The sequence below is a fragment of the Cryptosporangium aurantiacum genome, from assembly GCF_900143005.1.
In the GTDB taxonomy this organism is placed as follows: Bacteria; Actinomycetota; Actinomycetes; order Mycobacteriales; family Cryptosporangiaceae; genus Cryptosporangium; species Cryptosporangium aurantiacum.
Genome location: NZ_FRCS01000005.1, coordinates 392352 through 507694, shown reverse-complemented (window position 1 = coordinate 507694; position 115343 = coordinate 392352). Strand labels below are relative to the sequence as shown.

Annotated in this window: 99 protein-coding genes and 2 pseudogenes (2 of these 101 cut by a window edge); 63 read left to right on the top strand and 38 right to left on the bottom strand. The window is 71.7% G+C overall.

Going from position 1 to position 115343, the window contains the following annotated elements; genetic code table 11:
• From BUB75_RS19975 to truA, 3 genes are all read left to right on the top strand, one after another.
• On the top strand, positions 1 to 26 hold the end of the coding sequence (locus BUB75_RS19975) for a DNA-directed RNA polymerase subunit alpha (protein WP_073259039.1). 997 nt of this gene lie to the left of the window's left edge; 26 of the gene's 1023 nt are visible here — the last part of the coding sequence; its start codon lies off the left edge, out of view; it ends in the stop codon at positions 24 to 26.
• A 66-nt stretch (positions 27 to 92) separates the two neighbouring features.
• Positions 93 to 728 (top strand): 50S ribosomal protein L17, encoded by a 636-nt coding sequence (gene rplQ, locus BUB75_RS48535; RefSeq protein ID WP_073259038.1) that lies wholly within the window; start codon positions 93 to 95, stop codon positions 726 to 728.
• 2 nt (positions 729 to 730) lie between these two features.
• Complete coding sequence (truA, locus tag BUB75_RS19965; RefSeq protein ID WP_425430894.1) at positions 731 to 1600, top strand: tRNA pseudouridine(38-40) synthase TruA; 870 nt, start codon at positions 731 to 733, stop codon at positions 1598 to 1600.
• Positions 1601 to 1712: 112 nt separating this feature from the next.
• On the opposite strand, the gene pgm is transcribed toward truA, so the two are convergent.
• A complete protein-coding gene (pgm, locus tag BUB75_RS19960) occupies positions 1713 to 3356 on the bottom strand; it encodes a phosphoglucomutase (alpha-D-glucose-1,6-bisphosphate-dependent) (protein WP_073259036.1) in 1644 nt (547 codons plus the stop codon).
• Positions 3357 to 3488: 132 nt separating this feature from the next.
• Between pgm and BUB75_RS48530 the strand changes: the two genes are divergently transcribed.
• Positions 3489 to 5111, top strand: coding sequence for an ABC-F family ATP-binding cassette domain-containing protein (locus BUB75_RS48530; protein ID WP_073259214.1), 1623 nt, complete (start codon positions 3489 to 3491; stop codon positions 5109 to 5111).
• A 197-nt stretch (positions 5112 to 5308) separates the two neighbouring features.
• Here the strand turns inward: BUB75_RS48530 and BUB75_RS19950 are convergent, their stop codons facing one another.
• Together BUB75_RS19950 and BUB75_RS19945 are read right to left on the bottom strand one after the other, a co-directional pair.
• Complete coding sequence (locus BUB75_RS19950) at positions 5309 to 6064, bottom strand: ABC transporter permease (RefSeq protein WP_073259035.1); 756 nt, start codon at positions 6062 to 6064, stop codon at positions 5309 to 5311.
• Positions 6065 to 6135: 71 nt separating this feature from the next.
• Positions 6136 to 6783: pseudogene (locus tag BUB75_RS19945) on the bottom strand (ABC transporter ATP-binding protein); the annotation flags it as partial.
• Between the two features lie 102 nt (positions 6784 to 6885).
• Between BUB75_RS19945 and BUB75_RS46355 the strand changes: the two are divergent.
• Together BUB75_RS46355 and BUB75_RS19935 are read left to right on the top strand one after the other, a co-directional pair.
• Positions 6886 to 8559, top strand: a complete 1674-nt coding sequence (locus BUB75_RS46355) for a sensor histidine kinase (RefSeq protein WP_073259033.1) — start codon at positions 6886 to 6888, stop codon at positions 8557 to 8559.
• Between the two features lies 1 nt (position 8560).
• The gene (locus BUB75_RS19935) at positions 8561 to 9202 is read left to right on the top strand and encodes a response regulator transcription factor (RefSeq protein ID WP_073259032.1); all 642 of its coding nucleotides are present in this window, start codon (positions 8561 to 8563) and stop codon (positions 9200 to 9202) included.
• 68 nt (positions 9203 to 9270) lie between these two features.
• Here BUB75_RS19935 and BUB75_RS19930 read toward each other — a convergent pair whose 3' ends face one another.
• Positions 9271 to 11643, bottom strand: a complete 2373-nt coding sequence (locus BUB75_RS19930) for a hypothetical protein (protein ID WP_143175310.1) — start codon at positions 11641 to 11643, stop codon at positions 9271 to 9273.
• 308 nt (positions 11644 to 11951) lie between these two features.
• Here BUB75_RS19930 and rplM point away from each other — a divergent pair, with 308 nt between their 5' ends.
• The 5 genes from rplM to glmS all read left to right on the top strand — a co-directional run bounded on the left by rplM (position 11952) and on the right by glmS (position 17950).
• Complete coding sequence (rplM, locus tag BUB75_RS19925; RefSeq protein WP_073259030.1) at positions 11952 to 12395, top strand: 50S ribosomal protein L13; 444 nt, start codon at positions 11952 to 11954, stop codon at positions 12393 to 12395.
• Positions 12396 to 12430: 35 nt separating this feature from the next.
• Positions 12431 to 12847 (top strand): 30S ribosomal protein S9, encoded by a 417-nt coding sequence (gene rpsI, locus BUB75_RS19920; RefSeq protein WP_073259029.1) that lies wholly within the window; start codon positions 12431 to 12433, stop codon positions 12845 to 12847.
• A 232-nt stretch (positions 12848 to 13079) separates the two neighbouring features.
• Positions 13080 to 14423, top strand: a complete 1344-nt coding sequence (glmM, locus tag BUB75_RS19915) for a phosphoglucosamine mutase (RefSeq protein WP_073259028.1) — start codon at positions 13080 to 13082, stop codon at positions 14421 to 14423.
• A 67-nt stretch (positions 14424 to 14490) separates the two neighbouring features.
• Positions 14491 to 15966, top strand: coding sequence for a phosphatase PAP2 family protein (locus BUB75_RS19910; RefSeq protein ID WP_073259027.1), 1476 nt, complete (start codon positions 14491 to 14493; stop codon positions 15964 to 15966).
• 67 nt (positions 15967 to 16033) lie between these two features.
• Positions 16034 to 17950 (top strand): glutamine--fructose-6-phosphate transaminase (isomerizing), encoded by a 1917-nt coding sequence (gene glmS / locus BUB75_RS19905; RefSeq protein ID WP_073259026.1) that lies wholly within the window; start codon positions 16034 to 16036, stop codon positions 17948 to 17950.
• 125 nt (positions 17951 to 18075) lie between these two features.
• Here the strand turns inward: glmS and BUB75_RS19900 are convergent, their stop codons facing one another.
• Positions 18076 to 18909 (bottom strand): SDR family oxidoreductase, encoded by an 834-nt coding sequence (locus tag BUB75_RS19900; RefSeq protein WP_073259025.1) that lies wholly within the window; start codon positions 18907 to 18909, stop codon positions 18076 to 18078.
• Positions 18910 to 18923: 14 nt separating this feature from the next.
• On the opposite strand from BUB75_RS19900, the gene BUB75_RS19895 reads away from it, so the two are divergent.
• The 6 genes from BUB75_RS19895 to tsaE all read left to right on the top strand — a co-directional run bounded on the left by BUB75_RS19895 (position 18924) and on the right by tsaE (position 24401).
• Positions 18924 to 19295: a holo-ACP synthase gene (locus tag BUB75_RS19895; protein ID WP_073259024.1), complete on the top strand. Its 372-nt coding sequence runs from the start codon at positions 18924 to 18926 to the stop codon at positions 19293 to 19295.
• 11 nt (positions 19296 to 19306) lie between these two features.
• Positions 19307 to 20752 (top strand): NAD(P)H-hydrate dehydratase, encoded by a 1446-nt coding sequence (locus tag BUB75_RS19890; RefSeq protein WP_425430893.1) that lies wholly within the window; start codon positions 19307 to 19309, stop codon positions 20750 to 20752.
• A 73-nt stretch (positions 20753 to 20825) separates the two neighbouring features.
• A complete protein-coding gene (locus tag BUB75_RS46350; RefSeq protein WP_073259023.1) occupies positions 20826 to 21437 on the top strand; it encodes a hypothetical protein in 612 nt (203 codons plus the stop codon).
• A gap of 92 nt (positions 21438 to 21529) precedes the next feature.
• Positions 21530 to 22660, top strand: a complete 1131-nt coding sequence (gene alr / locus BUB75_RS19880) for an alanine racemase (protein WP_073259022.1) — start codon at positions 21530 to 21532, stop codon at positions 22658 to 22660.
• Positions 22661 to 22662: 2 nt separating this feature from the next.
• On the top strand, positions 22663 to 23925 hold the full coding sequence (locus BUB75_RS19875; RefSeq protein ID WP_073259021.1) for an alpha/beta fold hydrolase: 1263 nt from the start codon (positions 22663 to 22665) through the stop codon (positions 23923 to 23925).
• Positions 23925 to 24401 (top strand): tRNA (adenosine(37)-N6)-threonylcarbamoyltransferase complex ATPase subunit type 1 TsaE, encoded by a 477-nt coding sequence (gene tsaE / locus BUB75_RS19870; protein ID WP_073259020.1) that lies wholly within the window; start codon positions 23925 to 23927, stop codon positions 24399 to 24401. The genes BUB75_RS19875 and tsaE overlap by 1 nt, the downstream gene beginning before the upstream one ends.
• Here tsaE and BUB75_RS19865 read toward each other — a convergent pair.
• Positions 24378 to 25565 carry an MFS transporter gene (locus BUB75_RS19865; RefSeq protein ID WP_073259019.1) on the bottom strand — a complete coding sequence of 396 codons (1188 nt, stop codon included), beginning with the start codon at positions 25563 to 25565 and terminating at the stop codon, positions 24378 to 24380. The genes tsaE and BUB75_RS19865 overlap by 24 nt on opposite strands.
• 190 nt (positions 25566 to 25755) lie before the next feature.
• On the opposite strand from BUB75_RS19865, the gene BUB75_RS19860 reads away from it, so the two are divergent.
• Together BUB75_RS19860 and BUB75_RS19855 are read left to right on the top strand one after the other, a co-directional pair.
• A complete protein-coding gene (locus tag BUB75_RS19860) occupies positions 25756 to 26250 on the top strand; it encodes a beta-class carbonic anhydrase (protein WP_073259018.1) in 495 nt (164 codons plus the stop codon).
• A 107-nt stretch (positions 26251 to 26357) separates the two neighbouring features.
• Positions 26358 to 27893, top strand: a complete 1536-nt coding sequence (locus BUB75_RS19855) for a long-chain-fatty-acid--CoA ligase (protein WP_073259017.1) — start codon at positions 26358 to 26360, stop codon at positions 27891 to 27893.
• Between the two features lie 200 nt (positions 27894 to 28093).
• On the opposite strand, the gene BUB75_RS45325 is transcribed toward BUB75_RS19855, so the two are convergent.
• Positions 28094 to 29125 (bottom strand): hypothetical protein, encoded by a 1032-nt coding sequence (locus BUB75_RS45325; protein ID WP_073259016.1) that lies wholly within the window; start codon positions 29123 to 29125, stop codon positions 28094 to 28096.
• A 324-nt stretch (positions 29126 to 29449) separates the two neighbouring features.
• Positions 29450 to 30181, bottom strand: a complete 732-nt coding sequence (locus BUB75_RS19845) for a hypothetical protein (protein ID WP_073259015.1) — start codon at positions 30179 to 30181, stop codon at positions 29450 to 29452.
• A gap of 212 nt (positions 30182 to 30393) precedes the next feature.
• Here BUB75_RS19845 and tsaB point away from each other — a divergent pair, with 212 nt between their 5' ends.
• The 6 genes and pseudogenes from tsaB to BUB75_RS46345 all read left to right on the top strand — a co-directional run bounded on the left by tsaB (position 30394) and on the right by BUB75_RS46345 (position 33216).
• Entirely contained in the window at positions 30394 to 31071 is a 678-nt protein-coding gene (gene tsaB, locus BUB75_RS19840; RefSeq protein WP_073259014.1) for a tRNA (adenosine(37)-N6)-threonylcarbamoyltransferase complex dimerization subunit type 1 TsaB, read from the top strand.
• A 41-nt stretch (positions 31072 to 31112) separates the two neighbouring features.
• Positions 31113 to 31553 carry a ribosomal protein S18-alanine N-acetyltransferase gene (gene rimI, locus BUB75_RS19835; protein ID WP_073259212.1) on the top strand — a complete coding sequence of 147 codons (441 nt, stop codon included), beginning with the start codon at positions 31113 to 31115 and terminating at the stop codon, positions 31551 to 31553.
• Positions 31553 to 32617: a tRNA (adenosine(37)-N6)-threonylcarbamoyltransferase complex transferase subunit TsaD gene (gene tsaD, locus BUB75_RS19830; protein ID WP_073259013.1), complete on the top strand. Its 1065-nt coding sequence runs from the start codon at positions 31553 to 31555 to the stop codon at positions 32615 to 32617. The genes rimI and tsaD overlap by 1 nt, the downstream gene beginning before the upstream one ends.
• A 4-nt stretch (positions 32618 to 32621) precedes the next feature.
• Positions 32622 to 32876, top strand: a complete 255-nt coding sequence (locus tag BUB75_RS19825; RefSeq protein WP_073259012.1) for an antibiotic biosynthesis monooxygenase family protein — start codon at positions 32622 to 32624, stop codon at positions 32874 to 32876.
• Positions 32849 to 33055: pseudogene (locus tag BUB75_RS19820) on the top strand (nucleoside hydrolase); the annotation flags it as partial. The gene BUB75_RS19825 and the pseudogene BUB75_RS19820, both read left to right, overlap by 28 nt.
• 20 nt (positions 33056 to 33075) lie before the next feature.
• Complete coding sequence (locus BUB75_RS46345) at positions 33076 to 33216, top strand: hypothetical protein (protein WP_178379923.1); 141 nt, start codon at positions 33076 to 33078, stop codon at positions 33214 to 33216.
• Between the two features lie 13 nt (positions 33217 to 33229).
• Here the strand turns inward: BUB75_RS46345 and BUB75_RS19815 are convergent, their stop codons facing one another.
• Both BUB75_RS19815 and BUB75_RS19810 read right to left on the bottom strand, forming a co-directional pair.
• Complete coding sequence (locus BUB75_RS19815) at positions 33230 to 34429, bottom strand: class I SAM-dependent methyltransferase (protein WP_073259011.1); 1200 nt, start codon at positions 34427 to 34429, stop codon at positions 33230 to 33232.
• A gap of 12 nt (positions 34430 to 34441) precedes the next feature.
• Positions 34442 to 35191 carry a DUF72 domain-containing protein gene (locus BUB75_RS19810; RefSeq protein WP_073259010.1) on the bottom strand — a complete coding sequence of 250 codons (750 nt, stop codon included), beginning with the start codon at positions 35189 to 35191 and terminating at the stop codon, positions 34442 to 34444.
• Positions 35192 to 35389: 198 nt separating this feature from the next.
• Between BUB75_RS19810 and BUB75_RS19805 the strand changes: the two genes are divergently transcribed.
• Positions 35390 to 38626: a tetratricopeptide repeat protein gene (locus BUB75_RS19805; protein WP_073259009.1), complete on the top strand. Its 3237-nt coding sequence runs from the start codon at positions 35390 to 35392 to the stop codon at positions 38624 to 38626.
• A 4-nt stretch (positions 38627 to 38630) separates the two neighbouring features.
• Here the strand turns inward: BUB75_RS19805 and BUB75_RS19800 are convergent, their stop codons facing one another.
• The 4 genes from BUB75_RS19800 to BUB75_RS19785 form a co-directional block, all read right to left on the bottom strand.
• Positions 38631 to 39539 carry a hypothetical protein gene (locus BUB75_RS19800; RefSeq protein WP_143175309.1) on the bottom strand — a complete coding sequence of 303 codons (909 nt, stop codon included), beginning with the start codon at positions 39537 to 39539 and terminating at the stop codon, positions 38631 to 38633.
• A gap of 87 nt (positions 39540 to 39626) precedes the next feature.
• Entirely contained in the window at positions 39627 to 41978 is a 2352-nt protein-coding gene (locus tag BUB75_RS19795) for an ATP-binding cassette domain-containing protein (protein WP_073259007.1), read from the bottom strand.
• Complete coding sequence (locus BUB75_RS19790; protein ID WP_073259006.1) at positions 41979 to 42386, bottom strand: VOC family protein; 408 nt, start codon at positions 42384 to 42386, stop codon at positions 41979 to 41981.
• Between the two features lie 5 nt (positions 42387 to 42391).
• Positions 42392 to 42835: a helix-turn-helix domain-containing protein gene (locus BUB75_RS19785; RefSeq protein WP_073259211.1), complete on the bottom strand. Its 444-nt coding sequence runs from the start codon at positions 42833 to 42835 to the stop codon at positions 42392 to 42394.
• A gap of 118 nt (positions 42836 to 42953) precedes the next feature.
• Here BUB75_RS19785 and BUB75_RS46340 point away from each other — a divergent pair, with 118 nt between their 5' ends.
• Both BUB75_RS46340 and BUB75_RS19775 read left to right on the top strand, forming a co-directional pair.
• Complete coding sequence (locus BUB75_RS46340; RefSeq protein WP_178379897.1) at positions 42954 to 43364, top strand: DUF6978 family protein; 411 nt, start codon at positions 42954 to 42956, stop codon at positions 43362 to 43364.
• On the top strand, positions 43361 to 44131 hold the full coding sequence (locus tag BUB75_RS19775; protein WP_073259005.1) for a DUF1828 domain-containing protein: 771 nt from the start codon (positions 43361 to 43363) through the stop codon (positions 44129 to 44131). The genes BUB75_RS46340 and BUB75_RS19775 overlap by 4 nt, the downstream gene beginning before the upstream one ends.
• 10 nt (positions 44132 to 44141) lie before the next feature.
• On the opposite strand, the gene BUB75_RS19770 is transcribed toward BUB75_RS19775, so the two are convergent.
• On the bottom strand, positions 44142 to 45029 hold the full coding sequence (locus BUB75_RS19770) for a DUF72 domain-containing protein (protein ID WP_073259004.1): 888 nt from the start codon (positions 45027 to 45029) through the stop codon (positions 44142 to 44144).
• A gap of 39 nt (positions 45030 to 45068) precedes the next feature.
• Positions 45069 to 45272: a DUF1918 domain-containing protein gene (locus tag BUB75_RS19765; protein WP_073259003.1), complete on the bottom strand. Its 204-nt coding sequence runs from the start codon at positions 45270 to 45272 to the stop codon at positions 45069 to 45071.
• 468 nt (positions 45273 to 45740) lie between these two features.
• On the opposite strand from BUB75_RS19765, the gene groES reads away from it, so the two are divergent.
• A complete protein-coding gene (groES, locus tag BUB75_RS19760) occupies positions 45741 to 46049 on the top strand; it encodes a co-chaperone GroES (RefSeq protein WP_073259209.1) in 309 nt (102 codons plus the stop codon).
• A gap of 102 nt (positions 46050 to 46151) precedes the next feature.
• Entirely contained in the window at positions 46152 to 47798 is a 1647-nt protein-coding gene (groL, locus tag BUB75_RS19755; RefSeq protein ID WP_073259002.1) for a chaperonin GroEL, read from the top strand.
• Between the two features lie 230 nt (positions 47799 to 48028).
• Here groL and BUB75_RS19750 read toward each other — a convergent pair whose 3' ends face one another.
• Positions 48029 to 48364: a WhiB family transcriptional regulator gene (locus BUB75_RS19750; protein ID WP_073259001.1), complete on the bottom strand. Its 336-nt coding sequence runs from the start codon at positions 48362 to 48364 to the stop codon at positions 48029 to 48031.
• Between the two features lie 154 nt (positions 48365 to 48518).
• Here BUB75_RS19750 and BUB75_RS46335 point away from each other — a divergent pair, with 154 nt between their 5' ends.
• The 3 genes from BUB75_RS46335 (at position 48519) to BUB75_RS19735 (ending at position 52013) form a co-directional block, all read left to right on the top strand.
• Positions 48519 to 49673: a hypothetical protein gene (locus BUB75_RS46335; RefSeq protein ID WP_178379922.1), complete on the top strand. Its 1155-nt coding sequence runs from the start codon at positions 48519 to 48521 to the stop codon at positions 49671 to 49673.
• 574 nt (positions 49674 to 50247) lie between these two features.
• On the top strand, positions 50248 to 50832 hold the full coding sequence (gene shbA, locus BUB75_RS19740) for an RNA polymerase sigma factor ShbA (RefSeq protein ID WP_073259208.1): 585 nt from the start codon (positions 50248 to 50250) through the stop codon (positions 50830 to 50832).
• Complete coding sequence (locus BUB75_RS19735) at positions 50829 to 52013, top strand: hypothetical protein (RefSeq protein ID WP_143175308.1); 1185 nt, start codon at positions 50829 to 50831, stop codon at positions 52011 to 52013. The genes shbA and BUB75_RS19735 overlap by 4 nt, the downstream gene beginning before the upstream one ends.
• A 36-nt stretch (positions 52014 to 52049) precedes the next feature.
• On the opposite strand, the gene BUB75_RS19730 is transcribed toward BUB75_RS19735, so the two are convergent.
• Both BUB75_RS19730 and BUB75_RS19725 read right to left on the bottom strand, forming a co-directional pair.
• A complete protein-coding gene (locus tag BUB75_RS19730) occupies positions 52050 to 52448 on the bottom strand; it encodes a DUF5319 family protein (RefSeq protein WP_073258998.1) in 399 nt (132 codons plus the stop codon).
• 69 nt (positions 52449 to 52517) lie between these two features.
• Entirely contained in the window at positions 52518 to 54005 is a 1488-nt protein-coding gene (locus BUB75_RS19725) for an alpha/beta fold hydrolase (protein ID WP_178379921.1), read from the bottom strand.
• Between the two features lie 164 nt (positions 54006 to 54169).
• Here BUB75_RS19725 and guaB point away from each other — a divergent pair, with 164 nt between their 5' ends.
• The 6 genes from guaB (at position 54170) to BUB75_RS19695 (ending at position 62401) form a co-directional block, all read left to right on the top strand.
• On the top strand, positions 54170 to 55720 hold the full coding sequence (gene guaB, locus BUB75_RS19720) for an IMP dehydrogenase (protein WP_084741499.1): 1551 nt from the start codon (positions 54170 to 54172) through the stop codon (positions 55718 to 55720).
• 51 nt (positions 55721 to 55771) lie between these two features.
• Positions 55772 to 56896, top strand: a complete 1125-nt coding sequence (locus tag BUB75_RS19715) for a GuaB3 family IMP dehydrogenase-related protein (RefSeq protein ID WP_143175307.1) — start codon at positions 55772 to 55774, stop codon at positions 56894 to 56896.
• Positions 56883 to 57497, top strand: coding sequence for a GNAT family N-acetyltransferase (locus tag BUB75_RS19710; RefSeq protein ID WP_073258995.1), 615 nt, complete (start codon positions 56883 to 56885; stop codon positions 57495 to 57497). The genes BUB75_RS19715 and BUB75_RS19710 overlap by 14 nt, the downstream gene beginning before the upstream one ends.
• A gap of 94 nt (positions 57498 to 57591) precedes the next feature.
• The gene (locus tag BUB75_RS19705) at positions 57592 to 59412 is read left to right on the top strand and encodes a GMC family oxidoreductase N-terminal domain-containing protein (RefSeq protein ID WP_073258994.1); all 1821 of its coding nucleotides are present in this window, start codon (positions 57592 to 57594) and stop codon (positions 59410 to 59412) included.
• A 39-nt stretch (positions 59413 to 59451) separates the two neighbouring features.
• Complete coding sequence (guaA, locus tag BUB75_RS19700; protein WP_073258993.1) at positions 59452 to 61017, top strand: glutamine-hydrolyzing GMP synthase; 1566 nt, start codon at positions 59452 to 59454, stop codon at positions 61015 to 61017.
• A gap of 472 nt (positions 61018 to 61489) precedes the next feature.
• Positions 61490 to 62401 (top strand): CDP-alcohol phosphatidyltransferase family protein, encoded by a 912-nt coding sequence (locus tag BUB75_RS19695; RefSeq protein ID WP_073258992.1) that lies wholly within the window; start codon positions 61490 to 61492, stop codon positions 62399 to 62401.
• Positions 62402 to 62481: 80 nt separating this feature from the next.
• Here BUB75_RS19695 and BUB75_RS19690 read toward each other — a convergent pair whose 3' ends face one another.
• The 3 genes from BUB75_RS19690 to BUB75_RS19680 form a co-directional block, all read right to left on the bottom strand.
• The gene (locus tag BUB75_RS19690) at positions 62482 to 63717 is read right to left on the bottom strand and encodes a phosphatidylserine decarboxylase (protein WP_073258991.1); all 1236 of its coding nucleotides are present in this window, start codon (positions 63715 to 63717) and stop codon (positions 62482 to 62484) included.
• A gap of 205 nt (positions 63718 to 63922) precedes the next feature.
• Entirely contained in the window at positions 63923 to 64567 is a 645-nt protein-coding gene (locus BUB75_RS19685) for a hypothetical protein (protein ID WP_073258990.1), read from the bottom strand.
• On the bottom strand, positions 64564 to 66615 hold the full coding sequence (locus tag BUB75_RS19680; protein WP_084741497.1) for a PspC domain-containing protein: 2052 nt from the start codon (positions 66613 to 66615) through the stop codon (positions 64564 to 64566). Before BUB75_RS19680 ends, BUB75_RS19685 begins: the two co-directional genes overlap by 4 nt.
• Positions 66616 to 66728: 113 nt before the next feature.
• Between BUB75_RS19680 and BUB75_RS19670 the strand changes: the two genes are divergently transcribed.
• Together BUB75_RS19670 and BUB75_RS19665 are read left to right on the top strand one after the other, a co-directional pair.
• A complete protein-coding gene (locus BUB75_RS19670) occupies positions 66729 to 68423 on the top strand; it encodes an ATP-binding protein (RefSeq protein WP_218617642.1) in 1695 nt (564 codons plus the stop codon).
• Positions 68423 to 69079 (top strand): response regulator, encoded by a 657-nt coding sequence (locus BUB75_RS19665; protein ID WP_073258987.1) that lies wholly within the window; start codon positions 68423 to 68425, stop codon positions 69077 to 69079. The genes BUB75_RS19670 and BUB75_RS19665 overlap by 1 nt, the downstream gene beginning before the upstream one ends.
• 97 nt (positions 69080 to 69176) lie before the next feature.
• On the opposite strand, the gene BUB75_RS19660 is transcribed toward BUB75_RS19665, so the two are convergent.
• Positions 69177 to 69758, bottom strand: a complete 582-nt coding sequence (locus BUB75_RS19660) for a PadR family transcriptional regulator (RefSeq protein ID WP_073258986.1) — start codon at positions 69756 to 69758, stop codon at positions 69177 to 69179.
• 458 nt (positions 69759 to 70216) lie between these two features.
• On the opposite strand from BUB75_RS19660, the gene BUB75_RS19655 reads away from it, so the two are divergent.
• Positions 70217 to 71932 (top strand): RelA/SpoT family protein, encoded by a 1716-nt coding sequence (locus BUB75_RS19655; protein WP_178379920.1) that lies wholly within the window; start codon positions 70217 to 70219, stop codon positions 71930 to 71932.
• Between the two features lie 3 nt (positions 71933 to 71935).
• Here the strand turns inward: BUB75_RS19655 and BUB75_RS19650 are convergent, their stop codons facing one another.
• Positions 71936 to 72436, bottom strand: coding sequence for a Gmad2 immunoglobulin-like domain-containing protein (locus tag BUB75_RS19650; RefSeq protein ID WP_084741496.1), 501 nt, complete (start codon positions 72434 to 72436; stop codon positions 71936 to 71938).
• A gap of 71 nt (positions 72437 to 72507) precedes the next feature.
• Between BUB75_RS19650 and BUB75_RS19645 the strand changes: the two genes are divergently transcribed.
• Positions 72508 to 73029, top strand: coding sequence for a PH domain-containing protein (locus BUB75_RS19645; protein WP_073258983.1), 522 nt, complete (start codon positions 72508 to 72510; stop codon positions 73027 to 73029).
• Here the strand turns inward: BUB75_RS19645 and BUB75_RS19640 are convergent.
• Together BUB75_RS19640 and BUB75_RS19635 are read right to left on the bottom strand one after the other, a co-directional pair.
• Complete coding sequence (locus BUB75_RS19640; RefSeq protein ID WP_073259205.1) at positions 73023 to 73517, bottom strand: GtrA family protein; 495 nt, start codon at positions 73515 to 73517, stop codon at positions 73023 to 73025. The two genes, BUB75_RS19645 and BUB75_RS19640, sit on opposite strands and share 7 nt — an antisense overlap.
• 74 nt (positions 73518 to 73591) lie before the next feature.
• Positions 73592 to 74059, bottom strand: coding sequence for a GtrA family protein (locus BUB75_RS19635; protein ID WP_178379919.1), 468 nt, complete (start codon positions 74057 to 74059; stop codon positions 73592 to 73594).
• Between the two features lie 162 nt (positions 74060 to 74221).
• On the opposite strand from BUB75_RS19635, the gene BUB75_RS19630 reads away from it, so the two are divergent.
• Both BUB75_RS19630 and purE read left to right on the top strand, forming a co-directional pair.
• Entirely contained in the window at positions 74222 to 75472 is a 1251-nt protein-coding gene (locus BUB75_RS19630) for a 5-(carboxyamino)imidazole ribonucleotide synthase (protein ID WP_073258982.1), read from the top strand.
• Positions 75469 to 75960, top strand: coding sequence for a 5-(carboxyamino)imidazole ribonucleotide mutase (gene purE / locus BUB75_RS19625; RefSeq protein ID WP_073258981.1), 492 nt, complete (start codon positions 75469 to 75471; stop codon positions 75958 to 75960). The genes BUB75_RS19630 and purE overlap by 4 nt, the downstream gene beginning before the upstream one ends.
• Positions 75961 to 76001: 41 nt before the next feature.
• On the opposite strand, the gene BUB75_RS19620 is transcribed toward purE, so the two are convergent.
• Both BUB75_RS19620 and BUB75_RS19615 read right to left on the bottom strand, forming a co-directional pair.
• Positions 76002 to 76412 (bottom strand): CoA-binding protein, encoded by a 411-nt coding sequence (locus tag BUB75_RS19620; protein ID WP_073258980.1) that lies wholly within the window; start codon positions 76410 to 76412, stop codon positions 76002 to 76004.
• A gap of 199 nt (positions 76413 to 76611) precedes the next feature.
• A complete protein-coding gene (locus tag BUB75_RS19615) occupies positions 76612 to 77967 on the bottom strand; it encodes a UDP-glucose dehydrogenase family protein (RefSeq protein WP_218617641.1) in 1356 nt (451 codons plus the stop codon).
• Between the two features lie 199 nt (positions 77968 to 78166).
• On the opposite strand from BUB75_RS19615, the gene BUB75_RS19610 reads away from it, so the two are divergent.
• From BUB75_RS19610 to BUB75_RS19600, 3 genes are read left to right on the top strand one after another with little or no spacing between them, the layout of a single operon-like run.
• Positions 78167 to 79321, top strand: a complete 1155-nt coding sequence (locus BUB75_RS19610; RefSeq protein ID WP_073259203.1) for an acyl-CoA dehydrogenase family protein — start codon at positions 78167 to 78169, stop codon at positions 79319 to 79321.
• A gap of 55 nt (positions 79322 to 79376) precedes the next feature.
• Positions 79377 to 82268, top strand: coding sequence for a CHAT domain-containing protein (locus BUB75_RS19605; RefSeq protein ID WP_073258978.1), 2892 nt, complete (start codon positions 79377 to 79379; stop codon positions 82266 to 82268).
• Positions 82261 to 83844 (top strand): DUF7379 domain-containing protein, encoded by a 1584-nt coding sequence (locus BUB75_RS19600; RefSeq protein WP_073258977.1) that lies wholly within the window; start codon positions 82261 to 82263, stop codon positions 83842 to 83844. The genes BUB75_RS19605 and BUB75_RS19600 overlap by 8 nt, the downstream gene beginning before the upstream one ends.
• Positions 83845 to 83889: 45 nt before the next feature.
• Here BUB75_RS19600 and BUB75_RS46330 read toward each other — a convergent pair whose 3' ends face one another.
• From BUB75_RS46330 to BUB75_RS19580, 4 genes are all read right to left on the bottom strand, one after another.
• Positions 83890 to 84981, bottom strand: coding sequence for a hypothetical protein (locus BUB75_RS46330; protein ID WP_073258976.1), 1092 nt, complete (start codon positions 84979 to 84981; stop codon positions 83890 to 83892).
• Positions 84982 to 85090: 109 nt separating this feature from the next.
• Positions 85091 to 85915, bottom strand: coding sequence for a DUF1028 domain-containing protein (locus tag BUB75_RS19590; protein ID WP_073259202.1), 825 nt, complete (start codon positions 85913 to 85915; stop codon positions 85091 to 85093).
• 88 nt (positions 85916 to 86003) lie between these two features.
• Positions 86004 to 86690, bottom strand: coding sequence for a glycosyltransferase family 2 protein (locus BUB75_RS19585; protein ID WP_073258975.1), 687 nt, complete (start codon positions 86688 to 86690; stop codon positions 86004 to 86006).
• A gap of 574 nt (positions 86691 to 87264) precedes the next feature.
• On the bottom strand, positions 87265 to 88032 hold the full coding sequence (locus tag BUB75_RS19580; protein WP_073258974.1) for a TIGR03089 family protein: 768 nt from the start codon (positions 88030 to 88032) through the stop codon (positions 87265 to 87267).
• 172 nt (positions 88033 to 88204) lie between these two features.
• Here BUB75_RS19580 and BUB75_RS19575 point away from each other — a divergent pair, with 172 nt between their 5' ends.
• From BUB75_RS19575 to BUB75_RS19560, 4 genes are all read left to right on the top strand, one after another.
• The gene (locus tag BUB75_RS19575; protein WP_073258973.1) at positions 88205 to 90946 is read left to right on the top strand and encodes a SpoIID/LytB domain-containing protein; all 2742 of its coding nucleotides are present in this window, start codon (positions 88205 to 88207) and stop codon (positions 90944 to 90946) included.
• Between the two features lie 213 nt (positions 90947 to 91159).
• On the top strand, positions 91160 to 92305 hold the full coding sequence (locus tag BUB75_RS19570; RefSeq protein WP_073258972.1) for a glycosyltransferase family 4 protein: 1146 nt from the start codon (positions 91160 to 91162) through the stop codon (positions 92303 to 92305).
• A gap of 67 nt (positions 92306 to 92372) precedes the next feature.
• Entirely contained in the window at positions 92373 to 93464 is a 1092-nt protein-coding gene (locus tag BUB75_RS19565; RefSeq protein ID WP_073258971.1) for a mannose-1-phosphate guanylyltransferase, read from the top strand.
• Between the two features lie 265 nt (positions 93465 to 93729).
• Positions 93730 to 94398 carry a DNA-3-methyladenine glycosylase family protein gene (locus BUB75_RS19560; RefSeq protein ID WP_218617640.1) on the top strand — a complete coding sequence of 223 codons (669 nt, stop codon included), beginning with the start codon at positions 93730 to 93732 and terminating at the stop codon, positions 94396 to 94398.
• Positions 94399 to 94452: 54 nt separating this feature from the next.
• Here BUB75_RS19560 and BUB75_RS19555 read toward each other — a convergent pair whose 3' ends face one another.
• Positions 94453 to 95814, bottom strand: coding sequence for a coenzyme F420-0:L-glutamate ligase (locus BUB75_RS19555; RefSeq protein WP_073258970.1), 1362 nt, complete (start codon positions 95812 to 95814; stop codon positions 94453 to 94455).
• Positions 95815 to 95881: 67 nt separating this feature from the next.
• Positions 95882 to 96877, bottom strand: a complete 996-nt coding sequence (gene cofD / locus BUB75_RS19550; protein WP_073258969.1) for a 2-phospho-L-lactate transferase — start codon at positions 96875 to 96877, stop codon at positions 95882 to 95884.
• Between the two features lie 130 nt (positions 96878 to 97007).
• Between cofD and BUB75_RS19545 the strand changes: the two genes are divergently transcribed.
• The gene (locus tag BUB75_RS19545) at positions 97008 to 98087 is read left to right on the top strand and encodes a hypothetical protein (RefSeq protein WP_143175306.1); all 1080 of its coding nucleotides are present in this window, start codon (positions 97008 to 97010) and stop codon (positions 98085 to 98087) included.
• Positions 98088 to 98144: 57 nt separating this feature from the next.
• Positions 98145 to 100742: a bifunctional FO biosynthesis protein CofGH gene (locus tag BUB75_RS19540; RefSeq protein ID WP_073259200.1), complete on the top strand. Its 2598-nt coding sequence runs from the start codon at positions 98145 to 98147 to the stop codon at positions 100740 to 100742.
• Here BUB75_RS19540 and BUB75_RS19535 read toward each other — a convergent pair.
• On the bottom strand, positions 100729 to 102918 hold the full coding sequence (locus BUB75_RS19535; protein ID WP_073258967.1) for an ATP-binding protein: 2190 nt from the start codon (positions 102916 to 102918) through the stop codon (positions 100729 to 100731). The two genes, BUB75_RS19540 and BUB75_RS19535, sit on opposite strands and share 14 nt — an antisense overlap.
• 105 nt (positions 102919 to 103023) lie before the next feature.
• On the opposite strand from BUB75_RS19535, the gene BUB75_RS19530 reads away from it, so the two are divergent.
• On the top strand, positions 103024 to 104319 hold the full coding sequence (locus BUB75_RS19530) for an adenosylmethionine--8-amino-7-oxononanoate transaminase (RefSeq protein WP_073258966.1): 1296 nt from the start codon (positions 103024 to 103026) through the stop codon (positions 104317 to 104319).
• Between the two features lie 279 nt (positions 104320 to 104598).
• Positions 104599 to 104856: a WhiB family transcriptional regulator gene (locus BUB75_RS19525; RefSeq protein WP_073258965.1), complete on the top strand. Its 258-nt coding sequence runs from the start codon at positions 104599 to 104601 to the stop codon at positions 104854 to 104856.
• Between the two features lie 15 nt (positions 104857 to 104871).
• Here the strand turns inward: BUB75_RS19525 and BUB75_RS19520 are convergent, their stop codons facing one another.
• The gene (locus BUB75_RS19520) at positions 104872 to 106527 is read right to left on the bottom strand and encodes a hypothetical protein (protein WP_143175305.1); all 1656 of its coding nucleotides are present in this window, start codon (positions 106525 to 106527) and stop codon (positions 104872 to 104874) included.
• A 160-nt stretch (positions 106528 to 106687) separates the two neighbouring features.
• Positions 106688 to 107152 (bottom strand): metallopeptidase family protein, encoded by a 465-nt coding sequence (locus BUB75_RS19515; protein ID WP_073258963.1) that lies wholly within the window; start codon positions 107150 to 107152, stop codon positions 106688 to 106690.
• A 124-nt stretch (positions 107153 to 107276) separates the two neighbouring features.
• On the opposite strand from BUB75_RS19515, the gene BUB75_RS19510 reads away from it, so the two are divergent.
• The 6 genes from BUB75_RS19510 to manA all read left to right on the top strand — a co-directional run bounded on the left by BUB75_RS19510 (position 107277) and on the right by manA (position 112647).
• Positions 107277 to 107633: a DUF3499 domain-containing protein gene (locus BUB75_RS19510; protein WP_073258962.1), complete on the top strand. Its 357-nt coding sequence runs from the start codon at positions 107277 to 107279 to the stop codon at positions 107631 to 107633.
• A 61-nt stretch (positions 107634 to 107694) separates the two neighbouring features.
• Entirely contained in the window at positions 107695 to 109083 is a 1389-nt protein-coding gene (locus tag BUB75_RS19505) for a phosphomannomutase/phosphoglucomutase (RefSeq protein ID WP_073258961.1), read from the top strand.
• Positions 109080 to 109265 (top strand): Trm112 family protein, encoded by a 186-nt coding sequence (locus BUB75_RS19500; protein WP_073258960.1) that lies wholly within the window; start codon positions 109080 to 109082, stop codon positions 109263 to 109265. The genes BUB75_RS19505 and BUB75_RS19500 overlap by 4 nt, the downstream gene beginning before the upstream one ends.
• A 100-nt stretch (positions 109266 to 109365) precedes the next feature.
• Positions 109366 to 110505, top strand: coding sequence for an SIS domain-containing protein (locus tag BUB75_RS19495; RefSeq protein ID WP_073258959.1), 1140 nt, complete (start codon positions 109366 to 109368; stop codon positions 110503 to 110505).
• Positions 110502 to 111476: a cation diffusion facilitator family transporter gene (locus BUB75_RS19490; protein ID WP_073258958.1), complete on the top strand. Its 975-nt coding sequence runs from the start codon at positions 110502 to 110504 to the stop codon at positions 111474 to 111476. The genes BUB75_RS19495 and BUB75_RS19490 overlap by 4 nt, the downstream gene beginning before the upstream one ends.
• Positions 111460 to 112647 (top strand): mannose-6-phosphate isomerase, class I, encoded by a 1188-nt coding sequence (gene manA, locus BUB75_RS19485; RefSeq protein ID WP_073259199.1) that lies wholly within the window; start codon positions 111460 to 111462, stop codon positions 112645 to 112647. The genes BUB75_RS19490 and manA overlap by 17 nt, the downstream gene beginning before the upstream one ends.
• 118 nt (positions 112648 to 112765) lie before the next feature.
• Here manA and BUB75_RS19480 read toward each other — a convergent pair whose 3' ends face one another.
• On the bottom strand, positions 112766 to 115105 hold the full coding sequence (locus BUB75_RS19480; RefSeq protein WP_073258957.1) for a hypothetical protein: 2340 nt from the start codon (positions 115103 to 115105) through the stop codon (positions 112766 to 112768).
• A gap of 184 nt (positions 115106 to 115289) precedes the next feature.
• On the opposite strand from BUB75_RS19480, the gene BUB75_RS19475 reads away from it, so the two are divergent.
• A protein-coding gene (locus BUB75_RS19475) for a MerR family transcriptional regulator (protein ID WP_084741492.1) crosses the window boundary here: on the top strand, positions 115290 to 115343 show its start. It continues 471 nt past the right edge of the window; 54 of the gene's 525 nt are visible here — the first part of the coding sequence; the start codon lies at positions 115290 to 115292; its stop codon lies off the right edge, out of view.

Genomic DNA, 115343 nt, shown 5'->3' with positions numbered 1-115343 from the left:
ACTACGCCGAGACCGAGCAGCTGTAACCCGCTGTCCGTGGCCGGGCCCCCTGCGGGCTCGGCCACGGAGCGGCCAACCGAGGAGCAAGGAAGATGCCCACGCCCACCAAGGGTCCCCGCCTCGGCGGTAGCCCGGCGCACGAGAAGCACCTGCTGTCGAACCTGGCACGGGCGCTGTTCGAGCACGGCCGGATCACCACCACCGAAGCCAAGGCGAAGCGGCTCCGCCCGTACGCCGAGCGGCTGATCACCTTCGCCAAGCGCGGAGACCTGCACGCCCGTCGCCAGGTGCTCAGCCTGGTCCGGGACAAGGACGTGGTCGGTCACCTGTTCGCCGAGATCGGTCCGCGGTACGTCAACCGCCCCGGCGGTTACACCCGGATCGTCAAGGTCGGTCCCCGCAAGGGCGACAACGCTCCGATGGCCGTCATCGAGCTGGTCGAGGCGCTGACCGTGGCGCAGCAGGCGGTCGGCGAGGCCGAGCGTGCTCGCGGCACCAAGTTCGCGAAGGACGACAAGGCCGCTGCGCTGTCCGGTGACACGGACACCGACACCGCCGACACCGACGTTGCCGAGGCTCGCGCCGAGGCCGCCGAGGCGAAGGCGGAGGCCGCTGAGGCCAAGGCCGACGCTGCGGAGGCGAAGGCGGACGCTGCCGAGGCCAAGGCCGACGTCGCGGAGGCCAAGGCCGACGACGCCGAGGCCAAGGCCGAGGACGACAAGGCCTGACACTGATCGCAAACGAGCCCGCCGCTCCCGGCATCGCCGGGGCCGGCGGGCTCGTTCGTGTCCGGCTGGACGTCAGCTACGACGGCACCGACTTCGCCGGGTGGGCGATCCAGCGCGGTCAGCGCACGGTGCAGGGGGTTCTGACCGAGGCGCTGGCCCGGGTCACCAGGGTGGACGTCGCGCTCACGGTGGCCGGGCGAACCGACGCCGGCGTGCACGCCTTCGGGCAGGTGGCACACCTCGACCTTCCGGTCGAGGTGTGGGACACCCTCGGGGCTTCTCTGGTCCGCCGGCTTTCCGGTCTACTTCCTGGGGACGTCCGGCTGAGGGCGATTTCCCGCGCACATCCGTCCTTCGACGCCCGGTTCGGCGCGCTGCGTCGGCGGTACGTGTACCGGGTGACCGACGCGCCGTGGGGCGCCGAACCGCTGCGTCGGCGGGACACGCTCGCGTGGCCGCGCGTCCTCGACCTCGACGCGATGCGATCGGCGGGTGAGCAGCTGCTCGGCGAGCACGACTTCGCAGCGTTCTGCCGCCGCCGCGAGGGTGCGACGACGATCCGGGCGCTGGAGGAGTTCCGCTGGGAGGTGGCTCCGGAAGGCCCGGGACGGGTGCTGGAGGCGCACCTGGCCGCGGACGCGTTCTGCCACTCGATGGTGCGCAGCCTGATCGGGGCGCTGCTCGCCGTCGGGGAGGGGCGGCACCCGGCGTCCTGGCCGGCGTCGCTGCTGCGCCGCGCGGACCGGGCTGGGAACATCACGGTGGCGCCGCCCCACGGGTTGACGCTGGTCTCGGTCGAGTACCCGCCCGACGACGAGCTGGCCGCTCGTACCGAGCTGACCCGCCGCGTCCGAATCGCGCCCGGACCCTGACGAGCGCCGGGCCGCGGTACTGCGCGCGGCCGGGCGCCAGGCGCGCAGGCCCGGCGGCCGACGCGGGCCGGGCGCGGCCCGGCGGGGATGCGCGCCGGGCCGCGGTGTGGGCTCAGCCCTTGAGGGCGGCTCCGACTACCTCGCGGGCCTCGTCCTGGATGCGGGCGAGGTCCTCCGCACCCTTGAACGACTCCGCGTAGATCTTGTAGACGTCCTCGGTGCCCGACGGCCGGGCCGCGAACCAGCCCGACTCGGTGACGACCTTCAGTCCACCGATCGCCGCGCCGTTGCCGGGCGCCTCGGTCAGCTTCGCCACGATAGGCTCCCCGGCCAGCTCGGTGGCGGTCACCTCGCTCGGTGAGAGCTTGCCCAGGCGCGCCTTCTGCTCGCGCGTGGCGGGCGCGTCGACCCGGGCGTAGGCCGGTGCACCGAACCGCTCCACCAGGCCCGCGTAGTGGACGCTGGGCGTCTTGCCGGTCACCGCGGTGATCTCGGCGGCGAGCAGGTCGAGGATGAGCCCGTCCTTGTCCGTGGTCCAGACCCGGCCGTCCCGGCGCAGGAACGACGCTCCGGCGCTCTCCTCGCCGCCGAACGCGACCGAGCCGTCGAGCAGCCCCGGCACGAACCACTTGAAGCCGACCGGCACCTCGACCAGCCGCCGACCCAGCGATTCGGCGACCCGGTCGATCATCGAGGACGACACCAGCGTCTTCCCGATCGCCGCGTCCGCCGGCCAGCCGTCCCGATGCGCGTACAGGTATTCGATCGCGACCGCCAGGTAGTGGTTCGGGTTCATCAGCCCGGCGTCCGGCGTCACGATGCCGTGCCGGTCGGCGTCCGCATCGTTGCCTGTGGCCAGGTCGAAGTCGTGCCTGCGGGTGATCAACGACGCCATCGCCGAAGGCGATGAGCAGTCCATCCGGATCTTGCCGTCCCAGTCCAGCGTCATGAACCGGAAGTCGCCCTCGACCAGCGGGTTCACGACGGTCATCGCGAGCTTGTAGCGCTCGGCGATCTCTGCCCAGTACGCGACGCTGGCCCCGCCGAGCGGGTCGGCGCCGATGCGCAGCCCGGAGGCCGCGATCGCGTCCAGATCGACGACGTTCGGCAGGTCGCTCACGTACTTGTCGAGGTAGTCGTACTTCGCCGTGGTGTCGGCGCGGCGGGCGCGCTCCAGCGGGATCCGGTGGATACCGCGCAAGCCGTCGGCGATCAGATCGTTCGCGCGGTCCTGAATCCACTTGGTGGCGTCGGTGTCAGCCGGACCGCCGTGGGTCGGGTTGTACTTGAAACCGCCCTCGTCCGGCGGGTTGTGCGACGGTGTCACGACGACGCCGTCCGCGAGGTGCTGCGTGCGCCCGCGGTTCCAGGCCAGGATCGCGTGGGAGAGCGCGGGCGTCGGCGTGTAGCCGTTGCGGGAGTCGATGAGCACCGTGACGCCGTTGGCCGCGAACACCTCCAGCGCGGTCGTCCAGGCGGGCTCGCTCAGCGCGTGGGTGTCCCGCCCGAGGTAGAGGGGGCCGTCGGTGCCCTGCGCGGCGCGGTACTCGACGATCGCCTGGCTGGTCGCCGCGATGTGGTCGTCGTTGAACGCCCGCTTGAGGCTCGAACCGCGGTGCCCGGAGGTGCCGAAAGCCACCCGCTGCTCGATCGCGGCCGGGTCGGGGTGCTCGGCGTAGTAAGCGGTGATGAGGTGGGCGACGTCGACGAGGTCGGATGGTTCGGCCGGTTGTCCGGCGCGGGGGTTGGTCGACATCAGCGCGCTCCCTGCTCGGTTGCTTCGGGCCTTTCGGGAGGAGTATGGCCGCTGTCAGCACCGGTGAACCCGCCGGGTGCGCGCGGAAACTGGGGTGCCGCGGTCGTCGAAATCCAGGAGGATCGTCTCCTCGTGGGGTATGTCGAGGTATCAGGGGTCGGTCAGACGCTGCCGGACGGGCGGGAGCTCTTCCGGGACGTGTCGTTCCGCGTCGGTGAGGGCGCGATCGTCGCGCTGGTCGGCGCGAACGGCGCCGGGAAGACCACGCTGCTGCGCATGATCGCGGGTGACGCGACGCCGCAGACCGGCTCGATCACCCGGGTGGGCGGTCTCGGCGTGATGCGCCAGTTCATCGGCTCGGTCCGAGACCAGACGACGGTGCGCGAACTGCTCGTCGGGCTGGCGCCGGCCCGGCTGCGGGTGGCCGGCGAGGCGTTGGAGGCCGCCGAGCTCGCGATGATGGAGCGCGAGGACGAACCGACCCAGCTGCGGTACGCCGAGGCGCTCGCCGGGTGGGGTGACGCCGGTGGTTACGACGCCGAGGTGCTGTGGGACACGGTGACCGTCGCGGCGCTCGGCGTCCCGTTCGACCGGGCTCAGCACCGGATGGTGCGGACGCTCTCCGGCGGCGAGCAGAAGCGGCTCGCGCTGGAGGCGCTGCTCCGCGGGCACGAGGAAGTGCTGCTGCTCGACGAGCCGGACAACTACCTCGACGTCCCCGGTAAGCGCTGGCTGGAACAGCGGCTGGTCGAGACGCCGAAGACCGTGCTGTTCGTCAGCCACGACCGGGAGCTGCTGGCTCGCACCGCGACGCACGTCGTCACGCTGGAGGCGCACTCGGCCTGGGTGCACGGCGGTGGCTTCGAGAGTTACCACGAGGCGCGCACCGCGCGGCTGGACCGCCTGGACGAGCTGCACCGCCGCTGGAACGAGGAGCACCAGCGGCTCAAGGACCTGGTGCGGACGCTGCAGCAGCAGGCGAAGAACAGCGAGGCGATGGCGGCGAAGTACCACGCCATGCAGACCCGCCTGCGCAAGTTCGAGGAGGCCGGTCCGCCGCCGGAGCGTCCGACCGAGGAGACGGTTCGCATGCGTTTGGGCGGCGGGCGCACCGGCGTCCGTGCGGTGATCTGTTCCGGCCTGGAGCTCACCGGCCTGATGAAGCCGTTCGACCTGGAGGTCTACTACGGCGAGCGGGTCGCGGTGCTGGGAGCGAACGGCAGCGGCAAGAGCCACTTCCTCCGGCTGCTCGGTGGCGACGAGTCGGTGGCGTCGGCCGGTTCGTGGCGGCTCGGAGCCCGGGTGGTGCCGGGGTTGTTCGCGCAGACACACGAGCATCCGGAGTGGGTCGGCAAGCCGCTGGTGGAGATCCTGTGGGGCGGGTCGGGAACCCGGCGCGGACTCGATCGGGGCCGTGCGATCTCCGCGCTGCGGCGGTACGGGCTGCAGGCGCAGGCCGACCAGGACTTCGCGACGCTGTCCGGTGGCCAGCAGGCTCGGTTCCAGGTGCTGCTGCTGGAGCTGTCAGGCTGCACGCTGCTGCTGCTCGACGAGCCCACCGACAACCTCGACGTGCAGTCGGCGGAGGCGCTGGAGGAGGGACTCGCGGCGTTCGACGGCACGGTTCTGGCAGTGACGCACGATCGGTGGTTCGCTCGCAGCTTCGACCGGTTCCTCTCGTTCGCCGCGGACGGCGAGGTCCGCGAGACCGACGGCCCGGTCTGGGACGCCGGCCGCGTCGACCGCCCGCGCTGACGTCGCCCGCGCTGACGTCGCTCGCGCTGACGTCGCTCGCGCTGACGTCCGCCGGGTGCTGGCGCCGCCCGGGTCGGCGTGGCTGGCGCGGGGTGTGCATGGGGCTGGCGCGGGGTGTGCATGGGGCTGGCGCGGGGTGTGCATGGGGCTGGCGCGGGGTGTGCATGGGGCTGGCGCGGGTTGGCGTCGTGTGACTGTCAAGGGGTCTGGCCGAGGTCGCGGCGGCGCAGGCGGGCGTAGCCGACGAGGAGGGCCGCTGCCGTCCACACGGCGAGCAGGGCGAGCCCGGTCCACGGGCCGTAGTCCCGTGCCCAGCGCGGGTCGTCCTGCGGCCCGGCCAGGTGCATGACCACCCACCCCAGCTGGTCGGGGAGGAACTGCGTGACGACGCGGACCCCCGGCAGGTTGCCCAGCCCCTGCGAGCCGAGCAGCAGCAACGGCAGCAGGATCCCGAGCGTGATCGTCGAGCTACGCAGGGCCGTCGCGACGCCGAGCGCGAACAACCCGATCAGGACGAGGTATAGCCAGGCGCCGATGGCTGCGGGCACCGCTTCGCCGACGTCGGCTCGGCGCTGCCCCAACGCGACCTGCGCGGTGAGGAGCGCGGCCCCCACCGTGACCAGCGCGCTCACACCGAGGTGCCCCAGCACCGCGACGATCTTCGCAGCGAAGAACGTCCCGCGACGCGGCACCGCGGCCAGAGCGGCGCGGATCGTGCCCGACCGATACTCCGACCCGATCGCCAGCACGGCGAACACCACCAGCGCGATCTGCGCGACGGTGAGCCCGTAGAACGCGGCGAACAACGCGTCGAACTGGTCGTCGTCTGCGCTGCGCAGAGAGCTGCTGACCAGCAGGCTCAGCGCGGCGCCCACCGCCAGCGCTGCCGCCAGCGTGACTGCTGTCGACCGCAGCGTCCACAGTTTGGTCAGTTCGGCCCGGACGAGGTTCATCGGTCACCACCCGCAGAGGCTCGGCCGGTGAGGTCGAGGAACGCATCCTCCAGCGACCCCGCCGGGTGCGCCGCGACGAAGTCGGCGAGCGTGCTGTCGGCCAGCAGGCGACCCCGGCTCACCACCAGCAGGTGATCGGCGGTGAGCGCCATCTCGCTCATCAGATGGCTGGAGACCAGCACCGTGCGACCCTCCGCGGCGAAGCCCTTCAGCAGCGTGCGTAACCACCGGATCCCCTCCGGGTCCAGCCCGTTCGTGGGCTCGTCGAAGAGCAGCACGGGCGGGTCGCCGAGAAGCGCCGCAGCGATGCCCAGCCGCTGTGTCATGCCGAGCGAGAACTCGCGGACCCGGCGTCCGGCAACGCCGTCGAGGCCCACCTGGCCCAGGACGTCATCGACGCGGCGGGCCGGGATGCGGTTGGTCTGTGCGAGCCACCGCAGGTGGTGACGCGCGCTCCGCCCCGGGTGGGCCGTGGAGCCCTCCAGCAGAGCGCCGATTCGCCGCAGCGGGTACTCCAGCTCGCGGTACCGCACGCCGTCGATCAGCACACGCCCGCCGGACGGCCGGTCGAGGCCGAGGATCATCCGCATCGTCGTCGACTTGCCGGCTCCGTTGGGACCGAGGAAGCCGGTGACGCGCCCCGGCCGCACGGTGAACGTGAGGTCGTCGACGGCCAGCATGGGTCCGTAGCGTTTGGAGAGGTTCTGCACTTCGAGCACGGGTTGGACGCTAGGCGGCAAGCTGTCCACAAGTCAGCTCGCGAAAGTTGGCGCCTGTGCGAACCAAAGTTGACGGTGCCGCGGGGACGTAGCCTGCTGGCCATGGGCACTCGAAGGCGTGTCGGTGGCGTCATCCTGCTCGTCGTGCTGGTGACGGCGGGGGAGCTGGTGACGGTCGCGGCGGCGCATCCGGCGCCGATCGTCCTGGCGGGGTATGCGGTGGCCGTCGGCGCCGTGGTGCTGGCCTCGCTGCGGTGGCCTGCCGCCGCGTTCTTCGCCGCGCTGGTGCTCGCTGCGGTGGGCGGCTTCGGGTACGTCCTGCTGCTGTGGGTCGCGTTCCGGGCCGGTCGGGCGTCGTCGTCGGTGGTCGTGGCCGGAGCGGCGATCGGCGCGCTCGGAGTTCCGATCGCTGCGGCGGTCGCCGATCCGGCGGCCTGGTCGCAGTACGCCGCCGCGTACCTGGTCTTCGTCGCGTTGCCGCTGGCCGCGGGCCGCTACTTGCATCAGCACGCCCGGCTGGTGGACGCGCTGACCGACCGCAACCAGGAGTTGCGGCGCGCGCGTGACCTGGCGGCGGAACGGGAGCGGTTGCGCGAACGGCTGCGGATCGCCAGGGAGATGCACGACGCGCTCGGCCACCGCCTCGGGTTGGTGTCGATCCAGGCCGCGGCGCTGGAAGTCGACGAGTTGCCGCCGCGGCAGCGGGAGGCGATCGGCAGGCTTGCCGGCTCCGCGCGCGAGGCGGTCGACGGTCTGCACGAGGTCGTCGGCGCGCTGCGGCACGGCGACGAGATCGACGCGCCGGGGCTGGACGGCCTCGACGCCCTGGTCGACGGGTACGTGCGCGCCGGTGTGCCGGTCACGGTCGAACGCCGCGGCGAACCGGGCCTGCTGACCGACGAGGCCGACCGCGCCGTGTACCGGGCGGTCGAGGAGGGCCTCACGAACGCGACGAAGCACGCGCCGACGTGCGCGGTGACCGTGTCGCTGGGCTGGGAGGACGACGCGTTGCTGCTCACGGTCGTCAACCCGATCCGCCCAACGCCCGCCCCGTCCCCGGCTCGGCCCGCTGCGGGCGGGCCGGGCTTGGGTCCGGGCCAGGTGGGTGCGGCGGATGTGGGTGGGGCGGGCCTGGGCCGGGTGGGCTCGGCTGACGCGGGCTGGGCGGATGCGGGCGCGGCCGACATGGGTCGGGTGGGGGTGCGCTCGGCCCAGGCGGGCGAGGTGGGCCTGGGCCTGGGCCGGGTGGGCTCGGCTGACGCGGGCTGGGCGGATGCGGGCGCGGCTGCCATGGGTCGGAGGGGTGCGTGCCCGGGCTGGGCGGGCCTGAGGCCGGGGCACGCGGACATGGCTGACGCGGGTCTGGTGGGGACGCGCTCGGCCCAGGCGGGCGGGGCGGGCTTGGGCCCGGGCTACGAAGGCTTGGCCGGCGTGGGTCGGGTGGAGGCTGGCTCGGCCGATGCAGGGCGGGCGGCGGGTTTGGCTGACGCGGGTCGGGCGGGGGTGGGCTCGGTGGGCGTTGGGGGCGCGGTGGCGGTTGCTCGGGGCGGGCATGGGCTCGTCGGGGTGCGGGAACGGATCGAATCCGTGGGTGGATATGCCACGCTGCGCCGCGACCGTGGCGAGGCCCGGCTCACCGTGCTCGTCCCGACGCTGGTCCGGGAGCCTGAGCCGGTCGCAGGCGTCGGGCGGGGGCGGTCGACCGCGGTCGGGGTGGCGACCGCCGTGCTGCTGTTCGGCGCGTTGCCCGCCGCGATGCTGGTGGGAGCCGGCTGACGTGATCCGGGTGCTGATCGCGGACGACGAGCCGCTGATCCGGGCGGGGATCGTCGCGGTACTGGAGTCCGATCCCGGGATCAGCGTGGTGGCCCAGGTGGAGGACGGGCGGGCAGCGGTCGAGCGGGCGTCACGCCCGGACGTCGACGTGGTGCTCGTCGACATCCGGATGCCGGTGCTCGACGGGCTGGGCGTGGTCGAGGAACTCCATCGCCGCAGGCCCGAGCTGCCGGTCGTCGTCCTGACCTCGTTCGGAGCTGAGCCGAACGTCCTACGCGCGGTAGAGCACCGGGCAGCCGGGTTCCTGCTCAAGAATTGCACCCCGGCGGAGCTGATCGGCGCCGTGTCGGCGGCGCACGCGGGCGAGGCGTACCTCTCGCCGGCCGCCGCCCGGATCGTGCTGGGCCTGGTGGCGCCCGACGACATCGGCCGCAGGCAGGACGCGATCCGGCGGCTCGCCGCACTGACCGGCCGCGAACGTGAGGTCGCCGGCCTTGTTGCCGAGGGCCTGTCGAACGCGGAGATCGCCCGTCGGTCGCGCACCAGCGAGACGACCGTGAAGACCTACGTCAGCCGGGTGCTGACCAAGCTGGGCTGCGAGAACCGCGTGCAGGTCGCCCTGCTCGTCAGAGACGCCGGCTAGAGCACGCGCGCCCGAGCGGATTGCATTTGGAAGACGTATAGCCCTTCCAAATGCAATCCGCTCGGGCGTCAGCGGCGTTTGTCCAGGGCGTCGATCACGTAGTAGAGGAAGTCCTGCGAGCACGTGTCGATGACCGGGTCCTTCTCCGCCTTCTTGCCCGACGTGTAGGCGCCGCTGGAGAACACCAGCCAGTGCCCGTACGCCTTGCGGTAGAACCACCAGTCCTTCTTGCCAGACTGGCCCTCCGCCGCGACGTTGTGGCGGCGCGGGACGAAGCTGCCCGCGGTGCTGCCCTTGATCGCGGTCTCGGCCTGAGCGGCGGTGGCGGCGTCCGGGAAGTTGAGCGCGCCGAACGTCACCGCGCAGCTGGTGGTGGTGTTCACCGCAGTGACACTCGTCACCTCGGAGCACTTCAGCTTCTTGACCAGCGCCACGGCACCGCCGTCGACGGCCTTGCCGCAGTCGGCGCCCTTGTCCTGACCGGTGCGGGTGTAGCTGCCGCTGGTCGAGAGTGTGTACTTCGGCAGGCTGATCGCGGTCAGCTCGAGTGGCGTCGGGTCGGTGGCGCGGGACGCGAGCTTGTCGGTGGTGCCGGTCGCCGACGGCGACGGGTTACCGCTCTCGCTCGGCGTCGCGGCTCCGGTCGTCGCGGACGGCTTCGGCGCTGCGGCCTTGTCGGTCGAGCTGTCGTCGTCGCCCCCGAACAGCACGAACGCGCCGACGCCTAGCGCGAGCACCACGACGACGACGCCGGCGATGATCCCGATGAGCTTGCCGCGCCCGCCGTTCTCCGCGGGCGGGGTGTCGTCGAGCCGCCGCCGGGTCGGGGTCAGCGACGTCGTGCGGTCGCCGCCCGCGCGGGCCGGTAAACCGCCACCGTGCGAGTACGCGGCGCCGTACGGGTCGCCGCTCGGTCCTTCCAGCGGTGGGTAGGCCGTCGGGCCGCCGCTGGAGGGGGCTCCTCCGGCAGGCGGTCCGCTCGCCGGCGCACCACCGCTCCACGGCGCGCCGCTCGACGGCGTTCCCGGGCCGTATCGAGGGTCGGTCTGCTGGGCGCCACCGTATTGGGGGTCGCCGTACGAGGCGCTGCCGTACTGGCCGTAGGGATCGCCGGTCTGGCGCGGGTCGGCCTGCTGCGGATCCTGGTACTGCGGCTCGGCGTACTGCGGCGCGTACTGCCCGCCCCCGTACTGGCCGGCGTCGTACCCCGCGTCGTACTGGCCGCCGCCGCCGTACTGGCTGCCCGCATGCCCCCCGCCGGGCTGCCCCCCGCCGGGCTGCCCCCCGCCGGGCTGCCCGCCTCCAGGCTGCCCGCCGGGCTGCCCGCCCCCGTGCTGCCCGCCCCCGTGCTGCCCGTCTCCGTACTGGCCCCCCGCCGGCTGGCTGTCCCCGTGCTGCCCGTCTCCGTACGGCCCAGCCCCGTACGGCCCAGCCCCGTATTGCCCAGCCCCGTACTGCCCACCGCCGGGCTGGCTGCCGGCGAACTGACCCTGTTGCCCGCCGTCGTACTGCCCAGCCCCGTACTGCCCACCGCCCGGCTGGCTGTCCCCGTACTGGTTAGTCCCGTACTGCCCGCCGCCGGCCTGCCCACCCTCGTACTGCCCACGCTGCCCACCGTCGTACGGCCCGCCGCTCTCCGGCTGCCGCTGGTACCCCGACGGACCCTCCTGATACCCCGACGGACCCTCCTGGTACCCCGACGGACGCTCCTGGTACCCGGACGGGGCAGTGTGCTGCCCGGACGGTGACTCCTGGTAGCCGTAGCCGGGCGTCTGCGCCTGGTACCCCTGGTACGGGTAGTCCGCGCCCGCCGGCGGCTGGTTGTTCTGCGGAGGCGGCGCACCCTGCGGGGCGCCTTGCGGTGCACCCTGCGGCGCATCCTGCGGCGCCGAGGGCTCGAACCAGCTACGCCCGGCCTGGTCGTCGGCGGGCGGCGCCGGCGGATACCCGGCCTGGTGCCCCTGCACGCCCTGGTACGCCTCCTGCTGCCCCGGATACCCCTGCTGAGCCCCGTAGCCCTGCTGCGCCTCGTACCCCTGCTGAGCCTCGTACCCCTGCCGACCTTGGTACCCCTGGTAACCCTGCTGCTCGGAGTACCCCGGGTAGCCCTGCTGCTGATCCGGATACCCCTGGTACCCGGGCTGCTGCCCGGCTCCCTGCCCGTACCCCTGCTCCGGAGATCCCTGCGCCGGATACCCCTGCTCTGGGTACCCCTGCTCTGGGTACCCCTGCTCGGGGTACTGGGGCCCGCCGTACTGCCCCTCCGGCGTATAACTCTGCGCGTACCGCGGGTCGTACTGACCCTGCGGCGGGTACGACTGATCACCTGCCGGCGGGTGGGGCGCGGACTGCGCGGGACCGGCAGGGTCGGAGTCGTCGGCACCGGGCCGACCGTGGGGTGGGCTGTCCCAACCCGGTTGGCCAGGAGGCGGCGTGGTCATGGGCCGAGCCTAGCTAGCCTGCGCTGCAACCGTGAGTTGCATCGGGCCCCCATCAGCCACCTCTTAACCGAAGAGCTACCACGTGGCCGCAGCGATCCGGCAGACTGGTTGGAACCGGACGCGTAGCACGCGGCACACGCTGTTTTTGACCATGCCCGAATCTGCCGGGTATTCTTGGTTGCTGTTGCGCGCTCCATCCTTTCGCGGGGTTAGTCATCCCCGCGTTTGTATGAACTCAAGCGTGGCGCGCTCCAACCGCCGGTGAGCGGCCAGCGGATCCGAGAGTACTGACGAGACAAGGTAGACCCGTGCGTACGTTTAGCCCGAAGGCCGGAGACGTCCAGCGTCAGTGGCACGTCATCGACGCGAGCGACGTCGTCCTCGGACGGCTCGCGAGCCACGTAGCCCAGCTGCTGCGAGGCAAGCACAAGCCGATCTTCGCGCCCCACGTCGACACCGGTGACTTCGTCATCGTCGTCAACGCGTCCAAGGTCGCACTGACCGGTAACAAGCGCGAGACCAAGGTCGCCTACCGGCACTCCGGGTACCCGGGCGGCCTCAAGCGCGTCGGTTACAACGAGCTGCTCGAGACGCGGCCCGAGCGAGCCATCGAGCTCGCCGTCCGCGGCATGCTCCCGAAGAACAAGCTCGGTCGCCAGCTGCTGAGCAAGCTCAAGGTCTACGCAGGCCCCGAGCACCCGCACAGCGCCCAGAAGCCGACGCCGTTCGAGATCAGCCAGGTCGCGCAGTAAGCGCGCCGGACGCCCGCAGCACTCAGCAGTAGGAGATTCTTAGCGTGACCATCCCTGTCGTCGCGGAGAAGCCGATCCAGACGGTCGGCCGCCGCAAGGAGGCCATCGTCCGGGTTCGGATCATTCCGGGCACCGGCCAGTTCAAGCTCAACGGCCGCACCCTCGAGGAGTACTTCCCGAACAAGGTGCACCAGCAGCTCATCCGTGAGCCGTTCGTGACCCTCGAGAAGACGGAGCAGTTCGACGTCGTCGCGAGCCTGCGTGGCGGCGGCATCACCGGCCAGGCCGGTGCGCTGCGGCTGGCCATCGCCCGTGCGCTGATCACCATCGAGCCGGACGACCGTCCGGCTCTGAAGAAGGCCGGCTTCCTCACCCGTGACCCCCGGGTCAAGGAGCGGAAGAAGTACGGCCTCAAGAAGGCCCGCAAGGCGCCCCAGTACAGCAAGCGCTGACACAGGGCACATTTCGGCTCGACCCGGCCGGTGGCGGTCTCGCCACCGGCCGGTGTGTTCCACACGGGGGGCGGCCTGGTTTTGGTGCGCCGCAGCGTCGCGTGCCCGACTCCGGATGCGTTGCCTTACCCGCTACCGTCACCCCCGTGAAAGCGCCGGTACGGCGCACAACGCCAGTTCACCTGTACCGCTCGGGACGAGCGGTCGTGACCTCCGCGGAGTGGCGGGACTGATGGGTCGTCTGTTCGGTACCGACGGAGTACGAGGCCTCGCCAACGGCGACCTCACGCCGGAACTCTCGATGGCGGTGGCCGTCGCTGCGGCACACGTGCTGGCCGGGGTTGAGGGGCCACGCCCCAGAGCCGTCGTGGGTCGTGACCCGCGCGCTAGCGGTGAGATGCTGGAAGCGGCGGTGTGCGCCGGCCTCGCCAGCGCGGGCGCCGACGTGACCAGGGTCGGGGTGCTCCCGACCCCCGCGGTCGCCCACCTCACCGCCGAGCTCGGCGCGGACCTCGGCGTCATGCTCTCGGCGAGCCACAACCCGATGCCCGACAACGGCATCAAGCTGTTCGCCCGCGGTGGCCACAAGCTCCCCGACGAGATCGAGGACGCGATCGAGGAGGCCATCCGGCACAACGCGGCCCGGGAGTGGACGCGGCCGGCCGGCGCCGGCGTGGGCCGCATCGGTGACCTCACCGACGGCGGCGAGCGCTACATCGAGCACCTGCTGACCACGCTTCCGCACCGGCTCGAGGGCGTCACGGTCGTCGTCGACTGCGCGAACGGGGCGGCGTCCGCCGTCGCTCCGGAGCTGTACCGCCGGGCAGGCGCCACGGTCATCCCGATCGCGGCGGACCCGGACGGTCTCAACATCAACGAGGGTGTCGGCTCGACCCACCTGGACGTGGTGCGGGCCGCCGTGCTCGAGCACAAGGCCGACATCGGCATCGCCCACGACGGTGACGCCGACCGCTGCCTCGCGGTCGACGCCGACGGCAACACGGTCGACGGTGACCAGATCATGGCGATCCTCGCGCTGGCGATGAAGGACGCCGGGACGCTCATCGACGACACGCTCGTCGTCACCGTGATGAGCAACCTGGGCCTGACGCTGGCCATGAAGGAAGCCGGGATCGCACTGGTCACCACCGGTGTCGGTGACCGGTACGTGCTGGAGGCGCTGCGCGCCCGGAACCTCGCACTCGGCGGCGAGCAGAGCGGCCACGTCGTGATGCCCGCGCACGCGACGACCGGCGACGGCCTGCTGACCGCCCTCCACCTGATGGCGCGGATGGCGTCCAGCGGAGCGTCGATCGCGGAGCTGGCCGGCGCCGTCACCCGGCTGCCGCAGGTGCTGGTCAACGTCCGGGTGATCGACAAGGCCGCGGTCGCGAACGCCGAGTCGGTCGCCGCGGCGGTGGCCGAGGCCGAGCGGGAGCTGGGCGAGACCGGCCGGGTGCTGCTGCGCCCCTCCGGCACCGAGCGGCTGATCCGCGTCATGGTGGAGGCTGCCAGCCAGGAGGACGCCGAGGCCGTCGCCCACCGCATCGCCAAGGTCGTCGCCGACGTGAGCTGATCCGCCCTTCACAAAGGGGAGGTCGGCGTCCGGATAAAAGTGGCGCCCGGCGGTAAACATGACCCGTATGGGTCAGTCGGAACAACAGGTCATCGAGCGCAGCACGACGGGGCAGCCGTCGGCGGACCGCAGGCTGCTGACGCGCCTCCTGCTCGCGCTGGTCGCCGCGTGCGCGGCCGCGGTGCCGGTGGCGCTGCTCGCGATCGTGGTCAAGAACGTCGACTGGCCGGTCGCGCGGCTCGACCTGTCGATCGCCCGCGGCCTGAACGAGTACGCCGCGGACAACCCGTGGTTCGTCGACGTCCTGGACTGGATCTCCACGGTCGGGCACCCGGCCTCGTTCCGGATCGGCGCCACCGTGGCCGCGCTCTGGCTGCTCGCGGTGGATCGGCCCCGGCTCGCGCTCTGGACGTTGGTGACGACGTGGGGTGGCGCGCTGCTCGGCGTCCTGCTCAAGCTCTTGGTCGCGCGGGCGCGGCCGGTCCTGCCGGAGGCAGTCGCACACGCGGACGGCTACTCGTTCCCCTCCGGGCACGCGCTCGGCGCGTTCGTCGGCTGTGCGGTTCTACTGCTGTTGTGGCTGGACGCGGAGCGGCCCGAGCGGAAGGCGATCCCGTGGGTGGTGGCCTGCCTGGGCACGGTGGCGGTCTGCTTCTCCCGCCTGGGCCTGGGCGTGCACTACTTCAGCGACGTCGTGGGCGGCTGCGTCGTCGGCCTCGGTTGGGTGGCCGCGACGACGATCGTGTTCCAGGTGTGGCGCCGGGAGTCCGGCCTGCCCGCGGCGGACGTGGTGAACACCGGCATCGAGCCCGAACGCGCGGAGAAGGACGTCGACAACCGGCCGCTGCCGCGCTGGCGGGCGGCGCCGGCGGAGATCGCGAGGGCCCTGCCTCGCCTGGTGCCGTTCTGGATCGGCCTGGTCGTGGTCACTGCGGGTGTCGGGTGGCTGGTGACGAAGGTCTTCGGTGAGTCCGTGCTGGGCGACGTCGATCGCGAACTCCCGGTCTGGTTCTCCGACCACCGCACGACGACGCTGGACGATCTGACCGCTTTCGGGACGCTGCTCGGCGAGACCACGACGATCACGATCGTCACCGCGGTCGCGTTCTTCTTCGCCCGGCTGCTCTACCGGCGCTGGCTGGAGCCGGTTGTCATCCTGCTCGCGGTGGTCGGCGAAGTGTGGGGTTTCGTGCTGGTGGCCTGGTTGGTCGACCGGTCGCGCCCGCCGGTGCCGCAGCTCGACATCGCGCCTCCGACCAGCAGTTATCCGTCCGGGCACACCGCGGCGACCGTCGCCTGTTACGGCGTGCTGGCGGTGCTCGCCGCGCGCCGGACCCGGGTTCCGCGGCCCTGGCTGTTCGCCGGCGTCGCGCTCGCGGCCGTCGTCATCGGGGTCTGCCGGATCTACCGCGGCATGCACCATCCGACGGACGTCGTGGCCGGAGCGGCGTACGGCGCGGTGTGGCTGACGATCGTCGTGGTGGTCCTGTTGCGGAAATCACCTCAGCCCGAGGGGTTTACTGTCCGAAAGGTCAGCACTTAGCGCCGAACGTAGCTCTCTGTCATGCCGACGTCAGTACTGCAGTAGTCACTTGGGTAACCTCGGCCCTATGTGTGGAATCGTTGGCTACACGGGCCCGCGTCGTGCGGTGGACATCGTGGTGGAAGGCCTCCGTCGGTTGGAATATCGGGGGTACGACTCCGCCGGTGTCGCGGTGGTCGACTCCGCAGCCGGAGGCGGGGGCCGGATCGGCCTGGAGAAGAAGGCCGGCAAGCTGGCCAACCTGACGGCGGCGTTGGCAGAGCCCGACAGCCCGGTGGGGCCGAGTGACGCGGGCACCGCGATCGGTCACACCCGGTGGGCCACCCACGGTGGGCCGACCGACCGGAACGCGCACCCGCACCTGTCGGCCGACGGCAGCATCGCCGTGATCCACAACGGGATCATCGAGAACTTCGCCGCGCTCCGTACCGAGCTCGAGGACCGGGGCGTCGAGTTCCGCTCCGACACCGACACCGAGGTCGCCGCGCACCTGGTGGCCGAGGCGTACTGGTCGCTGGACGGGCAGAACCTCGGCCACACCAGCACCGACGACACCCCGGGCCGGCTGGCCGAGGCGATGCGCATCGTCTGCCGCCGTCTGGAGGGCGCGTTCACGCTGCTCGTCGTCCACCGGGACGTGCAGGGCGTCGTCGTCGGCGCGCGCCGCAACTCGCCGATGGTCGCCGGCCGTGGCCAGGGCGAGAACTTCCTCGCCTCCGACGTGTCCGCGTTCATCGAGTACACCCGCGAGGCCGTCGAGCTCGGCCAGGACCAGGTCGTCGAGGTCACCGCGGACGGGATCGTCGTCACCGACTTCGCCGGTGGCGCCGCCGAGGTGCGCGACTACCACGTCGACTGGGACGTCTCGGCCGCCGAGAAGGGCGGCTACGACTACTTCATGCTCAAGGAGATCGCCGAGCAGCCCCAGGCGATCGCCGACACGCTGCGCGGACGCCTGACCGAGCACGGCGAGATCTCGCTGGACGAGGTCCGCCTCTCCGACCAGGACCTCCGCGACATCGACAAGATCTTCGTCATCGGCTGCGGCACGAGCTACAACGCCGGGCTGGTCGGCAAGTACGCGATCGAGCACTGGACCCGGATCCCGGTCGAGGTCGAGCTCGCCAGCGAGTTCCGCTACCGCGACCCGGTGCTCGACCGCTCGACGCTGGTCATCGCGATCAGCCAGTCCGGCGAGACGATGGACACGATCATGGCGCTGCGCCACGCCAAGGAGCAGAAGGCGCGCGTCCTGGCGGTCTGCAACACGAACGGCTCGACGATCCCGCGTGAGTCCGACGGTGTGCTCTACACGCACGCCGGGCCGGAGATCGCGGTCGCCTCGACGAAGGCGTTCGTGACCCAGATCATCGCGGTCTACCTGGTGGGCCTGCACCTCGCGCAGATCCGTGGCATCAAGTACTCCGACGAGGTCGCGGCGATCGTCGACCAGCTCAAGGCGACGCCGGACGCGGTCGCCGAGGTGCTCACCACGATGGAGCCGGTGCGGAAGCTGGCCCGGGACCTGTCCGGGTCGCAGCAGGTGCTGTTCCTCGGACGGCACGTCGGGTTCCCGGTGGCGCTGGAGGGTGCGCTCAAGCTCAAGGAGCTCGCGTACATGCACGCCGAGGGCTTCGCGGCGGGCGAGCTGAAGCACGGTCCGATCTCGCTGATCGACGACGGGGTACCGGTGGTCATCACGGTGCCGTCGCCGCGCGGCCGGAGCCTGCTGCACGACAAGATCGTGTCGAACATCCAGGAAGTGCGGGCCCGGGGCGCGCGGACGATCGTGATCGCCGAAGAGGGCGACCACGCGGTCGAGCCGTACGCCGACCACATCATCCGGGTGCCGCGGACGACGACGCTGCTGGCGCCGCTGACGACGGTGGTGCCGCTGCAGGTGCTGGCGTGCGAGATCGCCGCTGCCCGCGGCAACGACGTCGACCAGCCGCGCAACCTGGCGAAGTCGGTCACGGTCGAGTAGTCGGCGCGCGCTTCGACACCAAACCGGCTTTTACGGGCCCGTAAAAGCCGGTTTGATGTCGGTCGAGGGCGGCGCGCCCTACGGCGCGATCGCGCCGCCCCGCGGCGCGCCCGGCCCGCGGCGCGTCAGCGCCTTAGGGACCAGCCGCCGTCGGAGCTGATCACCTGGCCGGTGACCCAGCCGCCCTCGGGCCCCGCGAGCCACGCGATCAGGTTCGCGGCGTCCTCGGGGCGTCCCCAGCGCCCGAACGGCAGTTTCACGTCGTCCAGCACCGCGTCGGACGCCCACCCGGTGTCGGTCGGGCCGGGGTTGACGCAGTTCACGGTGCTGTGCGGGGCGAGTGCGGCGGCGAGGCTCGGCGTCATGCCGGCGAGCGCCGCCTTGCTCGCCGCGTACGGGATCTCGGCGGGCATCGGCCCGTGCACCTGCCCCGACGTGAGCAGCACGACCCGTCCGGTGGTGTCCGCACCCGGGGTGGCCAGTTCCGCAGCCGCTGCGCGAACCGCGGCGAACTCCTTCACGAGCAGCAGCGTGGAGCGCGTGTTGACCGCGTACGACAGGTCGATCTCGGACGCGGTCAGCTCGGACAGCGGCGCCCACGGCACCGACCGCGCGTGGTTGGCGACCACGATGTCCAGGCCGCCGAACTCGTCCAGCGCCGAGCTGACGAGCGCGCGCGGCGCCGCCGGGTCCACCAGATCGGCCACCGCGACGGCGACGCGGGCGCCGTCCGAGGCCAGCGAGGACGCCAGCGAACGCAGCCCGTCGGCGTCCGCACCCCAGGGCTGCTCCGCGTCGTGCGGCTCCCACCCGTGCAGCAGGACCGCGGCCCCGTCAGCCACCAACCGGCGGGCGATCGCGGCGCCGATGCCGACTCGGCGGCTGGCGCCGGTGACCAGGGCTACGCGTCCAGAGAGAGGTGCCACGCCAGCCACCGTGCCACCAACCGCGGCCGACATGCCAGGGTGTAGGCGTGATTGTCAGCGTCGGCATCGATGTGGTGCTCGTCGAGCGGTTCGCCACGGCCGTGGCGCGCACGCCGCTCCTCCTCGATCGCCTGTTCACGGCCGGGGAACGGCTGAGTCGGTCGGGCCATCCGCGGTCGCCGGAGTCGCTCGCGGCGCGGTTCGCCGCCAAGGAGGCCGTCGCGAAGGCGCTCGGCGCGCCGCGCGGCCTGGCGTGGCACGACTGCGAGATCGTCCCGGACGCCGACGGCCGCCCGTGGCTGACCGTGACCGGTACGGTCGCCGAGGTGGCCGCGCGGATGAAGATCACCCGCTGGCATCTGTCCCTTTCGCACGATGGCGGCATCGCGTCGGCGATGGTCGTCGCGGAGGCAGCGTGAGCGAGAACGTGCTGACCGGCGCCTGGCCGGTGAAGGCGATCCGGGCCGCCGAGCGCGAAGCGATGGCGCACCTCCCGTCCGGCGGGCTGATGCGCCGCGCCGCCGCCGGGCTGGCGCGGCGCTGCGCGGCTCTGCTGGCCGACGCGGGCGGCGTCTACGGAGCGCGGGTCGTCCTACTGGTCGGCGGTGGTGACAACGGCGGTGACGCGCTGTACGCGGGGGCCGCGCTCGCCCGCCGGGGTGCGGTGGTGCGTGCGGTCGCTGGTGTGCAGGACGAGCGGGTGCACCGGGCCGGGCTCGCCGCACTCCGCGCCGCCGGTGGCAGGCTGGTCGAGCTCACCGATCTCCGCGACCGGCCGCCGGTCCTTGTCGTCGACGGGCTGCTCGGCATCGGTGGCCACGGGGGACTGCGCCCGGACGCGGCCCGGCTCGCGTCCGCCGCCGACGAGTGGCGCGCGAACGGGGCGGTGCTGGTCGCGGTCGACCTGCCCAGCGGCGTCGACGCCGATACCGGTGAGGTCGCGGGCGCGGCGATTACCGCCGACGTCACGGTCGCGTTCGGCAGCCTGAAGACCGGGCTGCTGGCCGGTGACGGCGCGGTGCGGGCCGGTCTGGTCGAGGTCGTCGACATCGGCCTGAGCTTTCCGGAACCGCCCGCGGCCCGGCTGGTCACCGCCGAGGCGGTCAGCGACTGGTGGCCGCGCCCCGGCCCGAACGACGACAAGTACACCCGCGGCGTCGTCGGCATCGCGGCCGGGTCCGAGCAGTACCCGGGAGCGGCGATCCTGAGCACCGGTGGCGCGCTGTCCGGCCCGGCCGGATACGTCCGGTACGCCGGTGCGGCCCGCGATGCGGTCCGCACGGCGCACCCCGAGGTCGTCTCGGCGCGGTCGGTGGCCGAGGCCGGTCGGGCGCAGGCCTGGGTGGTGGGCTCGGGCCTCGGTACTGACGACGACGCGGCGGACGCCGTCCGCTGGGTGCTTTCCACGGACCTACCGGTGCTGCTGGACGCCGACGGGCTGACGATCGTCTCCCGTGATCTGCACCTGCTGCGCGACCGTAGGGCGCCGACCGTCCTCACGCCGCACGACCGGGAGTTCGCGCGGCTCGCCGGCGACGTCGGCCCGGACCGCATCGACGCCGCCCGCCGCGCCGCGCGGGACCTCGGCGCCACCGTCCTGCTCAAGGGCTACCGCACGGTGATCGCCGGCCCGGACGACGGTCCGGCGTACGTCGTGGCGGCCGGCGTCCCGGAACTCGCCACCGCAGGCACCGGCGACGTCCTCTCCGGAGTGATCGGTTCGCTGCTGGCCGGTGGGCTCGCCCCTGCCGAGGCGGCAGCGGCCGGCGCGTTCGTCCACGGCATCGCCGGGCGCCTCGCGAGCGAAGCCGGCCCGGTCGTCGCGTCCCGGGTACTCGGGCGGCTCCCGGAAGCGGTTGGACGCGTCGTGTCATAACGGACGGACAGCCGTGGGGTAACGATCGCGGATCTCCCCATCGACCGGTGGTGTTGATACCTACCCTCGGTGTATGCGGCGTTCCTACTTCGCGGGCCTGGCGACGGGCCTCGCCGCCGTGCTCGTGGTGGTGCTCGTCGTCCTGTTCTTCCAATGGCTGGGGGCGGAGAAGCCGCTCGCCCTCCCCGGCGGTGACTCGTCACCCCGCGAGGACACCGGCGGCCACGCGCGTTCCTTCCCGCCGAACCTGCCACCGGCACCCGCCCCGGTCGTGCCGCCCTCCCCGATCAAGGAGGGTTGCACCTGGGTGATCCCGCACGTCGAGCAGGCCATCGCGCTGCTCGACACGCTGCCGACGATCAACCCCGACATGCCGGCCTGGAAGCAGGTCCACGCCGACCTTCAACTCGACGCACAGCGGGCTCCCCTGGCGATGCGGCCGCACATCCGCATCGTCGACCGGGCCGTCGCACAGGCGCTGTACTGGTTCGCCACCAGCGACCCACACCCGTTCATCCAGATCGCGGAGGCTCGCGCCGCCGCCGACGAGTTGCGCCGGATGTGTGACCAGCCGCCGCTGCCCCCGGCGCCGAGGACGCCGGAAGCGCCGTCCCCCAGCCCCACACCCACGCCCACACCCACGCCGAGCCCGACGCCGACGATCCCGCCCGACGTCCGCGTCTAGCCCGCCCCACGGCGCGCGGAGCAGCCCTTGCGGCCAACCCGCGGCCGTGGGCTGCCCCGCGACCGCTGCGAGCGCCTGGGAGACTGGGTTCCATGGTGCAAGCGGAAGCGGTGATCGACCTCGATGCGATCCGCGCGAACACCGCCTACCTGGCGGAGCGCGCGGCAACCCGGTCGGCGGCGACGATGGCCGTGGTCAAAGCAGACGGTTACGGCCACGGCGCGGTGCCGTCGGCCCGCGCGGCGCTCGCCGGCGGTGCGACCTGGCTCGGCGTGTCCACGGTCGGTGAGGCGCTCGAGCTCCGGGCCGCAGGCATCGACTCTCCGCTGCTCAGCTGGCTCAACGCGCCGGGCACCGACTTCACCGCCGCGGTGGTGAGCGACGTGGATCTGGGCGTGCCGAGCATCCCGCTGCTGGACGACGTCGTCGCCTCCGCGAAGCGAGCCGACCGGACGGCCCGGGTGCACCTGAAGGTCGACACCGGACTCGGGCGCTCCGGGGCGACCCCGGCCGACTGGCCGGATCTGCTCACCGCGGCGGCGAAGGCGACGGCGGAGGGCACGGTCGAGGTGGTCGGTGTCTGGAGCCACTTCGCCTGCGCCGACGAGCCGGGCCACCCGTCGATCGCCGCACAGATCGGTGTGTTCCATGAGGCGCTGGAGGTCGCTGACCGGCACGGCGTCCACCCGCAGCTGCGGCACATGGCGAACTCGGCGGGCACGCTGACGCTGCCGGAGGCCTACTTCGACCTCGTGCGGCCCGGGGTGTCGATCTACGGGCTCTCGCCGAACCCGGGCCACGTGCCGGCCGAGGCGCTCCGGCCCGCGATGACGCTGCGCGGCCGGGTGCTGATCGCCAAGCGGGTACCGGCCGGACATGGCGTCTCGTACGGGCACACGTACCACACGAGCGCGCCGACCACGCTCGCCGTGGTCCCGCTCGGCTACGGCGACGGCGTCCCACGGCACGCGAGCAGCGTCGGCCCGCTGCTGCTCGGCGGGGTTCGCCGCCGTATCGCTGGCCGGGTCTGCATGGACCAGTTCGTCGTGGACGTCGGCGACGACCCGGTGTCCGACGGCGACGAAGCCGTCCTGTTCGGTCCCGGCGACCGGGGCGAACCCACCGCCGACGACTGGGCGGAAGCGGTCGGCACGATCAACTACGAGATCGTCACCCGAATCGGTGCGCGGGTGCCCCGCACATACGTCGGGGCAGGAGCGTAAGCGTGGCGAAGAGTGACCCGAAGGCCGCGCAGGCGGCCGCCAAGGTGGCGACCGAGAGCCTGGCCAAGGGCGGGATGACGGCCGCGTTCGGCCTGGCCGGTGCGCTGGTCGGGGCGCTGGCCGCCGGTGCCGCTGCCGGCGTCGCCGCGGAGCGGTTCGCGGTACGCCGACGCCGCAGGGCTGGCGATCCGTACGCCGACGAGCCGTTCGGCGCGCTGCCGTACGACAGCGCGCAGGTCGTCACCGCCGACGGCGTCGACCTCTACGTCGAGATCGTCGAGGCCGACGGCGAGCCGGATCTGACCGTGATCTTCGTGCACGGCTTCGCGCTGGACATGGGGACCTGGCACTTCCAGCGGCGGGTGTTCACCGGTCACGAGGACCCGCGGCTGCGGATGGTCTTCTACGACCAGCCGGGCCACGGCCACTCGGGGCCACGCCCGGACGGTGACTACACGATCGACCAGCTCGCCGACTCGCTGGCCGAGGTGATCGCCAAGGTCGCGCCGGACGGGCCGCTGGTGCTGGCCGGCCACTCGATGGGCGGCATGACGCTGATGGCGCTCGCCGAACGCCATTCCGAGCTGGTGCTCGACCGGGTGGTCGGGGTCGCGCTGATCTCCACGTCGGCCGGTCACCTCGACGACGTCGCGCTCGGGTTCCCGCCGATCGTCGCGTGGCTGCGCGGTGCGCTCACCCCGACGCTGGCCAAGGTGCTGCGCTGGCAGCCGACGATGGCCGAGCGCGGACGCCGGTCCGGCAGCGACCTGGCCTACCTGCTCACCGAGCGCTACGGGTTCGGCACCTCGAACCCCAGCCCGGCGCTGGTCGAGTACGTCGAGCGGATGAACGACGGCACAAAGGTCGAGGTCATCGCCGGGTACCTGGCCACGCTGTCGCAGCACGACCGGTACGCGGCGCTGGAGGCGTTCGCGGACCTGGAAACGCTCGTCGTCTGTGGGGACCGCGATCAGCTCACCCCGGTCGAGCACACCCGCGAGATCGCGAACCTGCTGCCGAAGGCGGCGCTGCTGGAGATCCCGGACGGCGGCCACTGCACGCTGATGGAGCACGCCGACGCCACTAACGACGCGCTCGCCCAGCTGTTCCAGCGCGCCGCGGCGGTGGCGGCCGGGCGGCGTCCCACGACGGCGCCCGAGCGAACCGAGGTCTCGGCCGCGAAGCAGCGCCGTGGGTGGGCGCGTCGGGCCGGGAAGCAGCAGCGGCGTGCGCTGGATCGGATCCTCCGCCGGAAGGGTGCCTGATGGAACTCACGACGCCCGACGACACCCGGGCGCTGGGCCGTACGCTGGCGCCGCTGCTCCGCGCCGGTGACCTGATCGTGCTGGTCGGCCCGCTGGGGGCCGGGAAGACCCAGCTCGCGCAGGGGATCGGTGCCGGGCTCGGCGTCCGCGGTGCGATCACCAGCCCGACGTTCGTCATCTCCCGAGTGCACCCCCCCGACCCGACCCGCGGCGGTCGGCTTCCCCTTGTCCACGTGGACGCCTACCGCCTCGGCGGTGTCGCGGAGGTCGACGACCTCGATCTGGACGCCGACGTGGACTCCGCGGTCACGGTGGTGGAGTGGGGCGCCGGGCTCGTCGAGCAGCTGACCGACGGTTACCTGGAGATCCGCCTCGACCGGGACGACGAGACCGAGGTCCGCACCGCCACGTTGGTGCCGCACGGCGGTGACTGGGCCTCGCGGCTGACCGAGCTAGGCGCTCTCTCGGGGAAGTAGCCGGATCATCGGCACCGCGCCGAGCAGCGAGGCGGCCGAGGCCACCGCGAACACCGCGGCGACCGACACGGCAGCGATCAGCGCACCGGCGATCGCGGCCCCGATCGAGCTGCCGACCAGGAACGCGGTGATCAGCCAGGCGAACGCCTCGGTCACCGTGCCGGTCGGCGCGAGGCGGTCGATCACCAGGAACACCAGCGTGATGATCAGCGGCAGGAACAACCCGCTGACGACGCTCAGCACGAGCGCGAGCGGGAACACGCCGGACGTCGTCGGGACAAAGGCGAGCGGCAGGTAGCCGACGCCGAGCCCGCAGAGCAGCCAGGGCAACACCCGGCCCGGCGACACCCGCTCGGACCGGCCGGAGAACCAGACGCCGCCGATCAGCGCACCGCTGGCGTTCGCCGCGACCAGCCAGGTGGCCCAGCCCCGGTCCCCGGATGCTTCGCCGAACGCGGCCGCCGCGACCGGGAACGTCCCGACGGTCAGGCCGACCAGCAGCATGCCGAGGTAGACGCGGCGCAACCGGGGCGGACGCAGTGCTCCGGCCCAGTGCCGCTCCTCGACCTCCTCCGGACGCCAGCCCCGTGACTGCGGAGCAGCCGCGAACCAGAGCGTGCCGACCAGCCCGATCGCCGCGGCCGCGTACAGGCCGCCTGCCGAGCCGAAGCTCCCGGCGACGAGCACCAGCAGCGGGCCGGTGACGAACACCAGCTCCTGCGAGGCGGCGTCCAGCGCGTAGACCCGGGGAACATCCGGCGCGGGCAGCACGGTCGGCCAGATCGCCCGGAGCCCGGGTTCCACCGGCGGTGTGGCGACGCCCGCGACCACGGCGACCACGATGCCGCCGACCGTGCCGACGAACGGCAACAGCGCGAGGGCGACCGAACACGCGACCCCCGCGCCGACGATCACCCGGGTCTGGCCGGTGCGGTCCATCCAGCGGGCGAGGACCGGCCCGCCGATCGCCGAGCCCGCGGTGTACGCGGCGGCGAGCAGGCCCGCGACCCCGTAGCCGGCCGATTCGCCGCGGCTGAAGAGGACGAGCGCGACCGGCACCATGCCGGTCGGTAGGCGTCCGAGCAGGCTGGACGCGAGCAGGCGCGCCACGACGGGCCGGCGGAGCAGCGCGAACGGGGACGTGGGGACAGCAGTCTGCGACATCGGGCTTCCCGGGGAGACGAAGGGGCAGGGGTCTACAGACCCGCTGCTCCTGGGAAGTCGCCGCGCTCGCGGTCGTCGCCGTAGAGCGGCAACTGGACCTCGAGCGAACGCATGCCGCGAGTATGCCGTATCGGCGGAGGGCTGCCACTCATTAGAGTTTCCCTATCTGTTCAGTAGGGAGGATCTGACGATGAGCGTGACCGACGATCTGCTGGCCAACGCCGAGCGTTACGCCGCGAACTTCGACAAAGGTGACCTGCCGCTGCCGCCCGCCCTGGGCGTCGCGGTGCTCGCGTGCATGGACGCCAGACTCAACCCGTACGGCGTGCTGGGGCTGAAGGAGGGCGACGCGCACGTCATCCGGAACGCGGGTGGCGTCGTGACCGCCGACGAACTGCGCAGCCTGGCGATCAGCCAGCGGCTGCTCGGAACCACCGAGATCATCCTGATCCACCACACCGACTGCGGCATGCTGACGTTCACCGACGACGAGTTCAAGGCGTCGATCCAGGCCGACACGGGGCTCAAGCCCGCGTGGGCCGCGGAGGCGTTCAGCAACCTCGAGGACGACGTCCGGCAGTCGATCGCCCGGATCAAGGCCGACCCGTTCATCCCCCGTAAGGAGTCCGTCCGCGGCTTCGTCTACGACGTGGCCACCGGCAAGCTCGCGGAGGTGCCCGCCTAGCTGGGCAAACTCCTGCGCCGGGCGCGGCGCGATGGCACCATGCTGTCAATGACTGATGACACGGTCATTGATTCCTCGCCGTCGCCGCCGCCGTCCGGAGGTCCCCCTTGCCGCTCACCGTCGCCTCGATCCTCGCCGAGACCGCCGCTCGGCGTCCGACCCACCCCGCGCTGGTCCTCGGCGATCTGCGGCTGCCCTACGCCGCCGTCTGGGACCAGGCCAAGCGGTACGCAGCGGTCTTCCGCGCCCAGGGCATCGGCCCTGGTGACCGCGTCTCGATCCTGATCCCGAACACGCCGCACTTCGTCTTCGCGTACTACGGCGCGGCGGCGCTCGGTGCCGTCGTCGTCCCGGTGCACGCGCTGCTGCGGGCCGAGGAGATCGAGTACGTCCTGCGTGACTCCGGATCCAAGCTGTTCGTCTGCGCGGGCCCGCTGCTCGGTGAGGGCGCCAAGGGTGCGGAACTCGCCGAGGTCCCGCTGCTCACCGTTTTGGGAGACATGGGCCCGCAGACCGACGCTCCGCGTCTCGACGAGCTCGCCCAGCAGACCGAACCGGTCCGCACGTACGAGCAGGCCGAGCCGGACGACGTCGCGGTGATCCTCTACACGTCGGGCACCACCGGCAAGCCCAAGGGCGCGATGCTGACCCACCTCAACATCGTGATGAACGTGGACTCGAGCGTGATCTCCTCGTTCGACACCAGCCCGGACGACGTCGTGCTCGGCTGTCTCCCGCTGTTCCACTCGTTCGGCCAGACCGTCTCGATGAACGTGACGTTCCGCGCGGGAGGGACGCTGGTGCTCATGCCGCGCTTCGACGGCCCGGGTGCGCTGGCGCTCATGCTCAAGGAGAAAGTCACGAACTTCATCGCGGTCCCGACCATGTACATGGGGCTGCTGGACGCGATGAAGCAGTCCGAGAGCGACGAGAAGCCCCCGCTGCGCCTGGCGATCTCGGGCGGCGCGTCGCTGCCGCTGACCGTGCTGGAGGAGTTCGAGCAGGTCTTCGGCATCCCGGTCTACGAGGGTTACGGGCTGACCGAGACGTCGCCGGTCGCGACGTTCAACCAGAAGGGCTGGCCGACGAAGCCGGGCACGGTCGGACGGCCGATCTGGGGTGTGGACGCCGAGATCGCGCGGCCCGAGATCGAGGAGCGGATCGAGCTGCTGCCCACCGGCGAACTGGGCGAGATCGTGATCCGCGGCCACAACATCATGAAGGGCTACCTCAACCGTCCGGAGGCCACCGCCGAGGCGATCGTCGACGGCTGGTTCCGCACCGGTGACCTGGGCACCAAGGACGGGGACGGCTACATCACGATCGTCGACCGCAAGAAGGACATGGTGCTGCGCGGCGGGTTCAACGTCTACCCGCGCGAGGTCGAGGAAGTCCTCATGCGCCACCCCGACGTCGCGCAGGTCGCGGTCATCGCGGTTCCGCACCCGACGCACGGCGAGGAGGTCTGCGCGGTGATTGTCCCGACGGCCGGTTCGACGCCGGACGCCGAGCAGATCATCGGGTGGGCGAAGACGCACCTGGCCGGCCACAAGTACCCGCGGATCGTCGAGTTCGTGGACGCGTTCCCGCTCGGGCCCAGCGGCAAGGTCCTGAAGCGCGAGCTGAAGACCCAATTCGGCTGATAAACACCGCGAACGCCGCCGACCAGGGGTTTAGTCGGCGGCGTTCGGTGTGGGTCGATGGTGCAGGTGGAGGCGCCTGATCCGGACGATGGTTGCCGATCCGTAATCGAAGAGTGATGCGGCCCCGGCTGAGCGTCTGACAAAACAGTGGAGCTTCGTACCGGAGTGACCGGTACGAAGCTCCACTGGTTACGTGAGGCCTAGGCCTCGATCTGCAGGTTGTTCAGGACGTACTCGCAGCCGGTCTTGATCTGCGACTCCTGGTCCGCCCACTGGCAGCGAACCTGGATCTCCTTGGTGCCGTTGAACATGAAGTAGCTGTAGGCCTTCGCGGTACCGAAGTCGAACTGGTAGAAGTACCCCTTGTACCCGTTGTAGGTCACGTTCTGCCGGGTAGAGGGGTCCTGCCCGATTCGCCGGACCAGGCCGTCGAACTCGGTCTCCAGCTGCGAGTCGCTGACCGTGCTGGTGTCCGCCGGGAGCGTGTACGAGTCGAGGATCAAGAAGTCGTTCTCCTCGGTCGCGGTCGTCGCCATCGCCGCCGTGTACTCGCTGCTCGCCCCGGTCGACTCCGAGCTCGGAGCGGTGACCTCCTGGAAGCCCGCGGGCAGCCGGGTGGTGAACGGCGCGCCGGCCGGGGCGACCTCGGGACGGCTGGTGTCGATCGACGGGCCCGCGCTCGGGGCCGCCGAGGTGGGGCCACTCGACGGCAGGCCGGAGATCGGCGCGCTCGGCGTCGGGTCCGCGGTGTCGTCGGTGTCGGTCTTCGAGATCAGCCAGGTACTGACGCTGCAGACCGCGATGATGATGACGACCACCGCGACGATGCCGCCGACGATGATGCCGGTCTTGCTCTTCTTCGGCGGGGCCGGCGGCGGGAAGCCGCCGGGGGCGCCGTAGGCAGCAGCGGGGTTCGCGTACGGGTCCGCCGGAGGGGCGTACGGGTCCGCGCCGTACGCACCGGCGCTGGGGTTGCCGTAGGCGCCTGCGCTCGGGTTGGCGTACGGGTCACCCGGGGGTAACTGGGAGGTGGGGTTCGCCGGCGGCTGCTCGTACGGCACTCCAGAGGTGGGCTGGCCGTACGGGCCACCGGAGCCCGGCTGGTTGTACGGAGAGCCGGACTGGGGCTGGTTGTACGGGGTGCCGGACGACGGCGTGCCGTACGGGTTGCCGGGCTGTCCGTACGGGTCGGACGGCTGCTGCCCATAGGGCTGGTTCGGGTCGTAGCTCATGCGACGACCTCGCTCACGCTGTTGTCGACGCCCCGGGTCATCCGACCCGGTTCGAGCCAGCCGATCATCATCCCTACCTCGTTCCGTTCTCTCCGGTTGATTTGTCCAGCGCGCTCATGGGGGGCGCTGGGTGGAAACCGAGAGGCCACTCGTACTTTGGGCTCACCAGCCCCGATTCCCACCAAGAATGCTGTGTCGGCGACTTTTCCGGTGTGCCGATGCCGACGCAAACAGTGTCGCGTACCGGACACAGTTGTCGCACAGTCGGTCAAGCACCAGGGGCTGTCCCGACCTTCAATCGAGACCGATCGTCGGTGGTGCGTGTCAGCCGATCGTGAGCGTTGCGAGCAAGTCGTCGCATCCACGAATGATCTCCACCTTGTGGTCGGCCCATCGGCAGAGTACTTGCACTGCGTCGGTGCCCTTGAAGACGAAGTAGCTGTAGGCCTGCGCCGTGGCGAAGTTGAAGTCGTACCGCAACGCCGAGTAGCCGTTGACCGTGACCTCGGTCCGGGTTTTCGCGTCGTGGCCCAGCGTGGTGACGACCTTGTCGAACTCGTCGCGGAGCGTCTCCGCGCTCAGCGTTCCGGTGTCGACGGCCAGCGGCACGCCGTTGGTGACCAGGATGTTCGTCGTGTCGGCGGTGTTCAGGCCCGCGGCGGCCGTGTGCGGCTCGGAGTTGCGGAGGTCGCTCGGCGCGGCCACCTGTACGTAGCCGGTCGGTACCTGCCAGTCGTACCGGGCTCCGGCGGGACGGACCGTCGGGCGGTAGGGGGTCGCGGACGGCGTCGGGCTGCTCGACGGGGTGGCCGACGTGGACGGAGTCGCGGAACGGCTCTGCTCGCCGATCGCGACCAGGACGCCTCCGAATCCGCACGCGGCGACGAGCGCGATCGGTACCAGGACCGCGGCCACGATCCCCACGACGACCCACGCTCTGTTGCTCCGGCGTGGAGGTGGTGGTGGCGGCGGGATCGGCGGTTCCACCAGCGGATACGCCGGCGGGGCGTACTGCTGTGGCTGCTCGGGGTACGGATCGTAGAGCTCGTAACTCACGTCGGCCTGCCCGTCTGGCGTCGGTCCCCGCCGACCGGCCGGTGCCCGTCCGTCGGGTGGACCGCGCGGTGGACGGTCCACCCGACAGCGTGATCAGCACGCTGCATACTCACCGTGTCGGCGCCGACGCTGCACGTGTCCGCTTGCGAACGCGCGGGTCACCGGGCGCCCGGCGAACGCGGGATCCGTCGGGCACGGCCTAGGCTTGGCGGGTGCTGGCTCTGCTTGTTGATACCGCCACCGCGGCCGTGACCGTCGGTGTGGCCGAGATCATCACTCCGTCCGACGTCACGGTCCGCGCCCGCCACGTCGTGGTCGACGCCCGGCGGCACGGCGAAGCGCTGGCGCCGGGGATCACCGCGGCGCTGGCCGACGCGGGCGTCACCGCCGGTCAGCTGAGCGCGATCGTCGCCGGGGTCGGTCCCGGACCGTTCACCGGCCTGCGGGTCGGCCTGGTCACCGCCTCCGCGATGTCCGACGCCCTCGGGATCCCGGCGTACCCGGTGTGCTCGCTGGACGGCCTGGTGACGCCTGGCCGGCCGACGCTGGTGGCCACCGACGCGCGGCGTCGCGAGGTGTACTGGGCCACGTACGACGCCACCGGTGCTCGCGTCCACGGGCCTGACGTCGCCAAACCCGCGGACCTCCGGGTCCGGCTGGACACCGGGGAGTTGGGTGAGGGCCTGCTCGCGGTGGGGAACGGCGCCGCGCTCTACGCTGACCAGCTCGGGCTCCCGGTGGGCGAGCCGCTCTACCCGGACGTGGCCGTGCTGGCCCGGATCACCGCCGCCCGGATCCTCTCCGGGGCACCCGCCGAGCCGCTCACCCCGCTGTACCTGCGCCGGCCCGACGCCGTCGAGCCCGGTGCGGCCAAGTCGGTGCTGCGGTGATCCGACAGGCGGCTCCGCCCGGGCAGATCGTGCTGGCGCCGATGCGGTGGTGGCACATCGAAGCGGCCGGTCCGATCGAACGCGACCTGTTCGGCGACGAAGAGTGGTCGCCGGGCATGTTCTGGTCCGAGCTCGCGCAGGTCGCGACCCGCTGGTACCGGGTGGCGCTCGACGGAGAAGAACTCGTGGGTTACGCCGGGCTCTGCGTCTACGGCCCGGAGGAGGCCTGGGTGCAGAACATCGCGGTACGCCGCGACCGCCAGGGCCACGGCCTCGGACGGCGGCTGCTGGACGAGCTGCTCGACGAGGCGGTCCGGCGCGGCGCACAGCAGGTGCTGCTGGAAGTGCGGGCCGACAACGGCCCCGCCCAGCGGCTGTACGCTCGCCGCGGGTTCGAGGCGATCGGCCTTCGCCGCGGCTACTACCAGCCCAGCGGCGCCGACGCGGTCGTGATGCGCTGGGACGCGATGGGGGCGGGATGATGGCGGACGAACCGCTGGTGTTGGGGATCGAGACGTCCTGCGACGAGACCGGGGTCGGCATCGTCCGCGGGTACACGCTGCTGGCCGACGCGGTCGCGTCCAGCGTCGACCAGCACGCCCGGTTCGGTGGCGTGGTGCCGGAGGTGGCGAGCCGCGCCCACCTGGAGGCGATGGTGCCGACCGTGCACCGGGCGCTGGACGACGCGGGCGTCACGCTCTCCGACGTGGACGCGATCGCGGTGACCGCCGGGCCGGGCCTGGCCGGTGCGCTGCTGGTCGGCGTCGCTGCGGCCAAGGCGTACTCGCTGGCACTCGGCAAACCGCTGTACGGCGTCAACCACCTGGCCGCCCACGTCGCGGTCGACACGCTGGAGCACGGTCCGCTGCCCGAGCCGGCGATCGCGATGCTGGTCTCCGGTGGACACTCGTCGCTGCTGCTGGTCGACGACCTCACCGGCGACGTCGAGTCGCTCGGCGCGACGATCGACGACGCGGCGGGCGAAGCGTTCGACAAGGTCGCGAGGGTGCTCGGGCTGCCGTTCCCGGGTGGGCCGCCGATCGACAAGGCGGCTCGCGAGGGCGACCCGGCCGCTATCGGCTTCCCGCGTGGGCTGACCGGGCCGCGTGACCTCGCCGAGCACCGGTTCGACTTCTCGTTCTCGGGCCTGAAGACCGCGGTGGCGCGCTGGGTGGAGACCCGGCAGCGGTCCGGCGAGCCGGTACCGGTGGCCGACGTGGCGGCGTCGTTCCAGGAGGCGGTGGCCGACGTGCTGACCGCGAAAGCGATCGACGCCTGCCGGAAACACGGCGTGGAGACGTTGCTGATCGGCGGCGGGGTCGCGGCGAACTCCCGCCTGCGGGCGCTGGCCGCCGACCGCTGCGAGAAGGCCGGGATCCAGTTGCGGGTGCCGAGGCCGAAGCTCTGCACGGACAACGGCGCGATGGTGGCGGCGCTCGGTTCCCGGCTGGTCGCGGCCGGAATCGCGCCCTCACCCCTGGACCTGCCCGCCGACTCGTCCCTCCCGGTGACCGAGGTCGTCATGGCGGGGCGGGTGGGGGTGTAGGGACGTGATCGTGCGGATGGTGGAGATGGCGGCGCATCCCGAGGCGCACCAGGACCTCGTCGACTGGGCCTGCGCGGTCGCCGTGCCCGAGCTCGAGCGTCAACTCGGCCACGTCAGCTCCGAGGTCTTCACGTCGGCCGACAACCGGCTGGTCGTGATCTCCCGCTGGCGCTCGGAGCCGGTGGCGCTCGCGGACCCGCCGAAGCACTGGCTCCGACGAGAGGCTCACTCATGGGACTTCAGCCCGGTAGACCGGTAATCCTCGACGTCGACACCGGCGTCGATGACGCGCTCGCGTTGCTGCTCGCGGTGCGGTCACCGGCGCTGGACGTGCGCGGGGCGACCTGCGTCGCCGGGAATACCGGGCTGGAGCCGGTCGTCCAGAACACCCTGCGCGTCCTCGACGTCGCCGGGGCGCCGCACGACCTGCCGGTGGCGGCGCGGTGGACGGCGGCAACGTGACCGCGGCCGCCGAGTTCAACGCGGCGGGCGACCGGGACTGGGATCCGCACCGTCACCATCCGGCGGCGGTGGTGGATGTCGCGCTCGGCGTGGACGCGAAGCGGTACGCGGCGCTCTTCGGGGACACGGTCAGCTGACCCTGGGCGGTGGTCAGTCTGCGGACGGCTCGCAGAGGAGGGCCAGGGGCTTTCCGGCGACGCGGGTCAGGATCAGCGTGGCGGCGTTCGGGCCGGACAGCTTCAGCTGCGGGCGGAGCTGCTCCGGTGTCACGGCGGTGCCGCGCTTCTTGATCTCCAGGCGGCCGACGCCGCGCCGGGCCAGCTCGGCGCGGAGCCGCTTGACGCCGAACGGCAGCACGGTGTCGATCCGGTAGGCGCGGGCGAATGGCGTGACCCGCAGCTCGTCGGTCGTCAGGTAGGCGATCGCCGGATCGAGCAGCCGGCCGCCGAGCTGGTCGGCCAACTCGGCGACGAGATGGGCGCGCACGACGGCGCCGTCCGGGTCGTAGAGGTAGGCGCCGATCGCCCCGACGGGTGCTTCGCGGTCGCCGGTGCCGGTGAGCTCGGCCCCCCGTGCGGTGGTCAGGTCGCGGGCGGTGGCGCCCGGCAGCAGCGTCGCCCGGCGCGGTACGTCGGCGAGCGGACCGAACCAGAGCGCGGCCTCCACGACCTCGCCGCGTTCGGACACCCACTGCGCCTCGGTGCCCGCCGGGATCCGGTCGTGGTCGATCCCCGGCGCGATCTTGACCACGGTCCGGGGGATCCGCTCGGCGAGCGCCAGGACGAACGACCACGGCGGCGAGTACGCGTCCGGATCGAACACCCGGCGCCCACCGGACCGGCGCGCCGGATCGCAGAACGCGGCGTCGTACCCGTTCAGGTCGATCTCGGTCGCGTCGGCGCAGATCACCCGCGCGTGGTCGGTGAGCCCGAGCGCCTCGACGTTCGCGGCCGCCACCGCGGCGGTCACCGGGTCCCGCTCGACGCCGGTCACGTCCAGACCGGCCCGAGCCATCGCGAGCAGGTCGGACCCGGCCCCGCAGCCCAGGTCGATCACGCGTGTCGCGCCGCTCGCGGCAAGATGGCTCGCTCGACGGGTGGCCACCGTGTTGCGGGTGGCTTGCTCGACGGCGTCGATAGTGAACAACATGGCGGAAGCGTCGGAGCCGAGCTTGATCGCGGCGGAGCGGCGTAGCCGCTGTTGGGTGAGCGCGAGCGAGACCAGGTGCGGGTCGTGGCCGGCAGCGCGTAGTCGAGTGGCCAACGCGAGCGGGTCACCCTCGGCGGACGCGGCCGACAGCGCGGCCTCACCGGCCGCGGACCGCAGCGCCTCGATGTCCGATACCTCCACGGGAGGACATCCTCACACGCCGACCACCGGAGTTCCGCGACGGGCGAGCGCGCGGGCGATCGCTTCGGCGTCGACGATCGCCGCGCCGCCGGGGTCGTTGTTGAGGTAGACGTAGACGTCCTCGCGGGCGGTGTACGTGTGGGTGAGGCGGTCCGCCCAGGTCTGCAGTGCTTGCCGCCCGTACCGGGGACGCGGGTTGGCGCGGCCCTCGTGCAGCCGCAGATAACCCCAATCGGTCGTGCGCCACCGTGGCGTGACCGGGCGGCCGAGCCGGTCGGCCCAGCACAGCGCCGCTCCGTGTTTCTCCAGCACCTCCCTGACCTCGGTGCTCCACCAGGACTCGTGCCTGGGCTCGACCGCGACCCGGGTGGACGGCGGAAACGCGGCCAGGCAGGCGTCGAGAACGGACGCGTCGGCGCGCAACGTCGGTGGCAGTTGCAGCAGCACGGGCCCGAGCCGGTCACCCAGCGCGGCGGCGCGGTCCATCAACCGCGCCACCGGTTCCTCCGGCTCGGCGAGACGCTTGACGTGAGTGAGGTACCGGCTGGCCTTCACCGTGACGACAAAACCGTCCGGGGTTCGGGCGCGCCAATCCGCGAACGTGGACTTTTCCGGCAGGCGATAGAACGCGTTGTTCACTTCGACGGTGGGGAACCGCGTCGCGTAGTACTCCAGCCAGGACCGCTGCGGCACATCGGTCGGGTAGAACCGCTCGCGCCAGTCGCGGTACTGCCATCCGGAGGTTCCCACCCACGCCGGCATGCCGTCTCCTCCTCGAGTCGAGCGCCCGCCTGCGGTTTTCCCATCCAGAGCGAATTGACCCACGAGACGGGTGGTGAACGCGTTGAACCGAGCGGCGCTCACCCCCGTGATCGCTACGAGTGGGTGGCGAGCGACGGAGCTCACGACGCTGCTGTAGCCGGGGAGCCGAAGGAGCCGCACGAGCCATGGGAACCTGCGGTGGCTGATCGTCGGCGGGCGTCGGGCGGCTGGGTCGAGTTCGAGGTCCGGTCCGAAGGCGTCGACAAGCCCGGACACGAGTACGGGGGGCTGCTGGGGTACGGCGCTCCGGAGGACTACGGGTTCGGCGACGACCGAGGCGGGCGTTCGGACTACCTGGAGGCCGCCTACGGCGCACCACCGGGGCACGGGCCGGGCTCGCCCGCGTACGACCCGTTCGAGGCCGGCCTCGGGTCGGTGTCCGCGTACGACCCCAACACGACGTACGACTACGGCGGATCGGGCTACGGCGGGCTGCTGGCGATCGAGAGCGGACCGAGCCGGGACCCCGAGCCGGAGCCCGATTACCTCCCGGTCCCGGTGCACCACGACACCGACCTGCGTGACCGCGTCCGGACACCGTCCCCGGTACCCGAGACGCTCGGCGAGGTCCGGGCGCTGCTGTTCGACGAGGTGAGCGTCGTCCCGGTCGGGCTGGCGTCGGAGTGGCTGCGGCCGGAGGCGAACATCGTCCCGACCCAGCCCCGGCCGGAGGTGGACGAACTCGTCGCCTGGGCCGTTCAGGCCGACCGCGGCCCGTTGCTGCGGCTGCTGTGCGGCGCGGGTGGTCAGGGCAAGACGCACGCCGCGCGGCAGATCTGCGCGACGCTGGAGGCGCGGGGCTGGGTGGCGGGCTTCCTCCCGCTGCCGCCGGTGACCTGGCGCACGACGACCCCGGCCGACCTGGCGATGACCGGGCCGGACCAGCCGTACTGGGAGCAGCAGCTGCGGCGCGCCCCGGAGGTGATCGCAGGCATCCGGGCCGTCGCCGAGTTGGAGATCCCGACGCTGCTGGTCGTCGACCAGGCGGAGGCGGTCGGGCCGCTGGTCGGCGAGTTGCTCGCGACGATCGACGAGTACGGCGCCGCGCCGTGGATCCGCGTGCTGCTGCTCGCACGGTCGCCTGACGGGTGGTTCACCGACCTCTCCGACGCGCATCGGCTGCGCTCCTGGGTCTCGCCGACGCCGGTCTGGCTACCGCCGCTGCCGCAGCAACTCGGTCCGGAGCAGTCGGCGGCCGTCTGGCGAGCCGCCGTCGCCGCGTTCGCGAACCGGGCGGTGGCTGATGGCGTGCTCCCGTCTGCCGACCTCGCCCGGCTGACGTCACCGGCACCTGCCGGTCTCTGGGGGACGACGCTCGACTTCTACGCCGACGCCGCGCTACGGGTTCTGGACGCCACCGCGCCGTCACTCCGTCGGCACACGCGGCGGGACGGGGGCGGACCCGACCCGGTGGGCGGTGTGCTCGCCTACGAACGCCGCCAGGTCTCCGCGGTGCTCGCCGCCGCCGGCTGCGCGATCGAGGACGGTCAGCGCGACTGGGCGATGGCCGTCGTCAGCCTGCTGCCCGCGGCCAGCCCGGACGCGGCGGTCCGGGCGCTGCGGACCGTGCCAGCCCCCTGGCAGGTGCCCCCGGACCGGCGGGCCGAGGTCGCGATCGCGCTGGCCCGCCTGTACCGGGGCAACGCCGAGCAGGGCTGGTCACCGCCGCGGCCGGCGCGGCTCGCCGACGCGCACCTGCTCGACCTGGCGGGGAGCCTGTCCGACCCGGAGTGGTCGGCGGTGATGTCGAGCATCTGCGGGGACGCCGACCCGCTCGCGGCGCTGCACGCGGCCACCACGCTGATCCGCTGCCTGTCCGCTCCGACCCCGTCGCGGCGGCAGGAGCGCGCCAAGAACCGGATCAACGTCTCGCTGCCGTGGTTGCTGCGGACCGCGCCGGACCGGTACGCGGTGCCGCTGACGCTGCTGGCCCCGGTGCGCTACACGAAGGCGATCAGCGACCTGCTGGCCGCGGGTGAGCTTCCGCTGGAGACCGTGCGCCAGCTGGATTCGCTGGTGCTGTCGGTCGGCTTCACGCCGAGCCGGGCGTCGATCGCGGCAGCGGTCTCCGAGCGGTTGGTGGCGGCCGCGCGTCCGGGCACCGACCCGCAGCCCGACGTGTTGAGCGAGTACGCCCGGTGCCTCAACAACCTGGGGATCCGGCTCTCCGCGCTCGGCCGGGCCGAGGACGCGCTCGCCCCGGCCGAGGACGCCGCCGCGGTGCAGCGTCGGCTGGCGGTCAAGGACCCCACCACGTACCTGCCCGACCTGGCGATGTCGCTGGACCTGCTCAGCGCCGGGCTGGCGGAGGCCGGTCGTCCGGAGGAGGCCCTGCCACCGGCGGAGGAGGCGGCCGTGGCGTACCGCCGCCTCGCGGCCCAGGACTCGGTCGCCTACCTGCCCGAGCTGGCCGGGGCGTTGAACACGCTCGGGATCCGGCTCACCGAGACCGGTCGCCGGGAAGCAGCCTTGGAGCCGGTGGAGGAGGCGGTGGCGGTCTGCCGTCGGCTGGCGGTGATCGACCGGGCCACCTACCAGCCCGAGCTGGCGTTCTCGCTGACCAACCTCAGCATCAGCCTGGCGGACCTGGAACGGTGGGAGGAGTCGATCGAACCGGCCGAGGAGGCGGTTGTCGTCTACCGGCGGCTGGTGGCCGCCGACTCGGTGGCGCACCTGCCCGCGCTGGCGCTCGCGTTGAACAACCTCGGTAACCGGCTGGCCGAGGCCGGGCGGCGGGACGAGGCGCTGCAGCCCGCGGAGGAGGCGGTGGCTGTCTACCGCAGGCTCGTCGCGTCGAACTCGGCCGCCTACCTGCCGAACCTCGCGGCGTCGCTGAACAACCTCGGCATCCGGCTGGCCGAGGCCGGCCGGATGCAGGAGGCGCTGGCGCCGGTCGAGGAGGCGGTCGAGGTGTATCGGCGACTGGTCGACGCCGAGGGCGCGGCCTACGGTCCGGAGCTGGCACTCTCCCTGCACAACCTGGGCAACCGGCTGGTGCGGCTGGGGCGGCCGCTGGAGGCGCTGTCGCCGGTCGCCGAGGCCGTCGACCTCCGGCGGGAACTCGCCGAGACCGACCCGGACGCGCACCTCGCGGATCTGGCGCGCTCGCTGGCTGCGGCGAGCACGACGTTCGGCGCCCTGGGCCGGATGGAGGACGCCGCCTCGGCCGCCGAGCAGGCCGTCGGGGTGCTGGAGTCGGCGCCTCGCGCCGTGGAGAACACGCTGGTGATGGCCGTGGTGAAGATTCGGGACGGTGCGGTGGCGCGGCTGGAGTCGGACGAGCGTAACTCGCGGGCGCTGACCCAGACCACCGGCACCGTCCGGGCCCTCGGCTGGGGCTCCGGCCAACAGGTCCCACCCCGCCGCCGCCGTTAGCGCGCTACTGGTAGCTGACGTACTCCGGGGGGTGGGAGAACGCCAGTACCTCGGACGGGCCGTACGGCTCGACGTCCTCGTCGTAGAAGAGCTTGTAGCCGAGGTGGAACTGCTCGGGACGCCGCACCGCGGCGTACGTCGCGTCCTTCGCCTTACGGGTACCGAAACCGTCGACGTGCTGCACCATCGCCAGCCCTCGCCGGGGGAGGATCCGCTCGACGTCGGGCAGCATGCGCAGCCGGAACTGGTGCAGCAGGAACAGCTTCTCCGGCAGCTGCTTCTCCCGGACGATGTCCGCCACGTACGCCGAGGCCTCGTTGACCTCGGCAGCCGACACCTGCCCGACGACCTTGCCCGGCACCTCGTCGTAGGCCACCCGCCACTCCGGGTCGAGCGCGATGCCGACGTTCGGGTGCTCCAGCGCCCACCGGTAGGGCCGGATCGCGTCCGGGAAGCTCAGCCTGCCCGGCTGGATATCGAGGATGACCAGCGCTTTTGCCCGCTCGGCCGCCTCGATGTACTGCCGGATCACCGCGGGCTTGATGCTGTGGCTATAGATGCCCCGCGGTCCGGGCTTCCGGTCGGCGATGCGGACGATCAGCTCGAACGCGATCTGTACCGGGCGCTCCGGGGTGGCGAACGGCGCGGCGGCGGCACGGAGGCGGGGGACGATCGCGTCCGGTGGCTCCTCGCCGAGTACGCCCAGCGTGCCGCCGCCGATGCTGCCGTAGTACGCGACGACGCGGTAACGAGGAAAGATCGTCCGGCCGCCGAGCGGGAGTTCGGGCCGGGGTTTCGGCACGGGTTCCTGCGAGGCGGGAGCGGCGGCCTGCGGTGTGGAGCTCGCACCGGTGCCGTCGTTCTCCGCCGCGTGGCTGCAGCCGGACGGGGTGAGCGTCAGAACGAGGGCCATGACGAGGACCCTGATCCTCCGGTTCATGCGTTCACCTAACCCGACGCAACGGTCGTTTGCGGGTATTACCCAGCCGGGCTCGCTCGGTCAGCCGACGTAGTCCGCGAGGTGCTGGCCGGTGAGCGTCGACCGGTCGGCGACCAGATCGGCGGGCGTGCCCTCGAACACGATCCGGCCACCGTCGTGACCGGCGCCGGGGCCGAGGTCGATGATCCAGTCCGCGTGCGCCATGACCGCCTGGTGGTGCTCGATCACGATGACCGACTTACCGGAATCGACGAGCCGGTCGAGCAGCGCGAGCAACTGCTCGACGTCGGCGAGGTGCAGACCGGTGGTCGGCTCGTCGAGGACGAGGATGCCGCCCTTGTCGGCCATGTGGGTGGCCAGCTTCAGTCGCTGCCGTTCGCCGCCGGACAGCGTGGTGAGCGGCTGGCCGAGGCTGAGGTAACCGAGGCCGACGTCGGCGAGCCGGCTGAGGATCGCGTGCGCGGCCGGGATCCGGGCCTCACCGTCGCCGAAGAACTCCACCGCCTCGGCCACCGGCATCGCGAGCACCTCGCTGATGTCGCGGCCCCCGAGGTGATAGGTCAGGACGTCGGCCTGGAAGCGCTTGCCCTCGCACTCGTCGCAGACCGTCTCGACGCCCGCCATGATTCCCAGGTCGGTGTAGATGACGCCGGCGCCGTTGCAGACCGGGCAGGCGCCCTCGGAGTTGGCGCTGAACAGCGCCGGCTTCACCCCGTTGGCCTTCGCGAACGCCTTGCGGATCGGCTCGAGCAGCCCGGTGTACGTCGCCGGGTTACTCCGGCGCGAGCCGCGGATCGGCGCCTGGTCGACCGACACGACGCCCTCCCGCCGGGACACCGAGCCGTGGATCAGCGAGCTCTTGCCGGAGCCCGCGACACCGGTGACGACCACCAGCACGCCGAGCGGCACGTCGACGTCGACGTCCTGCAGGTTGTGGGTATCGGCGCCGCGGATCTCCAGCGCGCCGGACTGCGTGCGAACCTCCGACTTCAGCTTCGCCCGGTCGTCGAAATGGCGGCCGGTCAGCGTGTCGCTGGCCCGCAACCCCTCGACCGTGCCTTCGAAGCAGACCGTGCCACCCGCCGTACCCGCGCCAGGCCCCAGGTCGACGACGTGGTCGGCGATCTCGATCGCCTCCGGCTTGTGCTCGACGACCAGCACGGTGTTGCCCTTGTCGCGCAGCTGGCGCAGCAGGTCGTTCATCCGCTGGATGTCGTGCGGGTGCAGCCCGACGGTCGGCTCGTCGAAGACGTACGTGACGTCGGTGAGCGAGGAACCGAGGTGACGGATCATCTTGACGCGCTGCGACTCACCACCGGACAGCGTGCCCGCCGGGCGGTCGAGCGAGAGGTAACCGAGGCCGATCTCCACGAACGAGTCGAGCGTGTGGCTGAGCGCGCCGAGCAGCGGCGCCACCGACGGCTCGTCGAGTCCGCGAACCCAGTCGGCCAGGTCGTTGATCTGCATCGCGCAGGCGTCGGCGATGTTGACGCCGTGGATCTTCGACGACCGCGCCAACTCGGTCAGCCGCGTACCACCGCACTCCGGACAGACCGCGAACGTCACCGCCCGCTCCACGAACGCGCGGATGTGCGGCTGCATCGCGTCGACGTCCTTGGACAGGAACGACTTCTGGATCGTCGGGATCAACCCGGAGTACGTCAGGTTGATGCCGTCGACCTTGATCTTGGTCGGCTCCTTGTGGAGCAGGTCGTTCAGCTCCCGCTTGGTGTACTTCTTGATCGGCTTGTCCGGGTCGAAGTAGCCGCAGCCGCGGAAGATCCGGCCGTACCAGCCCTCCATGCTGTAGCCGGGGATCGTCAGCGCGCCCTCGTTCAGCGACTTGCTGTCGTCGTAGAGCGCGGTCAGGTCGATGTCCGACACCGAGCCCCGGCCCTCGCAGCGCAGGCACATCCCGCCGGTGATGTTGAAGGAGCGTCGCTCCTTCACCGTGCGCCCAGCCTTCTCGACGCTGACCGCGCCGGCTCCGCTGATCGACGCGACGTTGAACGAGTAGGCCTTCGGCGAGCCGATGTGTGGTTGCCCGAGCCGGCTGAACAGGATGCGCAGCATCGCGTTGGCGTCGGTCGCGGTGCCGACCGTGGAGCGCGGGTCGGACCCCATCCGCTGCTGGTCGACGATGATCGCGGTGGTCAGCCCGTCGAGGACGTCGACCTCGGGGCGAGCCAGCGTGGGCATGAACCCCTGCACGAACGCGCTGTACGTCTCGTTGATCATCCGCTGGGACTCCGCAGCGATCGTGTCGAACACCAGCGAGCTCTTACCCGAGCCGGAGACCCCGGTGAAAACCGTCAGGCGGCGCTTCGGGATCTCGATGCTGACGTCCTTGAGGTTGTTCACGCGTGCGCCCTGGACCCGGATCAGGTCGTGCCTGTCGGCAGCGTGCGTCATTCACAGCTCCTGGATGCGGATGAGATTGCCTGCGGGGTCGCGCACCGCGCAATCGCGGACGCCGTACGGTTGGTCGGTCGGCTCCTGCACGATTTCGGCGTCGCCGGCCTCGAGCCGCGCGAACATGTCGTCGAGGTCGCTGGTGGCCAGCACGATGCCGGCGAAGGTGCCCTTGGCCATCATCTCGGCGATCATGCGGCGTTCGTCCTCGGTGATGCCGGGGTCGCCCGCCGGTGGCTGCAGGACGATCGACGTGCCGGGCTGCCCGGCGGGGCCGACCGTGATCCAGCGCATCCCCTCGTAGCCGACGTCGTTGCGGACTTCGAAGCCGAGGAGGTCACGGTAGAAGGCCAGGATGGCGTCCGGATCGTCGTGCGGGAGAAAGCTCGCGTGAATGGTGACGTCCATGGGCGTCACGCTAGGTGCGGCTCGGGCGCCGACGCTTCTCGATTCCTGATCGGTCTGGTCACCTGCTTCTCGACGCAAGCCGGGATCCCCGCCGTCTTTCCGATCGCCTCACGTCGGTAGACGCTGGGCGGCACGCCGACCAGTTCGGTGAAGCGAGTACTGAACGTGCCCAGCGACGAGCAGCCGACCGCGAAGCAAACGTCGGTGACGCTGAGGTCGCCGCGGCGCAGCAGGGCCATGGCCCGCTCGATGCGGCGTGTCATGAGATAACCGTACGGCGACTCGCCGAACGCCCGCTTGAACTCGCGGCTCAGATGCCCCGCCGACATGTGCGCACCCCTGGCCAGCGCTTCGACGTCCAGCGGCTGCGCGTACTCCCGGTCGATCCGGTCGCGGACCCTGCGCAGGCGGACCAGGTCGCGGAGGTGCTGTGTGGTCACCTCCGGAATCGTGCCATGCCAAGGGTGCGCCGTCAGGGTTTGTTCGCCAGGGGAGAGCCGGTGGATAGCGCGAGCGCGTTGCCAGCAGCCGCTAGGGTCGACGCCGTCGGCGACGTCGGGAGGACGGTTGCTCGAGCAATGGCAGGCGCGCGATCTTCTGCGGATGCCCAAAATCTACAGCCGTGACGCCCTCGTAGATCTCAGCGCCGGGGTGGATGATGACCTTGCCATCGAGAGCGAGGACGGGGCTGAGTTCTTCTTGTTGGACGTCTGGCGATCGCGACGGAGCTCCCGCAAAGCGCGGTTCCAGCTCCGCTACCGCCGTGGCATCGTCCTTGCTCGCCTCTGCACGTCGATTCCGCACACCAATCCCGACGGCGAGCATATCGGTGCGCCACACCTGCACTTGTTTCGAGAGGGATACGAAGCCAAGTGGGCGGAAGGGCTAGCTCCATTCCCCACCCATCGGGCGGCCCTCGAAGATTTCTGTAAGCGAATAAACTTGCCGACGCCGGACATCCAGGGAGGGGTTGTATGAACGCCGATGCAACTCTTCTGGTTAATTCTTACCTCTCCTGGATTCAACGCACGGTGACGGCAGAGGCCTTGAATTCGACAACGGCGGAGTTGACGACGCCGTTCCTGGATCGCCACAACGATCATCTTCAGATCTACTCCGAGAAGCTGACCAGCGACCTCTACCTACTCACGGACGACGGCTACATACTCGCTGAGCTGAAGTCATCCGGTGTGGAGAGCCGAGGTCGGCGTCGGGAGGAGCTCTTCGCGAGGTTGCTCGCTGGGCACGGGGTCCGCTTGGTCGGCGATGAACTGCAGGTCGAAGCTTCGGCCCACGAATTGGGCCAGAAGGCGCACAGTCTCCTGCAGGCAATGCTGGGCCTGGACGACATGTTCGTCTTGGCGCAGCCGCGGTCCGAGCCGGTCTTCACGGACACGGTGGCGAAGTTCCTCGATGCCCACGATATCCGGTATACCGCGCAGGTTAAGTTCTCCGGTCGCAGTGGGCTGGATCATCTGGTCGACTTCGTCATTCCCAAATCTCGATCGGCGCCCGAGCGCGTATTGCAAGTGGTCAATCATCCACGTCGGGACAGGGTAGAGAATCTCATTTTTTTGGCGACTGACACGCGGGCTGCCCGGGGTATGGCGATCAACTATCATGTCTTGCTGAATGATGCGCGCCAGGAGATATCCCCGGATATGATCAGCGCATTCCATGCCTACGACGTGAGCGCCGAGCCGTGGTCGCGCCGCGAGGAGATCGCTGAAGCGCTGGCGGCGTGACTGAGCGCCGTCAGGGTTTGTTCGCCAGGTCCAACAGGTCCACGAGCTGCTGCGCGTTCGTCTGCGCGTAGTCCGAGTAGCAGTTGTTCATCAGGACGTGGGTCTCCTTGGCGGGCAGCTCCCGAATCTTCGGTGCCCACTCCGCCATCTCCTCCGGCGAGTAGAGGTACCCGAACTTCTCGTGGATGTCCTTGCTCGTCCACTTGTCGCTGTGCCCGTGGAACCGCACGACCGCCAGGTCGCTGGTCGCCGTCACGATCGGAGGCACCGAGCTCGCATGCCCCTGCGGCATGTCGACCACCACGTACGGCACCTGGTAGTCGGTGAGGAACGACAGCGTCGATTCCTGGTTCTCCTCGGACAGCCAGGTCTTGTTCCGGAACTCGACGCAGATCCGGTCCTGCCCGCAGCGCTCCTTGACCTGGAGGATGTACTCCCGGTTGCGCCGCCCGATCGGGAACCACTGCGGGAACTGGAACAGCAGCGCCCCGAGCTTGCCCGCCGCGCGCAACGGCTCCAGCGCGGACAGGAACCGCTCCCAGACCTCGTCCACCACTGCGGCGTCCAGGTCGTGGAGGTAGACGTTTTTCTTCTCGCCGGCCTCACCGAGCTTGTCGCGCAGGTCCTTGTAGAGCGAACCGGGGCGGGTGGGGTGCTGGGTCAGCAGCGCGAACGCCTTGATGTTGAACGTGAAGTCGTCCGGTGTGCGCTCAGCCCAGAGCGCCGCGGTGTTCTCCGCGGGCGGCGAGTAGTAGGTCGAGTCGACCTCGACGATGTCGAACCGCCCGGCGTAGTACGCGAGGCGCTCCTGAGCGGATTCCACGCCGTCGGGATACCAACCGGACGCGATGAGCGTGCGATCCGTCCACGAAGCCGTTCCGACCCGGATGCGTCCCATGTCGGCCCGATGCCCGGTGAGCGGGGGCGGGAAACCGGCTCAGCGGCGAGCGAACTCCCGGCCGGTGTGTTCGATCACGGCGTCCGGGCCGGGAAAGATCAGGCCCTGGTGACCGTCGTTGAAGGCGACGAGGTAGGGCGGCTGGCCTTCCGACCCGCGCACCTCCAGGACCTCGCCCCAGAGGTCCGGCACCCCGACCGTGTGGCCGTGGACGTGGACCCGGTCACCGATGGCAGCCTGCATCGTTTCGCACCTCCGCTGGGGCCCTTGCCGGACGCTCGGCCACGTCCCACTCTTCTCCTGCGCCCCGCAGTGGGGAAGAGTAGCGATGTCAACTGTTCGTGAACTCTTGAGGTCCGCGTCACAGAGCGATCTGTTAATAGTTGCACTCAAAGTAATCACCCGATCGCTCCGGGCAACTATACGCTCCTCAGCGAGGCTGTCTACGAGAAAGATCGCGAAAGACGTGAGTGACCTCCCTACTCATGCCGCGCTCACGAGCAGCTGAAACCATCGGTGTAGGAGCAGCCCGATGGGGCTGGCACTCGGCTTGACGGAGTGCCAACAACTGCTAGGGTTCGCTTTAGCACTCGACCATCGAGTGTGCCAATTCGTGCACGAGGGCGTCTTGTTCCCCGCGACGGCGAGCCGCTCCGTGAAGCACCGGTGGATTGCAACGGTTTGCACCCCACGAAGGGGGAGGACAACGACGTGACGACCGCTACCAAGGTCACCATCAAGCCGCTCGAGGACCGCATCCTGGTCCAGGCGAACGAGGCCGAGACGACGACTGCTTCCGGCATCGTCATCCCGGACACCGCCAAGGAGAAGCCCCAGGAGGGCACCGTCCTCGCGGTCGGCCCCGGCCGGGTGGACGACAAGGGCACTCGGGTGCCGGTCGACGTGAAGGTCGGCGACACCGTCATCTACTCGAAGTACGGCGGCACCGAGGTCAAGTACGCCGGCGAGGAGTACCTGCTGCTCTCGGCCCGCGACGTTCTCGCCGTCGTCGAGAAGTAAGCCTTGTCTTGATGCGTACGCCCCGGTGGCGGCGGCCGAGCTCTCGGCCGCACGCCACCGGGGCGTACGTGTCTCTACCACTTAGATAGGGAATGCGCTCAGATGGCGAAGATTCTTAGCTTTTCCGATGACGCCCGGAAGGGCCTCGAGCGCGGTGTCGACGCGCTCGCTGACGTCGTCAAGATCACGCTCGGCCCCAAGGGCCGCAACGTGGTCCTCGACAAGAAGTTCGGCAGCCCGACGATCACGAACGACGGCGTCACGATCGCCCGTGAGGTCGAGCTGACCGACCCGTACGAGAACCTTGGCGCCCAGCTCGCCAAGGAGGTCGCCACCAAGACGAACGACGTCGCTGGTGACGGCACCACCACCGCGACCGTGCTGGCGCAGGCGCTGGTCCGCGAGGGCCTGCGCAACGTCGCTGCCGGCGCGAACCCGATCGCGGTCCGCCGGGGCATCCAGGCCGCGGTCGAGGCCGTCGACAAGGCGCTGCTGGAGAAGGCCATCCCGGTCGAGTCCAAGCAGTCGATCGCGCACGTCGCGACGATCTCGGCCCAGGACGCCACGATCGGCAACCTGATCGCCGAGGCGATGGACGTCGTGGGCACCGACGGCGTCATCACCGTCGAGGAGTCCTCGGCGATGGAGACCGAGCTCGAGGTCACCGAGGGTCTGCAGCTCGACAAGGGCTACATCTCGCCGTACTTCGCGACCGACGCCGAGAGCCTCGAGGCGGTTCTCGAGGATGCCCGCATCCTCGTCACCACCGAGAAGATCTCGTCGATCGCCGACCTGCTCCCGCTGCTGGAGAAGGTCGTCGAGTCGAAGAAGCCGCTGCTGATCATCGCCGAGGACGTCGACGGCGAGGCGCTGTCGACCCTGGTCGTCAACTCGATCCGTAAGACCTTCACGGTCGTCGCGGTCAAGGCGCCCGGCTTCGGCGACCGCCGCAAGGCCATGCTCGGCGACATCGCGACGCTCACCGGCGCGCAGGTCATCGCCCCCGAGGTCGGCCTCAAGCTCGACCAGGTCGGCCTGGACTCGCTGGGCACCGCCCGTCGGATCACGGTCACCAAGGACACCACCACGATCGTCGACGGTGGCGGCTCCGCGGAGGACCTGGCCGGTCGCATCGCCCAGATCAAGAACGAGATCGAGGCCAGCGACTCCGACTGGGACCGCGAGAAGCTCCAGGAGCGCCTCGCGAAGCTCTCCGGCGGCATCAGCGTGATCCGCGTGGGCGCGGCCACCGAGGTCGAGCTCAAGGAGAAGAAGCACCGCATCGAGGACGCCATCTCGGCGACCAAGGCGGCCGTGGAAGAGGGCATCGTCGCCGGTGGCGGCACCGCTCTCGTGCACGCCGCGCCGTCGCTCGACGGTGACCTCGGCCTCACCGGTGACGAGGCGACCGGCGTCAAGATCGTCCGGGCGTCGCTCTCCTACCCGCTGCGCAACATCGCCGAGAACGCCGGCCTTGAGGGCGGCGTCGTGGTCTCGAAGGTCGCCGAGCTGCCCGTCGGCTCCGGCCTCAACGCGGCCACCGGCGAGTACGGCGACCTGGTCGCCCAGGGCGTCGTCGACCCGGTGAAGGTGACGCGCAACGCGCTCGCCAACGCCGCGTCGATCGCGGGTCTGCTGCTCACGACCGAGAGCCTGGTCGTCGAGAAGCCGGCCGAGGAGGAGGGCGCGGGTCACTCGCACAGCCACGGTGGCCACGGCCACTCGCACAGCCACGGCCCGGGCTTCTGATCCGTCGTCGTACGTCTAAAGGCCGGTGGGGCTTCTGCCCTACCGGCCTTTGTCTACGCCGCTCGGCGAACCACCGCAGGCGAGGGGTTTATGCCGGGTTACCGCGCCGGCCGCCCGCCGAGTGCCCACGCCTGGGGTGCCCGTGCCTGGTGCTCCGAGGAACCTGGCCACATTTCGACGTATCACCGGCGCGGGACCGGTCGCTGAGTGGCCAATAATCTGCTCGGCGCTCAGACGGCGCGCGCCATCTCCGGGGTGGCGTCCTCCAGCGGCGGCTGCAGGGCGTCGCCGCGTCCGGTGCCGAGCAGTTGCGTGCGCTCCGCCTCGCTCAGCCCGCCCCAGACCCCGTACGGTTCCCGCACCGCCAGCGCGTGCTCCCGGCACGGCTCGACCACCGGGCAAGACGCGCAGATCGCCTTCGCCGCCGACTCCCGCCGCGCCCGCGACGGACCGCGCTCGTTGTCGGGGTGGAAGAAGAGCGCGCTGTCCAGCCCGCGGCACGAGCCCTCGAGCTGCCAGTCCCACAGTTCGGTGGTGGGTCCGGGTAGGCGACGGACGTCAGCCATGGGGTCCTCCAGATGCAAGTGCGCTGGTCGACGAGTCGGGGGCCGCGAACCGCTCCGCCGGGAACGCGGGACGATTCAGCTAATGCCCCTGGTGAGCGGCGGGAAACGCTCCAGGCTCATCTTTTGCATCGATCCTGCGTCGAAAGGACCGTCCGTGGCACGGGGCTGCGTCGATTTGGGTTTGTGCGGCGAGGCCGCGCGGGTGTTCTTCCACGAGTCACCCGCGGCGGCGCTGGCGATGTTGCCCCGGCAGAGCACGGAGCCCGGGACGGCCTGGATGCTCGGCGCCGTGCTCGGGGCGCAGGGCCGGTACGCGCTCGCGGCGGCGGCACTGCGTCCGCTGGCCGAGTCCGGGTCGGCAGCGGTTGCCAATCGCACCACGCCCCCGGGGGAAGATGGCCTCGCCTACGCGTCCCTGGCCTGGTCGACGCTCGCCAGCCACCAGCGCCAACTGGGCCGCCACACCGAGGCCCTCCACTGCGACCACCAGGCCGCAGCCCTCCTGCCCGCCCTCAGAACCCCGGCCGCCGCCACGGCCCCGGCCACCGCCACGGCCCCGGCTGCCCCCACGACCCCGGCTGTCCCCACGGCCCCGGCCGCCGCCACGGCCCCGGCCGCTACGGCGGAGGGGGCGGCGTTCGACGCGCGGTTTGACGCAGAGCTGGGGCTGGCCGCTGACGCCGTCGGCCTGGGCCGGGCCGACCAGGCCGCCGAGCGACTCGCCGGCGTCGACGCGCTGCTGGCCTCCCACCCGGCGCAGGTGGGCTGGCGCCACCGAGTGCGGCGCGGGTGGGTGCGTACCGAGATCGCGCTGCTGACGGGCGATGCCGCTGCCGCGGTGGTCATCGCCGAAGAGTCGCTGGCCGAAGCGATCGCCGCGAACGCGCCCCGCCACGTCGCGAAGTGCACGCTCTTCCTCGGCGCGTCCCAGTACGTCCGCGACCGAGCCACCCCACCCCGCGGTGCCCCCGAGCGCGGTGCCCCCGAGCGCGGTGCCCCCGAGCGCGGTGCCCCCGACGGCGTTGCTTCCGAGCGCGCCTCCGCTCGCGGCGCCTCGGACGGCGGCGGGCCTGCCGGGGTGACGTTGGCGCTGGCGGCGGCGCGTGCGTCCGCGGTCGGTGCACTGCCGCTGCTCTGGGTGGCGGAGTCGCTGCGCGCCGAAGTCGCCGACGGCATCGGCGACAGGGCCGCCGCGGCCGAGCACCGTGCCGCGGCGGCGGCGGCCGTTCGAGCGGTCGGCGACGGCTTGAGCCCCGACGAGCGCGAAGCCTGGCTCGCCCGTCCGGACTTCGCCGCTCTCCTCCGATGATCCCGACGCGGCGAGCGTCGGAAGCGGATCGGTCCAGCTCTGGCAGGACTGATCCGCGTTTCATCCCGGGGCCGGACCGATCCCACGCCACCTGAGGGGGTTTTTGCGGTCCTCATGCGCCTGCGGCCAGCGATAACCCCACAGATCGCGGGCTGCAACCCTGCGATCCTCGGCCGGATGGCGGATTGGCGCCTTCGGCAATTTTGGGTGAAATACCGAGCAGGGTGATTTCCGGACTGTCCGAAGTGTCAAGTCGAGATTACTCAGTGTGTCTGCCCAACCCGCAGTCACGCTCCGCGATCCCGTGGTGAGTGGAGTGTCCCCATCCTTACGGAGTAGTTGAGAATTTGAGCTGTCCCCCTCTGACCTGCGGATTGACGACCCAATCCGGGCCAGCCGACCTCGTCCGTCCGGGGGATGGGTTTCGGCCGTGCGGACAGGTGCCGCCCGCGGGTACGACTGGCAGGCTACGGTCAGGAACCGTGGCCAGGCTCAGACGTCAGCCTTGCGCGTGGACGATCAGCGGGTGTGAGCGCGGCAGCGGATGCGGGTGCAGTCCTCCGACAGGGCGGCGATGACCGGGGAGCGGGTCGAGCGCGAATTGGACGTGCTGGCGTCCCGGGCGGCACAGTCCGACGCGGAGGCCACCGCCGAGCTGCTCCGGCAAGTGCAGCCGATGGTGGTGCGCTACTGCCGGGCGCGTCTGGGCCGAGCGGGCGGCGGTACCTATACGACGGCGGACGACGTAGCGCAGGAGGTGTGTCTCGCGGTGTTGCACGCACTGCCTCGCTATCGCGACCAGGGACGCCCTTTCACGGCGTTCCTGTTCCGCATCGCGGCGAACAAGGTCACCGACGCGCACCGGGTCGCCGCCCGGGAGCTCGGCGTTCCAGTGCAGACAATCCCCGAGACCCCCGCGCCCGGCGGCGGCCCGGAAGGGCATGCGATCGACGCCGACGCGTCGCGCCGCATGCGTGACCTGCTCGACACGCTGCCGGCCGCGCATCGGGACGTGCTGCTGCTCCGCATCGCGGTGGGGCTGAGCGCGGAGGAGACCGGCCGGGCACTCGGGATGAGCGCCGGATCCGTGCGGGTGACCCAGCACCGTGCGCTCAACCGCCTGCGCCGCACCCTCGACCCGGTCCGGGAGACGGCGTGAGCGAATCCCGCGGGCCATCGACGCACGACGTACCCGACCACGAGGGGTTTGCCGACCCCGAATCCGAGGCCGGTGTGGACGCAATCCTGCACGACGACGCCCTTCTCGACGCCCTCGGCCGCGGTGAGCTGCCTGCCAGCTACCGGGACGACGTGGCGGCGCGGCTGCTCACCGGGTGGCGCGAGGACCTGGACGACGGCTTGTTGTCGCCGGCGCCGATGCTGCTGGCCACGGTTGACACCGAGTCGACGCCGCAGGACGACACCGAGGTGCTCTCGCTCTTCCGGGACGACACGACGCCGCTCCCGGTCTTCACCGACCCCGACCGGATCGACGAGTCCGTGCGCTCGGCGTTCGTCGCAGCCGGGTACGCGCGTCCGGCCGGGGAGTACCCGACCGAGCCGACCCCGCAGCTCCCCCCGTCGTTCGACGAGGCGCCGCCGCCGTCCGAGCCGGCCGATCGGCGGTCCCGCCGCCGAAGGCTCGACCGGGTCGTCGTGGCGGTGGCCGCGACCGCCGCCATCGTGGCGGCCGGTTCCGCGGGCAGCGTGGCTGCGGCCGCGACCGCGCACCCCGGTGACCGGCTCTGGCCGATCAGCCGGGTGATCTACGCGGAGCGTGCTCGTTCGATCGTGGCCAGCGAAGAGGGGCACGCCTCGCTGGAGAAAGCGCGTGAAGCGATTCGGCGCGGCGACCCCGTCGCTGCCCGTCGCTACCTCGAAGAGGCTCAGGAGAAGCTCGACACGCAGGTCCGCGAGGGTTCGGACGAGGCCGACGAGCTGGCGCAGGAACTGCAGATCACCGCCACGCTGCCGGAGTTCCGGTCGCCGTACGGCGATCCGCGCCGGGCCGGCGCCGACCCGTCGACGAGTGGTGGGGCCACTACCGGGCCGTCCCCGCGTTCCCGCTGGGAGCGCAACGGCGATCCGCGGCGCGGCCCCGGCTCGACGTCGACCACCCCGTCGCCAGGGTCCACCCCGTCGACGGCGCCGCGGCCGACCGATCCTGCCCCGACGACCGAGGCGCCGACGCAAGGTCCGACCGAGCCCGGGCCCACGCCGTCCGAGCCCGGCAACACGCCGGACCCGCAGCCGACCGAGACGATCTCGAACGGCGGATCGTCCGACGGGCAGTCCGGCGATCAGGTCACCGGCGCCGACGCCGGATCGACCGCGGAGTAGGCGTTAACCCGCGGCGTTCACGGCCGCGCGGGAAAGTCAGGCGCCCGGCTCGTCCGCGTCCTCGACGGCGTCCTGCATGCCGTCGGCGTACCCGCGGGCGTACTCCCAGGTGACGTACTCACTGGGGTCGGGGTCGAAGGCCGGCTCGTGCACGCGGGTGCGGCCGGCGACGAGCAGGTGGCGCAGGTTGGCCCGGAGCAGGTCCCAGGCGAAGTAGTGCGGGACCCGGCAGTCCTCGCAGTCGACGACCAGCCCGCGGATGTCACGCGCGGTCAGCAGCGCCTCGTAGACGTCCAGGTCGGCCAGGTCGTCGAGGACGTCCTGTCGTTCCTCCGCGGTGAGCGGCTGCACACCGCGGCCCGGCCCGTCGTCTTCGAGAGCTGACGTCGGGTCGGTCGGGTCACCCGCGAACGGGTCTAGCGGTTCGTCCTGCACGCTCCCACCGTAGCCCGACGTGCTTCGCTGCGCCTTCCCCCTTGACACGACGCTGGGAGGGGTTTCGAATCAGCTGCCGCTGAAACTAACAGCGTGTGCTGGCGCCGTTACCGGGTACCGTACCGTGGCGCGAATCGTCACCGAGCCGGTGGCCCGCTGCGGGTAGTACAGCCGGGACGCCCCGGTGATCTGGAGTTCGAGCGTTCCGCTGCTCCAGGCCACCGCACCGAGCGGCACCGACACCGTGTGCTGCTTGCCGTCCAGCACCACCGGCACCGCGGTCGCGAAGTTCCCGGCGACGACGTTACGGCTGACGTCGACGACCTGGGCGAAGAGCGACGTCCGGGGTGCGTCGCCGGTGCCGCGGTAGGTGAGCGTCAACGTCGGCGCACCCACCACCTGGCGACCCGGTGCCTTCGGGCCGGCGATCCGCACCGCGTTGGTGGCCGGCTGGGCGGCGATGTCGGTGCCCGAGGTGTCGGCCGGGCTGAACGCGAGCGTCCCGGAGCCGGTCGTGCTCGTCCGGCGGGTACCGGCGAGCGGATAGGCGCGCGCACCCCGCCAGACCCCGGCGTCGTCCACGTACTCGAAGCCCGGGCCGGTGCTGACCGAGCGGGACCGCTTCAGCCAGCGGTCGAACCAGGCCACGGTCAGCGCGTCCACGTGGCCGCCCTGACCGGGAGGCGTGTTGCAGACGCCGTGCCCGCCGCAGAACCAGACCATCTTCACCGGCGTCCCGCGCTTCCGCAGGGCCTGGTAGTTCGCGATGCCCTCGCTGAGCGGGAACAGCGTGTCGACCGTGCCCTGGAGGATCATCGTCGGCACCCGGACCTGGCTGATCAGCCGTCCCGCCGGTCCGTGGTCGCGCCACCAGGCTTCCAGGGCGGCGTCCGGAAGCCCTCCGGTCGCGGCCAGGCCGCACGTCGTCTGCACCTGCTCGACCACCCGGTTGGTGCCCGCGGAACCGAACCGGCAGAGCAGGTTGCCCCAGCCGGTCTTCGGCGTCCGGTTCGGGTAGAGGCTGTTGACCAGCGAGTTCCAGGCGATCTCCGGGACGATCGCGTCCACGCGGCGATCGAGCGCCGCGGTGACGAACTGGATGCCGCCGCCGTAGCTACCGCCCGCCATGCCGACCCGGGGGTCGCCGCGGCGGTCCAGCTGCGCCTCGGGCTGCCCGGCGAGCCAGGACAGCAGCCGCTGCATGTCCCGTCCCTCGTAGCGATACAGGTCCACCGACGCGGCGCCGCCAGAGCGTCCGAAGCCGCGTGGATCCCAGGTCACGACGTTGTAGCCGTGCTGCCGTAACCCGGCCACCGCCGGAGCGTCCGGATTGCTCTCGCCGGGCTGACCCCAGCCCGGGCCCACCAGGACCGTCGGGGCCTTCTTCCCGGCCGTCAGGCCGGCGGCGGGGAAGAAGTGGGTGACGATCGGCGTGCCGTCGAACGACGTGACCTGCACCGTGCGCACGGCCGGAGCGGGAGCGGCCACCGCGGTGCCTGCGGAGCCGAGGGCCAGCACGAGGGTGAGGAAAGCGACGATCAACCGTTGAGGGGTCACGGGGGTGAGATCTACCACTCACCGAGCGCTGTGTACTGGCGAGTAGGAGATCGCATCCACCGCACCGATTCAGCTCGTCTCGGGAGTTTTCGCAGGTCCCAGCAGTCACACCGGGCGACGGACGGCGCGACCCGGCTCACGCGTCGTGACGGCTACGATGAGGCATGCTGCCTGAGGTCACCTCGCTGAACCCGATCCCGGAAACGTTTGCCGCTCCCGACTCGCTGGCGGAGTTGTTCGCCCCGACCGCGCTCACGTTCGACGATGTGCTGTTGCTACCGGGCGAGTCGGACATGATGCCCAGCGAGGTCGACACCAGCACCAGGCTCACCCGTGAGATCAGCGTGCGGATCCCGCTGCTCTCCAGCGCGATGGACACGGTCACCGAGGCGCGGATGGCGATCGCGATGGCACGCCAGGGCGGCGTCGGCGTTCTGCACCGCAACGTCTCGATCGACGACCAGACGCAGCAGGTCGACATGGTCAAGCGGTCCGAGTCCGGCATGGTCTCCAACCCGATGACCTGCTCCCCGGACGACACGCTGGCCGACGTCGACCGGGCCTGCGGCCGGTACCGCATCTCCGGTCTGCCGGTCGTCGACGCGGACGGTGTGCTGGTCGGCATCGTCACCAACCGTGACATGCGGTTCGAGACCGACCCGGCGCGGCGCGTCCGCGAGGTGATGACGCCGATGCCGCTGATCACCGCCCCGGTCGGAGTCGACCCGGATGAGGCGCTGCGGCTGCTGCGCGCCAACAAGGTGGAGAAGCTGCCGCTGGTCGACCTCGAGAACCGGCTCTGCGGCCTGATCACCCACAAGGACTTCGTCAAGAAGGACCAGTACCCGCTGTCCACCAAGGACGCGGACGGCCGGCTGGTGGTGGCCGCGGCGGTCGGCGTCGGGGAGGACGCCTACAAGCGCGCCCGTTCGCTGGTCGACGCCGGCTGCGACATCATCGTCGTCGACACCGCACACGGGCACAACCGAGCGGTCGGCGACATGATCCGCCGGGTCAAGGCGGACACGGCGGCCCAGGTCATCGGCGGCAACGTGGCGACCAAGGACGGCGCGCAGGCGCTGATCGACGCCGGTGCCGACGCGATCAAGGTCGGCGTGGGCCCGGGCTCGATCTGTACGACTCGGGTCGTGGCCGGTGTCGGTGTCCCGCAGGTCACCGCGATCTTCGAGGCGGCTCGTGCCGCCAGGGCCGCGGGCGTGCCGGTGATCGGCGACGGCGGCCTGCAGTACTCCGGCGACATCGCCAAGGCGCTGGTGGCCGGCGCCGACACGGTGATGCTCGGCTCGCTGCTGGCCGGCGTCGAGGAGAGCCCCGGCGAGCTGCAGTTCATCAACGGCAAGCAGTTCAAGACCTATCGCGGGATGGGCTCGCTCGGCGCGATGCAGAGCCGCGGCAGGCAGCAGCAGTCGTACTCCAAGGACCGGTACTTCCAGGACGACGTCGTCTCCGACGACAAGCTCGTTCCGGAAGGCATCGAGGGCCAGGTGCCCTACCGCGGGCCGCTCTCCGCGGTCGCCCACCAGCTGGTCGGCGGGCTGCGTCAGTCGATGTTCTACGTGGGTGCGCGGACGGTCGCCGACCTGCAGCAGCGTGGCCGGTTCGTCCGGATCACCGCGGCTGGGCTGAAGGAGAGCCACCCGCACGACATCCAGATGACGGTGGAGGCCCCGAACTACGCCTCCCGAAAGAGCTAAATAAGCTTGGAGCTTTGACGGCGCGGCACCGACTAGTTAAGGGGCCTGGAATTGAACATGTCGGTGGAGATCGGGATGGGCAAGAGCGCCCGCCGCGCCTACCACTTGGACGAGGTCGCGATCGTGCCCTCGCGGCGCACCCGTGACGTCAACGACACGTCCCTGGCCTGGCAGATCGACGCGTTCCGCTTCGATCTGCCGCTGGTGGCCACGCCGTCGGACGCGACGATGAGCCCGCAGACCGCGATCGAGGTCGGTCGGCTCGGCGGCCTCGGCATCCTGAACGCCGAGGGCCTCTGGACGCGGTACGACGACCCGACGAAGTTGCTCGAGGAGCTGGCCTCGCTCTCCGACGACTCGCGCCGCACCCGTCGGCTGCAGGAGGCGTACGCCGAGCCGATCAAGCCCGAGCTGATCAGCGACCGGATCCGGATCATGCGCGAGGGTGGCGTCACCACCGCGGTCCGCATCTCGCCCCAGCACACGCTGGAGCTGGCGCTGGAGGCCATCGCGGCAGGCGTCGACCTGCTGGTGATCCAGGGCGCGGTGGTCTCCGCCGAGCACGTGACGACGTCCGGCCCGACGCTGAACCTCAAGCAGTTCATCGCCGACCTCGACGTTCCGGTGATCGTCGGTGGCTGCGCGAACTACCAGACCGCGCTGCACCTGATGCGCACCGGCGCGGCCGGCGTCATCGTGGGTACCGGCGCCGACAAGTGGGCCACCGAGGACGAGGTGCTCGGCATCCGGGTCCCGATGGCGACCGCGATCTCCGATGCCGCCGCGGCCCGCCGCGACTACCTCGACGAGACCGGTGGCCGCTACGTGCACGTCATCGCCGACGGTGAGCTGCAGACGTCCGGCGACATCGCCCGCGCGATCGCCTGCGGCGCCGACGCGGTGATGCTGGGTCAGCCGCTCTCGGTGGCCGCCGAGGCGCCCGCCGGTGGTGCCTGGTGGCACCCGATGGCGTCGCACCCGAAGCTGCCGCGCGGCAGCTACGTCCCGGCGACCTCGGACTGGCCGCTGGGCAGCCTGGAGACGGTGGTCGACGGCCCGGCCGACGACCCGAACGGCTGGCTGAACCTGTTCGGCGGCCTGCGCCGATCGATGGCCAAGACCGGCTACTCCGACGTCAAGGCCTTCCAGAAGGTGGACCTGGTTGTCACCCGCTGATCCGGTAGTCCGTCCCTACGACGACGCCGATCTGGACGCTGTTCGCGACATCTGCGTCCGCACCGGGCACGAGGGTGGCGACGCGCGTCCCCTCTACCCGGATCCGTCGATCTTCCCGACGGCGTTCGCCGACCCGTACGTCGCGTTCGAACCCGAGCTCGCGTACGTGGTCGACGACGGGGAGCGTGCGGTCGGGTACATCGTCGGCACCGCCGACACCGTCGCGTTCGTCAAGCGGTACCGGGGGGAGTGGCTGCCGTCGGTGGCCGACCGCTGGCCGCTCACCGACGGCACGAGCCGTACCGATCACCTCGTCCGGCTGTTGCACGACCCGGAGCGGCTGCTCTGGCCGGAGCTGGAGGTCTACCCCGCGCACCTGCACATCGACCTGCTGCCGGACTACCAGGGGCGTGGGCTCGGCCGGGTGCTGATGAACCGGTTCCTGGGCACGCTGGCCGCTCGGGGCGTCCCGGCGGTGCATCTGGGCATGGTGCCCACGAACTACGCGGCGAGGGCCTTCTACGACCGTCTGGGTTTCGTCCAGCTGGACGTGCCCGACCCGACGACGACCTATCTCGGACGCTCGACCGCCGCGGATTGACGCCGCAGTTAATTGAGCAGAGTCGGTTGACACTGCCATTGGTCAGTGTCACGGTGAGCGCTGTCACGTTACTCGGCAGTAGGGCGGGGCAGTCGTGGGCAACGAAGCCGCTGAACACTTCGACGTCGTCGTCATCGGGTCCGGATTCGGGGGCAGCGTCAGCGCGCTGCGGCTGACCGAGAAGGGCTATCGGGTCGCGGTGCTGGAGGCCGGTCGTCGGTTCACCGACGACCAGCTGCCGAAGACGTCCTGGGACGTCCGGAAGTACCTGTGGGCGCCGAAGCTGGGTTGTTACGGCATCCAGCGGATCACGCTGCTCAAGGACGTCCTGGTGCTCGCCGGTGCGGGCGTCGGCGGTGGGTCGCTGGTCTACGCGAACACGCTCTACGAGCCGCCGCAGGCGTTCTACGACGACCCGCAGTGGCGCCACATCACCGACTGGAAGACCGAGCTGGCGCCGTACTACGACCAGGCCAAGCGGATGCTCGGCGTGCGCACCTACCCGCACACGACCCCGGCCGACCAGGTGATGCAGAAGGTCGCCGCCGAGATGGGGGTCGGCGACTCCTACCACCCGACGCCCGTCGGGGTGTTCTTCGGCGAGCCCGGCGCGGAGGTGGACGACCCGTACTTCGGTGGTGCCGGCCCGCGTCGGTCGGGGTGCACGAACTGCGGTGCCTGCATGACCGGGTGCCGGGTCAACGCCAAGAACACGCTGGTGAAGAACTACCTGTACCTCGCCGAGAGCAACGGCGCGCAGATCTTCGACCGCACGACGGCGACCGCGATCCGCCCGCTCGAGGGCGGCGGGTACGCGGTCGACACGGTCCGCACCGGGTGGGGACGGCGGGTGCGGACGTTCACCGCAGGCCAGGTGGTCGTGGCGGCGAGCGCCCTGGGGACCCAGCGGTTGCTGCACGCGTGCCGCGACTCGGGCCACCTGCCCGGACTGTCGTCGCGGCTCGGACTGCTCGCCCGGACGAACTCCGAAGCGCTGCTCGGCGCGAACCGGCTGAAGGTCGTCGAGGACGATAACTTCGCCGACGGCGTCGCGATCACGTCGTCGTTCCACCCGGACGCCGACACCCACATCGAGCCGGTGCGCTACGGGCGCGGCAGCAACTTCATGGGGATGCTGACCACCGTGCTGCCGCCGCCGGCCGCGCCGGGGCGTCGTCGGTGGCCGGGGTGGCTCAAGGAGATGGGCCGCAACCTCCACAAGGCCCGCCACCTGCTCTGGTTACGCCACTGGTCGGAGCGGACGATCATCCTGCTGGTCATGCAGTCGGTCGACAACTCCCTGACGACGTTCACCAAGAAGACGATGTTCGGCAGGCGGAAGATGACGACCCGCCAGGGCCACGGCGCACCGAACCCCACGTACATCCCGGCGGGCCACGAAGCGACCCGGCGAACCGCCGCCCACATCGGCGGCATGGCGGGCGGGACGCTCGTCGAAGCGTTCGACGTCCCGATGACCGCACACTTCATCGGCGGCTGCGCGATCGGCGACTCACCCGAGACCGGCGTCGTCGACGCGTACCACCGCGTCTACGGATACCCGGGCCTGCACGTGGTGGACGGGGCAGCGCTCTCGGCCAACCTCGGAGTGAACCCGTCGCTGTCGATCACCGCCCAGGCGGAGCGGGCGATGGCGCTGTGGCCGAACAAGGGTGAGGCCGACACCCGCCCGCCCCAGTCCGAGCCGTACCGCCCGCTCGCCCCGGTACCGCCTGTCCGCCCCGCGGTCCCAGACGCCGCCGAAGGTGCGCTGCGGCTCCCGCTGATCCCGGTCGAGGCGCTCACCACACGTCCGGTCGACGTCGCCCCGAGTGCGGCGAGCTCCCAGCCGACCCCCGCCGACGCCGCCCAGGTCACGGCCGAAGAGGTCCCTCCGGCCACGGTCGACCGCTAGGCGTCTGGCCTGACCTGCAGGCCGCTAGGATTCGAGAACATGAGCATTCCGCGGCCGGTTCTTGTTGTTGACTTCGGTGCGCAGTATGCGCAGCTGATCGCCCGCCGGGTCCGGGAAGCGAAGGTTTACTCGGAGATCGTTCCGCACACGATGCCGGTCGAGGAGCTCCTCGCGCGCAAGCCCGCCGCGATCATCCTCTCCGGTGGCCCGTCGAGCGTCTACGCCGACGGCGCCCCCGGCATCGACGCGGAGCTGTTCGATGCGGGTGTCCCAGTCTTCGGCATCTGCTACGGCTTCCAGGCGATGGCCCAGGCCCTCGGCGGCACGGTCGCCCACACCGGCAACCGCGAGTACGGCGGTACGCGGCTCACGGTCCTCGACCCGGGCGTCGTCTTCGCGGGCCTGCCGACCGAGCAGTCCGTCTGGATGAGCCACGGTGACGCGGTCAGCCAGGCCCCGGCCGGCTTCCTCGTCACCGCCGCCACGTCCGGTGCGCCCGTCGCCGCGTTCGAGGACACCGCACGCGGCTTCGCCGGTGTCCAGTTCCACCCCGAGGTGCTGCACACCGCCGAGGGCCAGAAGATGCTGGAGAAGTTCCTCTACGACGTCGCCGGGATCAGCCCCGACTGGACGATGGGCAACGTCATCGCCGACCAGGTGGCCGCGATCCGCGAGCAGGTCGGCGACAAACAGGTGATCTGCGCGCTCTCCGGGGGCGTCGACTCCGCGGTCGCTGCGGCCCTCGTTCACAAGGCCGTCGGTGAGCAGCTGACTTGCGTCTTCGTGGACCACGGCCTGCTGCGGGCCGGCGAGGCCGAGCAGGTCGAGAAGGACTACGTCGCGTCCACCGGAATCAAGCTCAAGGTCGTCGACGCGCAGGAGCAGTTCCTCGGCGCGCTGGCCGGCGTCACCGACCCGGAGCAGAAGCGCAAGATCGTCGGACGCGAGTTCATCCGGACGTTCGAGGCCGCCGAGCGGGAGCTGATCGCCGAGGCTGGCGCGCACGGCGAGACCGTGCAGTTCCTCGTGCAGGGCACGCTCTATCCGGACGTGGTCGAGTCCGGCGGCGGTACCGGCACCGCGAACATCAAGAGCCACCACAACGTCGGCGGCCTCCCCGAGGACCTCCAGTTCCAGCTGATCGAGCCGCTGCGGACCCTGTTCAAGGACGAGGTCCGCCAGGTCGGCCTGGAGCTGGGGCTTCCGGAGGCGATCGTCTGGCGCCAGCCGTTCCCGGGCCCGGGGCTGTCGATCCGGATCATCGGCGAGGTCACCGCCGACCGCCTGGCGCTGCTCCGGCAGGCCGACGCGATCGTGCGCGAGGAGATGTCGGCGGCCGGGCTGGACCGGAGCATCTGGCAGTGTCCGGTGGTCCTGCTGGCCGACGTGCGGAGCGTCGGTGTGCAGGGCGACGGCCGGACGTACGGGCACCCGATCGTGCTCCGTCCGGTCACCAGCGAGGACGCGATGACCGCGGACTGGGCCCGGGTGCCGTTCGAGGTGCTCTCGACGATCTCCACCCGGATCACGAACGAGGTGGCCGACGTCAACCGGGTCGTGCTCGACGTGACGAGCAAGCCGCCGGGCACCATCGAGTGGGAGTAGCGCTTTCTACCCCCGTTCGGGGGTGGGCATGCGCGCTGTGAGCAGTCTCACTCGGATGGCGGCGGTGCGGTACCGTGAGGGGAGCCGCACAGCGGTGAGCAGTCCGAACGTCGGTCACCGTCGGGTGGGCGACGGTCTGAGCGGGGGAGTGGACACGATCTGCACCCGCACGAGGCGTTCGGGGATTGAGCAGCGCCCCGCGGGGTAACCCATACTTCTTGGTCGAACATCTGAACACGCGCGGACGTGTATGCGAATGTACGTCCGCTAGTGATGGACGCGGCGGTAGCGACGCCAGCTGTCCCGTTGATGGCACCGGCGTTGCGGCTGAGCCATTGACGACCAACCCGGCCCAGGCCCAGGAGGATTCGGGGTGCAAGCGAGACCTTGGCGGCGGCGTGCCGACCGCCCCCGTCCGGCTGGCCGTCGGTGGAGTCGTGGACTCCGCCGCGGCGGCACTTTCGCACGACGCGTGCTGGTGAGGCGGCGCGGCGGGCTCGACGCGGGCGCTCCGCCCGGCGTCGACGAAGTGCAGCCGGTCGGGCCGTACACCACGCTCACCTGGCCCGACGGGGAGACCCGGAGAGCCGGTGACCCGGTGCACGGCACCCCGGTCCGGCGGCGTGCCCGCGAGTCCCGGCCGGCCACCCCGGCCGAGCGGCTGGCGAGCGAGGCGCCCCAGTCGGCGCCGCTGCTCACCGGCGAGCACACGATCGCCCGGCGTTGCCAGTTCGCGCTGGTGCAGTCCTGCACGCTCGCCAGCCTGGTGCTGGGCTTGGCCGCGATCTACACCGTGTTGCAGGGCGAGGTACGGATCGGCGCGGCAGTGCTGCTCGCCTGCGTCCTGTTCGACGGGGCGGACGGCGCGCTGGCTCGTGCGTTCGGCGTCTCGACGCCGTTCGGTGCGCAGATGGACTCGTTGGCGGACATGTGTTCGTTCGGCATCGCGACGCCGGTCGTGGTGTTCGCGTGGCTGGTCGGCCCGAGTTCCACGGTCGTGGCCGGGGTGGCCTGCGCGATGATCGCGATCTGCGCGGCGATCCGGCTGGCCCGGTTCAACGTGTCGCCGAAGAACGGACGGTTCTTCTCCGGTGTTCCGACCACGATCGCGGCGGCGATCATGGTGATCGCGGTGCTGCTGCGGCCGGAGGCGGGCCGCTGGGCCGCGCCGCTGTTCGTCGCGGCGCTCGCGGTGGCGATGGTGAGCTCGTTCCCGTACCTGAAGATCGGTGCGCTGCGGCGGGTGCCGCGCTGGTTGCTGCCGCTGGCAGCGGTGGCGGTGGTGCTGGACCCGACGACGACGCTCGGCCTCCTGGTCGGCGCCTACCTCCTGTCCGGCCCGCTCCTCTGGGCCCGCCAAAAGCGAGGCATCACCGCGGTGTGAGCGGCCCGCCCTGGATGGGCTCCAGGTCCGGATAATCCCAAAAGGGCCGCCCCAATGGGGCGGCCCTTTGTTGTGGGTGGCTACTCGGCCAGCCAGCGGGCGAGGACGGTTTCGCCGCCGATGACGCGTTCGCCGGGGGAGACCCGGGGCTCGGCCTTGTCGGCGGGGAGGTAGACGTCGGTGCGCGAGCCGAACCGGATCAAGCCGTACCGCTCACCCCTCGCGAGCAGCGCCCCGACCCCGGCCCGGTTCACGATCCGCCGAGCGATCAGCCCGGACCGCTGCGCCACCACGACCCGCCCGTGCACGCTCTCCAGCACCGTGTAACAGGCGACGTTGTGCTCGGCCGCCGCGGTCATCGCGTTCGCGTATCCGCCCTCCTCGCGGAGCACCGACACCACGCGCCCGGCCACCGGCGACCGGTTGACGTGCACGTCGAACACCGACAGGAACACCGAGATCCGCAGCCACTCGTCCGGGCCGAAGCGGGTGTCGGTGAGCCGCTCCACGGCCAGTACCTTGCCGTCCGCCGACGAGACGACGGCCTCGGCGTCGTCCGGCACGATCCGGCGCGGGTCGCGGAAGAACGCCGCCACCGGCAGCGCCAGCGCCGCCGGCACCAACCACGCCTTCGACCGCGGACGCACGACCTTCGTCAGCAGCGCGGCACCGGCCGCGAGCCCGCCGAACGCGACGCCGTTCGAGTCGATGCCCATCCGCTTCGTGACCGCGACGTGGCTCGGCACCACGGCCGGGTCGAGCCGGGCAGCCAGGTGGGGCGTCGCCGGGTTGAAGCGCAGCTGGTGCACCCGCAGCGGCGGGAACGAGCGGAACACCCGGTCGGTGCGGACCGCGTGGTCGGCCACCACACCGGTGAGCGGGTCGCCCGCGGTCGCGTCGGTGGCGACGGCCAGGACGCCGTCCGCCGCGAGCAGCGGCCGGATCCGGTCGACGACCGTCGGGTGCAGCACCGGACGCGCGACCACCGCGACGTCGACCGGGGTGGGCAGCTCCGCCGGGTCCGTCGGCAGGTCCTTGCGGACGGTCACCCGGCCGGACAGCGTCGCGTTTCCCGCCAGCAGGTCGTCCACCGGACCGTCAGCGACGACGACCACCTGATCGCCGGGCATGATGACCGCCAGCACCCGGTCGACCACGGTGTCACCGGCTGTCACCCCGATCACCAGGACCGTCTTCGGTCCCGGATGCCGGGCGACCTCGCTGGTCAGCGTCTTCGCTGCGACCGAGCCCACCGGCCGGTCGGAGAGTGCGAGCGGTCCGGCGTCCGGCCGGGGGAAAACTGCGTGGTCAGCCATACCTCACCCTGGGTGTCGGCGATCTCTCGTCCGAACCCCAACAGCCGGACGCGACTCCAGCATATTGCTGAAGCCGCGCCCGGCCGGGCGGTCGGTCAGGGCACCCTCGCCCGCTCCGGTGCGGACGCCGTCGGGGCGGTGTCCACCCGCACCGCCGCGGCGAGCGCACACAGGAGCAGTGCCCCGGCGACCAGGAACCAGACAGTCATGACGCCGTGCTCCCATCCCGGTCGGCCGGCAGCTCCTTGGTGTCGGAACGGAGCGGGAGCTGCGCGGTCGGCCGCGCGTCCTCGTCGACGGCCGGAGCCGGGGTGTCGCCGGCCGGCGCGTCCCCGGCGGTCTGCGAGCTGTCGGCCGAGTCGGCAGGCCGCTCGGCGTCGGAGGGCGAACCGGCCGTGCCGCCCGCGTCGTCCCGCCCGGCGGTGGTGGCCGGACGCTCGGCGACAGCGGTGGCCGAGCCGACCGAGCCGGCGGGCTTGGCCGGGCTGACCGGGACCGGGTCCTCGAAACCCGCGTCGCGGTAGGCCGCGGCGATCGCGTCCGCGTCCAGGACGCCATCGACCCGGGGCAGCGACATCGAGGCCAGGAACGGGTCGTTGTACGGATCCACGTCGAGCGCGGCCTGGGGTGCCTGCGGAACGGTCAGCGGCGCCTCGGCCGGCCGACGCTGCGGACGCAATGCGCTCACCAGCCCGACCAGACCGATCACCAGCAGCGTGCCGGCGCCGATCCAGGCGGCGGGGAGGTGCAGCGGGTCGCTGCTGATCATCGCGATCCCCCACCACGCCACCGCGGCGCTGAACAGCAGGGCGAAGACCAGCGAGACGCTGTCGACGGGGTGCCGCTTCATCGCGTGACCTCCAGGTCACCGGCGCCGTGGTGAATGACCAGCTTCAGCTCGCTGGTGTCCGGGCCGTTGTCGCCGTTGTCCGAGTACGTGTTGTGGATGCCCAGACCGTCGTCGCGCTGGTCGAGGATCTTGGCGTCACCGGCGCCGAGGTCGTACTCGACGATCACGTCGACGTCGTCGGGCAGCTCGATCTTGCTGTCGCCGAAGCCGGTGTTGATCGTGACGGTCTTGGTGACCCCGGTGAAGTCGACCCTGCTGAGGTCGAGGTCGAAGTCACCCGCGCCCAGCTCGTAGGTCGGGGCGACCTGTTCGGGGGTCAGCGGTCGGTACGAGAGGTCCCGGCCGTTGACGTTCGGCCCGGCGTCGACGTTCTCGGCGATCGACCCGATGCCGAGCGCCAGCGCCAGCGCGAAGCCGATCGGAATCAGCCAGCGGGCCCGGCCGACCCAGGTGCCGATCAACAGACCGGCGGCGACGATGCCGAGTGCGAGCGCCACGAACCCGGTGAACGGGATGCTCGCACCAGCGGCGTTGACGATCACCAGGACGACGATCGCGAAGCAGACCACCGAGATCGTCAGCCGGCCGAGCACCGAACGCTCCTTCGGGCGCTTCCCCGGCGGGACGACCGGCGGTACCGGGTGCATCGGAGGCGCGGACGCTACCGGGCCCGCGCCGTACGGGCCGTAGGGGCCGTAGGGGGCGAACGGCGGCGTGTAGCCACCCGGCGTGCTGTACGGGTCCGAGTGCGGAATCCCGTAGGGGTCGGCGTGCGGCGGGGTGTACGGCGGTGCGCTCGCCGTGAACGGTGCCGCGCTGGGCGTGGAGTACGGCGTCGAAGCGGTGGCGAACGGCGTCTCGGGGGCGGGCGGAGCCGACGGGGGCGGCGGCGTGGCCATGCTCGAGGCGCTCGGCACGCCCGACGCGCTGGGCGTGCTCGCGGCACTCGCGGCGCTCGCCCAGGACGCTTGCTCGCTGGGTGCGGTCGGACCGGCGCCGGTCGTCATCCACGGCGCGGTCGGCGGCGTCGGGGGTGCGGGCGGAGTGGGCGGCGCCGGGGGCGTCGGCGGAGCGAAGCCGAGCGTGGGGTCGGGGACCGGCGCGCCGTGCGTCGCGGGGTAGCCGTTGTGCTGGCCGGTGCGTCGCAGGAGCAGCATCCCGCCGATGAGGCAGGCCGCCAGCAGCAGCGTGGCCTGGAAGCCGTTGCTGAACGAGCCGACGAGCACGATCGCGGCCAGCGCGATCAGCCCCAGCGTCAGCGCGGGTGAGGTGCCGGAGCGTCCACGTCCGAGCAGCGACTCGAGCGGCGAGGCCGGCTCGTCGTCGACCGGGAGGACGATCCAGGCGACGAGGTAGAGCAGCGCGCCGACGCCGCCGAAGAACACCAGCACGGTGAGGATGACCCGGAACAGGATCGGGTCGACGCCGGTGGTGCGGCCGAGACCGGCGCAGACACCGGCGATGAGCTTGCCCTGTCGGGTGCGGGTGAGCGTCCGGCCGCGGTTCCAGCTCCATCCGCTACCGCCGGCACCACCCCACGGGGTCGCGCCCGGCGGGAACGGCCCACCGGGAGGCACCGAACTACCGCCGGGCGGAAACGCCCCACCGGGCGGAATCGGCCCGGGCGGCGGCGCGTCCGCACCGGTCGGCCCGCCCGACGTGCTCGGGGCGTCCGACGCGGTCGAAGCGCCAGGCCCGGCCGGAGCGGCGTCCCCGGTCGGGGCGTCCGATGCGCTCGGGGCGGGACCGCTCGGCGGCGTCGATCCGGCGGTGACGGGCTCGGTCGGCGCGTCCGCCGCGGGCGGCTTCGGGTCCGTCTCGGGGGCGGAGGAGGCCGACGACGGCGTCTCCGCCGCGACGGTCGGGCCGCCCGAAACCGGCTGGGCGTCCGAGGCCGGCGGGGTCGGCGGGGTCGGCGGGGTCGGCGGGGCCGGCTGGGTGGACGGCGTCGACCCGGCTGATGCGGAGTCCGACGCCGCGGCCGAGCCGCTGGGCGGGGTGGAGCCGGTGTCCGACGTTGGCTCCCGGCGGGGGTCGAGGCTGTCCATGCCATCGATACTCCTGGCCTGGAGGGCCCCGGGCCATCGGGCACGACCCTGATCGGACCCTGATCTGCACCGGGGTCGATTCTCCGGGGCACACCCCGTGGTCTCCCGCCTCCATGCGTGTGACGATCGGAGACGTCGACGTGGACGTCGACCGCGAACCCCCGGGAGGAACGATCACTACGCCAGCCCACCGCGGGCCCGGCGCCGGCGCTGTTACGGCCCCTCCCGCGTCATCCGCGCCGAAGGCCGCCACGCCTCTCGGCGCAGTCCCATACGCCACCGCGACCCAGTACGCCGAGGTCCCGTACGCGGCGGCTCAGCAGCAGACGGCCCACTACCTGGCCGCTCAGCACGCCCGTCTGGAAGCCGTCCAGCAGGCCCGCGCCGAAGCTGACCGGATCGCCGCCGAACACGCTGCCGCGCATCGCGCCGCCGTCGAGCGCGCCACCGCCGAACACGTGGCTACCCACGGCGCCGCAGCCGAGCGCGCCACCGAAGCCGTCCGGAAGGCCACGAAGGCGACCAAGGCCGCGATGGCTGCGGCGGCGCCCTCACCGGCCGCGGCGCCGGGCTTCGTCACCTCCGGCCTGGCGACGCCGTCGGGCGTGCCGATCCGCCGGCTCTACCGCCGGACCGACGACCGCGTGCTGGGCGGTGTCGCCTCGGGTATCGCCGAGCACATCGGCGCGCGCCCGCTCGTCGTCCGACTGGTGTTTTTGCTTTTGTTGACGTTCGGCGGCATGGGCGCCGTGCTGTACGCGGTCTTCTGGGCCGTGCTCAGCCTCGACCCGGCTGCGGAGCAGCGCGGGCGACACCGCGACACCGGTCAGCTCGTCGCGTTCCTGGTGTTCGGTCTCGGCATCATCGTCGTGCTGCTGGGCGTCGGGGGGAACAGCCAGCTGGTGCTGGTCTGGTGTCTCGGCGTCGTCGCAGTCGGTGCGGCGCTGGTCTGGCGCCGAGCCGATCCGGTGCAGCGGCGGCGCTGGACCGCGGCCGCCCCCCAGGTGCCGTGGCTCGGTCCGGTGCTCGCCGGCGGTCGGGCGATGACCGCGATCCGGCTCGCGGGCGGCGGCGTCCTGGTGATGGTCGGTCTGGTCGGGTTCCTCGTGTTCACCGGCGAGTGGCAGTCGGTGCGGGACGGGTTCCTGTTCGGCGTCGTGCTGCTCACCGGTGTCGCGCTGGTGATCGCGCCGTGGCTCGCGCAGATCATCGGCGAGCTGCGGTCCGAGCGCAGCGAGCGGATCCGCTCCCAGGAGCGAGCCGAGATCGCGGCGATGGTGCACGACCAGGTGCTGCACACGCTGGCGCTCATCCAGCGCCGCTCGAGCGACCCGCGTGAGGTCGCCCGGCTGGCCCGCGGCCAGGAGCGCTCGCTGCGCAACTGGCTGTACAAGCCGACGGCGTCGGCCGCCGAGCGGATCGGTGCCGCGTTGGAAGAGGCCGCCGCCGAGGTCGAGGACGCGTTCGCGGTGAGCGTCGACGCGGTCGTGGTCGGCGACTGTGCGCTGGACTCGCCGCTGTCCGCGCTGGTCCAGGCGTCGAGGGAGGCTTTGGTCAACGCGGGCAAACACGCCGGAGTAGCCTCCGTGTCGCTGTACGCGGAGATCGAGCCCGACCAGGTGAGCGTCTTCATCCGTGACCGCGGTCGTGGTTTCGACGCCTCGCGCGTGGACGACGACCGGCATGGCGTGCGTGGCTCGATCCTCGGTCGGATGGAGCGGCACGGCGGAAAGGCCGAGATCCGGAGCAGCCCGGGGAGCGGTACCGAGGTCCGGCTGACGATGAAGCGAACGAACGGTGATGAGTAATGACCACTCCGACTGACGGCCGCATCCGGGTCGTGCTCGTCGACGACCACGGCATGTTCCGGGCCGGCGTCCGCGCTGAACTCGGTGGTCGGGTGGAGGTCGTCGGCGAGGCGAGCACGGTGCCGCAGGCGGTGTCGGTGATCACGTCCCTCACCCCGGACGTCGTCCTGCTCGACGTTCACATGCCGGACGGCGGGGGACGGGCTGTGCTGGAGGCGATCCGGCCGACGCTGCCGCAGGTGAAGTTCCTCGCGCTGAGCGTGTCGGATGCCGCCGACGACGTGATCGGGCTGATCCGGGCCGGCGCGCGTGGGTACGTGACGAAGACGATCGCGGCCGACGAGCTGGCCGACGCCGTGCGCCGGGTGGCCGAGGGCGACGCGGTTTTCTCGCCGCGGCTGGCCGGGTTCGTGCTCGATGCGTTCACCCAGCGGCCGGAGACCGTAGTTCGCGACCCGGAGCTCGACCTGCTCACGAACCGGGAGCGCGAGGTGCTGCGTTTACTCGCGCGGGGCTACGCGTACAAGGAGATCGCGTCCGAGCTGTTCATCTCGGTGAAGACGGTCGAGACGCACGTCTCCAGCGTCCTGCGCAAGCTGCAAATGTCCAACCGCTACGAACTGAGCCGCTGGGCAGTAGACCGAAGGCTGATCTGATCGTCTAACCCGCGAAAGGCCCGCATCGCACTGCGATGCGGGCCTTTCGCTTTTGTACGTGCTACGGCGGGCTCGCCCCCTGGGCGGGCCGCCCTCATCACTCGGCTTCGGCGAGCAGGGTGTAGAGCTTGCGGCGGGCGTCGGTGAGGATTTCCACCGCCTTGGCGCGCTGCTCCTCGGTGCCGACCTGAGCCACCTGACCCGCCGCGTGGACGACCGGACCGATCGCCGCGTGCAGGTCGAGCATGCTCTGCTCGACGCCTTCGGACACCTGTGCCCAGGGCGCGGTGCCCTCGGCCAGTTTGTCCGCCTCGGCGCGGCCCTGCTCGGTGAGCGAGACCAGCCGCTTGCCGTCGGACTCCTCGATGGTGACGAGACCCTCGTCCTCCATCAGCTGGAGCGCCGGGTACAGCGAACCCGGGCTCGGCCGCCAGACGCCGTTACTGCGCTCGGCGATCTCGCCGATCATCTCGTAGCCGTGCATCGGCCGCTCGCGGAGCAGGACGAGGACGGCGGCGCGGACGTTGCCACGCCTGGCCCGACGCCCGCCCCGGCCGTGCGGCCCGAACGGACCGAAGCCCGGACTCCCGGGCGGAAACGGCGGGACGCCGCCGAAGCCGGGAAAGAAACCCTGTCGCCCACGGCCTCGGCCGCGGTGCTCGTGAGGTGTGCGGTACATGAGTGCCTCCTGTGTAAATTTCACTACCGATGCTCTAACGATATATCGGAAACTATCTCGATGCAACCGCGATCGAGATCAATGCGTTAGCGGGCCTCCGTCGAACGGCCAATGGTGGGCCAGCGCATCGGATTGCTCGCCCGGTCAGGGACGCCAACGGGCTGTTTGGGCGCATACCATCGGTACATCTCGACTTCCTGTCTCGGCGACCGGCTGGAGGTGAGGCTCGCTATGTCGACGCGTGCGCTCCGACCCGTTTTGGACACTGGCTTGTTCCAACCCCTGGTAGGGGGTTGGGCCCTCGCTGTGGGCTTTGGCCCTGACGCTTGTCCCGCCTGCCCTGGACGGGCCGAGGCATGAGCGCCGAGGCCACCCCGTTCGGGTCGAATCCGACCCAGCCGCTCGGTCGTCGCGGATCAGACGATCCGCAGACCGGCGGAGCGGTAACGGGGGGGCCGGTGGCCAGGAGAGCGCTACGGGCTCTCCTCCGCGCCGGGGCGGTCGCCGCACCCGGGCGCAACCGCCAGAACGATCCGCTGGCGAACCTGCTGGCACTGCACCGCGAAGCTCACCCGAAGGCCGACGTCGAGGTTCTCCGTCGGGCCTACACGATCGCGGAGCGCGCGCACCGCGGTCAGATGCGCAAGAGCGGCGAGCCGTACATCACGCACCCGCTCGCGGTCACCGAGATCTGCGCCGAGCTGGGCATGGACACCACGGCCCTGGTCGCCGCGATCCTGCACGACACCGTCGAAGACACCCAGTACACGCTGGACCAGCTGCGAGCCGACTTCGGCGACGAGGTCGCACTGCTGGTCGACGGGTTGACCAAGCTCGACAAGGTCCGGTTCGGGACGGCCGCCGCCGAGGCCGAGACCAACCGCAAGATGATCATCACGGCCGGCCGCGACCCGCGCGTCCTGGTGATCAAGCTCGCCGACCGCGTCCACAACATGCGGACGCTCGGCTTCAAGTCCGGCCCGTCGCAGCAGCGGATCGCCAGGGCCACCAACGAGGTGCTGATCCCGCTGGCCGGTCGGCTGGGGATCCACAAGATCAAGCGTGAGCTCGAGGACCTGGTGTTCCGGATCCTTCAGCCGGACGCCTACGCCGAGGTCGAGCGCCGGCTCGAGGCCCGGATGGCCGAGCGCACGGTCTACCTCGACGGGCTCGTGCAGGAAGCAGCCGCCGAGCTGAAGGCCGCCCGGATCAAGGCCACGATCACCTGGCGCGAGCGTCACCGCAAGTCGGTGTGGAAGCAGATCAACAAGACGCCGAACGCGCCCGACGACTTCATCGGTGCCGACCGGCTCGTCGTGGTCATCGACGGCGACCCGACGGAGTGCTACGCGGCGCTCGGCGTGATCCACGGTCGATGGCACCCGATGCCGGGCCGCTTCAAGGACCACATCGGCGTCCCGAAGTTCAACATGTACCAGTCGCTGCACACCACGGTGATCGCGCCCGAGGGTCGCTGCGACGTGCTGATCCGCACCGAGGGTATGAACCGGGTCGCCGAGTACGGCATCGCCGCGCTGCACCGCTTCGGCCGCGACCGGGTGGGTGACGCCGCCGCCGAGCTGGAGTGGCTGCAGCGCGTGCTCGACTGGCAGGAGGACGCCGCCGAGCCGGGCGAGTTCATGGACTCACTGCGCTCCGGCCTCTCCGACCACGAGGTGCTCGTCTTCACCCCCAGCGGGCGCGCGATCAGCCTGCCCGAGGACGGCACACCGGTGGACTTCGCCTACGCGGTCTCCACGCGGCTCGGCGACCGATGCATCGGCTCCAAGGTCAACGGCCAGCTCGTACCGCTGGCGCGGCCCCTCTCCGACGGCGACGTGGTGGAAGTCCTCACGTCGCCGTCAGAGTATGCGGGGCCCAGCGAGGAGTGGCTGACGTTCGCGAAGAGCCCGCAGGCCCAGATCCACATCCGTCGCTGGTTCGCCGAGGACGTCTCGGACGCCTCGGTCGAGGACGGACGCCGGGACATCGCGGCGGCACTGGCGGCAGAGGGACGGGTGCTGGCCCACGACCGCCCGCTCTCGATGCTCGCCAGGGTCCTCGACCTGCCGGACCACGACTCGCTCTGCGCAGCGGTGGCTGACGGGCGCCTCGACCCGACCGACGTCGCCCGCCGCCTGATCCTGATCGTCGACGGGCCCGGCGAGGACTGAGTTCTACTCGACCCTGATCTTGCGGCTGACGGCATCGGTCTGGGCACCGTCAGCGGCGGACTCCCGGTACACGGTCAGCGTGAACTCACCACCGCTCGGGGCCTCGACCGTGAACTGGAACGGCTGCTTTTCGGTCGAGCCCGCGGACGCGTAACCGCTGATCGCCTCTCCACCACCGGAGTCGGTGAGCTTCCACAACACGGTGCCCTCGAACGCCACCCCGGATCCCCGCACCACGAAGCTGCGTGCGACGGTCGCGCCCTCGGCGGGCGCGACCAGCGTGATCGGTGCGGCTCCCAGAGCCGCCGTGGAGATCGGGCTCGCCGCCGTCGTGGTGACCGTGGTTTCACCACGTGTGGCGGACGTCGGGGAAGCGCTGCCCTCGTCGTCACCACCGCAGGCCGAGGCGGTACCGAGGACGCAGAGCGCGGCCAGGGTCGTGGCCGCCGCCGTGTGTCGGATGTCGTGTCGCCGCATGTGCTTCCCCCCGCTGGTCGCATCCATGCTTTAACCTGCCGGGCGCGACGTCGAGCACCGACGCACATCGTTTTGCCCGAGAAGTCCGGGAGAAGCCGGTGGCCGTACCGTACCGCCTGCTCATGGACGGCGAAGACGTCGTCGTCCACCGTCATCCGCATGTGCGGGTGCTGTTCCGCCCTGCGGTGGTGACTGTGGTTACGGTGGCGATCGCCGGGCTGCTGATCGCGGTGGTGTCACAGGCGTCGACGCGGTGGGGGATCGCCGCGGCCGCGCTGGTGCTGGTCACCGCGTCGGCGTTCCGCCCGGTTCTGCACTGGGCGACGACGACGCTGACCGTGACCGACCGCCGGCTGCTGCTGCGGTCCGGCGTCCTGTCGCGGTACGGACGGGACATCCCGCTCGGCCGGATCGACGAGGTGTCGTTCGAGCACACGCTGCTGGAGCGGGCACTGGGCTGCGGCACGCTCTACGTCGAGCTAGCGGGCGAGCGCGGCGTCGTCGTCGTGCAGAACGTGCCCCGGGTCGAGCGGGTGCAGGCGGCGATCTACGAGCTCCTCGACGACGAATTCGAGGAGCTCGACGAGGACCTGCTCGAGGAGCTCGGCGAACCTCAGTAGTCGGCGCGGACCGGTTCGCGCCCCGAACGCTGCTCGGGGATCACCGGAACCGCCGGAACCGGCTCGAGCTCCTTGCCGAACACCCAGCGCTTGTACGACCAGAACCGGAACAGCGTCGCCACCCCGATCGCGAACAGCCGCACCACGTTCAGCGCGAGCTGGTCGTGCAGATCGAACCCGTACTTCGCGACGCCGACGATCGCCGCGGTGATCGCCAAGCCGACGCCGTTGAGCAGGAAGAACAGCGTGTACTCGCGGCGCAGCCCGGATCGTTCGTGCTTGCGGAACGTCCAGTGCCTGTTCAGGAAGTACGACAGCGTGGTCGCCACGACCGTGGCCACGATCTGTGCCTTCACCGGGCCGATCACGAACAGCGCGTTGAAGATCACGGTGTCGACGACGAAGTTCAACGCTCCGATGACGCCGAACGACGCCAGCTGGCGGAGGAGCCCTTCCCGACCTGCGCGAAGCTTCGCCAACAAAGTCACGTTGGACACGATAGAGACTCGATGCACGCCACCATGCGGCATTGGTCAGATGTGCTCAACAGTCCCTCTCGTCCCTACCGCTGCGGCGCCGGTTCGTCCTCCGGCTCGTACAGCTGGTCCTCGGGGTGGAGGAACACCCACCGCCGGTAGGCCCAGAACCGGAACGCGGTTGCGATCCCGATCGCGAACAACTTCACCACGTTGAGCGCCGCGACGTGCTCGACGTGGAACGCGTAGGTTGCGATCCCCAGGATGGCAGCGGTGATCAACAGCCCGATCGCGTTGAAGCCGAAGAACAGAAGGTACTCCCGGCGCAGGCCGGAGCGGGCTCGATGCCGGAACGTCCAGTGCCGGTTCATGAAGTAGGACGAGGTGGCCGAGACCGTCGTCGAGATGACCTGGGCCTTGATCGGGCCGATGAACAGCAGCGCGTTCCAGACCGCGAAGTCGAGCGCGGTGTTGACGATGCCGATGATGCCGAACTTCGTCAGCTCTTTGATCAGGGCGTGCCACCGGTCACGAAGACGCCGCACGAAGTTCACCGAACGAGAATACGGGGCGCTGTCCTGCGGCGCTCGCGGGGTGAGTTGCTGCATCATCTGGCCACGGGCCGGAGCTGTCCCGGGTTCGACCGTGTGGCCGAGGCCGCAGCGGCGGGATCCGGGGACCGGGGGATCGATGCTGGCCAGCTAGGCTTTCGGGCCATGCACCCCCGTACCGGACTCCCGGTAGTCGGCATGGTGGGCGCCGGCCAACTCGCCCGGATGACCCATCAGGCCGCGATCGCGCTCGGGCAGTCGCTCCGCGTCCTCGCCGCGGATCCGGACGACGGCGCCGCGCTGGTCGCCGCCGACGTCCTGATCGGCGACCACACCGACCTGGCCGCGCTCCGCAAGCTCGCGGCAAGCGCCGAGGTGGTCACGTTCGACCACGAGCACGTGCCGCCGGAGCACCTGCGCGCGCTGGTCGCCGAGGGCGTCACCGTCTACCCGGGGCCGGACGCGCTGATCCACGCCCAGGACAAGCAGGTCATGCGCGAGCGGCTCACCGCACTCGGTGCGCCGGCGCCGCGCTGGGCCCCGGTCGGGTCCGTGGAGGACGTCGTGCGGTTCGCGGCCGCCGGGCAAGCCTCGGCGACCGGCGGAGGAGCCGCTGCCGCAGGAGCCGGCCGCACGGTGGTGGCCAAGGCGACCCGCGGTGGCTACGACGGCCGCGGCGTCTGGATGATCAGCGACCCGTCGCAGGTACGTGAGCTGCTGGACGCCGGGACGTCGCTGATCGTCGAGGAGCGGGTGCCGCTCGTCCGCGAGCTGGCCGCCGTCGTGGCGCGTTCGCCGTTCGGTCAGGTCGCCGCGTGGCCGGTCGTGGAGACCGTGCAGCGGGACGGCATCAACGTCGAGGTGATCGCGCCGGCGCCCGGGCTGTCCGAAGAGCGGGCGATCGAGGCCCAGGAACTGGCGATCCGGATCGCGGCCGAGCTCGGCGTCGTCGGTGTGCTGGCGGTGGAGCTGTTCGAGACGCCGAACGGAATCCTGGTCAACGAGCTGGCGATGCGTCCGCACAACTCCGCGCACTGGACGATCGAGGGCTCCCGGACGTCGCAGTTCGAGCAGCACCTACGGGCGGTCCTCGACTACCCGCTCGGAGCGACGAACCTGACCGCGCCGTACGTCGTCATGGCGAACCTCCTCGGCGGGGACGTCACGCCGCCGCGCCCAGGGACGTACCCCCGCTCGGACACGCACCACCGCCCTCCGGCCGAGATGACGCTCGACGAGCGGCTGCACCACATGATGGCCGCCGAGCCGGGCGTCAAGGTGCACCTGTACGGCAAGGAGCTGCGCCCCGGGCGCAAGGTCGGCCACGTCACCGCGCTCGGTGACGACCTGGACGACGTCCGCCGCCGAGCCCGGCGTGCGGTCCACTGGCTACGCGAGGGGCAAGAGACGTCATGACCGTCGGTCTGATCATGGGCAGCGATTCCGACTGGCCCACGATGAAGGCAGCGGCCGAAGCGCTCGCCGAGTTCGGGATCGAGCACGAGGTGCGGGTGGTCTCCGCGCACCGGACGCCCCGGGCGATGCTCGACTACGCGGAGTCCGCCGCCGACCGGGGGCTGAAGGTGATCATCGCGGGCGCCGGTGGCGCCGCGCACCTGCCGGGCATGGTGGCCTCAATGACGCCGCTCCCGGTGATCGGCGTTCCCGTGCCGCTGAAGCACCTCGACGGCATGGACTCGCTGCTCTCGATCGTCCAGATGCCCGCGGGCGTGCCGGTCGCGACCGTGAGCATCGGCGGCGCGAGGAACGCGGGTCTGCTGGCCGTGCGCATCCTCGCCGCCGCCGACCCGGACCTCCGCGAGCGGATGGCGCGATTCCAGGACGACCTGCGCGCCCTGGTTGCCACCAAGGACGCCGCCCTTCAGAAATCTGTCCACCTGTAGACGTATCCCGGGCAGGCGATACGTCGAGAGAAGGACAGATTTCAGCGCGGACCGTGCGCGGGCCACTCGATCTTGGGGCAGCGGTCCATGACGACGGTGAGGCCCGCCTCGCCGGCCCGGGCGGCAGCGTCCTCGTCGACGACGTCGAGCGGCATCCAGACGCCGCTCGCGCCGATCGTGATCGCCTCGTCGACGTGCGGTGCGACGAACTCCGAGCGGCGGTAGACGCCGACCACGTCGACCGGTTCCGGCACCTCCGTGAGCGAGGTGTACCCCCGCTCGCCCAGGACCGATTCCGCGCGGGGGTTCACCGGCACGATCCGGACGCCGTTGCGCTGCAGAAACGCCGCCATCTGGTACACGGTCCGGTACGGCGTGTCGGTGAGCCCCACGAACGCCCACGTCTTCGCCGCCAACAGTGTGCGAATGTCGTCGGGCGAGCTATGCGTCATCGCCTGCCTCCTCCGATTCCTACGCAGTAACGCGCCGAGCGACCGCCCTATGCCGCCGGCGCCCGGATCGACGCGAAACCGGGGTGTAAGCGCGCGCTACCGGCCGCTTTCGCGTCAACCCACGGGGTGGGCCCGCGCGGGCCCAGACGTGAACACGGCCCCGGGCGCAGTGCCCGGGGCCGTGTTCACGTAGAGGGGACTAGGCGCGGCCCATGCCGCGGTACTCCCAGCCGGCGGCGCGCCACTCGGACGGGTCGAGGCAGTTCCGACCGTCCACCACGCGCTTGTGCGCGACGACAGAGCCCAGCGCCACCGGGTCGGCGTGCCGGAACTCTTCCCACTCGGTCAGCACGACCACCACGTCGGCGTCGCGGACCGCGTCCACCGCCGACGTGGAGTACGCGACCGTCGGCAGCGCGCGCCGGGCGTTGTCGATGCCCTGCGGGTCGTACACGGTGATCTGTGCACCCGCGTCGGCGAGCAACCGCGTCACAGCCACCGCCGGCGAGTCGCGCACATCGTCCGAATTGGGCTTGAACGTGGCACCGAGGACACCGACCCGAGCCCCCGCCAGGTCACCGCCGAGCAGCTCGGCGGTCAGCTGGACCGCCTTCTCCCGGCGCCGGTCGTTGATCTGGTCGACCTCGTTGAGGAACCGCAGCGCGTGCCCGACACCGAGCTCCTCGGCGCGGGCCTGGAAGGCCCGGATGTCCTTCGGCAGGCACCCGCCGCCGAACCCGACGCCCGCGCGCAGGAACTTGTTGCCGATCCGGACGTCGTAGCCGATCGCCCGTGCGAGCTGCGTCACGTCGGCGCCCGCGACCTCGGACACCTCGGCCATCGCGTTGATGAACGAGATCTTCGTGGCCAGGTACGAGTTCGCCGCGACCTTGACCAGCTCGGCGGTCGGGAAGTCGGTGACGACGGTGGGGACCTCGCGGTCCTCCGCGGCGCCGAGCTCGTAGACGCCCTTGTAGGTGGCCTCGAGCATCTGCTGAGCCCACTCGCTCTTGACGCCGAAGACGAGCCGGTCGGGGCGGAGCGTGTCCTCCACCGCGAAGCCCTCACGGAGGAACTCCGGGTTCCACGCGACCTCGACGCCGGTGCCGGCGGGCGCGTGCTGCGCGACCAGCTCTTCCACCCACTCGGCGGTTCCGACCGGAACCGTCGACTTGCCGACGATCAGCGCCTTACGAGTCAAATGCGGCGCCAGCGACACTACGGCCGATTCCACGTACCGCATGTCGGCCGCGAGCGAACCGGCCTTTTGCGGCGTGCCGACACACACGAAGTGGACGTCGCCGAAGTCGGCGGCCTCCGCGTATGAGGTCGTGAAGCGCAGACGACCGGTCGCGAGATTTCGACGGAGCATCTCGTCCAGCCCTGGCTCGTGGAACGGCACCTGGCCGTCCGCGAGTTTGGTGATCTTGGACTCATCCACGTCGACACCGAGTACTTCATAGCCGAGTTCGGCCATCGAGACGGCATGGGTGGCCCCGAGATACCCCGTGCCGAGCACTGTTAGGCGAGGGCGTTGGGGGATCGATTCCGACACGCGTGCTTCCTCCTGTGGCAAGACCCACCGGGTCAGCTCTACTGGGCCGGGCGGGGTGCAGGGGCCGTCCGGGTCGACTCAACCGTTCGAGGATAGATGGTGCCCGCGAGCCCGCACGTCGAACCACACGCCTCAGTCGGTAAGGTTGGAAACACTTAATGAGCGTTAAGGCTCGGCTTTAGTGAAGGGATGTTACGCCGTGGACGCTTCGTTCGGTATTTACCGGCTTGCGGAGGAACACGGCTATGTCCGCGATGCCGTACGAGAGATCGCCGAGGGAGCGATTGCACCGTATGCCGCAGAGGTGGACGACAAACCACGCTTTCCGGCCGAGGCGCGTGAAGCTCTGACGAACGCCGGTTTTCACGCCGTGCACGTGCCGAAGGAGTACGACGGCGAGGGTGCGGACGCGATCACCGGCGCGATCGTCGTCGAGGAGGTCGCCAGGGTCTGCGCGTCCAGCTCGCTGATCCCGGCCGTGAACAAGCTCGGTTCGACGCCGGTGATCCTCTCCGGATCGGACGAGCTGAAGCGCGAAGTGCTGCCCCCGCTGGCGCGCGGCGAGGCGATGTTCTCGTACGCGCTGTCCGAGCGGGAAGCCGGTTCGGACGCGGCGTCGATGTCCACGCGGGCGGTCCGTGACGGTGATCACTGGGTGCTCAACGGCACCAAGGCGTGGATCACGAACTCCGGCGTGTCGACGTACTACACGGTCATGGCGAAGACGGACCCGAGCGCCGGTTCGCGGGGAATCTCCGCATTCGTGGTCCACAAGGACGATCCGGGCTTCTCGGTCGGCGCCCCGGAGCGGAAGCTCGGCATCAAGGGCTCGCCGACCTGCGAGATCTACTTCGAGAACTGCACGATCCCGCTGCACCGGATCGTCGGCGAGCCGGGCACCGGCTTCGCCACCGCGATGCGGACGCTCGACCACACCCGGCTCGCGATCGGCGCCCAGGCGGTCGGCATCGCCCAGGGTGCATTCGAGGTGGCGCGCGACTACGTGAAGCAGCGCAAGCAGTTCGGCCGGCCGATCGCCGACTTCCAGAGCCTCCAGTTCATGCTCGCCGACATGGCGCTCAAGATCGAGGCCGCCCGGCAGATGGTGTACGTCGCCGCCGCGAAGGCCGAGCGCAACGAGCCGGACCTCACGTTCTACTCGGCCTCGGCGAAGGTGCTGGCCTCCGACACCGCGATGTCCGTGACCACCGACGCGGTCCAGCTGCTCGGCGGCGCCGGTTACACCAAGGACTTCCCGGTCGAGCGGATGATGCGCGACGCCAAGATCACCCAGATCTACGAGGGCACCAACCAGATCAACCGCATCGTGATGGCTCGCCAGCTGCTCAAGTAAGCGCGGATGGTCCACACTGGCTGCGGCCCTGCCCGCTGCCCCGAGGAACGCCGCGATGCAGCCGTTGTCGGTCGACGACCTCGCCGTTGTGCTGCGCGCGCTCGGCGACCGTGACCGGCGGATTCGCGCGGCCGCGTCCGAGGTGCTCCGGTACGTCCCGGTCGGTCCCGACGTCGTCCGGGCCGCGGCCCCCCTTGGGTTACCGCTTTCTCCGGCGGACGCCGCCTCGCGCGCCGTCCGTCCGCCGGCGGAACCGGCCGGGCCGGTGGAGCGGCGGCTCCTGGGCACCGCACCGGCTGATTGGCCCGCCGTCGTGGAAGCGCTGGCGAGGGAGCAGCCGGAGGCGCTGCTGGGGCGGGCGTTGGCCCGGGTCGCCGGGCCGGCGCAGCTGCTGTCGGTGTGCCGACCGGCGCTCGAGGAGCGTTCCGCCGGTACGCGCAGGACGGCCTGGAGCACGCTGTACGTGGCGGCGCCGGCGCTGAGCGGCTTGCCGCCGGAAGCCGAGATGACCGGCGACGAGCGGGACGTGCCGTACGCGGCGCTAGCGCGGCTGCTCGTGCTCGTCGCTTCGTCGGAGCCCCGCCCGGGCGCCGGCGCGATTCCCCCCGAGCGACCGAGGCCGCCGATCCTGCCGCAGGAGCCGTCGTACCCGCCCGCGGCGCCGCCGCGTCCACCGACGTCGCCACCGCCGCAGGAGCCACCGCCGCAGGAGCCCCCGCCGCAGGAGCCCCCGCCGCAGGAGCCCCCGCCGCAGGAGCCAACGCGGCGGCCTCCGTCGGCCGTGCCGCCGTCGGTTCAGCCCCCCGCGCAGCCGCCTCCGCGGCCGACGCCGGCGCCGCCGTCGTATGAGCAGCCGCCGTACGGGCCGGCGCCTGGGCCGCCTCCGCAGGAGCCGGCGCCGCCGTCGTATGAGCAGCCGCCGTACGGGCCGGCGCCGTACGGGCCGGCGCCGTACGGGCCGGCGCCGTACGGGCCGGCGCCGTATCCGCCGGGGCAGTACGGGCCGCCGCCGGTGCCGTACTCACCACCGCCCGCTCGCCGGGGCGTCTCGCGGTGGTGGCCCTGGAGCCGACGGCGCTACCGTCCCGGTCGCGCCGAGCCACCCACCGCGCTTCCCGCCGAGGAGCGGGCACCGGTCGAGGCGCGGCCGTCGACAGGTGAACGAAAGGTGTTCGCGCGCCTGGACGCGCCCGACGCCGTCGTGCCGGACGTCGAGTTCGCGCTGTTCGTCGGACTGGGCTCGGCGCCGGGGATCGGAGCGATCTCGGCGCCGTTCGAGGTGCCGACCGACACGTTCACACTCGGTGTGCAGGTCCTTGCGGAGGGCTTCCGGGTCCTCGGTGAAGGGCTGATTCGGGAGCTCGTGGTGTCCGACCTGGACCCGCACCCCTATGCGCTGGTGCGCTTGGTCGCCGAGGACACCCCCGAACTCCGCGCCGACCGGGCGATTCAGGCGGTGTACACGCTCGACGGGCAGATCCTCGGCGTCGCCTCCCGGGTCGTGCGCGTCCTACCCCCCGAGGCCGCACCCCCGGCCGCGCCGGACCGACCGCGGCTCGCACCCGGGGCGCCGCCCCCAGCGCCTCCAGGACCGCGCCCTCCAGCCCCGCAACCCCCACCCGCGCCACGGCCGGCCGCACCGAACCCGGCGGCGGGTCTCGCGCCCGCGCCCGGCCCGCAGCCTCCGGACCCGGCGTCGCCCGGGGCGCCGCCTCCCGGGCGGGCATCGCCGGGTGCTCCGGCGGCGGGTCCTGCGCCGCCCGCGCCTCCGCGGCCGGTGCCGTTTCGCGTCGAGTCCGCGGAGGCGGGGCCGGGGCTGCCGGGGATGCCCGGGTTCAGCGGGCTCGCGACCGGCGTCGACTGGGTGTTACCGAGCGATCCGGACACCCAGCCCGATCTTGAAGTGATCGTCGCGCCCGGCAACGACACCGCGGGCAACCGGCTGGTCTGGTACCTCCGCTCACCCCACCACGGCGTCCCGCTGCCGAGCGAACCGGTCCGCGTCGTCACGTCCGGCACCAACGCCGAGTGGGCGCGCGGCATGATGCGCGGCGTCGAGGATCGCCGGGACGCCGCGGACCGCGCCCAGTACCTGCGCGGCGTCGGATACGAGATCCGGCAGGCGATGCCGGACGCGTTCTGGACCGCGGTGCGCGCGGTCGCCGACCTCTGCGCACCCCAACCTCCCACGGTCCTGCTCGCGAGCTGGGAACCGTACGTCCCGTGGGAGCTGGCCACGGTCGACGATCCGTGGGACGCCGGGCAGCCGGATGTCCTGGCCGGACAGACCGTGCTGGGCCGCTGGACCTACCAGGAACAACACCGGACGCCCGCCCCTCCCGCCGCGCTCGATCTGCGGGCGATGGCGGTGATAAGCGGCCGGTACGAGCGAGCCGCGCGCCTGCCGGAAGCCGAAGCCGAGGCAGAGCGGCTCGCCACCCGGTACGACGCCGAGGAGATCGAAGCCCGGCTCGAAGCGGTGCTCGGCGTCCTCGGCGGACAGCCGGTCGTCGACGTTCTCCACGTCGCCCTGCACGGGCGCCTCGACGCCACCGGCAGCCAGGACGGGCTGCTGATGCTCGACGGCACGTGGCTGAGCCCGCGGTCCGTGCGCGGGGTCGGGGAGAGCCCGATCCGCCTCGTGTTCCTCAACGCCTGCCAGGTCGGACAGGGGCAGCAGGCGCTCGGCGAACCGGCGGGCATGGCGGCGGCGCTGGTCGGCCTCGGCGCGGGTGCGGTCGTCGCACCGCTCTGGAAGATCGACGACGGTGTGGCCAGGGACGTCGCCGAGCACTTCTACCCGGCGATCTGGGCCGGCGAGTCACCGGCGGCGTACCTTCGCCGGCTACGCGGAACCACGCAGGCGGCCGACACGGTGTCGGCCTATGTCTATTTCGGTCACCCGCGGCTGCGGGTGTCGTGGACGGGAAGGGACGGCGGTGCCTGAGCTGGAGCGCGACAACGAGCTGGAGTTGGCGTACGGCGTCCGGATCCGGTCGTCCGGCGTCAGCGCGACGGTCGGCGACGTGCAGCGGGCCCCCACCGCGGGCGGTCCGGTCCGGAGCGTTGCACCCGACGACTTCCTCGCCGACGCCGGTGAGGCCGGTGCCCGACTCGCGTCGGTGGTGGCGGACGCCGGGCTGCGGCCGGTGCTCTCGGTGCCGCTGGACGACCTGACGGTGCCGCCGGGGGCGTCCCGGACCGTGCGCGCGATCACCGGCGACGCCCCGTTCGTCGAGATCTCGGTGCCCGGCCCCGACCCGGACGAGGGCCAAGTCGTCCTCGAGGTCGACGACGCCGGGCTGGTGCGCTGGCACGTCGACGTCGAGGCGGCGCTCACCGCAGCCGCGATCGCCGACGGGACGCCCGTCCCGCCGCGCCACGTCGCCCCGGTGCGCGGCGGAACCGACCAGACGTTCCGGATCCCGGTCGTGCAGGTCGACGCGGACGGCCTCGGCGGCGGGCAGCGTGGCTTACTCGGGTTCGGCGTCCGGAAGATCCTGCACCTGATCCGGTTCCCGATCGAGGCCGCAGCCGCAGCGGCGGGCAAGGCGGTCGTCGGCTGGTGGGAGGACCGCCATCGGCCACACGCCCTGCAACTGCTCACTCCGGGGACGCTGGGCGACGTACCACCGCCGAACGGCGTGTCCACCGCCCGGATCGCCGAGCTGGCCGACAAGCCGTTCCTGGTCCTGGTGCACGGCACGTTCAGCACGATCCGGGGCGGCTTCGGCGGACTGAATCGCGCCGGTACCGGCGGCCCCGACCTGACCGCCCTCGTCGCCAAGTACGAGGGCCGGGTACTCGGATTCGACCACCAGACGCTGCACGTCGACCCCGCCACCAACGCGGACTGGTTCCTGAAGCGGTTACCGACCGACCGTCCGGTCACGCTCGACCTGCTCACCCACTCCCGTGGTGGCCTGGTCGGACGCCGGATCGCCGAGCCCGACCGCGCTGCGGCCGCCGGCGTGCCGACGCCGAACGTCCGCCGCCTGATCCACGTCGGGACGCCGAACGGCGGCACCGTGCTGGCCTCGCCGAAGCGCTGGACGACGTTGATCGACGTGTTCACGAACCTGTTCGCGCTGCTGCCCGAGGAGACGGCGTCGACCACGGCCCAGGCGGTGATCGAGCTGGTGAAGCAGGTGGCGACCGGCGTCTTCAACGGGCTGGCCGGCCTCACCGCGATGGACCCGGGCAACCCGGCGGTGGCCTCGGCCAACGCCCTGCCGCTCGGCGGTGGTCTCGGCGGAGCGGCCGGTGTGGCGCGGGCCATCGCGTCGGACTACAGCCCGGGCGCGGGCGACCTGCGGTTCAAAGCGCTGAACGCGCTCGTCGACCCGTTCTTCGGTGCGGGCAACGACCTGGTGGTGCCCACCCAGGGTGTGTTCGAGGCCGGGGACTACCGGGTCACCGCCCCGTTCGTGGTGCCGTTGCCGAACACGGTCGTGCACACCGCGTTCTTCTCGGACGCCCGGGTGCGCGCCAAGCTCGGCGAGTGGCTCCCCGGCGCGAACTAGCGCCGAATCCACCCACCAGCGCGCCGGAGCTGCTCGGAGCGCGCCCTAGAGACGCCGGGTCTCCTGGGGGTCGTCGTTGTCGGGCCGGGCGGGGGACCGGATCGCCTCGTCGGTGTCGTCGGCTGCCCGCGACCGCCCGTAGACCGTGGGGGCGTAGCTGGTCGGCCCTGGCGGCTGGTCGGGCGGCGAGTACGTCGTCGGGTAGGCCTGCGCCTGGTACGCGTCCGGGGAAGGCGCGTCGGGCGGCGTCGAGGAGTACGTGGACGGCGGGTACTGCGCACCTCCGGAACCGGGATACGGCGACGCCGACGGGAACTGGGCCGAACCCGGGGCCTGCGTCGGGCGCTCGCCGTAGCCGCCGTAGTTCGGCTCGGAGGGGCCCGACCCGTACGTCGACTGCGGGTAGTTCGTCCCGGCGGGATACTGCGTGGTCGGCTGGGGCGCCGGCCCGCCCGGTGACTGCTGCGGCGGACTGTCCCAGCCGGGCGCACCACCGTACTCGGGGCCCTCGGAGCGGTAGCCGCCATCGCCGGGCGTCCGATCGGGACCGAGCGGCGCACCAACAACGGTGGGCTGCCCCTCGGGGGCGGACGAGGGCCCGTGGCCCGGAACGTAACGGCCAGGACCGCGGCCGGGGCCAGGACCGGAGCCAGGGCCAGGGCCGGGGCCGGGGCCAGGGCCGGGGCCGGACGGACCGGTGGCCGCGGGCTGCGCCACCGCTTCGGGCCGCGCCTTCCGCCAGCGCGACGGCACCACCAGCGGCGTCAGCAGCAGAAACCCGGCCAGCCAGAGATAACCGGTCGCCACCGCCGAGACCAACGTCTGCTGGTCTTCGTTGTCGAGGATGTCCTTGCCGAGGTCGTAGATCGGCGAACTCGCCGAGAGGCCCATGCCGGAGACGACCAGGAACCCGACGCCGGCCAGCGCCGGACCGACCGGGGAGAGCCGGGTGACGAGCAGGACGCCGAGCGCGACGGCGGCCACCAACAGCAGGCCGATACCGAGGTACCGATCGGTGTCGTCGCCGCCGGGTAAGTCGAGCGTCGATCGAGCCAGGCGGGTCGGCCCGAAGGCGACCGCCGCCCAGATCACCGGAGCAAGGACGAGGGCGAGCACCAAACTTCCGAAGTGCCGCATGAGCTCTCCCCGGGCCGGTGGGTCGGGTACGTCGCGTCCATTGCAGGCTACCCCCCGCTGCCGACAATCCGAGCGTCGTCGGAGGTCAGGCGTGGGTCGAGCGACGTGTTCAGTCGAGGAGACGGGTCAGGTTCGGGAAGCGTCCGGCGACTGCGCCCGACCGCAGCCACTCTTCCCACTCCGGCTTGCGGCGCAGCTCGGCCAGCGCCGCGCGCGCACCCTCCAGGTCGCCGCGCCGGGCGGCGTCCAGTGCGGCGTGTACCGCCCGGGTGCTGTCCGGGGCGGCGTCGGCCAGCATCGCGCTGTCGCCGTCCTCGTACGCGCGCTGCAGCGAGAGCAACTGCCGGAGCTGGGCGAGAGGCTCGAGCGCGTGGTCGACGCGCAGGTCCACCGCGACGGCGTCCCACGGCTCGGCCAGGCGGCGGCCACCGACGACCAGCAGCGCGGCCGACTGGCGTCCGCGGAGGTCACCGCCGACGGCCTCGCCGGCCTCCAGCGCGGTGAGCAGACGCTCGGCCAGCGGCAACGAGCTGTGGACGTAGGCGTCGGCCATCGCGTCGAGCACCGCGGGCGAGCGGAGCAGGTTGCCCTGGACGCTCCAGCCGTCCCCGTACCGGTCGCCGCTGGTGTCGAGGCAGCCCTCGCCGGTGTGCACCGCGACCACCCCGTCGGCGGCCAGCACCGCGACCTGGCGTCCGGACGCTCCGGCGTCACGTCGGAGCAGCGTGCGGAGCACCTGATCGGCGGGGACGCCGGCCTCCAGGCCGGCCAGCGCGTGCGGGCCGTAACCACGGCGGGTCTGCGACTGCGTGACGACGACGCCGACGCCGGCTTTCGCCCACGGCACGGCCCGGCCGACGGCGAGCACGCACGACGCGACGCCGACGCCCAGTTCCCCCGTGACCGGATCCCGGCCGAGTACGGAGAAGGTCACCTGCGGCGAACCATCGCTGACCTCCTCGGGCACCGGCCACCGGCTCAAGCGTAAGGCCGGTCCCGGCATCCCCGGGAGGGGTCAGTCGTCACCGCCCGCCGACGCGGATCTTGCCGAGGATCCAGACCGCTTCGACGCCGTCCCGCCAGGTGATCTTCTTACCCTCGGCGCGACCGCGGGCCCGGTAGCTAATCGGCACCTCGTACGGCCGGATCCCGCGCCGGAGCAGCTTCGCGGCGATCTCCGCCTCCATGCCGAACCCGGGCTCGCGGACGTCGAGTTCGCGGTAGAGCGCGGTCGGCATCAGCTTGAATCCGGTCTCCAGGTCGGTCAGGTAGCAGTTGAACAGCACGTTGCAGGCGGTAGTGACGCCGCGGTTGCCGAGCACGTACCAATATGAGTACGACGCGTGCGAACCGAACGTGCGGGTGCCGAAGACGACGTCGGCGTCCCCGTCGAGGACCGGCTGGACGAGCTTCGGGATGTCCTCCGGCGCGTACTCCAGGTCGGCGTCGCAGACGACCACGTAGTCGCCGCTGGCCAGGCCCGCCGCGGTGCGCACGGCAGCGCCCTTGCCGCGGTTGAGCGGGTGTGACCCGACGATCATCCGGGAGTCGCCGATGCCGGCGAGCGCTGCGGCCGTGCGGTCACGACTGCCGTCGTCCACCACCACGAGTTCGACGGGACACGGATAGTCCACGTCGAGGACGCGTTTGACCGCGCTAGCGACCGTGCGCTCCTCGTTGAAGACCGGCATCAGGACGGACAGCTTCACGCATCGAGTCTAGGGATCCCGAGCCACCTCGGGAGAGGGCAGTGAGAACAGAGTTGCATTTGGGTGCAGAGGGGCGGAAGGCTTCCATTGCCGCTTTGAGTCTGATAGACACGGTATGTCCATATATTCTGGACGCACGGAAGGGGGTGGCATGGCACAGTCGTTGGTCGCAGTGCGGTCGGTGGCTGCGTCGCCAGTGCCATCGGCTGCGCGGCACCGACGTGCCGTGATGCCGGGCTCCGCCGATGTTCCTAGGACCTCGGGAGTCTTCGGGGTCACGGGACGTCTTGCGGGCGAGACCTCCAGTCGGAACGTCCGGTCCCGCCCGTCGTGCACGACGGAGCACGACGCCGGCTCTAGGAGGCGCCGTTCACGATCCGGGTTCGCTCGGGTCCACGACGGCGACTTATTAGTCGGCACCGCCGAAGACGGTTCTGATCGCGGCACGCGGTAGACACTTCGGCGACACGGTCGGAAGGCCGTCGGTACTCCACTCGATCCTCCCCAGGGGGTGGAGCTCGACGCTCTTCCATGTGAACAAGGCCCCGGCCCGCCGACGCGGGCCGGGGCTCTTTCATGCGTAGCGCACCGTGACGCGTTCGGACTCGACCACCCGGTCGACGCGAGCGGGATCCGGGTGCCGCAGCAGCACCACACCGGCGCCCGCCACCAGCGGCGCCACCACCCAGTCCAGCGGTGACGGCTGGACCTTCTCGTCGGTCTCCACCAGGATTCGCCCCCCGGTGTCGAGGCCCAGCGCCTGCGCGCGGTCCGCCCCGAGCGTCACCAGCTCGGCGAGCGACCCGGTGCCGAGCAGCCCCGGCCCTGCGGTGTTCACCGTTTCGTACGGTGCGAACCGGTCGCCCTGCCCGCGCACCTCGACGGCGTAGTCGGTCGTCCCGGACGGCACCTCGCGCAGCGGCGCGGCCAGCGGTGCCAACGACAGCGCCCACACCTCGTCGGCCCCCACGTCGCCACCGAGATCCACGGCCTCCGCGGCTCGGTCCGCCGCCGTGAAAACGACCTGCGGCTCGACGTCCGCAGCAAGGGCCTGACCCGCCACGGCGGAGTACCCGACCGCGACCCCGGCCCGCCAGCAGCCCAGCAGGACCACCGCGGTCTGCCAGTGCGCCGGCAGGAGCACCGCCGCGGTTGCGCCCGGCTCCACCCCCGCCTCCTGCAGCAGGTTCGCGGTCTTCGAAACCCAGTTGTCGACGGTGGCCACCGAGAGTTCGACCCGCTCGCCGGTGCGGTCGTCGTACTGCGTGATCAGCGGGCGGCCCGGGTCGTTCGCGAGCGCGCGCCGCAACGCCGCATCCGGTGATTCCAGTGGCTGTGCCATGCCTCGTACGCCCCGTTCCCGCGTTGTCGGTTGCCGAATCGTTGCACGCCAGGTGGGCCGCGGGTGCACGGTGTCGCGCCCCCTCATCCCGCAACCGAACGCGCCGACGGCCTCTTCGTGGACGCCGATCCACGACCGAAGCCGTACTGAGACGACGCGGGGGACTCGCTTCATGGCTCGACACACGACAGCGCGCCGGTGGGCACTCGCCCTCCCGGCCACGGTCGTCGCGGCGGTTGCCGGTGGGATCGCGCTCACGCCCGCCGGAACCGTCGTACAGGCCACCGCGGCGCCGATCGCGCCCGCCGAGGCGGACGCTCCGGTGCAGGCGACGACGGCCGCGCCGACCCCGGCAGCGGACACCGACACCTCCGTCAAGGGCTCCAGCGCCCCGGCCAAGGTCTCGGTCCGGACGCTCGCGCTGGGCAGCGCCTCGAACCCCACCGGTGGCGCGCGGGTGAGCACCGCTCAGCCGGCCGGCGTCCCGCTGGCGTTCACCGCTGAGGCCGCCGCCGAGCTGCGCGTTCTCCGCACGGCGGCGAGCGGCACCCCGTTCTCCGCGATCGGCGTCAGCTGGCAGCGGGACCCGTCCCTGGGCCGGGTCAGCGTCGCGGTCCGGAGTCGGGCCACGACGTCCGCTCCGTGGTCGTCCTGGACCACGGCGGCCAGCGGGGAGAGCGACGACCGCAACGGCACCAACGCGGTCCCGGCCGACCTCCGTGAGGGCCCCGGCCTGGTCTGGACCGACGAGGCCGTCGCGGCCGAGGTCGTCGTGACCACGGTCTCCGGCCGTCAGCCGGTCGACGTCAAGGTCGACCTGATCAACCCGGGTGTGACCGCGAGCGACGCGGCCGCAGCCGACGTCTCCGCCGCGACCGCGTCGGCCTCACCGGAGGCGGTGGCCGAGGCCGTCGCGTCCGCCGCGCCCGCCGCGCCCGAGGGCGAGGAGGTTGCCAGCTCCGACCCGCTGGTGCCCGCTGCCGCCGCGGCGCCGAACCCGGCCTCCTACGGCAACGGCGTCGTCAAGATCTACAGCCGGGCCGCGTGGGGCGCGAACGCCGCGTACATGAAGTGGACGCCGAAGTACGCGTCCAAGGTGAACGCGGTCGTCGTCCACCACACCGCGACCAGCAACAACTACACCGCGGCGCAGGTCCCGGCGATCATCCGCTCGATCTACCACTACATGGCCGTCACCGAGAAGTACGGCGACATGGGTTACAACGTGCTCATCGACCGTTTCGGCCGGGTCTGGGAGGGACGCTACGGCGGCCTCACCCGCGCGGTCGTCGCCGCGCACGCCGGTGGCTTCAACAGCGGGACGAGCGGCATCGGCATCATCGGCGACCACACCAAGGTCGCGGTGTCCGCGGCGGCCAAGGAGGCCGTCGCCCGCTACTCGGCGTTCAAGCTGGGCACCGCCAAGGCCAACCCGACCGGCACCACCAGCCTCACCGGCGGTCCGTCGACGAAGTTCAAGTCCAAGGTCACGGTCAAGCTGCCGACGATCTACCCGCACCAGAGCACGAGCTCCACCGCGTGCCCGGGTAAGTACGGCATGGCGATCATGAGCTGGGTGCGCACCCGGGCCAAGACCCTTGTCGCGTCCTACAAGCTCGGCACCACGATCGCGGTGAAGCCCGTGGTCACGAAGCCGACCGCGAAGCCGACCCCGAAGCCGACCGCGACCCCGAAGCCCACCCCGACGGTCAAGCCGACCCCCACGACCACCCCGACCGCCCCGCCGACCGCGGGCCCCACCACTCCTGTCGCGACCGCGAACGGCACCACGGTTCCGGCGGCCGGCCTGACCCTCTACGGCGCCGGCTTCGGCCACGGCCGCGGCATGAGCCAGTACGGCGCGAAGGGTGCGGCGAAGCAGGGCCTGTCCGCGACCAAGATCGTGAACTTCTACTACCCCGGCGCGGCGCTGACCGCGAAGGGCAACCCGACGCTGCGCGTCCGGCTCTCGGCGATCGACGGCGGGCACTTCACGTTCGCCCCGACGTCCGGCACCACGGTCACCGGCCTGGTCGCCACCGCCGCCAACGGCACCACGGTCGCGCTGCCCGCGCGTTCCGGCTGGCACGTCGCCCGCAGCGGTGCGAGCTACCTGATCCAGGAGAAGGTCGGCACCGCCTGGGCGACCGCCTACACGCTCGCCGCCCCGGTGACGTTCAGCGGCCCGGCGTCGCTCACGGTGAACTACAGTGCGGCCAAGAACGACTGCCGCGGCGGCACCAGCGTGACGTTCAACGGCTCGCTGACCGCGCTGGTCGCGGACAACACCGCCCGTTACGTCGCTTCGATGCCGGTCGACACCTACCTGCGTGGTGTCGTCGCGTCCGAGATGCCCTCCAGCTGGAGCGCCGCGGCGCTCCAGGCACAGGCCATCGCGGCCCGCACCTACGCCACCGCGAAGATCACCTCGTCCCGCTACTACGACGTCATCGACACCCAGGCCAACCAGTGCTGGGACGGCAAGCTGTCCGAGGCGGCCGCCACCAACGCCGCGATCACCGCGACCGCGGGCAAGGTCCTGACCGTCGGCGGCAAGGTCATCAGCGCCGAGTTCTCCTCCGACAGCGGCGGCTACACCGCCTCCGGTGGCGTGAGCTACCTGCCGGCCAAGGCCGACCCGTACACGCTGGCCGCGGAGTCCTCCGCGACCAACTGGACGAAGGTCCTCACCCCGGCCCAGCTCGCGGCCGTCGACGGCGCCGCCGGCCTGACCAAGGTCACCGCGGTCAAGGTCACCAAGCGCACCGGTTTCGGACGCTGGGGCGGCCGGGTGGAGACCGTGCAGCTGACCGGTACGACCGCTGCCGGAAAGGTCACCACGGCGACCGTGACCGGGGCGGACTTCCGTACCCGTCTCGGCCTGCGGAGTACCTACCTCGGCTTCACGAAGTAAGCGCTACGGTGACCGCCAGGGGGAGGCCCTGGCGGTCACCACGTGCGCCACGGACGGCGTCGACCGTACGGTGACGGGTGCCACTCGGGCGTACTCTCTACAGCGCGGGAGACCGGGTAGGTCTACCGCGAACGAGGTCACAGCCGACCTCGTTCGAGTCGGGGTCCGATCGGTCGACACGAGTGCGACAACAGGTCGACGAGGAGATAACTGGTGACAGGCGGCAACGGCCCTCGAGTCCTGGTCGACGCCACGGCGGTTCCGGCTGACCGTGGCGGCGTTGGTCGGTACGTGGACGGCCTGCTTCCGGCTCTCGGCCGGGCCAACGCCGATCTGGCGGTGGTCTGCCAGCGGGCCGACGCAGAGCGTTACGGCCGACTCGTCCCGGCGGCAACCGTGATCTCAGCGCCTGCGGCTGTCGCGCACCGCCCGGCCCGGCTGGCCTGGGAGCAGACCGGCCTGCCACTGGTGGCGCAGCACGTCAACGCCCAGGTCGTGCACTCACCGCACTACACCCAGCCGCTGCGCGTCTCGTGTCCGGTCGTGGTGACCGTGCACGACGCGACGTTTTTCACCGACCCGCGGCACTACGACAAGGGCAAGGGCGCGTTCTTCCGGTCCGCGACCCGCACCGCGATGCGCCGGGCGTCCCGCGTGATCGTGCCGAGCAAGGCGACCCGCGACGAGCTGATCCGCCTGCTGGACGCCGACCCGACCAAGCTCGACGTCGCCTACCACGGCGTCGACCCCCGGGTCTTCCACGTGCCCGACGACGCCGAGTGCGCGCGCGTCCGCGCCCGGCTGGGCATCGGCCAGGCCAGCTACGTCGCGTTCCTCGGGGCGCAGGAGCCGCGGAAGAACGTCCCGAACCTGATCCGCGGCTGGGCTCGGGCCTGCGCGCACCGCGAGGCGCCGCCCGCGCTGGTGATCGCCGGTGGCTCCGGGCACGACGAGGAGATCGACACCGCGATCGAGGAGATCCCGCCGCACCTGCGGCTGATCCGCCCCGGGTACCTGCGCTACGCCGACCTGCCCGGCTACCTCGGCGGGGCGATCGTGGTGGCCTACCCGAGCCACGGCGAGGGCTTCGGCCTGCCGGTGCTCGAGGCGATGGCCTGTGGCGCCTGCGTGCTGACCACGCCGCGCCTGTCGCTGCCCGAGGTCGGTGGCGAGGCCGTGGCCTACACCGGCGAGGACGCCGACCAGATCGGCACTGACCTGGCGTCGCTGCTCGACGACCACGAGCGCCGCGCCCAACTCGGGGCGGCCGGACGGGAACGATCTCTCGAATTCTCGTGGGACGCGTCCGCCGAGGCGCACCTCGCCAGCTTCACTCGAGCCGTGGCGGCCAGCGCGTGACGGTGAGTTCCTGTCGAACGACCCCTGCGGAGATCGCCCTCGACGACCCCCTCTCGGAGGTGGCCCATTGAGCGGAGCCTTCTATCCCGTCATCCCCGCCGGTGGCAGCGGTACACGCCTGTGGCCGTTGTCCCGCGCCGGGCATCCCAAGTTTCTCCATCAGCTCACCGGCGGTGACCGGACGCTGATCCAGGAGACCGTCGACCGGCTGAAGTACGTCTCGTTGCCCGGCGACACGTTTGTCGTCACCGGCGCAGCGCATGCCGCGGCCGTCGCCAGGCAGCTGCCGGAGGTGCCGGCGTCCAACATCGTGGTCGAGCCGGGTCCGCGTGAATCCGGTCCGGCGATCGCGCTGGCCGCCGCGCTGATCCAGCGCCGCGATCCGGACGCCGTGATGGGCTCGTTCGCCGCCGACCACGTCGTCCGGGACGTCCGGACGTTCGTCACGACCGTGCGCACCGCGATCCACACCGCGGCCGAGGGCAAGCTGGTCTGCATCGGCATCACGCCGACCAGCCCGGAGACCGGGTACGGCTACATCCGCTGCGGCGACCACCTGCCGACCGGCGCCAGGGCGGTGCTGGAGTTCAAGGAGAAGCCGTCGCGCGAGGTGGCCGAGAACTACGTCGAATCCGGCGAGTACGTCTGGAACGCCGGCATGTTCGTCTGGCGGGTCGACGCGTTCCTCGCCGAGGTCGAACGGCAACTCCCCGAGCTGCACAGCGGGCTGATGAAGATCTGCGAATCCTGGGACCTGCCACGGCGGGACGAGGTGCTCTCCGAGGTCTGGCCGCGGCTGCCGAAGATCTCGGTCGACCACGGGGTCATGGAGGACGCGGCGGCTCGTGGCGCGGTGGCTGTCGTGCCGGCCGCGTTCGGCTGGAACGACCTCGGCGACTGGGACGGGCTGGCGGCCGTCCTGGAGCACGACGACGAGGGCAACACCGTCGTCGGCACCCACGACCGGGTGATCACGATCGACACGTCCGGGGCCATGGTCGTCCCGAACTCGAGCCGCACGGTCGCGCTGCTCGGCATGCGGGACGTGGTCGTCGTCGACACCCCGGACGCGCTGCTGGTCTGCCCGCGCGACCGGGCGCAGGAGGTCAAGTCCCTGGTCGAGGCCCTGAAGAACAAGGGTGCGGGCAATCTCTGCTGAGGCGGTCGCGGCGTCGCCGCTCAGTCGGGATTGGCAGCCGCCCTTCCCGCTGGATCTCCGCCGTTCCCTCGGACACCTGGCCCGCGGAAAGGGTGACCCGACCCAGCGGCTGACCGACGGCGCGCTCTGGCGCACCGCGCCCACGCCCGACGGCCCGGGCACGATTCGGCTTCGCCGAACCGACCGCATCCATGCGGACGCCTGGGGTCCGGGGGGCCCGTGGCTGCTCGAACACCTTCCGTCACTGCTTTGTGCGGACGACGATGTGAGCGACTTTTCCGGGGTGCTGGACGCGGCTCCCCACCCGGTGTTGAGCGAGGCGTGGCGGCTGTGCGGCGGGGGTCTGCGGTTCCCGGCCACCCGGCTGCTGTTCGACCAGGTCTCGGTAGCCGTGCTGGAGCAGAAGGTGACCGGCATCGAGGCGCGTCGCTCGTGGCGCGAGTTGGTGTGGCGGTTCGGCTCACCGGCCCCGGGCCCGGCACCGTCCGGGATGGCGGTGGCGCCGTATCCGGCCGACTGGCTCGCGATCCCGGACTGGGAGTGGCACAAGGCTGGCGTCGACCTGTCGCGGCGGCGGGCGATCCGGGCGGCGGCGACCGTCGCCGCTCGGCTGGACCAGCTGGCGCACGGGCCGGTAGTGAACGCCGTCCGGGTGTTGTGCACGCTGCCCGGGATCGGACCGTGGACGGCCGCCGAGGCGGTGCAGCGGGCGATGTCCGGTGCGGACGCCGTGAGCGTCGGCGACTTCCACCTGCCGAACGTTGTCGGGTGGGCGCTGGTCGGGCGCAAGCTCGACGACGCCGGGATGCTCGAGGTGCTCGCGCCGTACGCACCGCACCGGGCGCGCGCCATCCGTCTCGTCGAGGTCGGCCCGGCGCAGCGTCCCCCGCGCCGTGGCCCGCGCTTCTCTCCGCGCGACTACCGCAGGTTCTGACTCCCGCGAGCAACTAAGAGTGGTGTGGGCGGGCGCCCACACCACTCTTAGGTGTCAGCGCTCGATGAGGAAGGCGCTCGCGTCGCGGGGCGGACGGGGGCGAGGGGCCTCGGCGGGGTAGCCGACGGCGACCGAGCCCATCGGGTGCCAGTCGTCGGGCAGGTTCAACTCGGCACGCACCTCATCCGCGCAGAACATCGTCGACGAGATCCAGCACGAGCCGATGCCCTCGGTGGCCAGCGCGACCAGGAAGTTCTGCACCCCGGCGCCCATCGCCACCTGGAACATCGCCCGTTCGCTCGCGGCGCGCCTGGCGTCCGGGTACGTGTGCGCGCCGTCCAGCGCGAGCACCGGCACCACCAGCGCCGGAGCCTCCCAGAGCAGGTCGCCGCGCCGGAGGCGGCGTGCGATCGCGTCCTCGTCGAACCCGTCGCCGCGCAGGTCGGATGCCCAGGCGTCGCGCATCGTCGTGAGCAGCCGCTTGCGGACGTCGCCCGAGGTGACGTGGACGAACCGCCAGGGCGTCGTGTGGTGCGGGGCCGGCGCCGTAACCGCACTCGCCACCGCACGGGAGATCGCGTCCGGGGGCACCGGGGTATCGGCGAACGTCCGGATCGAGCGGCGGAGCGTCACGGCCTCGCGGTGCCCCAGGGCTCGGGCCTCGGCGGTGCCCAGCGCGAACATGTCCTCCTCGAGGACGCGGACCAGCGCGGCGGCGCCCGGTCCGTCGTCGCCGCCGACGTCGACGAGCGTCTGTACCCCGCGGACGACCGCCACCGGAACACCGCCGGACTTCCCCTTCACCAGCTCGGCCGCGGCGGCGATCTGGTCGGCGTCGGCGACCACGGTCATCGCCAGGTCGTTGCCGTGCCCGTCGCGCTGGCCGCGCAGGTCGCGCAGCGGGCGGACCCCGGCGGCGCCGATCGCCACGTCCGCGACGCCGACCCGCCACGGCCGGCCCATCGTGTCGCTGACCAGCACGCCGACGTCGACGCCGAGCGCAGCCTTCAACCCGGCCCGGAGCGCGCGGGCCGAAGCGTCGGAGTCCTCGGGCAGCAGCGCGATCACGTCCTGATCCACGTTGGACGTGTCGACGCCCGCCGAGGCCAGCACGAGCCCCTGGCGGGTCCGGACGATCCGGGTGCGGCCGCGGGTGGCGACGACCGCGGTGGTCTCGGCGTCGATCGCGGCTTCGCGCGCTGCCTCCCGGTCGGTTCCGACCGGTACGAGCCTGCCCTCGGCCTTGCTGACGATCTTGCTGGTGACGACGAGCACGTCGCCGTCGACGAGCCACGGAGCCGCGCTTGCGATCAGCGCGGCGAGATCCGTGCCCGGAGTCACCTCGGGAAGCCCCGGAACCGGCAGGATCCGCACCTCCGCGGCCCGCGCGGTCGCGCCCCCCTCCGGCGGAGGCATGGGCGCCGGCCCGACGGCCGCGCTACCCGCGTCGGGGGGCGGTGCGGCTGTCGCGTGGGACTCGGGGTCAGTCACGGGGGAGTCCGGCGATCGCGGCGGCTTCGGCGACGATGTGCGCGGTCGTCGGGGGATCGGTCATCCAGAGCGGCACCGCCCGGACGTCGGCGCCGAACAGCACCGCGCCGGCGTCGGTCGTGTCGACCAGCCAACCGTCCAGCAGCCCGCCGTACGCGCGTGCCCCGTAGTGCGCACCAACGCCCGCCGCCGACACCTCGACGCCCACCACCGGCAGGCACTTCTCCGCCATCCCGCGGACCGGCGCGCCACCGATGATCGGGGAGACTCCGACCACCTTCGCGGGTGCGGCCGCCAGCGCGGCCTTGATCCCCGGCACCGCGAGAATTGTGTCGATGCTCACGACCGGGTTGCTCGGCGCGAACAGGATCAGGTCCGCGGCCGCGATCGCCTCCAGGACGCCCGGCGCAGGCTTCGCGTCCTCGACGCCTACCTGGACGAACCGGTCGGCCTTCAGCCCGGCCCGGTAGCGGACCCACCACTCCTGGAAGTGCACGGCCCGGCGGCGGACGCCCGCGCCCCCGGCGTCTGGATCGAGTTCGTCGGCCAGCACGACGTGGGTCTCCACCCGGTCGTCGGTCATCGGCAGCAGCCGGACACCCGGTTTCCAGCGGGCGCAGAGCGCCTCGGTGACGGCCGAGAGCCGATACCCGGCGTCGAGCATCCGGGTCCGCACCAGGTGGGTCGCGATGTCCTTGTCGCCGAGCCCGAACCAGGTCGGCTCGGCGCCGTATTCGGCGAGTTCGTCCTTGACCGCCCAGGTCTCGCCGACTCGTCCCCAGCCGCGGTCCTCGTCGTGCCCGCCACCGAGCGTGTACATCACGCTGTCGAGGTCGGTGCAGATCCGCAGGCCGTGCAGGGTGACGTCGTCTGCGGTGTTCACGATGGCCGTGATCTCGGGCGTGCCGGGCCGATTCTCCGCCCAGGCCCGGACGCCCTGGAGAAAGCGGGCTCCGCCGATGCCGCCTGCCAGTACGACGATGCGCATGCTCCCATCGTTGCGCACGCCGCCGACAGCGGTCGCCCGGGGCGTTCGCTCACACCTGGGCGGCGGGTTGTGCCAGGCTGGCGAGCGCACCTGCCGATATGCGGAGATCATGCCGTCAAAGGAGAAGACCGTGTCGTCCACCGAGGCCGAAACGCCCGTCCGGGCACTTTTCGAGCGGTTACGCGGACCGGCGGCGGTGCTGCTCCTGGCCGTGAACGGTTTCCTGCTCGTGGTCGGGCTGCTCTCGATCCTGACGTCGTCCCTCGATCTGAGTGACGCGCTGGCCACCAGCCGGGGCTGGTTCCTCGGGTTGACGCCGGCGCTGCTGCCCGCGCTGGCGCTCGTGCTGGTCGCCGTCGTGCGTCCGGCGAAGGACAAACTCGTGCCGCTGGCCGCCACGATCGCCGTGGCCGAGCTGGGCTTCGCTGCCCTGTTCGGGCTGGTGACGATGCTCAGCACGTTCGCGTCGGGCTACTCGGTCGGGGCGACGTTCGTCGCGTTCCTGGAAGGGCTCGCCTGGCTGGCGCTGGTGGCCGGCGTGCTGTTCTTCGCGCTCCAGACGCTGCTCGCCGTGCGGGGTTCCCGCCCGGCGGCGGTGCCCGGCAGCCCGTACGGCCAGGCTCCCTACCCCGGCCAGCCGGGTCAGCCGGGTCAGCCGGGTCAGCCCCAGCAGGGTTGGCCGGCGCAGTCGCCGTGGCCCGGCCAGGCCGCCCAGGGTTACCCGGGTCAGCCGACGTCGGGGCAGCCCACCTCGGCGATCCCCACGTCCGGTGCCCACTACGACCCCTCCGGACAGTCGGCCCAGCCAGCCTGGCCCGGACAGCCCAGCCAGCCCGCACCCGGGCAGCCGCAGACGGGGCAGCACTCGTGGCCGAGCCAGGCGCCGACCTCCGGCCAGCCCGCCGCATACGCCCCGCCGAGCTCGGGCGGCCCCTTCGGCGCGCCCAACCAGCCCAACCAGCCCAACCAGCCCGGCCAGCCCTACCCGGGGCAGCCCGGCTCGGGCGCACCGTACGGCGCTCCCGGCGGTGCCTACCCGGCGCAGCCCGGCTACGCACCGCCCGCGTCCGCGCCGACCAGCGGCTACCCCCGCCCGACCAGCGGTTACCCGAACCCGCCCGGCCAGGACACGAACGTCGTCAACGTGAACGACCTCCTCCCGCCGGAGCAGGGCGGCGCCCACCGCCCGCGCGCCGACGACGAGAGGTAACCCGCGCCACAAAAACCCCTCGGTCAACCGGCTCCGCAGCGACATAGGGTGGCCGTCATGGTCGAGGTCACGCGCCGGAACGTCGCCACCACCGGAAATCCGGACGATCGAGGTCTCAAACGTGCATTGCGGCGCGCCCGGGACGGTGTCAGCCTCGACCCGGGCGAAGCCGCCACGCTGCTCACCGCTCGGGGTGACCACCTCGAAGAGCTCCTGACGATCGCGTCCCGGGTCCGGGACGCCGGCCTGGTCGACGCCGGGCGGCCGGGGATCGTCACGTACTCCCGCAAGGTGTTCATCCCGGTCACGCGGCTGTGTCGCGACCGCTGTCACTACTGCACGTTCGCGACCGTGCCGCACAAGGTGCCGCACACGTTCCTCGACCGCGACGAGGTCGTCGAGATCGCCCGCCAAGGCGCCGAACAGGGCTGCAAGGAAGCACTGTTCACGCTCGGCGACCGTCCGGAGGAGCGCTGGCCTGCCGCCCGCGAGTGGCTGGACTCCCGCGGCTACGCATCCACGTTGGACTACGTGCGGGCATGCGCGATCGCGGTGCTCGAGGAGACCGGCCTGCTGCCGCACCTCAACCCGGGTGTGATGAGCTGGGCCGAGCTGCAGCGGCTCAAGCCGGTCGCGCCGAGCATGGGCATGATGCTGGAGACCACCGCCACTCGGCTGTGGAGCGAGCCGGGCGGCCCGCACTACGGCTCGCCGGACAAGGAGCCCGCGGTCCGGCTCCGGGCGCTGACCGACGCCGGACGGGTCGGGGTGCCGTTCACCACCGGCATCCTGGTCGGCATCGGCGAGACGCACGAGGAGCGCGCCGAGTCGCTGTTCGCGATCCGGCAGTCGGCCCGCGAGTACGGGCACATCCAGGAAGTCATCATCCAGAACTTCCGCTCGAAGCCCGACACCGCGATGCGCAACGAGCCGGACGCCGACTTCGAGGACTTCCTGGCGACGGTCGCGACGGCTCGGCTAGTGCTCGGCCCGAAAATGCGTCTGCAGGCGCCGCCGAACCTCCTGGACGAGCTGCACACGCCGGAGGCGGCGGAGACGACCGACGAGTACGCGCTGCTGCTCCGCGCGGGTATCGACGACTGGGGCGGCGTCTCGCCGGTGACCCCCGACCACGTCAACCCCGAGCGTCCGTGGCCGCAGATCGACGAGCTGGCCCGTCGCAGCGAGAACGCCGGGTTCACGCTGCGCGAGCGCCTCACCGCGCACCCGAAGTACGTGCTGGCCGGCGAGCCGTGGATCGATCCGCGTGTCGCCGCCCACGTGGCAGCGCTGATGGACCCGTCGACCGGCCTCGCCGATGAAAAGGCCGTTCCTGTCGGCCGCCCGTGGCAGGAGCCCGACCCGGCGCTGGCCGAGAGCGTCGGCCGGATCGATCTGCACGCCACGATCGATACGACCGGCCGCACCGACGACCGCCGCGGTGACTTCTCGACCGTCTACGGCGACTGGGAGGCCGTCGCGGAACACGTCGAGAGCGGCCCGCAGCGCGCCCCCGAACGGCTTGCGGACGACGTCCGCAAAGGCTTGAGCATCGCGGCAGAGAACCCGGCCGCACTGCTCGACGAGGTGAACACCGACGCGGCGCTGGCGTTGTTCGGCGCCGAGGGCGCCGCGCTGGAGACGCTCACGCGGCTGGCCGACGACCTGCGCAAAGAGGTAGTCGGTGACGCGATCACGTACGTGGTGAACCGGAACATCAACTTCACGAACGTCTGTTACGTGGGCTGCCGGTTCTGCGCGTTCGCGCAGCGCCGCACCGACGCCGACGCGTACCGCCTGTCCAACGACGAGGTGGCCGACCGGGCCGCGGACGCGTGGGCGGTCGGCGCGACCGAGGTGTGCATGCAGGGCGGCATCGACCCGGAGTTGTCCGGGCGCGGCTACGCCGACCTGGTGCGGGCGGTCAAGGAGCGGGTGCCGGGCATGCATGTGCACGCGTTCAGCCCGATGGAGGTCGCGACCGCCAGCGCCAAGGCGAACATGTCGGTGCGCGACTGGCTGGTGATGATGAAGGAGGCGGGGCTCGACACGATCCCGGGTACCGCCGCCGAGATCCTCGACGACGAGGTCCGGTGGGTGCTCACCAAGGGCAAGCTGCCGGCCGCGGAGTGGATCTCGATCGTGAAGACCGCGCACGAGCTGGGGATCCGCTCGTCGTCCACGATGATGTACGGGCACGTCGACCACTCCGGGCACTGGCTGGGGCACTTCCGGACGCTGGCCCAGATCCAGGACGAGACGGGTGGTTTCACCGAGTTCGTGCCGCTGCCGTTCGTCCACCACAACGCGCCGATCTACCTGGCGGGCATCGCCCGTCCGGGCCCGACGAACGCGCAGAACCGGGCGGTGCACGCGCTCGCGCGGCTGGCGTTGCACGGGCGGATCGACCACATCCAGTGCTCGTGGGTGAAGCTCGGGGACGCGGGCGCGGTGCAGATCCTCAACGGCGGGGCCGACGACGTCGGCGGCACGCTGATGGAGGAGACGATCAGCCGGATGGCCGGGTCGGAGAACGGGAGCGAGCGGAGCGTGGAGGAGCTGCACGCGATGGCCGCGGCGGCCGGGCGGCCCGTTCGCCAGCGCACCACCACCTACGGCGTGGTGCCCTCGCGTCCGACGCTCACTCTCGCGTAGCGGCCACCGGGGGACGCAGCGGGAGCCGTGCGGTCGCGGTCGTGCCCTGCTCACCCTGCGACTGCAGGGTGAGCGTGCCGCCGTGCCTGGCCAGCACGGTCGTGGCGATCGCCAGGCCGAGCCCGGTACCGCGGATCTTCCGTTCGGTGCTGCGGGTACCGCGGCGCAACCGGCGGGTCACGACCTCCAGCTCGTTCACCGGGATGCCGATTCCGGTGTCGGCGACGGTGAGCGCCACCGACCCGTCACTGGCCTCGAGCGACACGTCCACGTCCCCGCCGTCCGGGCTGTAGCGCACGGCGTTGTCGATGAGGTGGTCGACGGCCTGCCGGAGCCGTTCCGGGTCGGCGACGAGCGGCGCCTCCGACGGTAGCTGCGCCCGGAGGCGGACGCCCTGCTCGCCGGCGGCCGGAGCGTACGCGTCGACCGCGTCGCGGACGATCGTCGCCAGGTCGGTGGGGACGAGTTCGAGCATCGTGTGGCCGGAGTCGAGCGCGGCCAGGTCGAGCAGGTTCTCGACGATCGCCAGCAGCAGGCGCGTGTTGCGGTCGACGACCTCCAGCAGCGGCCGGACGCCGCCGAGACGCTCCTCGTCCCCGGACTCGCGGAGCAGCTCGGTGTAGGCCGCGATCGACGTCAACGGCGTCCGGAGCTCGTGGCCGACCAGCGCGATGTACTCCTCCTCGGAGCGTGCCAGCCGGGCGGCGTAACTCTCCGCGCGGCGGCGCTCCAGGTACTGCCCGATCTGCGCCGCGATGCCGAGCAGGACCGCGATCAGCGAGCTCTCGGGCTCCTCGGCGTGCGCGGAGTAGAACGTCAGGACGCCGATCGTCCGCTCGCCGCTGCGCACCGGGACGCCGAGCGCGGCGTGCAGGCCGCAGCCGGCTGCGATCGGGTCCGACAGCGGTCCGGTCGCGATGTCCGCCACCCAGATCGGCGTCCCGGTCTTCCAGACCGTGCCGGTGAGGCCGGAACCACCGACGACGGGCTCGGACATGCGCGGGATCGGCTCGCGTCCGGGCTCGTCCCAGCGGGCGATCGGAGTGAGCGCGCCGGACAGCTCGTCGGCGAGCCAGAGTTCGGCGTGCGGCCAGTGCAGGCTGGTGCCGATCGCCGCGAGCGTCGTCGTGGTGGCGGCGGCCAGGTCGGACGTGTCCGCCAGTGCCTGCGCCGTGGCCAGCTCGCAGGCCTGGAGCTGTTCCGCGCGGCGGCGCTGGGTGATGTCCTCGGCGGTGATCACCGCGCCGATCCGGTCGCCTGACGTGTCGACGATCGGCTGGCCGTTGACCGAGACCATCCGCGGGCGGTGGCCCGGGGCGAGCACCAGCACGTCGATGTCCCGGACACGCTCGCCGCGCAGCGCCCGGCGGAGCGGCATGTCGTCGGCGGAGAACGGACGCCGGTCGGGGTGGTAGAGGTGCATGGCGGCCGGCCACTCGTCCGGCGCGCAGTCGGCGTAGTTGTCGTCGGCGACGCCGAGCATCCGGCGCAGCGCCTGGTTGAAGACGACCAGGCGCCCGTGCCGGTCGCAGGCGGCGACGCCGGTCTGGAGGCTGGTGAGCAGCGCGTCGGTGAACGCGTTGATCTCGTCGAGCCGGTCGGCGAGCTCGTCGTTGACGTCGGCGACCGGCGGTGGGTTGGCGCTCCGGCGCTCGCGGTCGATCTCGCCTGCCAGGCCCGTCGTGAACAGCTGGGCGGCGTCGTCGATCACCGTGAGCTGGCGGGCCGACCAGTCGCGCGGCAGATGGTCGCCGATCGCCAGGACGCCGACGACCTGGTCGTCGGCGTCCCGGATCGGGAACCCGACGTAGGCGGCGAGGCCGTGCTTCCGTACCGCGGCGGTCTCGGCGAACCGCCGGTCCTGGGTCGCGTCGCCGACGATGATCGGGATCCCGGCCGCGACCACCGCCTCGCACAGCGACCGCTCGGCGGCGATCTCGGCGGGGCCGGCACCCGCGCGCCCGGCGCCGAACGAGCCGAGCACGATCTGGCGCTGGACATGGACCAGCGAGATCAGCGCGTTCGGTGCCCCGCAGGCCTCGGCGACGAGCCGGGCCAGCTGATCGGCGAGGCAGCGGGAAGCGATGGCCTGCGCGCGGTCGACGGCTGCGATCCGGTCGGGCGCGGCCAGCACGGTGTCCCGGCTGGGCCAGTAGCCGCTCGTCGGACGATCCACCCGGCACCCCCATGCTGGTCGTCTTCGCAGAATAAGCCCTGTTTGTCGGTTTTACGTAAACGAGCGTCGCGGGCGTCCGAGGCGTGGTCAGTAGGGTCGGCCCCCATGGCGACGTACCAGGACCGTCCGGCCGACGAACTTCTCGCGCTGGACGCCGCCCACATCTGGCACCCGTACGCGCAGTTGACCGGCCCCGCGCCGGTTCTGCCGGTGGTCTCGGCGTCCGGGGTGCGGCTGCGGCTGGCGGACGGGCGGGAACTGGTCGACGGGACCAGCTCCTGGTGGGCCGCGATCCACGGTTACAACCACCCGGTGCTCAACGCGGCCGCCGCCGACCAGCTCGGACGCATGGCGCACGTCATGTTCGGCGGGCTGACGCACCCGCCGGCGGTCGAGTTGGCTCGCCTGCTGGTGGAGATCACCCCGGCGCCGCTGGAGACCGTGTTCTTCGCCGATTCCGGGTCGGTCGCCGTCGAGGTGGCGATCAAGACCGCGCTGCAGTACCAGTTCTCGACCGGACACCCGGACCGCATGCGGCTGCTGACCGTCCGCAGCGGTTACTACGGCGACACGTTCGGCGCGATGGCGGTCTGCGACCCGGTCAACGGCATGCACCACCTGTTCTCCGGTGTGCTGCCCCAGCACCTCTTCGCGCCCGCCCCGCCGGCCGAGTTCGACGCCGGGTACGCCGACGAGTTGGTCACGATGGTGGAGCGGCACGCTGGGGAGCTGGCCGCGGTGATCGTCGAGCCGGTCGTCCAGAACGCCGGTGGTATGCGCTTTTACGACCCGGTCTACCTGCGGGTGCTGCGCGAGGTCTGTGACGCGACCGGCGTCCTGCTGATCTTCGACGAGATCGCGACCGGGTTCGGCCGCACCGGGACGCTCTTCGCGGCCGACGCGGCGGGCGTGAGCCCGGACGTCATGGCGGTCGGCAAGGCGATGACCGGTGGGTACCTGACGATGGCTGCGGTGCTTACAACACGTGCGGTGGCGACCGGCGTCGGCACACTGATGCACGGTCCGACGTTCATGGCCAATCCGCTCGCGGCAGCGGTGTCGGTGGCGAGCATCCGGTTGCTGCTGGAAGGGCCGTGGCGTGCGACCGTGGCGCGGCTGTCCGAGCGGCTGCGGGCCGGTCTGGAGCCGGCGCGGGCGCTGCCCGGCGTGGCGGACGTCCGGGTGCGCGGCGGGATCGGCGTGGTGGAGCTGCGATCGCCGGTGGACGTCGCTCGAGTGACCGGGGCGGTCGTCGACCGCGGGGTGTGGCTGCGGCCGTTCCGGAACCTGATCTACACGATGCCGCCCTACCTTCTCGGCGCCGAGACGACGGATGCCGCCGAGGATGCGAATCGGATCTGCGCGGCGATCCTGGCCGCCGCGGCACCCCCAGACGCCTGACTCGGGGCAGCCGCAGTTGCTGTGACCTGGGACTCTGAGGTCCGCGGGGTAGCGAGTGACAGGTGTTCCCACTCGGCGTCGGTTCGACCCTTTTTGCCAGGGTGGGTTCCCTCACCCGGGCTGATACGTGATAAAAATGCACATATCAGGTCAATATGTCTCTTGACGCGACCGGCATTACACGCGTGTAATTCCCATCGGGGATAGTCAATATCGCCTTCCACAGGGGGTTCGACGCGCCAGCCGCGCGGCCGGCGTACGAGTGGAGGAGGCACGGCAGTGGCCGCAGAAGTGATCACCGATCTCGTAGTCGGTGACGCACCGGAGTGGCAGGACCGCGCGCTCTGCGCGCAGACAGACCCGGAAGCTTTCTTTCCGGAGAAGGGCGGTTCGACCCGCGAGGCCAAGCGCATCTGCACCGGGTGCGAGGTCAAAGCGGAATGCTTGGAGTACGCGCTTGCACACGACGAACGCTTCGGTATCTGGGGTGGACTGTCGGAACGCGAGCGACGCAAGCTCAAGAAGCGTGTCGTCTGAGTCAGTCGACCGTGCTTAAAGCACTCCCAGGGCGCTCGGCGCCGGGAAGCGCACGGTTACGCCGTCTCGCCCGACCGACACGATCGGTTGGTGCGGCGGCAATTGCGCCTGCAACCACTGTCGGAGCACCTCGGTGGACGGTGCGTCCGGTCCGACCGGGACGCCGTCGAGCGACGTGATGCGCGCCTGACGCCGCAAGCTGTACGGCCCCGACTCGCCGGGGACGGCAGGCAACGCGGCGATCTCGAGCCGATAATCGGTGGCCAGTTCAGTCAGGACGGTCAGCAGCCGTCCGTCCACCTCGGCGTCGGACAACACCGAAACGACGGGTGGCCGGGCCACCAACAGGGGCAGCAGGGCCCGGACCGCGGACCGACGGGCGATCCGGCCGGCCGCAGCCGCGCGCTCGTACTTCGCCACGGACGGGACCACCAACCGCACCTCGGACCGCTCGAACCGGGCGATCCGGACCGAGCGCTGCCATGCGGACGCCGCGGCCGATCCCGGCTCCGGCCGAACTCCGATGAGGAGCACGTCGGCCTGGTCGAGGCTGTCCGCGGTCGTGTCGCGGTACCGCAGCACCCGGCCGCGTTCGGCGTCCGGCAGGCCGCCGGGGTCGCCGGACGCCGTCCAGACCGCGTCGTCGACGACCAGCAGCGCCGTCCCGGAGTGGTCGCGGGCCCACGCCACGGCCTCCACCGGGCCGGAGCGGGCCGCGGCGGTCACCTGCGGCCCGGTCAGCACCAGCGCTACGCCGGCGACCAGCACCACGGTCACGGCGGCTGCGGTGGCGCGTACCCGGCTGCGGACGCCGCTCACGGTCGCGGCTGCGTCGATCGTCGCTCCGAGGACGACCGCCGCAGCCGGTAGCGCGAGCAATAACAGCGGTGTCCGGATCGGCGCCGCGGTTGCCGCGACCACCCCGCACACCAGTACGACGAACGCGAACGGCCGCAGCCAGCGGACGATCGTGCCGATCGCCGCGCCCAGCACGACCGCGCCGAGCACGACCCAGTCGACGACGGTCGGCCGGACGCGCGGGGCGGCGTCGAAACCGACCAGCACGAACAACCCCGCAGCGAGGACGCCGAGCACGGCGACCCCGGCGATCCGTGTCGACCGCGTCCAGCCGGCGCCGACGTCCCGGCACGCCAGCACCGCCGCCGTCGTCGTCACCGCGACCGGGGCCACCAGGGGAGCGGTCAGCACCCCGACCCCGGCGCAGAGCACCGCGGGTGGGATCGCGCGGCGGGTGGTCGGACGGGCGAGCAGAACGGCGGCGAGCAGCCACGGCACGGCGAGGTTGACCGGAGTGACCAGCCGGTGCCCGGCCACCGCCCACGGCAGGCCCGCCGCGACGACGACGGCCAGCGCGGTGGCCGGGAGGCTCGACCCGACCCGGCGGGCCAGCACACCGACCAGTACGGCCGTCACAACCGCGGCCAGCACCATCAGCTCGCGGGCCGCGGTGACGCCGGGGACCGTGTCGCGGACCGCCCGGTAGGCGGCCACCTGGAGCGCGGCGGCGGACTCGGCGGTCCACCCGCCGAGCGGGAACTGTCCGTCCGCGATCAGCGCGGACTCGGCCGGTTCCGGGGGCGGCGCGGCGAGCGGTCCGGTGCGGCGGGCACCCGCGTAGGCGAGCGCGCCACCGGCCAGGGCAAGGAGCACGGCGGGCCACCGCCGCGGAGCGAGGTGCCGCGGCGACACGGGTAGCGCGGAGCTACGGCGGGCCACCTCGTGTCGCCCGCGATAGCTCTGCTGACCGCGCCGTAAGGGCACGGAACTCATCCCGGACCCCCCGTCCCCGATGAGGCTCGTTCAGGCAAGCTCAGTGGCCGGGCGGGTCGACGTCGTCGGGATCGAGGCCGAGCAGGTTCGCCACCTGCTCCACGACGACGTCGTGAACCAGGTCGGCGAGGTCCTCCCGGTCGTAGGCGCGTGCCTCCAGCGGGCGCCGGTAGACGACGATCCGCGGCGGAGTGCTGCGACCCCGCCCGCCGTCCCGCCCCGGCAGCAGCCGCGCCAGCGGGACGTTGCCGTCCTCCAGCACGTCCGAGTCGTAGGACGGCAGCTCCGGCGGAACGTCCTCGACCGCGAACTCGACGTCGCGCAGTTGCGTGGACCACCGCGGCTCGAGGTGCTCGACGGCGTCCAGCACGAGGTCGTCGAAGATCTGCGCGCGGCTGCGGGAGAGCGGGACCGTGGCCGGGACCAGACGTCCGCGCATGCCTCGGCCGCGCCGGTCACGGCGGGAGGTACCGGGGCGGCGCCGGTGCTCGGCGGCGGAGGACATGGCAGCAGGATAGTGCGCCCGAGCGCGGATGGACCGGTCGATTCACCCCGGTTGATGTGCGACACACCCGCCACACCGCGGGCGACCGTTGGCGCAGGAGCCCCCCGCCCGATACCGTTCCGCCGTGAGGTCTCACCGGCGCTGCTCAAAGAATGGCTGTTCCCAGCCTGCGGTGGCGACGTTGACCTACGTCTACGCGGAGTCGACCGCGGTGATCGGTCCGCTCGCGGTATCGCACGAACCGCACACCTACGACCTCTGCGAGGGTCACGCCGAGCGGCTCACCGCCCCCAAGGGCTGGGACCTCGTGCGCGCCGAAGGTGACTGGGCCGCACCACCGCCGACCAGCGACGACCTCGCGGCGCTGGCCGACGCGGTCCGCGAGGCGGCCCGCCCGGCGACCGCGGAGAGCGTCGCCAAGGACGGTTCGCCGCAGGTCGGCAGACGGGGACACCTGCGCGCGCTGCCCAATCCGCGCTGAGTGCCGTCGTTCGCTCCGGATAGGCTCCCGAGCATCGCACCGCACCGAAGGAGCGCCCGCCGTGTCCCCGCATGACCTTTCTGGCCTGGTCAAGGCGTACGACGTCCGCGGCGTGGTACCCGAACAGTTCGACGAGAACGTCGCGCGAGCGCTCGGCGCTGCGTTCGCCCGTCTGGTGGGGGCCGAGGGCAGCACCGGCATCGTCACCGCGCACGACATGCGGGAGAGCTCGATACCGCTGTCCAGGGCGTTCGCCGAGGGCGCGATGAGCCAGGGCGTCTCGGTCACCGAAGCGGGCCTGGGCTCCACCGACCTGCTCTACTTCGCCGCGGGCCACCTGAACCTGCCCGGCGCGATGTTCACCGCCAGCCACAACCCGGCCCAGTACAACGGCATCAAGCTCTGCCGGGCGGGCGCGACGCCGATCGGCCAGGCGAGCGGTCTGGCGACGATCCGCTCGGAGGCGGAGCGGCTGCTGGACGAGGGCATCACCCCGGCGGGCACGGTCGGTGAGATCAGCCGCGTCGACCTGCTCGGCGAGTACGCGAAGTACCTGCGGAACCTGGTCGACCTCGGTAGCGTCCGGCCCCTCACGGTGGTGGTCGACGCCGGGAACGGCATGGGCGGATACACGGTGCCGGTGGTGCTCGGCGAGGGCCTACCGCTGACGATCGTGCCGCTCTACTTCGAGCTGGACGGGAACTTCCCGAACCACGAAGCCAACCCGCTCGACCCGGCGAACCTCGTCGATCTGCAGAAGGCAGTCGTCGAGCACAAGGCCGACATCGGTCTCGCGTTCGACGGCGACGCCGACCGCTGCTTCGTGGTGGACGAGTTGGGTGAGCCGGTCAGCCCGAGCGCGATCACCGGGCTGGTCGCCGTCCGCGAACTCGCCAAGCACCCGGGCGCGACGATCATCCACAACCTGATCACGTCCCGCGCCGTCCCCGAGATCGTGCGCGAGCACGGCGGGAACCCGGTCCGCACCCGAGTGGGCCACTCGTTCATCAAGGCCCAGATGGCCGAGAGCGACGCCGTCTTCGGCGGGGAGCACTCGGCGCACTACTACTTCCGCGACTTCTGGCGCGCCGACACCGGCATGCTGGCGGCGATGCACGTGCTCGCAGCCCTCGGCGAGAGCGACCGGCCGCTCTCCGAGATCGGGCGCGAATACCAGCGGTACGTCGCCTCCGGCGAGATCAACTCGGTGGTGGCCGATCAGGCCGCGAGCACCCAGAAAGTGCTCGACGCGCTGGTCGGCCCCGACGCCGAGGTCGACACGCTCGACGGAACCACGGTCAGTTTTCCGGACGGCGCATGGTTCAACCTTCGAGCGTCAAACACTGAACCGTTGCTTCGCCTGAACGTCGAGGCGGCGACGCCGGAACGGATGGCCGAGATCCGCGACCAGGTACTGGCACTGGTCCGCTCTACACCGGAGGCACTGTGACAGTCGATTCCGCACTTCTGGAGATCCTGGCCTGCCCGAGCGAGGACCACGCGCCGCTGCGCCTGGACGAGGAGGCGGGCGAGCTGGCCTGCACGGTCTGTGACCGGTCGTATCCCATCCGGGACGGCATCCCGGTGCTGTTGCTGGACGAGGCCCGTCACCGGGGTAGTGAGTCCCAGTGACTGCTGTGTACCCCGGCGCCCTCCTCCGCTCCGCTCCTCGGTCGCTAGGGCTCCCTACGATGCTCCCAATCTCCTCCGAGAATGCAGTGGAGGACGCCTCATGACCGCGGCAATCGACGAGACCCGCCTCGACGACGCCGACGTACTGGCCGGCGCCGACCCGGCGGCGATGCTCCGCGCCACCGCAGGCGCCGGGCCGCAGCTGCGGGAGGCCGTCTCGCTGGCGGCCGAGGCCGGTCTGCACGTGCTGTCCGAGGAGATCCGCCCGCGCGCGCTGGTCGTGGCAGGCGTCGGCACCGCGGCCCGCACCGGTGACGTGCTGTCCGCGGTCGCCGGCCCCCGCTGCCCGGTGCCGGTTGTGCTGCACCGCACCCGTGGCGTCCCCGGCTGGGTGGGCGCCGCGGACGTCGTCATCGCGGTCTCCGCGTCCGGACGCAGCCCGGAGGCGCTCGCCGCCGCCGAGGCCGCGATGCACCGGGGCGCCCGGCTGGTCGCGATCGGCGCACCCGACAGCGAGCTGCAGTCGATGGCCGAGCGGGCGCGGGCACTGTTCGTCCCGGTACCGCGCCGCCGCCCGGCGCGCGTGGCGTTCTGGTCGCTGACCGTTCCCGTGCTGCTCGCCGGACGGGCGCTGGGCATGGCCGCGGTGACCGAGGCCGACTTCGCCGAGACCGCGACCCGGCTCGACAACGACGCCGAGCGCTGCCGCCCGACCGCCGAGTCGTTCGTCAATGAGGGCAAGTCGCTGGCGATCGAGCTGGCGAACACGATCCCGGTCGTCTGGGGCACCTCCGCGCTGGCCACGGTCGCGGCGAACCGGTTCGCCGACCAGCTCGCCGCGAACGCCAGGTACCCCGCCATCGCGGGCAACCTGATCGAGGCCGGCCGTGGACGCGTCGGCCTGATCGACGGCGTGTTCGGTTCGCTGGCCGACGACGCGGACGACTTCTTCGCCGACCGGGTCGACTCGGCCTCGAGCACCAAACTGCGTCTGGTGCTGCTGCGTGACGACGGCGAGTCCGAGGTCGACGCGGCACGCGCGAACGCGATTGAAGACTTGGCCCGGGAACGGGGTATAGGAGTCAGCGTGCTGAACGCGGAGGGTGGTTCCGAGCTCGAGCGACTGGCGTCGCTCATCGCGGTGCCGGACTTCGCGTCGGTCTACCTGGCCCTGTTGCACGGCCTCGACCCGATCGCGGTCCGGGCGGTGTCCGAGTTGAAGGAGCGGACCAACGCGTGAGCACCGAAGGCGGCGTCAAGGCCATCGTCGCGGCATTGATCGCCAACCTGGGTATCGCAGCAACCAAGCTGGTCGCGTGGGTGCTGACCCAGTCCTCGTCGATGCTGGCCGAGTCGATCCACTCGCTGGCCGACTCGGGGAACCAGCTCCTCCTGCTGCTCGGCGGCAGACGGGCGAAGAAGTCCGCGACGCCGGAGCACCCGTTCGGATACGGGCGCGAGCGCTACATCTGGGCGTTCATCGTCTCGATCGTGCTGTTCAGCGTCGGTGGCCTGTTCGCGCTCTACGAGGGCTACCACAAGCTGGAGCACCGGGAGCCGATCGAGTCCTGGCACTGGGTTCCGGTGACCGTGCTGCTCGTGGCGATCGGGCTGGAGACGTACTCGTTCTCGACCGCGCTGCGGGAGACGAACAAGAGCCGCGGCTCGACGTCGCTGATCAACTTCATCCGCCGGGCGAAGGCGCCGGAGCTGCCGGTCGTGTTGCTCGAGGACACCGCGGCGCTGCTCGGTCTGGTGTTCGCGCTGTTCGGCGTCAGCATGACGTTGCTCACCCATGACGGGCTCTGGGACGCGATCGGCACGCTCGCGATCGGCGTGTTGCTCGTCGTGGTCGCGGTCTTCCTCGCGATCGAGACGAAGAGCCTGTTGCTCGGCGAAGGGGCCAGCGCCGAGGATCTGCGGCGGATCGAGCGGGCGATCGTCGACGGTGGCGGCACGGTCGAGCGCATCATTCACATGAAGACGCTGTACCTCGGCCCGGACGAACTGCTGGTCGCGGCCAAGATCGCCGTTCATCACGACGAGACGGCCGGTAAGGTCGCCGATGCGATCGACGCTGCGGAGGTGCGAATCCGGGAGGCGGTGCCGGTCGCTCGGGTGATCTACCTGGAGCCCGACATCTATTCCACAGCGAAGGCGCGGGCCGCGGACAGCGCGGGGGATGGCGACGCCCATGGAGCTACTCACTAACACGATCCGTACGTACGCCTGGGGCTCGACGTCGGCGATCGCCGGCGTGCAGGGCCGCGCGGTGCCCAGCCCGGAGCCGGAGGCCGAGCTCTGGATGGGCGGCCACCCGTCGGCGCCGTCCCGCCTCACCCGGGGCGGCGTCGAGTACGGCCTGGACGCGCTGGTCGCGGCCGACCCGGCGGGGGAGCTGGGACCGGCGGCGGCTCTCGGCGCGCGCGTGCCGTTCCTGCTGAAGCTGCTGGCCGCGGAGACCCCGCTGTCGTTACAGGCCCACCCCAGCGAGGAGCAGGCCCAGGCCGGGTTCGCCGCAGCCGAGGCCGCCGGTCTCGCGCTCGGCGACCCGCGCCGCAGCTACGTGGATCCGCACCACAAGCCGGAGCTGATCTGCGCGGTGGGGGAGTTCTCCGCGCTCTGCGGCTTCCGCCCGGTCGAGCGGTCGGTCGAGGTGCTCACGCCGGTCGTCGGCGCGGTTCCCGCGCTCAAGCCGCTGCTCGACGCGCTACGGCTGACGCCGGACGGCGGCGGTCTGCGTACGTTCGTGGCCGGGCTCTTCGGGCTTCCGGACGCCGATCAGGTGGCCGTTGCTTTTGCGGACGCCTGCCGCGCGGCCCAATCGTCGGGGGAGGCACCGGACTACGAGCTGGCGGTGTCGCTCGCGGACAAGTACCCGGGCGACATCGGCGTGGTGCTGGCGCTCCTGCTCAACCACCTCGTGCTCGCGCCCGGAGAGGCGATGTTCCTGCCTGCCGGGGTGCTGCACGCTTACCTGCACGGCGTTGGCGTCGAGGTCATGGCGTGCTCCGACAACGTGCTGCGCGGTGGGTTGACGCCGAAGCACGTCGACGTGTCGGAGCTGCTGCGGGTGGTGCGCTTCGAGGTCATGCCCGCCCGGCCGTTCCCGGCCGAGGAGCCGGCGCCGGGCGTCCAGGTGTGGAACCCGCCGGTGCCGGAGTTCGCGCTGACCAGGGTCGCGCTGGACCTCGCGGGCGGTCGGGCGTCGCTGGCCGCGGACGGGCCGCGGATCCTGTTCTGCCTGGACGGCACGGTGACCGTGGACGACGGGACCGGGCCGGTCGAGCTGCGCGGTGGCCAGGCGGGTTACGTGCCGGCCGGCCGCCGCGAGGTGGTGCTGACCGGCACCGGCACTCTCTTCCACGCCACGACGGCGTAGGTGCGCGCCGCCCGCGGAGGCGCCGGCCGGCGGATGACGGGTTTTGGGGCTGTAACGCGCGCTTAGAGGCCGATCTTGCGTGAATCGGCGCTTGCGTGAATCGGCGTCGAGCTACCGATCAGGCGGGGACCACTTCGACGGTGGACGCGGTGGGGGTGCGCGGTGCCGTCGGGGAGGACGGCGGCGGGTTCGACGGAGTGGGCGACGGGGGGTCGTCCGACGGGGTCGGGCTCGGCTCGTCGTCCGAGGGCGTGGGGGTGGGCGACGGCTTCGTGGGCGTCGGCGACGGCGTCGGCGGCTTCGTGGGGGTGGTCGGACGCGTCGTCGGCGGGGTCCGGGTCGGCGGCTTCGGTGTGGGCGAGCTGGAGGACGGGTCCGGGATCGGGATCGGAGCGCCGCCCCCGGTGTTGGTGTCGATCTGGTAGCTGTCCGACTCGTCGTCATCGTCACCGTTGCCGGTGTCGGGTGCGTGCGGCATCGGAGCCGGGCCGTCCGGGGTGCTGGCCTCGCGCGGTGACGGGCTGGCGGCCGCGAGGACGTCCGCGGGGCTGTTGGTGCCCTGGTTCTGGGAGAGGATCACCGCGCCGACCGAGAACACCACCGCGGCGACGGCGGCGGCCGCACCGGCGGCGACGCGCTTCCGGCGGGGCGGGGTGGGGAAGGTCGGAGCCGGGGAGGCGGCGAGGTAGGCGCTGCTCGGTGGCAGCTCCTCCGGGGCGCCCCACGGGGAGCCCGAGTAGACGTTGCCCTGGCGGCCGCCGTACGGCGCCGAGGCGGCGTCGTTCCGGGCGCCGCGGGCGCGGGTGATCGCGTCGTTCGGCACGTGGCGGGTGATCGCGGTCGGCAGTTCGGCGTGCGAGACCGTGACGCCGTCCACCGCGGATCCACCGGCGCCGGGCCCGGACGGAACGGCACCAGCCATCCCGGGGGAGCCCACGGAGCCACCGGCACCGGGTCCGCCTGCCGCACTACCCGCCATCCCGGGCGAGCCGCCCGCAGCGTTACCACCGACGCCGGGGCCGTGCCCAGCGCTGCCGCTCATGCCGGGTGAGCCGCCGGCGTTGCCGCTCATGCCGGGTGAGCCGCCCGAGGCGTTACCACCGACGCCGGGGCCGTGCCCAGCGTTGCCGCTCATGCCGGGTGAGCCGCCGGCGTTGCCGCTCATGCCGGGCGACCCGCCCGAGGCGTTACCACCGACGCCGGGGCCGTGCCCAACGCTGCCGCTCATGCCGGGTGAGCCGCCGGCTTTGCCGCCCATGCCGGGCGCGCCGCCGGCGGCGGCGTTGGCTCCGGGTCCGCCGGTCAGGGCCGCCCCGAGGCCGCCGCTGCTCGCGGCAACCGCTCCGCCCATGCCGCCGCCTCCAGCGGCCGCGGCTGCTCCGCCGCCGATGGCACCGCTCCCAGCGGCCGCTCCGCCGCCGATGGCACCGCTCCCAGCGGCTGCTCCGCCGCCAAGGGCGCCGACGCCGCCGAACCCGGACGACAGCCCACCGGCCGCCGCGCCGCCGCCGAGTGCGAACGCACCCTCCTCGAGCGGCGCCCGGAGCCCGTGCCGGTACTCGACCGCGATCTCCACCGCCTGCTCACGCAGGAACGGCGGCACACCGAACACCGGCAGCGCTGCCCCGAGCACCTCGAGCGCATAGGAATCCAGGCTGTCCCGGCAGGTCGGGCACGGCGCCTCGGTCCGCGTGCCGTACAGGTGCCGGTCGATGACCCCGCGCAGCGAGTTCGGACGTCCCTCGGCGGCCCCGGCGTGCCGCACCAACCGGCGCAGGTCCGTGCACCGCTCGCTGCCGAACCAGACCGCCACCGCGGTGGTCAGCGTGGCGCGGATCCGCTCGCGCGCCCGCCCCAGCACCGCCTGCGCATTGCGTCCGCCAATGACCGTGACCAGCTCACGGGCGTCCAACCGGTCGTGCCATTCGAGTTCGAACAGCAACCGTTCGCGGTAGGTCAGCGTCTCCATCGCGCGCCAGACCAGGCGCCGCAGTTCCCCGTCCCCACCCGCGTCCATGATTCCGACCAGGAGCTGGGTGGTGGCGTCCGGCGTCCGCCGGATCCGGGTCACCCGGCCGCGGCCCTCGCCGACGCGGATGCAGCTCTCGTACGCGGCCCTGGCCATCGCCGGCCGCAGTTGCTCCGGCCGGGTCAGCCGGGCGGACGCGACGCTGCCGAGCGCCTGCCCGAGCGCGATCGTGGCGTTCTCGCGGTCCCGCAGCGTCCGCATGAACATGCCGAACAGCCAGCGGTGGTAACGGTCGAAGAGCGCGTGCAGGCCGGCCTGGCTGAAACCGTCGGCGTCGGCGGAGGCGGAGTGTCGGCGGAACCCACTGGCCCAGCTCGCACGTGTTCCGGGTACGACGTCGGCTTCGGTGTGGTCACTCCCACGTAGGGCAGCGAGCACCGCGGCGTCATCTCGTAAGCCAAACGGAAGGGCGTCGCTGATCGTGGACATCCGTTTCCTCGCCTCCGGTCGCCCCCTGATGATGTCACCCTTGGACCGGGTGGCCGAGGACGTTCCCCGCCGTTGTCACATAACAGACTCATCCGTCGGTCTATTGACGTCCGACGGCGCCGGTAGGTTGCGTTTCCCGGCCGATTCGGAAACCTTCACAGAACGCTGCTAACCTCAAATGGCAATGAGTACGCTCACGATCCAGGAGGCGGCGGAGACCACGGGGTGGTCACCGCGG

Bases quoted from the DNA above. Each gene is read 5' to 3' on its own strand.
- manA (WP_073259199.1), top strand. From the start codon at position 111,460: ATGGAGCTACTCACTAACACGATCCGTACGTACGCCTGGGGCTCGACG.
- BUB75_RS19555 (WP_073258970.1), bottom strand. From the start codon at position 95,814: ATGCCTCCGCCGGAGGGGGGCGCGACCGCGCGGGCCGCGGAGGTGCGG.
- BUB75_RS19630 (WP_073258982.1), top strand. From the start codon at position 74,222: ATGCACCCCCGTACCGGACTCCCGGTAGTCGGCATGGTGGGCGCCGGC.
- BUB75_RS19950 (WP_073259035.1), bottom strand. From the start codon at position 6,064: ATGAACCTCGTCCGGGCCGAACTGACCAAACTGTGGACGCTGCGGTCG.
- BUB75_RS19765 (WP_073259003.1), bottom strand. From the start codon at position 45,272: ATGCAGGCTGCCATCGGTGACCGGGTCCACGTCCACGGCCACACGGTC.
- BUB75_RS19795 (WP_073259007.1), bottom strand. From the start codon at position 41,978: ATGACGCACGCTGCCGACAGGCACGACCTGATCCGGGTCCAGGGCGCA.
- BUB75_RS19530 (WP_073258966.1), top strand. From the start codon at position 103,024: ATGGCGACGTACCAGGACCGTCCGGCCGACGAACTTCTCGCGCTGGAC.
- shbA (WP_073259208.1), top strand. From the start codon at position 50,248: ATGACCGGGGAGCGGGTCGAGCGCGAATTGGACGTGCTGGCGTCCCGG.
- guaA (WP_073258993.1), top strand. From the start codon at position 59,452: ATGAGCATTCCGCGGCCGGTTCTTGTTGTTGACTTCGGTGCGCAGTAT.
- BUB75_RS19495 (WP_073258959.1), top strand. From the start codon at position 109,366: ATGACCGCGGCAATCGACGAGACCCGCCTCGACGACGCCGACGTACTG.
- BUB75_RS19580 (WP_073258974.1), bottom strand. From the start codon at position 88,032: ATGGCACAGCCACTGGAATCACCGGATGCGGCGTTGCGGCGCGCGCTC.
- BUB75_RS19480 (WP_073258957.1), bottom strand. From the start codon at position 115,105: ATGTCCACGATCAGCGACGCCCTTCCGTTTGGCTTACGAGATGACGCC.
- BUB75_RS19910 (WP_073259027.1), top strand. From the start codon at position 14,491: ATGGGTCAGTCGGAACAACAGGTCATCGAGCGCAGCACGACGGGGCAG.
- BUB75_RS19650 (WP_084741496.1), bottom strand. From the start codon at position 72,436: ATGGATGCGACCAGCGGGGGGAAGCACATGCGGCGACACGACATCCGA.
- BUB75_RS19660 (WP_073258986.1), bottom strand. From the start codon at position 69,758: ATGTACCGCACACCTCACGAGCACCGCGGCCGAGGCCGTGGGCGACAG.
- BUB75_RS19800 (WP_143175309.1), bottom strand. From the start codon at position 39,539: ATGGCCCTCGTTCTGACGCTCACCCCGTCCGGCTGCAGCCACGCGGCG.
- glmM (WP_073259028.1), top strand. From the start codon at position 13,080: ATGGGTCGTCTGTTCGGTACCGACGGAGTACGAGGCCTCGCCAACGGC.
- tsaE (WP_073259020.1), top strand. From the start codon at position 23,925: ATGGAACTCACGACGCCCGACGACACCCGGGCGCTGGGCCGTACGCTG.
- BUB75_RS19620 (WP_073258980.1), bottom strand. From the start codon at position 76,412: ATGACGCATAGCTCGCCCGACGACATTCGCACACTGTTGGCGGCGAAG.
- BUB75_RS46350 (WP_073259023.1), top strand. From the start codon at position 20,826: ATGCGGCGTTCCTACTTCGCGGGCCTGGCGACGGGCCTCGCCGCCGTG.
- BUB75_RS19775 (WP_073259005.1), top strand. From the start codon at position 43,361: ATGAACGCCGATGCAACTCTTCTGGTTAATTCTTACCTCTCCTGGATT.
- rplQ (WP_073259038.1), top strand. From the start codon at position 93: ATGCCCACGCCCACCAAGGGTCCCCGCCTCGGCGGTAGCCCGGCGCAC.
- cofD (WP_073258969.1), bottom strand. From the start codon at position 96,877: ATGCGCATCGTCGTACTGGCAGGCGGCATCGGCGGAGCCCGCTTTCTC.
- BUB75_RS19680 (WP_084741497.1), bottom strand. From the start codon at position 66,615: ATGGACAGCCTCGACCCCCGCCGGGAGCCAACGTCGGACACCGGCTCC.
- BUB75_RS19770 (WP_073259004.1), bottom strand. From the start codon at position 45,029: ATGGGACGCATCCGGGTCGGAACGGCTTCGTGGACGGATCGCACGCTC.
- BUB75_RS19750 (WP_073259001.1), bottom strand. From the start codon at position 48,364: ATGGCTGACGTCCGTCGCCTACCCGGACCCACCACCGAACTGTGGGAC.
- BUB75_RS19685 (WP_073258990.1), bottom strand. From the start codon at position 64,567: ATGAAGCGGCACCCCGTCGACAGCGTCTCGCTGGTCTTCGCCCTGCTG.
- BUB75_RS45325 (WP_073259016.1), bottom strand. From the start codon at position 29,125: ATGAGCTACGACCCGAACCAGCCCTATGGGCAGCAGCCGTCCGACCCG.
- BUB75_RS19900 (WP_073259025.1), bottom strand. From the start codon at position 18,909: ATGTCGGCCGCGGTTGGTGGCACGGTGGCTGGCGTGGCACCTCTCTCT.
- tsaD (WP_073259013.1), top strand. From the start codon at position 31,553: ATGGCGGACGAACCGCTGGTGTTGGGGATCGAGACGTCCTGCGACGAG.
- BUB75_RS46355 (WP_073259033.1), top strand. From the start codon at position 6,886: ATGGGCACTCGAAGGCGTGTCGGTGGCGTCATCCTGCTCGTCGTGCTG.
- BUB75_RS19810 (WP_073259010.1), bottom strand. From the start codon at position 35,191: ATGCCGGCGTGGGTGGGAACCTCCGGATGGCAGTACCGCGACTGGCGC.
- rimI (WP_073259212.1), top strand. From the start codon at position 31,113: ATGCGGTGGTGGCACATCGAAGCGGCCGGTCCGATCGAACGCGACCTG.
- BUB75_RS19930 (WP_143175310.1), bottom strand. From the start codon at position 11,643: ATGACCACGCCGCCTCCTGGCCAACCGGGTTGGGACAGCCCACCCCAC.
- purE (WP_073258981.1), top strand. From the start codon at position 75,469: ATGACCGTCGGTCTGATCATGGGCAGCGATTCCGACTGGCCCACGATG.
- pgm (WP_073259036.1), bottom strand. From the start codon at position 3,356: ATGTCGACCAACCCCCGCGCCGGACAACCGGCCGAACCATCCGACCTC.
- guaB (WP_084741499.1), top strand. From the start codon at position 54,170: ATGCTGCCTGAGGTCACCTCGCTGAACCCGATCCCGGAAACGTTTGCC.
- groL (WP_073259002.1), top strand. From the start codon at position 46,152: ATGGCGAAGATTCTTAGCTTTTCCGATGACGCCCGGAAGGGCCTCGAG.
- BUB75_RS19575 (WP_073258973.1), top strand. From the start codon at position 88,205: ATGGCTCGACACACGACAGCGCGCCGGTGGGCACTCGCCCTCCCGGCC.
- alr (WP_073259022.1), top strand. From the start codon at position 21,530: ATGGTGCAAGCGGAAGCGGTGATCGACCTCGATGCGATCCGCGCGAAC.
- BUB75_RS19790 (WP_073259006.1), bottom strand. From the start codon at position 42,386: ATGGACGTCACCATTCACGCGAGCTTTCTCCCGCACGACGATCCGGAC.
- BUB75_RS19670 (WP_218617642.1), top strand. From the start codon at position 66,729: ATGCGTGTGACGATCGGAGACGTCGACGTGGACGTCGACCGCGAACCC.
- BUB75_RS19690 (WP_073258991.1), bottom strand. From the start codon at position 63,717: ATGGCTGACCACGCAGTTTTCCCCCGGCCGGACGCCGGACCGCTCGCA.
- glmS (WP_073259026.1), top strand. From the start codon at position 16,034: ATGTGTGGAATCGTTGGCTACACGGGCCCGCGTCGTGCGGTGGACATC.
- BUB75_RS19865 (WP_073259019.1), bottom strand. From the start codon at position 25,565: ATGTCGCAGACTGCTGTCCCCACGTCCCCGTTCGCGCTGCTCCGCCGG.
- BUB75_RS19540 (WP_073259200.1), top strand. From the start codon at position 98,145: ATGGTCGAGGTCACGCGCCGGAACGTCGCCACCACCGGAAATCCGGAC.
- BUB75_RS19665 (WP_073258987.1), top strand. From the start codon at position 68,423: ATGACCACTCCGACTGACGGCCGCATCCGGGTCGTGCTCGTCGACGAC.
- BUB75_RS19605 (WP_073258978.1), top strand. From the start codon at position 79,377: ATGCAGCCGTTGTCGGTCGACGACCTCGCCGTTGTGCTGCGCGCGCTC.
- BUB75_RS19860 (WP_073259018.1), top strand. From the start codon at position 25,756: ATGAGCGTGACCGACGATCTGCTGGCCAACGCCGAGCGTTACGCCGCG.
- BUB75_RS46330 (WP_073258976.1), bottom strand. From the start codon at position 84,981: ATGCGGCACTTCGGAAGTTTGGTGCTCGCCCTCGTCCTTGCTCCGGTG.
- BUB75_RS19515 (WP_073258963.1), bottom strand. From the start codon at position 107,152: ATGTCCTCCGCCGCCGAGCACCGGCGCCGCCCCGGTACCTCCCGCCGT.